At 74.1% G+C, this 110,992-nt stretch carries 108 protein-coding genes (1 of these 108 cut by a window edge); 72 read left to right on the top strand and 36 right to left on the bottom strand.

All coding sequences use genetic code 11. The features are described 5' to 3' along the window. Together AB0C04_RS25855 and AB0C04_RS25850 are read right to left on the bottom strand one after the other, a co-directional pair. On the bottom strand, positions 1 to 1,583 hold the 5' portion of the coding sequence (locus AB0C04_RS25855; protein ID WP_357059025.1) for a PQQ-dependent sugar dehydrogenase. 517 nt of this gene lie to the left of the window's left edge; 1,583 of the gene's 2,100 nt are visible here — the first part of the coding sequence; it begins with the start codon at positions 1,581 to 1,583; its stop codon lies off the left edge, out of view. A gap of 22 nt (positions 1,584 to 1,605) precedes the next feature. After that, positions 1,606 to 2,559 carry a sugar phosphate isomerase/epimerase gene (locus tag AB0C04_RS25850; protein ID WP_357059022.1) on the bottom strand — a complete coding sequence of 318 codons (954 nt, stop codon included), beginning with the start codon at positions 2,557 to 2,559 and terminating at the stop codon, positions 1,606 to 1,608. Positions 2,560 to 3,246: 687 nt separating this feature from the next. On the opposite strand from AB0C04_RS25850, the gene AB0C04_RS25845 reads away from it, so the two are divergent. After that, entirely contained in the window at positions 3,247 to 4,512 is a 1,266-nt protein-coding gene (locus AB0C04_RS25845; protein ID WP_357059019.1) for an Ig-like domain-containing protein, read from the top strand. A 186-nt stretch (positions 4,513 to 4,698) separates the two neighbouring features. Here the strand turns inward: AB0C04_RS25845 and AB0C04_RS25840 are convergent, their stop codons facing one another. Continuing rightward, on the bottom strand, positions 4,699 to 5,721 hold the full coding sequence (locus AB0C04_RS25840; RefSeq protein WP_357059016.1) for an SMP-30/gluconolactonase/LRE family protein: 1,023 nt from the start codon (positions 5,719 to 5,721) through the stop codon (positions 4,699 to 4,701). A gap of 252 nt (positions 5,722 to 5,973) precedes the next feature. Here AB0C04_RS25840 and AB0C04_RS25835 point away from each other — a divergent pair, with 252 nt between their 5' ends. Continuing rightward, positions 5,974 to 6,339 (top strand): STAS domain-containing protein, encoded by a 366-nt coding sequence (locus AB0C04_RS25835; RefSeq protein WP_357059013.1) that lies wholly within the window; start codon positions 5,974 to 5,976, stop codon positions 6,337 to 6,339. A 42-nt stretch (positions 6,340 to 6,381) separates the two neighbouring features. On the opposite strand, the gene AB0C04_RS25830 is transcribed toward AB0C04_RS25835, so the two are convergent. Together AB0C04_RS25830 and AB0C04_RS25825 are read right to left on the bottom strand one after the other, a co-directional pair. Continuing rightward, a complete protein-coding gene (locus AB0C04_RS25830) occupies positions 6,382 to 6,768 on the bottom strand; it encodes an FKBP-type peptidyl-prolyl cis-trans isomerase (RefSeq protein ID WP_350876262.1) in 387 nt (128 codons plus the stop codon). A 166-nt stretch (positions 6,769 to 6,934) separates the two neighbouring features. Further along, a complete protein-coding gene (locus AB0C04_RS25825; RefSeq protein ID WP_357059009.1) occupies positions 6,935 to 7,492 on the bottom strand; it encodes a hypothetical protein in 558 nt (185 codons plus the stop codon). A gap of 215 nt (positions 7,493 to 7,707) precedes the next feature. Here AB0C04_RS25825 and AB0C04_RS25820 point away from each other — a divergent pair, with 215 nt between their 5' ends. Continuing rightward, complete coding sequence (locus AB0C04_RS25820; protein WP_357059006.1) at positions 7,708 to 8,235, top strand: CBS domain-containing protein; 528 nt, start codon at positions 7,708 to 7,710, stop codon at positions 8,233 to 8,235. A gap of 224 nt (positions 8,236 to 8,459) precedes the next feature. Continuing rightward, entirely contained in the window at positions 8,460 to 9,422 is a 963-nt protein-coding gene (locus AB0C04_RS25815; protein WP_357059330.1) for a TerC family protein, read from the top strand. 25 nt (positions 9,423 to 9,447) lie between these two features. On the opposite strand, the gene AB0C04_RS25810 is transcribed toward AB0C04_RS25815, so the two are convergent. Genes AB0C04_RS25810 through AB0C04_RS25790 form a run of 5 tightly spaced genes read right to left on the bottom strand, consistent with a single transcriptional unit; the run spans position 9,448 to position 11,891 of the window. Continuing rightward, a complete protein-coding gene (locus AB0C04_RS25810; RefSeq protein ID WP_357059003.1) occupies positions 9,448 to 10,188 on the bottom strand; it encodes a helical backbone metal receptor in 741 nt (246 codons plus the stop codon). A gap of 46 nt (positions 10,189 to 10,234) precedes the next feature. Beyond that, positions 10,235 to 10,795, bottom strand: a complete 561-nt coding sequence (locus AB0C04_RS25805) for a hypothetical protein (protein WP_357059000.1) — start codon at positions 10,793 to 10,795, stop codon at positions 10,235 to 10,237. Beyond that, complete coding sequence (locus AB0C04_RS25800) at positions 10,792 to 11,310, bottom strand: DUF6286 domain-containing protein (RefSeq protein WP_357058997.1); 519 nt, start codon at positions 11,308 to 11,310, stop codon at positions 10,792 to 10,794. The genes AB0C04_RS25805 and AB0C04_RS25800 overlap by 4 nt, the downstream gene beginning before the upstream one ends. Positions 11,311 to 11,346: 36 nt before the next feature. Next, entirely contained in the window at positions 11,347 to 11,682 is a 336-nt protein-coding gene (locus tag AB0C04_RS25795) for an Asp23/Gls24 family envelope stress response protein (RefSeq protein ID WP_357058994.1), read from the bottom strand. Between the two features lie 20 nt (positions 11,683 to 11,702). Further along, complete coding sequence (locus AB0C04_RS25790; RefSeq protein ID WP_357058991.1) at positions 11,703 to 11,891, bottom strand: hypothetical protein; 189 nt, start codon at positions 11,889 to 11,891, stop codon at positions 11,703 to 11,705. A gap of 208 nt (positions 11,892 to 12,099) precedes the next feature. Here AB0C04_RS25790 and AB0C04_RS25785 point away from each other — a divergent pair, with 208 nt between their 5' ends. Further along, positions 12,100 to 12,993, top strand: coding sequence for a DUF2726 domain-containing protein (locus tag AB0C04_RS25785; protein WP_357058988.1), 894 nt, complete (start codon positions 12,100 to 12,102; stop codon positions 12,991 to 12,993). A 267-nt stretch (positions 12,994 to 13,260) separates the two neighbouring features. Beyond that, positions 13,261 to 14,538, top strand: coding sequence for a hypothetical protein (locus AB0C04_RS25780; RefSeq protein ID WP_357058985.1), 1,278 nt, complete (start codon positions 13,261 to 13,263; stop codon positions 14,536 to 14,538). A 186-nt stretch (positions 14,539 to 14,724) separates the two neighbouring features. Here the strand turns inward: AB0C04_RS25780 and AB0C04_RS25775 are convergent, their stop codons facing one another. Then, positions 14,725 to 15,072 (bottom strand): Lsr2 family protein, encoded by a 348-nt coding sequence (locus AB0C04_RS25775; protein ID WP_357058982.1) that lies wholly within the window; start codon positions 15,070 to 15,072, stop codon positions 14,725 to 14,727. A 149-nt stretch (positions 15,073 to 15,221) separates the two neighbouring features. Then, a complete protein-coding gene (locus tag AB0C04_RS25770; RefSeq protein ID WP_357058979.1) occupies positions 15,222 to 15,860 on the bottom strand; it encodes a response regulator transcription factor in 639 nt (212 codons plus the stop codon). A 67-nt stretch (positions 15,861 to 15,927) separates the two neighbouring features. Here AB0C04_RS25770 and AB0C04_RS25765 point away from each other — a divergent pair, with 67 nt between their 5' ends. The 5 genes from AB0C04_RS25765 (at position 15,928) to lon (ending at position 21,341) form a co-directional block, all read left to right on the top strand. Next, a complete protein-coding gene (locus AB0C04_RS25765) occupies positions 15,928 to 16,659 on the top strand; it encodes a HAMP domain-containing sensor histidine kinase (RefSeq protein ID WP_357058976.1) in 732 nt (243 codons plus the stop codon). An 89-nt stretch (positions 16,660 to 16,748) separates the two neighbouring features. After that, entirely contained in the window at positions 16,749 to 17,483 is a 735-nt protein-coding gene (locus AB0C04_RS25760; RefSeq protein ID WP_357058973.1) for a manganese catalase family protein, read from the top strand. A gap of 43 nt (positions 17,484 to 17,526) precedes the next feature. Next, positions 17,527 to 18,681: a putative manganese transporter gene (locus AB0C04_RS25755; RefSeq protein ID WP_357058970.1), complete on the top strand. Its 1,155-nt coding sequence runs from the start codon at positions 17,527 to 17,529 to the stop codon at positions 18,679 to 18,681. A gap of 21 nt (positions 18,682 to 18,702) precedes the next feature. After that, positions 18,703 to 18,966, top strand: a complete 264-nt coding sequence (locus AB0C04_RS25750) for a hypothetical protein (protein WP_357058967.1) — start codon at positions 18,703 to 18,705, stop codon at positions 18,964 to 18,966. A gap of 38 nt (positions 18,967 to 19,004) precedes the next feature. Next, complete coding sequence (lon, locus tag AB0C04_RS25745) at positions 19,005 to 21,341, top strand: endopeptidase La (protein WP_357058964.1); 2,337 nt, start codon at positions 19,005 to 19,007, stop codon at positions 21,339 to 21,341. A 109-nt stretch (positions 21,342 to 21,450) separates the two neighbouring features. On the opposite strand, the gene AB0C04_RS25740 is transcribed toward lon, so the two are convergent. Both AB0C04_RS25740 and AB0C04_RS25735 read right to left on the bottom strand, forming a co-directional pair. Continuing rightward, entirely contained in the window at positions 21,451 to 23,241 is a 1,791-nt protein-coding gene (locus AB0C04_RS25740) for a DEAD/DEAH box helicase (RefSeq protein ID WP_357058961.1), read from the bottom strand. A 182-nt stretch (positions 23,242 to 23,423) separates the two neighbouring features. After that, complete coding sequence (locus AB0C04_RS25735) at positions 23,424 to 24,284, bottom strand: hypothetical protein (RefSeq protein WP_357058958.1); 861 nt, start codon at positions 24,282 to 24,284, stop codon at positions 23,424 to 23,426. Between the two features lie 132 nt (positions 24,285 to 24,416). Between AB0C04_RS25735 and AB0C04_RS25730 the strand changes: the two genes are divergently transcribed. From AB0C04_RS25730 to AB0C04_RS25720, 3 genes are read left to right on the top strand one after another with little or no spacing between them, the layout of a single operon-like run. Beyond that, positions 24,417 to 25,571: a histidine kinase gene (locus AB0C04_RS25730; RefSeq protein WP_357058955.1), complete on the top strand. Its 1,155-nt coding sequence runs from the start codon at positions 24,417 to 24,419 to the stop codon at positions 25,569 to 25,571. Then, the gene (locus tag AB0C04_RS25725) at positions 25,568 to 26,173 is read left to right on the top strand and encodes a response regulator transcription factor (protein ID WP_357058952.1); all 606 of its coding nucleotides are present in this window, start codon (positions 25,568 to 25,570) and stop codon (positions 26,171 to 26,173) included. The genes AB0C04_RS25730 and AB0C04_RS25725 overlap by 4 nt, the downstream gene beginning before the upstream one ends. Before the next feature lie 35 nt (positions 26,174 to 26,208). Next, positions 26,209 to 26,739: a 2'-5' RNA ligase family protein gene (locus tag AB0C04_RS25720; protein WP_357058949.1), complete on the top strand. Its 531-nt coding sequence runs from the start codon at positions 26,209 to 26,211 to the stop codon at positions 26,737 to 26,739. 23 nt (positions 26,740 to 26,762) lie between these two features. On the opposite strand, the gene AB0C04_RS25715 is transcribed toward AB0C04_RS25720, so the two are convergent. Continuing rightward, the gene (locus AB0C04_RS25715; RefSeq protein WP_357058946.1) at positions 26,763 to 28,985 is read right to left on the bottom strand and encodes a family 43 glycosylhydrolase; all 2,223 of its coding nucleotides are present in this window, start codon (positions 28,983 to 28,985) and stop codon (positions 26,763 to 26,765) included. Positions 28,986 to 29,106: 121 nt separating this feature from the next. Here AB0C04_RS25715 and AB0C04_RS25710 point away from each other — a divergent pair, with 121 nt between their 5' ends. The 9 genes from AB0C04_RS25710 to AB0C04_RS25670 all read left to right on the top strand — a co-directional run bounded on the left by AB0C04_RS25710 (position 29,107) and on the right by AB0C04_RS25670 (position 37,217). Beyond that, positions 29,107 to 29,853, top strand: coding sequence for a winged helix-turn-helix domain-containing protein (locus AB0C04_RS25710; protein ID WP_357058943.1), 747 nt, complete (start codon positions 29,107 to 29,109; stop codon positions 29,851 to 29,853). Positions 29,854 to 30,059: 206 nt separating this feature from the next. Next, entirely contained in the window at positions 30,060 to 31,100 is a 1,041-nt protein-coding gene (locus AB0C04_RS25705) for a cytochrome P450 (RefSeq protein WP_357058940.1), read from the top strand. Then, complete coding sequence (locus AB0C04_RS25700) at positions 31,097 to 31,906, top strand: isocitrate lyase/phosphoenolpyruvate mutase family protein (protein WP_357058937.1); 810 nt, start codon at positions 31,097 to 31,099, stop codon at positions 31,904 to 31,906. Before AB0C04_RS25705 ends, AB0C04_RS25700 begins: the two co-directional genes overlap by 4 nt. Positions 31,907 to 32,078: 172 nt before the next feature. Continuing rightward, positions 32,079 to 33,041 carry a DUF5715 family protein gene (locus AB0C04_RS25695; protein ID WP_357058934.1) on the top strand — a complete coding sequence of 321 codons (963 nt, stop codon included), beginning with the start codon at positions 32,079 to 32,081 and terminating at the stop codon, positions 33,039 to 33,041. 4 nt (positions 33,042 to 33,045) lie between these two features. Further along, on the top strand, positions 33,046 to 34,656 hold the full coding sequence (locus AB0C04_RS25690) for an asparagine synthase-related protein (protein WP_357058931.1): 1,611 nt from the start codon (positions 33,046 to 33,048) through the stop codon (positions 34,654 to 34,656). A gap of 9 nt (positions 34,657 to 34,665) precedes the next feature. Then, positions 34,666 to 34,788 carry a hypothetical protein gene (locus AB0C04_RS25685; protein ID WP_357058928.1) on the top strand — a complete coding sequence of 41 codons (123 nt, stop codon included), beginning with the start codon at positions 34,666 to 34,668 and terminating at the stop codon, positions 34,786 to 34,788. Positions 34,789 to 34,907: 119 nt separating this feature from the next. Then, positions 34,908 to 35,339 carry a YciI family protein gene (locus AB0C04_RS25680; protein WP_357059327.1) on the top strand — a complete coding sequence of 144 codons (432 nt, stop codon included), beginning with the start codon at positions 34,908 to 34,910 and terminating at the stop codon, positions 35,337 to 35,339. 27 nt (positions 35,340 to 35,366) lie between these two features. Beyond that, on the top strand, positions 35,367 to 36,614 hold the full coding sequence (locus AB0C04_RS25675; protein WP_357058925.1) for a sigma-70 family RNA polymerase sigma factor: 1,248 nt from the start codon (positions 35,367 to 35,369) through the stop codon (positions 36,612 to 36,614). A 129-nt stretch (positions 36,615 to 36,743) separates the two neighbouring features. Then, complete coding sequence (locus AB0C04_RS25670; RefSeq protein WP_357058922.1) at positions 36,744 to 37,217, top strand: DUF1203 domain-containing protein; 474 nt, start codon at positions 36,744 to 36,746, stop codon at positions 37,215 to 37,217. Between the two features lie 33 nt (positions 37,218 to 37,250). On the opposite strand, the gene AB0C04_RS25665 is transcribed toward AB0C04_RS25670, so the two are convergent. Beyond that, positions 37,251 to 38,480 carry an SLC13 family permease gene (locus AB0C04_RS25665; RefSeq protein WP_357058919.1) on the bottom strand — a complete coding sequence of 410 codons (1,230 nt, stop codon included), beginning with the start codon at positions 38,478 to 38,480 and terminating at the stop codon, positions 37,251 to 37,253. A gap of 195 nt (positions 38,481 to 38,675) precedes the next feature. On the opposite strand from AB0C04_RS25665, the gene AB0C04_RS25660 reads away from it, so the two are divergent. Beyond that, on the top strand, positions 38,676 to 39,680 hold the full coding sequence (locus AB0C04_RS25660; protein WP_357058916.1) for a linear amide C-N hydrolase: 1,005 nt from the start codon (positions 38,676 to 38,678) through the stop codon (positions 39,678 to 39,680). 78 nt (positions 39,681 to 39,758) lie between these two features. On the opposite strand, the gene AB0C04_RS25655 is transcribed toward AB0C04_RS25660, so the two are convergent. Next, on the bottom strand, positions 39,759 to 41,210 hold the full coding sequence (locus AB0C04_RS25655; RefSeq protein ID WP_357058912.1) for a hypothetical protein: 1,452 nt from the start codon (positions 41,208 to 41,210) through the stop codon (positions 39,759 to 39,761). A 139-nt stretch (positions 41,211 to 41,349) separates the two neighbouring features. Between AB0C04_RS25655 and AB0C04_RS25650 the strand changes: the two genes are divergently transcribed. The 4 genes from AB0C04_RS25650 to AB0C04_RS25635 all read left to right on the top strand — a co-directional run bounded on the left by AB0C04_RS25650 (position 41,350) and on the right by AB0C04_RS25635 (position 46,672). Further along, positions 41,350 to 42,051, top strand: a complete 702-nt coding sequence (locus AB0C04_RS25650) for a DUF305 domain-containing protein (protein WP_357058909.1) — start codon at positions 41,350 to 41,352, stop codon at positions 42,049 to 42,051. Positions 42,052 to 42,103: 52 nt separating this feature from the next. Beyond that, the gene (locus AB0C04_RS25645) at positions 42,104 to 43,348 is read left to right on the top strand and encodes a histidine kinase (RefSeq protein WP_357058906.1); all 1,245 of its coding nucleotides are present in this window, start codon (positions 42,104 to 42,106) and stop codon (positions 43,346 to 43,348) included. Further along, complete coding sequence (locus AB0C04_RS25640; RefSeq protein WP_357058903.1) at positions 43,345 to 44,010, top strand: response regulator transcription factor; 666 nt, start codon at positions 43,345 to 43,347, stop codon at positions 44,008 to 44,010. The genes AB0C04_RS25645 and AB0C04_RS25640 overlap by 4 nt, the downstream gene beginning before the upstream one ends. A gap of 184 nt (positions 44,011 to 44,194) precedes the next feature. Beyond that, positions 44,195 to 46,672: an ABC transporter permease gene (locus tag AB0C04_RS25635; protein ID WP_357059324.1), complete on the top strand. Its 2,478-nt coding sequence runs from the start codon at positions 44,195 to 44,197 to the stop codon at positions 46,670 to 46,672. A gap of 73 nt (positions 46,673 to 46,745) precedes the next feature. Here the strand turns inward: AB0C04_RS25635 and AB0C04_RS25630 are convergent, their stop codons facing one another. Both AB0C04_RS25630 and AB0C04_RS25625 read right to left on the bottom strand, forming a co-directional pair. Further along, positions 46,746 to 48,008 carry a nucleotide sugar dehydrogenase gene (locus tag AB0C04_RS25630; protein ID WP_357058900.1) on the bottom strand — a complete coding sequence of 421 codons (1,263 nt, stop codon included), beginning with the start codon at positions 48,006 to 48,008 and terminating at the stop codon, positions 46,746 to 46,748. 196 nt (positions 48,009 to 48,204) lie between these two features. Further along, complete coding sequence (locus AB0C04_RS25625) at positions 48,205 to 49,569, bottom strand: serine/threonine-protein kinase (RefSeq protein WP_357058897.1); 1,365 nt, start codon at positions 49,567 to 49,569, stop codon at positions 48,205 to 48,207. A 535-nt stretch (positions 49,570 to 50,104) separates the two neighbouring features. On the opposite strand from AB0C04_RS25625, the gene AB0C04_RS25620 reads away from it, so the two are divergent. From AB0C04_RS25620 to AB0C04_RS25575, 10 genes are all read left to right on the top strand, one after another. Next, entirely contained in the window at positions 50,105 to 50,821 is a 717-nt protein-coding gene (locus tag AB0C04_RS25620; RefSeq protein WP_357058894.1) for an RNA polymerase sigma factor, read from the top strand. Positions 50,822 to 50,837: 16 nt separating this feature from the next. Further along, positions 50,838 to 51,734, top strand: a complete 897-nt coding sequence (locus tag AB0C04_RS25615) for a hypothetical protein (protein ID WP_357058892.1) — start codon at positions 50,838 to 50,840, stop codon at positions 51,732 to 51,734. Between the two features lie 182 nt (positions 51,735 to 51,916). Continuing rightward, on the top strand, positions 51,917 to 53,152 hold the full coding sequence (gene egtA, locus AB0C04_RS25610) for an ergothioneine biosynthesis glutamate--cysteine ligase EgtA (RefSeq protein WP_357058889.1): 1,236 nt from the start codon (positions 51,917 to 51,919) through the stop codon (positions 53,150 to 53,152). Further along, entirely contained in the window at positions 53,149 to 54,483 is a 1,335-nt protein-coding gene (gene egtB, locus AB0C04_RS25605) for an ergothioneine biosynthesis protein EgtB (protein WP_357058886.1), read from the top strand. The genes egtA and egtB overlap by 4 nt, the downstream gene beginning before the upstream one ends. A gap of 46 nt (positions 54,484 to 54,529) precedes the next feature. Continuing rightward, the gene (egtC, locus tag AB0C04_RS25600) at positions 54,530 to 55,330 is read left to right on the top strand and encodes an ergothioneine biosynthesis protein EgtC (protein ID WP_357058884.1); all 801 of its coding nucleotides are present in this window, start codon (positions 54,530 to 54,532) and stop codon (positions 55,328 to 55,330) included. Further along, complete coding sequence (gene egtD / locus AB0C04_RS25595) at positions 55,331 to 56,302, top strand: L-histidine N(alpha)-methyltransferase (protein WP_357058882.1); 972 nt, start codon at positions 55,331 to 55,333, stop codon at positions 56,300 to 56,302. It abuts the gene before it with no gap. Positions 56,303 to 56,541: 239 nt separating this feature from the next. Continuing rightward, complete coding sequence (locus AB0C04_RS25590) at positions 56,542 to 57,129, top strand: TMEM165/GDT1 family protein (RefSeq protein ID WP_357058879.1); 588 nt, start codon at positions 56,542 to 56,544, stop codon at positions 57,127 to 57,129. A 39-nt stretch (positions 57,130 to 57,168) separates the two neighbouring features. Then, on the top strand, positions 57,169 to 57,531 hold the full coding sequence (locus AB0C04_RS25585; RefSeq protein ID WP_357058876.1) for a DUF1622 domain-containing protein: 363 nt from the start codon (positions 57,169 to 57,171) through the stop codon (positions 57,529 to 57,531). After that, on the top strand, positions 57,528 to 57,860 hold the full coding sequence (locus tag AB0C04_RS25580) for a hypothetical protein (protein ID WP_357058874.1): 333 nt from the start codon (positions 57,528 to 57,530) through the stop codon (positions 57,858 to 57,860). Before AB0C04_RS25585 ends, AB0C04_RS25580 begins: the two co-directional genes overlap by 4 nt. After that, entirely contained in the window at positions 57,857 to 58,054 is a 198-nt protein-coding gene (locus AB0C04_RS25575) for a hypothetical protein (RefSeq protein ID WP_357058872.1), read from the top strand. Before AB0C04_RS25580 ends, AB0C04_RS25575 begins: the two co-directional genes overlap by 4 nt. Before the next feature lie 36 nt (positions 58,055 to 58,090). On the opposite strand, the gene nhaA is transcribed toward AB0C04_RS25575, so the two are convergent. Then, the gene (nhaA, locus tag AB0C04_RS25570; protein ID WP_357058869.1) at positions 58,091 to 59,407 is read right to left on the bottom strand and encodes a Na+/H+ antiporter NhaA; all 1,317 of its coding nucleotides are present in this window, start codon (positions 59,405 to 59,407) and stop codon (positions 58,091 to 58,093) included. Positions 59,408 to 59,744: 337 nt separating this feature from the next. Here nhaA and AB0C04_RS25565 point away from each other — a divergent pair, with 337 nt between their 5' ends. Next, positions 59,745 to 61,205 carry a polysaccharide biosynthesis tyrosine autokinase gene (locus AB0C04_RS25565; protein ID WP_357058865.1) on the top strand — a complete coding sequence of 487 codons (1,461 nt, stop codon included), beginning with the start codon at positions 59,745 to 59,747 and terminating at the stop codon, positions 61,203 to 61,205. Here AB0C04_RS25565 and AB0C04_RS25560 read toward each other — a convergent pair. After that, positions 61,186 to 61,740 carry a low molecular weight phosphatase family protein gene (locus AB0C04_RS25560; RefSeq protein WP_357058862.1) on the bottom strand — a complete coding sequence of 185 codons (555 nt, stop codon included), beginning with the start codon at positions 61,738 to 61,740 and terminating at the stop codon, positions 61,186 to 61,188. The genes AB0C04_RS25565 and AB0C04_RS25560 overlap by 20 nt on opposite strands. A gap of 162 nt (positions 61,741 to 61,902) precedes the next feature. On the opposite strand from AB0C04_RS25560, the gene AB0C04_RS25555 reads away from it, so the two are divergent. The 3 genes from AB0C04_RS25555 to AB0C04_RS25545 all read left to right on the top strand — a co-directional run bounded on the left by AB0C04_RS25555 (position 61,903) and on the right by AB0C04_RS25545 (position 65,672). Next, positions 61,903 to 63,120 (top strand): glycosyltransferase family 4 protein, encoded by a 1,218-nt coding sequence (locus tag AB0C04_RS25555; protein ID WP_357058859.1) that lies wholly within the window; start codon positions 61,903 to 61,905, stop codon positions 63,118 to 63,120. A 124-nt stretch (positions 63,121 to 63,244) separates the two neighbouring features. Then, positions 63,245 to 65,032 carry a DUF4012 domain-containing protein gene (locus AB0C04_RS25550; RefSeq protein ID WP_357058856.1) on the top strand — a complete coding sequence of 596 codons (1,788 nt, stop codon included), beginning with the start codon at positions 63,245 to 63,247 and terminating at the stop codon, positions 65,030 to 65,032. 13 nt (positions 65,033 to 65,045) lie between these two features. Beyond that, on the top strand, positions 65,046 to 65,672 hold the full coding sequence (locus tag AB0C04_RS25545; protein WP_357058854.1) for a hypothetical protein: 627 nt from the start codon (positions 65,046 to 65,048) through the stop codon (positions 65,670 to 65,672). Between the two features lie 143 nt (positions 65,673 to 65,815). Here AB0C04_RS25545 and AB0C04_RS25540 read toward each other — a convergent pair whose 3' ends face one another. Next, a complete protein-coding gene (locus tag AB0C04_RS25540; RefSeq protein WP_357058851.1) occupies positions 65,816 to 67,183 on the bottom strand; it encodes a DUF6351 family protein in 1,368 nt (455 codons plus the stop codon). Between the two features lie 206 nt (positions 67,184 to 67,389). Between AB0C04_RS25540 and AB0C04_RS25535 the strand changes: the two genes are divergently transcribed. The 4 genes from AB0C04_RS25535 to AB0C04_RS25520 all read left to right on the top strand — a co-directional run bounded on the left by AB0C04_RS25535 (position 67,390) and on the right by AB0C04_RS25520 (position 71,465). Then, positions 67,390 to 67,758, top strand: coding sequence for a MazG-like family protein (locus AB0C04_RS25535; RefSeq protein ID WP_357058848.1), 369 nt, complete (start codon positions 67,390 to 67,392; stop codon positions 67,756 to 67,758). A gap of 869 nt (positions 67,759 to 68,627) precedes the next feature. Next, positions 68,628 to 69,224: a hypothetical protein gene (locus tag AB0C04_RS25530; RefSeq protein ID WP_357058845.1), complete on the top strand. Its 597-nt coding sequence runs from the start codon at positions 68,628 to 68,630 to the stop codon at positions 69,222 to 69,224. Between the two features lie 482 nt (positions 69,225 to 69,706). Then, positions 69,707 to 70,678, top strand: coding sequence for a pirin family protein (locus AB0C04_RS25525; RefSeq protein ID WP_357058842.1), 972 nt, complete (start codon positions 69,707 to 69,709; stop codon positions 70,676 to 70,678). Positions 70,679 to 70,799: 121 nt separating this feature from the next. Beyond that, entirely contained in the window at positions 70,800 to 71,465 is a 666-nt protein-coding gene (locus AB0C04_RS25520) for a hypothetical protein (RefSeq protein ID WP_357058840.1), read from the top strand. A gap of 239 nt (positions 71,466 to 71,704) precedes the next feature. Here AB0C04_RS25520 and AB0C04_RS25515 read toward each other — a convergent pair whose 3' ends face one another. Both AB0C04_RS25515 and AB0C04_RS25510 read right to left on the bottom strand, forming a co-directional pair. After that, positions 71,705 to 72,322 (bottom strand): DUF1345 domain-containing protein, encoded by a 618-nt coding sequence (locus AB0C04_RS25515; protein WP_357058837.1) that lies wholly within the window; start codon positions 72,320 to 72,322, stop codon positions 71,705 to 71,707. Positions 72,323 to 72,419: 97 nt separating this feature from the next. Continuing rightward, entirely contained in the window at positions 72,420 to 72,689 is a 270-nt protein-coding gene (locus tag AB0C04_RS25510) for a DUF2795 domain-containing protein (protein WP_350876711.1), read from the bottom strand. A 153-nt stretch (positions 72,690 to 72,842) separates the two neighbouring features. On the opposite strand from AB0C04_RS25510, the gene AB0C04_RS25505 reads away from it, so the two are divergent. From AB0C04_RS25505 to AB0C04_RS25480, 6 genes are all read left to right on the top strand, one after another. Continuing rightward, positions 72,843 to 73,253: a DUF2267 domain-containing protein gene (locus tag AB0C04_RS25505; protein WP_357058833.1), complete on the top strand. Its 411-nt coding sequence runs from the start codon at positions 72,843 to 72,845 to the stop codon at positions 73,251 to 73,253. Positions 73,254 to 73,479: 226 nt separating this feature from the next. Next, entirely contained in the window at positions 73,480 to 74,499 is a 1,020-nt protein-coding gene (locus AB0C04_RS25500; RefSeq protein ID WP_350876707.1) for a TerC/Alx family metal homeostasis membrane protein, read from the top strand. Between the two features lie 120 nt (positions 74,500 to 74,619). Further along, a complete protein-coding gene (locus AB0C04_RS25495; protein ID WP_357058829.1) occupies positions 74,620 to 75,210 on the top strand; it encodes a sulfite oxidase-like oxidoreductase in 591 nt (196 codons plus the stop codon). Between the two features lie 4 nt (positions 75,211 to 75,214). Then, a complete protein-coding gene (locus AB0C04_RS25490) occupies positions 75,215 to 75,979 on the top strand; it encodes a ferredoxin reductase (protein WP_357059321.1) in 765 nt (254 codons plus the stop codon). 16 nt (positions 75,980 to 75,995) lie between these two features. Beyond that, complete coding sequence (locus AB0C04_RS25485; protein ID WP_357058827.1) at positions 75,996 to 76,289, top strand: DUF6510 family protein; 294 nt, start codon at positions 75,996 to 75,998, stop codon at positions 76,287 to 76,289. 84 nt (positions 76,290 to 76,373) lie between these two features. Continuing rightward, positions 76,374 to 76,904: a GNAT family protein gene (locus AB0C04_RS25480; RefSeq protein WP_357058824.1), complete on the top strand. Its 531-nt coding sequence runs from the start codon at positions 76,374 to 76,376 to the stop codon at positions 76,902 to 76,904. 61 nt (positions 76,905 to 76,965) lie between these two features. Here the strand turns inward: AB0C04_RS25480 and AB0C04_RS25475 are convergent, their stop codons facing one another. Then, positions 76,966 to 78,411 (bottom strand): M20/M25/M40 family metallo-hydrolase, encoded by a 1,446-nt coding sequence (locus AB0C04_RS25475; RefSeq protein ID WP_357058821.1) that lies wholly within the window; start codon positions 78,409 to 78,411, stop codon positions 76,966 to 76,968. Positions 78,412 to 78,526: 115 nt separating this feature from the next. Between AB0C04_RS25475 and AB0C04_RS25470 the strand changes: the two genes are divergently transcribed. Both AB0C04_RS25470 and AB0C04_RS25465 read left to right on the top strand, forming a co-directional pair. Then, positions 78,527 to 80,677: a glycogen debranching N-terminal domain-containing protein gene (locus AB0C04_RS25470; protein WP_357058819.1), complete on the top strand. Its 2,151-nt coding sequence runs from the start codon at positions 78,527 to 78,529 to the stop codon at positions 80,675 to 80,677. Between the two features lie 40 nt (positions 80,678 to 80,717). Next, the gene (locus AB0C04_RS25465; RefSeq protein ID WP_357058816.1) at positions 80,718 to 82,019 is read left to right on the top strand and encodes an NAD(P)/FAD-dependent oxidoreductase; all 1,302 of its coding nucleotides are present in this window, start codon (positions 80,718 to 80,720) and stop codon (positions 82,017 to 82,019) included. 55 nt (positions 82,020 to 82,074) lie between these two features. Here the strand turns inward: AB0C04_RS25465 and AB0C04_RS25460 are convergent, their stop codons facing one another. The 3 genes from AB0C04_RS25460 to AB0C04_RS25450 form a co-directional block, all read right to left on the bottom strand. Further along, positions 82,075 to 83,124: an AI-2E family transporter gene (locus AB0C04_RS25460; RefSeq protein ID WP_357058814.1), complete on the bottom strand. Its 1,050-nt coding sequence runs from the start codon at positions 83,122 to 83,124 to the stop codon at positions 82,075 to 82,077. A 9-nt stretch (positions 83,125 to 83,133) separates the two neighbouring features. Further along, positions 83,134 to 83,937 carry a fused MFS/spermidine synthase gene (locus AB0C04_RS25455; RefSeq protein WP_357058811.1) on the bottom strand — a complete coding sequence of 268 codons (804 nt, stop codon included), beginning with the start codon at positions 83,935 to 83,937 and terminating at the stop codon, positions 83,134 to 83,136. 82 nt (positions 83,938 to 84,019) lie between these two features. Further along, positions 84,020 to 85,000, bottom strand: coding sequence for a DUF2267 domain-containing protein (locus AB0C04_RS25450; RefSeq protein WP_357058808.1), 981 nt, complete (start codon positions 84,998 to 85,000; stop codon positions 84,020 to 84,022). A gap of 201 nt (positions 85,001 to 85,201) precedes the next feature. Between AB0C04_RS25450 and AB0C04_RS25445 the strand changes: the two genes are divergently transcribed. Next, a complete protein-coding gene (locus tag AB0C04_RS25445) occupies positions 85,202 to 85,519 on the top strand; it encodes a hypothetical protein (RefSeq protein ID WP_357058806.1) in 318 nt (105 codons plus the stop codon). A gap of 73 nt (positions 85,520 to 85,592) precedes the next feature. On the opposite strand, the gene AB0C04_RS25440 is transcribed toward AB0C04_RS25445, so the two are convergent. Next, entirely contained in the window at positions 85,593 to 85,937 is a 345-nt protein-coding gene (locus tag AB0C04_RS25440; RefSeq protein WP_357058804.1) for an STAS domain-containing protein, read from the bottom strand. 55 nt (positions 85,938 to 85,992) lie between these two features. Next, positions 85,993 to 86,385, bottom strand: coding sequence for an STAS domain-containing protein (locus AB0C04_RS25435; protein ID WP_357058801.1), 393 nt, complete (start codon positions 86,383 to 86,385; stop codon positions 85,993 to 85,995). Between the two features lie 190 nt (positions 86,386 to 86,575). On the opposite strand from AB0C04_RS25435, the gene AB0C04_RS25430 reads away from it, so the two are divergent. The 5 genes from AB0C04_RS25430 (at position 86,576) to AB0C04_RS25410 (ending at position 91,047) form a co-directional block, all read left to right on the top strand. Next, positions 86,576 to 88,339, top strand: a complete 1,764-nt coding sequence (locus tag AB0C04_RS25430; protein WP_357058799.1) for a SpoIIE family protein phosphatase — start codon at positions 86,576 to 86,578, stop codon at positions 88,337 to 88,339. Beyond that, positions 88,336 to 89,373 (top strand): cobalamin-dependent protein, encoded by a 1,038-nt coding sequence (locus AB0C04_RS25425; RefSeq protein ID WP_357058796.1) that lies wholly within the window; start codon positions 88,336 to 88,338, stop codon positions 89,371 to 89,373. Before AB0C04_RS25430 ends, AB0C04_RS25425 begins: the two co-directional genes overlap by 4 nt. A gap of 82 nt (positions 89,374 to 89,455) precedes the next feature. Continuing rightward, the gene (locus AB0C04_RS25420) at positions 89,456 to 89,803 is read left to right on the top strand and encodes an STAS domain-containing protein (protein WP_357058793.1); all 348 of its coding nucleotides are present in this window, start codon (positions 89,456 to 89,458) and stop codon (positions 89,801 to 89,803) included. Positions 89,804 to 89,871: 68 nt separating this feature from the next. Next, on the top strand, positions 89,872 to 90,318 hold the full coding sequence (locus AB0C04_RS25415; RefSeq protein WP_350876674.1) for a response regulator: 447 nt from the start codon (positions 89,872 to 89,874) through the stop codon (positions 90,316 to 90,318). A gap of 180 nt (positions 90,319 to 90,498) precedes the next feature. Beyond that, positions 90,499 to 91,047 (top strand): ATPase, encoded by a 549-nt coding sequence (locus AB0C04_RS25410; protein ID WP_357058790.1) that lies wholly within the window; start codon positions 90,499 to 90,501, stop codon positions 91,045 to 91,047. A gap of 18 nt (positions 91,048 to 91,065) precedes the next feature. Here AB0C04_RS25410 and AB0C04_RS25405 read toward each other — a convergent pair whose 3' ends face one another. Then, positions 91,066 to 91,920 carry a hypothetical protein gene (locus AB0C04_RS25405; RefSeq protein ID WP_357058788.1) on the bottom strand — a complete coding sequence of 285 codons (855 nt, stop codon included), beginning with the start codon at positions 91,918 to 91,920 and terminating at the stop codon, positions 91,066 to 91,068. 309 nt (positions 91,921 to 92,229) lie between these two features. Here AB0C04_RS25405 and AB0C04_RS25400 point away from each other — a divergent pair, with 309 nt between their 5' ends. Then, a complete protein-coding gene (locus AB0C04_RS25400; RefSeq protein WP_357058786.1) occupies positions 92,230 to 93,093 on the top strand; it encodes an endonuclease/exonuclease/phosphatase family protein in 864 nt (287 codons plus the stop codon). A gap of 32 nt (positions 93,094 to 93,125) precedes the next feature. Here the strand turns inward: AB0C04_RS25400 and AB0C04_RS25395 are convergent, their stop codons facing one another. After that, positions 93,126 to 93,551, bottom strand: coding sequence for an OsmC family protein (locus AB0C04_RS25395; protein ID WP_357058784.1), 426 nt, complete (start codon positions 93,549 to 93,551; stop codon positions 93,126 to 93,128). A 69-nt stretch (positions 93,552 to 93,620) separates the two neighbouring features. After that, on the bottom strand, positions 93,621 to 94,574 hold the full coding sequence (locus AB0C04_RS25390) for a serine/threonine-protein kinase (protein WP_357058782.1): 954 nt from the start codon (positions 94,572 to 94,574) through the stop codon (positions 93,621 to 93,623). A 213-nt stretch (positions 94,575 to 94,787) separates the two neighbouring features. Here AB0C04_RS25390 and AB0C04_RS25385 point away from each other — a divergent pair, with 213 nt between their 5' ends. The 5 genes from AB0C04_RS25385 (at position 94,788) to AB0C04_RS25365 (ending at position 100,805) form a co-directional block, all read left to right on the top strand. Further along, on the top strand, positions 94,788 to 95,018 hold the full coding sequence (locus AB0C04_RS25385) for a hypothetical protein (protein WP_350876662.1): 231 nt from the start codon (positions 94,788 to 94,790) through the stop codon (positions 95,016 to 95,018). Between the two features lie 77 nt (positions 95,019 to 95,095). Next, positions 95,096 to 95,833, top strand: coding sequence for a response regulator transcription factor (locus AB0C04_RS25380; protein ID WP_357058779.1), 738 nt, complete (start codon positions 95,096 to 95,098; stop codon positions 95,831 to 95,833). Beyond that, positions 95,811 to 97,298, top strand: a complete 1,488-nt coding sequence (locus AB0C04_RS25375) for a HAMP domain-containing sensor histidine kinase (protein WP_357058776.1) — start codon at positions 95,811 to 95,813, stop codon at positions 97,296 to 97,298. The genes AB0C04_RS25380 and AB0C04_RS25375 overlap by 23 nt, the downstream gene beginning before the upstream one ends. Positions 97,299 to 97,371: 73 nt before the next feature. Continuing rightward, complete coding sequence (locus tag AB0C04_RS25370) at positions 97,372 to 99,573, top strand: glycosyltransferase family 39 protein (protein WP_357058774.1); 2,202 nt, start codon at positions 97,372 to 97,374, stop codon at positions 99,571 to 99,573. 2 nt (positions 99,574 to 99,575) lie between these two features. After that, a complete protein-coding gene (locus tag AB0C04_RS25365; protein ID WP_357058771.1) occupies positions 99,576 to 100,805 on the top strand; it encodes a dolichyl-phosphate beta-glucosyltransferase in 1,230 nt (409 codons plus the stop codon). An 11-nt stretch (positions 100,806 to 100,816) separates the two neighbouring features. On the opposite strand, the gene AB0C04_RS25360 is transcribed toward AB0C04_RS25365, so the two are convergent. Further along, positions 100,817 to 101,671: an arginase family protein gene (locus AB0C04_RS25360; protein ID WP_357058769.1), complete on the bottom strand. Its 855-nt coding sequence runs from the start codon at positions 101,669 to 101,671 to the stop codon at positions 100,817 to 100,819. 83 nt (positions 101,672 to 101,754) lie between these two features. On the opposite strand from AB0C04_RS25360, the gene AB0C04_RS25355 reads away from it, so the two are divergent. After that, positions 101,755 to 102,441 carry a helix-turn-helix transcriptional regulator gene (locus AB0C04_RS25355; RefSeq protein ID WP_357058767.1) on the top strand — a complete coding sequence of 229 codons (687 nt, stop codon included), beginning with the start codon at positions 101,755 to 101,757 and terminating at the stop codon, positions 102,439 to 102,441. Positions 102,442 to 102,450: 9 nt separating this feature from the next. On the opposite strand, the gene AB0C04_RS25350 is transcribed toward AB0C04_RS25355, so the two are convergent. Further along, positions 102,451 to 102,849 (bottom strand): VOC family protein, encoded by a 399-nt coding sequence (locus AB0C04_RS25350; RefSeq protein WP_357058765.1) that lies wholly within the window; start codon positions 102,847 to 102,849, stop codon positions 102,451 to 102,453. Between the two features lie 190 nt (positions 102,850 to 103,039). On the opposite strand from AB0C04_RS25350, the gene AB0C04_RS25345 reads away from it, so the two are divergent. The 5 genes from AB0C04_RS25345 (at position 103,040) to AB0C04_RS25325 (ending at position 109,823) form a co-directional block, all read left to right on the top strand. Continuing rightward, positions 103,040 to 103,189 (top strand): hypothetical protein, encoded by a 150-nt coding sequence (locus AB0C04_RS25345; protein ID WP_350876644.1) that lies wholly within the window; start codon positions 103,040 to 103,042, stop codon positions 103,187 to 103,189. A gap of 17 nt (positions 103,190 to 103,206) precedes the next feature. Next, positions 103,207 to 104,634 carry a class I SAM-dependent methyltransferase gene (locus AB0C04_RS25340; RefSeq protein ID WP_357058762.1) on the top strand — a complete coding sequence of 476 codons (1,428 nt, stop codon included), beginning with the start codon at positions 103,207 to 103,209 and terminating at the stop codon, positions 104,632 to 104,634. Between the two features lie 94 nt (positions 104,635 to 104,728). Then, positions 104,729 to 106,714, top strand: a complete 1,986-nt coding sequence (locus AB0C04_RS25335) for a sulfatase-like hydrolase/transferase (RefSeq protein WP_357059319.1) — start codon at positions 104,729 to 104,731, stop codon at positions 106,712 to 106,714. A 159-nt stretch (positions 106,715 to 106,873) separates the two neighbouring features. Beyond that, positions 106,874 to 108,157 carry a citrate synthase gene (locus AB0C04_RS25330; protein ID WP_357058759.1) on the top strand — a complete coding sequence of 428 codons (1,284 nt, stop codon included), beginning with the start codon at positions 106,874 to 106,876 and terminating at the stop codon, positions 108,155 to 108,157. A gap of 484 nt (positions 108,158 to 108,641) precedes the next feature. Then, positions 108,642 to 109,823 (top strand): Cmx/CmrA family chloramphenicol efflux MFS transporter, encoded by a 1,182-nt coding sequence (locus AB0C04_RS25325; RefSeq protein ID WP_357058756.1) that lies wholly within the window; start codon positions 108,642 to 108,644, stop codon positions 109,821 to 109,823. Between the two features lie 126 nt (positions 109,824 to 109,949). On the opposite strand, the gene AB0C04_RS25320 is transcribed toward AB0C04_RS25325, so the two are convergent. Then, positions 109,950 to 110,992 (bottom strand): glycosyltransferase family 4 protein (locus AB0C04_RS25320; protein WP_357058753.1); only part of this gene is annotated, 1,043 nt, incomplete at its 5' end.

Below are 110,992 nucleotides of genomic sequence, written 5' to 3'. Positions count from 1 at the left end.
TCCGGGTCGACGGTCCCCGCGCTGGAGAAGTGGACGGTCAGCGGCGCCTGACCGGCGGTCGGGTCGGCGCTGATCTGCGGGATCGGGGTCCGGTTGCCCCGGACGAAGTCGATCCGGGACAGCTGCGCGTCCGGGTTCTCGGCGAAGTAGCCGTCGCCGTACTCGAGCACGTAGAGCGCGCCGTCCGGGCCGAACTCCAGGTCCATCGGGTTGTCCACCACCAGCGACGGTGCCACCGGCCGGATGTCGCGGACCTCGCCGCGGTCGTCGAGGCGGAACTCCTTGATGTAGTCCCGGGTCCACTCGTAGAACAGCGGCACCCCGTCGTAGTAGGCGGGCCACTTGGTCCGGGAGGTGTTGCGGCCGTCGTAGTCGTACGCCGGACCGCCCATCGGGCCGATCCCGCCGGTGCCGAGCTGCGGGAATTCGCCGGAGGCGGCGGACGGGTACCACACCTGCGGCGCCTCGACCGGCGGCAGCTTGCGCAGGCCGGTGTTGTGCGGCGACTCGTTGACCGGCTGGCGGCAGTTGAAGCGCTTGCCCGACGTGCCGGTGGCGAAGTCGTAGTCGATGTACGGCAGGGTCGGCGTCGCGCAGTACGGCCAGCCGTAGTTGGCGGGCTTGTCGACCACCATCCAGCGGCCGTGCCCCGCCGGCCCGCGGGCCGGGTTCGACGCCCCGGCGTCGGGCGAGTAGTCGGCCAGGTAGACGTCGTCGGTGCGGCGGTCGACGGCGAACCGGAACGGGTTGCGCAGCCCCATGGCGTAGATCTCCGGACGGGTCTTCGCGGTGCCCGGCTTGAACAGGTTGCCCGCCGGCACCGTGTAGCCACCGCCCGGCTTCGCCTTGATCCGCAGCAGCTTGCCCCGCAGGTCGTTGGTGTTGGCCGAGGTGCGCTGCGCGTCGAACGCAGGATTGCGGTCGGCCCGCTCGTCGATCGGCGTGTAGCCGTCGGAGAAGAACGGGTTGGTGTCGTCACCGGTGGAGAGGTAGAGGTTGCCCTTGCTGTCGAACTCGATCTGGCCGCCGACGTGGCAGCAGATGCCCCGGTCGACGGGCACATCGATGATCTGCTGCTCGGTGGCGAGGTTGAGCTTCATCCCCTCCAGCTTGAACCGGGACAGCCGCAGCGCGCCGCGGAACCGTTCCCAGTCGGCCGCCGTGCCGACCAGCGGCGCGTCACCCTCGTTGACGTCCGGGGTGGCCGGGTCGTCGACCGGCGTGTCCATCGGCGGGGAGTAGTAGAGGTAGACCCACTTGTTGCGGGCGAAGTCGGGGTCGATCGCGATGCCCTGCAGGCCCTCCTCGTCGTGCTCGTAGACCGGCACGTCGGCGGCGAGGGTGTTCAGGCCGGTCCGCGGGTCGTGGATGCGGACCTCGCCGGTGCGCGCGGTGTGCAGCACCCGCAGGTCGGGCAGGACGGCGAGACTCACCGGCTCGCCGGGAAAATCGTTGAGTGTCACCTTCTGGAAGCTGGAGTCCGGTGGCGCGGCGGCCGGTGCCGCCGCGACCGGCGTGGCCGGCGCGACGAGGCCGGCGCCGACCAGCGCCAGCGCGGACAGGAACGCGGTCCTCTTTCTCAAGGTGTCCCCCGGGGGTTGTGGGTCAGTAGCGGAGCGACGCGAGGTAGTCGAAGCCGACGCGGGCGGTGTCCAGGGCGTCGGCGGGCGTGCGCGGCGGGGTGCCGGCGTCGTCGCGCTCCACGATGTACTCCTCGATGCCGGCCTCCCGCTCGTGCGCGAAGATCCGGCCGAAGTCGATCAGGCCGTCGCCGAGGTCGGCGAAGCTGGCGTTGGTGTCCATGTCCTTGACGTGCACCTGCCGGATCCGGCCCCGGTGGGCGCGGATGATGTCGACCGGGTCGGCGGCGCCGCGCCAGGTCCAGAACAGATCGAGCTCGAAGTGGACCAGCCGCGGGTCGGTCTCACCGGTGAGGATGTCGAAGCCGGTCTGCCCGTCGGTCAGCGGCACGAACTCGAGCTGGTGGTTGTGGTAGCCGAAGTCCATCCCGGCCCGCTCGGCCATCCGGCCCGCCCGGTTCAGGTCGCGGGCGAGCGCCCGGTAGACCTGCGGGTCGCGGATCGGCTGCCCGGTCGAGTCCAGACCGAACCAGGGGTGCACGATCTTGCGGCAGCCCACGGTGTTGGCGTCGGCGAGGGCGCGCTCCCAGGTGTCGGCGTCGAAGGGCTGCGGGATACCGGTGTGGCCGGAGGTCGCCCGCAGGCCCGCGTCGTCGAGTGCGGCCCGGAACTGCGCCGCGGTCCGGCCGACGAAGCCGGCGTGCTCGACCCGGCGGTATCCGATCCGCCGCAGCGCGTCGAGCGTGCCGGGCAGGTCGGCGGCGAGCTGGTCGCGAAGGGTGTAGAGCTGGATGCTGATCCGGTCCACCGGCACCCGCCGTCGGCCGCCGCCGTTGCCGCCGCCCGACGAGGCGGAAGCAGCCTCGGCGCCGAACAGGCCGGCAGCTCCGACGGCCGCCGCGGAGACGGTCGCGGCCCGGAGCAGCCCGCGTCGGCTGACCGACTCGGGCGCCTCGGACTGCCCTGTGCTCTGGTCCATGGTGGTGTTCCCTCCCTGCCGGATGTTGCGGTCCGGCGGTTTCCGGGTCGACCGGCTGCCGCGCCCAGGCACGCCGGACCGGCCGGAGTGGGGCTCCGGCGCAACGGTCATGGTCGGCGTACGGGTGCGGGACGGGCCCAGGCGGGGCGCGCCACTGGCGGTGGGGCGGACAGCGAATCGACCAATGGGCAACTCTCTATCTGGTTCGTCACCGTACCCTTGTGACCGGTCGATGGCAAAGGTTCGCTGTGGGGAGCAGAACTTTCGCTGCCGCAGACAAAAGTCGGTCCAGGGGTGCTCGCCGCACTGGTCGGCGCGGGGACGCTCGTTGCCTCGTTGCCTCGTTGCCTCGTCCGACGGCCGGCGAGGCGCGCGCCGCGCCCGCTCCGGCGCCGGCGTTCGGTGCGCGGTACCGGCGGTCCGGCACACCGGGCGGTACGGCCGAAACCCGCCCGGCGAGGTGCGGGTGGGTGCGGACCGGATGGCGGTGTCGCGCCGGGTCGGGGGCTGGCGCTACCGGTCGCCGAGCCCCAATGTCGGCCGGCCCTCACTTTTGCCGACCATTCGGCGCAGCTCGGCGAAATGGCACCGCTAATTGCTTCGCCCTTTATTCGTGAATTGCGTGGGGATGCGTGCAGGGCTGGAGAGAATGTGGCGGAGGGGAAGCAGAAAACGGGGGGACGCATCATGAAGTTGAGACGGCGTTTGACGCTGTTGGGGGTAACCGTCGCGGCCGCTCCACTGATCCTGGCCGGCTGCACCGCCGGCCGCGAAGCGGATGACAAGCCGGGCGGCGGTCGGGCCGCACCGCCGGAACTCACGGTGACTCCCGGCGACCAGGCGAAGGACGTGCCGATCAGCGCCGAGGTCGGCACCCGGGTCGCCGGCGGTCGGGTCACCGCCGTCCGGATCATCGACGACAAGGGCAAGGAGGTCAAGGCGGAGCCCCGCGAGGACGGATCCGGCTGGGTGCCGAGCGCGCCGTTGCAGCCGAAGCGGACCTACACCGCCGAGGTCACCGCGACCGGCGACTCCGGTAAGAGCACCACCCGGAAGACCACCTTCACCACCATGCCGAAATCCACCAAGCCGGCGATCACCAGTACGCTCTATTTCGCCGGCAACCGGACGTACGGCACCGCCATGCCGGTAACGGTGGCGTTCGACCCGCCCATTCCGAAAGAGGCCAGGGCGGATGTGCAGCGTCGGTTGTTCGTGAAGACGAACCCGCCGCAGCCGGGCGTCTGGTCGTGGGTCGCGGACGGCAGTCAGGTCTATTACCGGGCACCCGATTTCTGGCGACCGGGGACGACCATCAGTGTCCGCGCCGGTCTGGCCGGGCTGCCGATCGGCAAGGACCGGGTCGGCGACGAGGAGCGGACCGCCACCTCCAAGATCGGCCGTCAGGTGTCCCTGGAGATCGACAACGCCACCAAGCAGATGTCGGTGCTGCGCGACGGCAAGCTCGTCAAGAAGATCCCGGTCAGCATGGGTAAGCCGAGCACGCCGACCTCCAGCGGCAAGATGGTGATCATGGAGAAGCACCAGATGACGACCTTCGACACCCGGGGCTCGGCCGACCCCTACGTGGTCGACGTCGAGGACGCCCAGCGGCTCACCTGGGGCGGCGAGTTCATCCACGCGGCGCCGTGGTCGGTGGGGGACCAGGGCAGCACCAACGTCTCGCACGGCTGCACCAACGTCTCCAACGAGGCGGCGGACTGGCTGATGAACACCACGCAGGTCGGTGACCTCGTCACCATCAAGGGCACCGAGGTGCCGCTCAACGAGGGCAACGGCTGGACCGCGTGGAACGTCAGCTGGGGGGAGTACGTGAAGGGCAGCGCCCTGCCGGTGCCGGCCGGGTTGGGCCCGGCGCCGGCCAGCCCGGCGCACCCGGGCGCGGTCGCCGGCGGCTCGCCGGCCCCGCACCCGTCGGTCAGCGGCGGCTGACCATCGCGTTGTCAACCGGGCCGGCCCGCACCCCGCGGGCCGGCCCGGCGCTCTTTACCCCGCCGAGGCGTGGGCCGCCGACCGGAGCGGGGCCGCCAGGCGGGGGGTGGGCCGCCAGGCGGGACGTGGGCCGCCGACCGGAGCGTGGGCCGCCGACCGGGACGGGGCCGGCCGACCGGGGGCGGGTCAGGTCAGCGAGACGCGGGCCACTCCCGGCCCGATCAGGCTGCCCAGCCAGAGCTGGTCACCGTGCTGGCGTACGCCGGTGATCATCCAGTAGTCGCCGGCCGGGCCGTGCAGCGTGCGGTGGACCGTGCCGGCGCCGTCGACCAGCGCGACCAGCCCGTAGCGGCGCGGCTGCGGCTGCATCGCGTCCGGCAGCAGCGCGGCGAGCTGCCGCAGCCGGGGGTGCGGCAGCAGCCGCTCGGCGACCGGCACCCGCGGGCTGGGCAGCGCGATCCAGTAGGTGCCGTCGCCCACCGCGGAGAGATTGTCCGGGTAGGCCGGCAGGTCGGCCAGGACCCGTACGGCGCCGCCGGGCAGCTCGACCCGGAGCAGCCGGTGGGTGGTCGTCTCGACCAGGATCAGCGCGGACTCGTCCGGGGTCAGTGCGACGCCGTTGGGGAAGTAGAGCCCCTCCGCGACCACCTCGGTCCGTCCACGACCGCCGGGCCGGTAGGCGAGCACCCGCCCGTTCGGGCGGTGCTCCAGCAGGTCCCGCTTCCAGTGCGAGACCGGGAACCGGTCGGAGCTGTCGGTGAAGAAGATGGTGCCGTCCCGGGCCACCGCCGCGTTGTTGGCCAGGTGCACCGGCGGCGCCGTCCCGGTCAGCTCGTGCACCGTTCCGTCCGGGGCGACCCGCAGCAGCCCCCGGTACGCGTCACAGACCACCAGCCCACCGCCGGCCGGGTCGACCTCGATGCCGAGTGGGCGCCCGCCGGTCTCGGCCAGCAGGCGCGGCCGGGCGCCCGGGGGCGCGTCGGCGGGCCACCACCAGAGCCGCCCGTCCTCGTCCCCGCTCACCACCCGCCCGGCCGGGTCGACGACCACGTCCTCGGGGCCCACCGCCCCGTCGGGCAGCGGGAGCAGCTCGACGGCGTCGAGCCGCTGGTCGGTCGGGGCCCACGGGCCGGTCAGCGGGGGCGGCACGGTGGCCGGCTCACGTACCGGCCGGATCAGCCGGGGCGGCCGGGGGCGGGGGATGACCATGCGGCCATTCTCCACCGCCGATGCCCGCCCGGTCGCCCGACCGGCCGGGGCTGGCGGCACGGTGTCGTCGCGGGCCACCCGGCACCACCCCCGGCAGCGGCCTGGCCGCTCACCGGGCGTCCGGCCCGGAGCCGGCCCCGGATCTCCGTCCCCCGGGCGGCGTCGGGGTCCCTCGGGGTCCGACCCTGGGTGTACCCGGATTCACTCTCGGGAGGGACGGAAATGTCAGAGGTCGGGGCTAGATTCAACGGCATGGGAGAGCGCAGCGACCGGTTCCACGTGCAGGTCAGCGTGGCTGAGCACGGCGTGGACGTGCGGGCGATCGGTGAGGTCGACATCGCCACCGTCGGCGTGCTCCGCTCGGCGCTCTGGTCCGCGCCCGCCCGGCCGGTGCTGCGGCTCGATCTCTCCGGTGTGCGGCTGCTCTCCGCCGCCGGGGTGCGCGCGATCTTCGCCGCGCACCTGCGGATCCGGGCCCAGGGCGGGGAGCTGGTGCTGGTCGACCCGGATCCGGTGGTCACCCGGGTGCTGCGGGTCACCGGTCTGCACCGGGTCATCCCGATGGTCGAGTCGGCCGGGCGGCCGACGCCGTCGCAGCCGCTGGTGCTGGCGGCCTGAGCGCGGGGCCCCCGACATCGGTCGGCAGCCCCGCACCTCAAGTCAGCGCACGTCGAGCAGGTCCACCACGAAGATCAGCGTCTCGTTCGGCTGGATGACGCCCGCCGCGCCGCGCTCGCCGTAGCCGAGGTGCGGCGGGATGACCAGCCGACGCCGGCCGCCGACCCGCATCCCGACGACGCCCCGGTCCCAGCCGGCGATGACCTGCCCACCACCGAGCGGGAACTCGAACGGCTCGCCCCGGTTCCAGGACGCGTCGAACTCGCGCCCGCTGGAGTGCCCGACGCCCACGTAGTGCACGGTCGCGAGCTGCCCCGGCTGGGCCTCCGGGCCCTCGCCGACGGTGAGGTCCTCGATCGCGAGGTCCGCGGGCGGCGCACCCTCGATCGGGGCGACCTCGGGCTTGCCCGAGCCTGCTGCCTGGTTCATCCGGAGTCTCCTGCCGTACTGGGTGATGTGTCCGGTCAGGGACGATCCTGCCGGATAGCGACCGGCCGATGCGCGGCAACCCGGGGTCACGCCCGTCGGTGTCGGACGTACGCCACCGGCGGGCGTCACCTCAGGTGAAGCCCGCCGGCGGGGTCGCGGGGGTCGGTCAGCGCAGCCAGCGGTACCACCGCACCACCGGGAGCTTCGCCCAGGCCCGGCCGCGGCCCAGGGTGTCGCCGGCGCCGACCAGGGCGAGGACGGCCAGCACCGCGGCGTAGATCAGGTGGTCGTCCATGAACGGGTTGTTCTCCGGAGGCAGTACGGCGGTCCACATCATCACCAGCAGCAGCCCACCGGCCACCGCGGCGATCCGGAGGCCGATGCCGAGCAGCAGGGCGGTGCCGACGGCCGCCAGACCGATCATGAACAGCCAGTCGGCCCAGGCCGCGCCGGCGATGCCCTGGTAGAAGCCCTCGAACGGGCCGGCCACCCCGAAGGTGAGGAAACCCTTGGTGGGGCTGCCCCCGTTGATCCAGTCGGCCTTCTCCTCGGTCGCCAGACCCAGCCCGAACAGCTTGTCCAGGAAGGCCCAGAGGAACACCCAGCCGAGCGCCAGGCGCAGCCCGGCGAGGAGGTATCGGACGGCCCGCTCCCGGGTCGGCTCGGCCGCCGCAGCGGTGGTCCTGGCGGCGGTCCGCTCAGTCGTCGCGGTCATGGTCTCCACGTCCCTTCTGGTCCCTCGCACCGCGCTTCCCGGTGGCATCTCCAGTGGACGCCCCGCACGGGGTGCGTCGGCAGGGCCGACCGGGCCCTGCCGGACCGGGACCTTGGACCCTTTCCCGGCCGGGTCCGACGGACCGGTCAGGCCGGCCGCGTGGCCCTGACCGGCGCCCCGAGCGCGCCATAGCGTCGTAGGTGGACAGGGACGAGGAGGTTGTGATGAGGACCTGGCAGGTGGGCGACGTGATGACGCGGGACGTCGTGACGGCGCGGGAGGGCACCCCGTACCGGGAGATCGTCGACGTGCTGATTCGGCGCGGCATCAGCGGGCTGCCGGTGACCGACGGGTTCCGGCGGGTGCTCGGCGTGGTGTCCGAGGCGGATCTGCTGCACAAGATCGAGCACAGCGGCGAGCCGGCGCAGCGGCGGATCTTCGAGGGCCGGCGGCGGCGCGGCGCGCGCGGCGACCTGCTCCGGGTGCACCTGCGCACGGACGCCGAGATCCGCGAGGACGTGGTGCGGGAGGTGCTGCACCGCATCCTCGCCGTCCGGGACGGCCTGGTCACCGTCCAGGTCCTCGCCGGCGAGGTCACCCTGGCCGGTCGGCTGGACCGGCGGTCGGTCGCCGGACTCGCCGGCCGGTTGGCCGCCCGGGTGAGCGGCGTGGTGCGGGTGTCGAACACCATCGCCTTCGACGTGGACGACACCGCCCTGGTCGAGGAGGGCCGGATCACCCCGGTGGCCTGACCCCGACTTCCCCTGCGTCGGCCGGGCGGACCCCCGCCGCCCGGCCGACACCCCGCCCGCCGGCCGTGCCGGTGGCCGTCGACTTCGCCGGAGCGGGCTCGCCGCTCCTGCCGCTCGCCTAGGCTCGGAACCGACCCTGCCTCGGATCCGTCGTCACGCGGCGAGCGTCGGGCGCAGAGCCCCGGTGAAGCGGTCGATGCGGAGGGCGCCGGGTGAGTGACGCGATGTTCTCGGCGCCGCTGTGGGCCTGGGCGGCGGTCACCGTCGTCATCGCCGTCATGCTCGCGGTGGACGTGCTCCTGCACCGCGACAACCACGTCATCGAGCTGCGCGAGGCGCTGGTCTGGAGCGGCGTGTGGATCGGCGCCGGGATCCTCTTCGGCCTGGTCATCTGGCTGTGGCGCGGCGGCGAGCCGGCGGCCGCGTACTTCTCCGGCTACCTGCTGGAGAAGGCGCTGTCGGTGGACAACGTCTTCGTCTTCGCGCTGCTCTTCGGCTACTTCCGGGTACCCGCCGGGCTCCAGCACAAGGTGCTGTTCTGGGGGGTGATCGGGGCGCTGGCGTTCCGGTTGGTCTTCATCTTCGCCGGGGCCCAGTTGCTGGAGCGGCTGTCCTGGGCCGGCGTGGTGCTCGGCGGCTTCCTGATCTGGACCGGCTGGCGGCTGGCCGTACGCGGTGAGCCGGACGTGGATCCGGAACGCAACGTCGTGGTGCGACTCTTCCGCCGGTTGGTGCCGACCGACCCCCGGTACCACGGCGACCGGTTCACCGTCCGCCCGGACGGGCGCCGCGCGGCCACCCTGCTGCTGGTCGCGCTGGTGGCGATCGAGGCCACCGACGTGGTCTTCGCGATCGACTCGGTGGCCGCGATCCTGGCCATCACCACCAACACCTTCCTGGTCTGGACCGCGACCGCCTTCGCCGTGCTGGGGCTGCGGAGTCTCTACTTCTGCCTGGCCGGGCTGCTACGGCACTTCGGTTACCTCCGGTACGGGTTGGCCGCGCTGCTGGCGTTCGCCGGAGTGAAGTTGATCCTGGCCGAGACTCCGGTGGGGAAGCTGCCGCTCTGGCTCACCCTGGCGGTGGTGCTGGTGACCCTGACGGTGTCGATCGGCTGGAGCATCCTGGCCGCCCGGCGGGCGCGCGCCGGGTCGGCGCGCCAACGGCCGGGCGACGGGAGAGGCTGACCGCCCCGGTTTCCGTCGACGGTGCTCACCGAGCGGGCCGGCCGGGCCCGGTCACCGGCCGGGCCAGTTGCCCGGCGAGCACCGCCGGCGCCGCTGCGAGCGACGGGCCGTACCAGGTCAGGTGCCGACCGGAGAGCAGGGCGCAGGGCGTGCCGGCAAAGGCCTCCGGGCCGTCGGCGGCGGTGAACCGGTACGGCTCGTCGGGCAGCACCACCAGGTCCGCGTCCTGCCCGCGCAGCTCGGCCAGGTCCGGCCGGGGATAGCGCTCGGGGTGTTCGGCGTAGACGTTCGCCACCCCCAGTCGACGCAGCACGTCCCCGGCGAAGGTGTCGGAGCCGAGCACCACCCACGGGCGGCGCCAGACCGGCACCACCGCCCGGCGTACCGGGTCCAGGCGGGGCGGGTCGGCCCAGGCCCGGCGAGCGGCGTGCAACCAGGCCGGCTCCTGCGCCGCGCCGAGCGTGCCGAGCAGGTCGGCCAGCTCGGTGAGCGCCTCCGGAACCGTACGCGGATAGGTCACCCGGACCGGCACCCCGGCGGCGGCCAGCGCGTCGGCGTCCGCGCGGCGGTTCTCCTCGACGTTGAGCAGCACCAGGTCCGGTCGGAGCGCGAGCACCCGCTCCAGGTCGGGGTACTTGCTGCCGCCGACGCGCGCCACGTCCAGGTCGGCGGGGTGGGTGCACCAGTCGGTGGCGCCGACCAGCACGCCCGGCAGCGTCACCGCCACCGCCTCGGTCAGCGACGGCACCAGCGACACCACCCGCATGTCCCACCTCCACGTGTCCCGGGTCCCGGCATCCGGGCCGCCTCGATCATGCCCGGCCGTTGTCGATCCGGGCGGTGACGTCGAGATGGGCGGGGCGGCAGCCGGCGGTGTCGACGTAGCGGCGGATGGCGGTGCCCACGTGGTCACGCAGACCGGCGGTTCGGGTACCGGCCTCGATGTCCACCCGGATCCACAGGTCGGGCCGGGGTGGGTCGCCGGTCAGCACCACCCGGGCCCGGCGGATCCGCGGATCGCCGGTCAGGTCCCGCTCCAGCGCCCGGGCCAGCGCCGGCGCGGCCACCCGGGTCCGCCCGTGTCGGCCGGCGGGATGGACCAGCGTGCGCCGCGCCGGGGCGCGGGCGGCGCGCAGCTCCCGGTGCAGCAGCCGCTGCCCGGCCAGCGCGACGAGCAGGCCGGCGACCGCCGCCGCCAGGGTGCCCCAGGGCACCGCGAGCCGCCAGGCCCGGCGCACCCCCGGGCCGAGGAGCATCCCGCCCGGATCGACGCCGGGCCACCGGCCGAGGTTCACCGCCAGCACCGCGCCACCGGCCGCGACCAGCAGCAGCGCCACGACAGTCCAGAGCACCCGGTGCCCGGCGTTGGTCATACCGCCCGCCGGTGGCCGAGCAGCCGAACGTCGATCCGGCCGGGCCGGGGCGCGGCCAGCCGGTGCAGCTCCTGGTGCACGGCGAACTCGACCTCGTCGCGTGCCGCCGGATCGCCGGTGGCCGTCACCCGCGGTCGCCACTCGGCGCCCCGCCGGTGGATCCGCACCCGGGCGCGCCGGACGCCGGGCACCGATCTGACGGCGACGGTAAGCCGGCGCTCCACCGAGCGGCGGTGCAGGTGCCAGCCGTCCCCGGCGTCCAGCCGGCTGGGCGACCAGCGCCGCAGTTCGGCGGCGAGGATGGTCAGGCCGAGCAGGATGACCGCCACGGCGAGGCCGCGTACCGCCGGGTCGTCCCACCGGGTGGTGCGCAGCGTCGCGGACCAGCCGGCCGGCTCGACCAGCAGCGCGGGGCGCCCCGCCGCGGCCAGCAGCGCCTCCACCGCGGCCAGCGCGCCGCCGACCAGCAGGGCGGCGGCCAGCAGCAGGGTGGCCAGCCGGTTGGCGGTACGCACCTCAGCCCCCGGCCGGCCCGCCGGCGTACCGGGGGATCACGTCCGCACCGTGGTGTCCGCGCCCGGCACGACCACGTCGTCCACGGTGACGGTCACCTCCCGTACGGCCAGCCCGGTCGCCGCCTCCACCCCGTCGATCACCGCCGCCCGCACCGCGTCGGCGACCGCGAGCACGCTGCGGCCGTACCAGGCGACCAGTTCGACGTCGACGCTCGTCGAGTGGTCGTCCAGGCGGACCGCCACCCCGTGCGGCCGGGCCGGCACCGGGACCAGCGCGTACACCCCGGGCACCCGCCGGGCGGCGTGGGCGGTGATCCGGGCGACCGCCTCCGGGGTGACCCGGGTACGGCCGCGCCCGGTGTGGTCGGTCATCGCTGCCGCCGTCCGGGTGGTCACCGTCGGCGGGGCGCGCGGGTCCGGTCGCCGAGCCCGGTCACCGCGAGATCCCCGTCCAGCACCCGGACCACGAGCCAGCCGACGAGGCCGGCCAGCACGGCGACGGCGGCCACCCAGACCCCGGCCGTGGCCCAGACCGCCACCACCAGGAAGCCGGCGAGAAAGCCGAACTGCTGTCGTGACATGGCACCTCCCGGCCGGTCCGCTACCGGCGCGGATGTGGATACACGCTGCCGACCGTGCCGGAACGTGGCTGGGCTGTGATCCCCGTCACACCGCTGCGCCGCTGGCGCTGAACCGGAGCGCCGGGCGGCGGACGGCCCGGCGCGGCCAGGGCCATGATCCACCCCCTAGACTCGCCCCCGGCGACCGATCGGCGGATGGATCAGGCGGATGACGAGCACCGGCAGTGGCGACGGGTCCTTGCTGCGGGCGCTGCCCCCGGCGGGCGGGCGGGCGGCGGTGCTCACCCGCGCCGGGCACCGGGTCCACGCCGGGCACCGGATCAGCGAACTGGTGCAGGGGCGACCGCCGGGCATCACCGGACACCAGTGGAGCGCGGCCGGCCGGGAGGGATTCGACTTCGTGGTCTGCGCCGCGGACTCCGGACTTCCCGTGGTCGCGGTGGAGATCGGCCCCGCCGCACCGGCGGGCTCGGCCGCGCAGCGCGCCGAGCGGATGAAGAACGCGGTCACCGCGGCCGCCGGCCTGCCGGTGCTGCGGATCGAGTCACCGACGCTGCGCGGCGCCGACCACGGCCGTCGCCTCGTGGAGTACGTGCTCGACGCTCGCGGCTACGCCGAGGCGACCGGCGGGCCCGTCGCGACCGGAGACCCGGACGAGCTCGCCCCGGTGGGGTTCCGCGAGATCCTCGGCCGGCTCCCCGACGGGCGCACCGGGCACGTCAACGACCTCGGGGCGCTCGCCCGCGCGGCCGCGGTGGAGGCGTACGTGGCCCGCCGGCTGTTCGACCCGATCGTCCGCGGCCTGCACGTGCGCTGGGCCGACGGGCCCGCGGAGGGCTGGAGCTGGGTGGAGGCCCGGCCCGGCGTATGCCTGGTCGAGCGGGTGTCGGTGTGGGAGCACCGGTTCTCCTGCGGGATCGACCCCGCACGGCTCGCCGAGGATCTGGCCGCCGTCGCCGTGGGAGAGCGGCTGCGCGACCTGGCCACCGACGAGGCGGCGCTCACCCCCCGAGAGGCACTGGATGCCGATATTCGCGGGCTGAGCGCGCGGCGCGACGAACTGGTGGACGGCTTCGCGTTCGACCACCTCTGCGCCGACTGACCCGCCCTTTCCGGCCGTCCGCGAACCGGGCGGCAATTTTCTCCGACCTCGGTTGAACCGTCGGCGCGGCCGTTCCGTACTCCAGCGGGAATGGACAGGACCTCCCCGTCCGCGGCACCGGACGCGGGAGGCGGTGTGGATAGAGGCATCGTCGGTCATCGACGTGCCACGGTGCGTGACGGTCACTGCGGCCGGGCGCGCCCGTTCAATTCCGCCGGTCCGCCGAAGGCACGGATCCACTACCGGATCGCGAAGGAGAACAATTCGATGCGCAGGTCCACTCGGGCGCGCCGGTCATCCGGTAACGCGCGGAGCAAGCGTCTGCTGGCCGTGGTCGGCACGCTCGTGGTCTTCGGCGGAATCGTCGCCGTGACCCAGATCTCGTCGGCCGAGGACCGGCGGTCCGGCAACACCCGGCCGGCGGCGGGGGCCTGCGTGCAGCCGAGTCCCGGGGCCACCGCGCCGGGCGGGCGCGGCTCCACCAGCCGCACCTGGCAGGACGGCCGCTGGGTACGCAACCACTGGGGCGACGGGCAGCAGTCGGTCGCCGAGTGCGAGCAGGGCACCGGTGGTGGCAGCGGTGCGCCGAGCTCGGCGATCGCCTGCCCGGACGTGGCGGGCGAGCTGCCGGAGGTGCCGAACCGGGCCCGGGCCGAGGTCGACCGCAACCTCGCTCAGTTGCAGGCCCAGATCGCCGAGGCCGACCGCCGGCTCGCCGCCGACGGCAGCCGGGGCGAGGCATTCGTCCGCAGCGCGATCCTGCAGCCGCTGGCCAGCAAGCGCCGGGCCACCCTGGCCCGGATCACCACCGCGATCGACCGTTTCGGCCCCCGCCCCCAGGGGCTGACGCAGCTCGCCGAGTGCCAGGTCCAGCCGGTGGAGAACGGTGGCGGCGGCACCCCCGGTGGCGGTAGCAGCCCCAGCACCAGCAGCAGCCCCGGTGGCGGCAACAACGGTGGCGGCAACAACGGTGGCGGCAACAACGGTGAACCGGGCGCGGGTCTCGGCGTGCTGGCGAACGACTGCGACGACAGCCAGCTGCAGCCGCACGACGGGTTCCAGAACGGCAACCGGTGCGTCAGCACCGAGTTCGGCGAGGTCGGCGCGGCGGCGAACAACCCGTCGTTGCTGATCACCGACTTCCCGAACGAGGTCGGCCGCAACCAGGCCTTCACGCTGCGGGTGAGCACCCGCAACCTGGTCCGGGACCGCTTCCTCGCCGCCGGTCAGGGTGGCTACTACGTGGAGAGCTCCCTGCTCAACGAGCAGGGCCTGGTGCGCGGCCACTTCCACACCGCCTGCCGGATGCTGGACAGCCTGGACGCTCCGCCGCAGCCGCAGGAGGTGCCCGCCTTCTTCGTGGCCACCGAGGACGGCCGGGGTGGCGCGGAGCCGGACGAGGTGACCATCCAGATCCCCGGCCTGCCGGAGTCCGGTGTCGCGCAGTGCGCGGTCTGGGCCGGTGACGGGTCGCACCGCCTGCCGATGATGGAGCGGGCCAACCAGACGCCGGCCTTCGACGCGGTGCGCATCGAGGTCAACTGAGGGTCGTACCGCAACGGCCGGGCCGCGCCGGGGGTCTCTCTCCGGCGCGGCCCGGCCGTCGTTCTGTCCGGCCGGCGACGCGGGCGGACCCGCGAGCATGAGTACGGCCGGCCCCGGTGGGACCGGCCGATGTCTGCCGGTGGCGGCGGAGTTGCCGGGCCCGGAGTCGGGCCCGGGTCGCCCGGATCAGCGGTTCTTGTAGGCCTCGACGACCTCGACCGGAATCCGGCCCCGCTCGGAAATCTTGTAGCCGTTCGTCACGGCCCATTCCCGGATCGCACGGTTCTGCTCCCGATCCATTCCCGCACCACCGGTCCGGGTCGTCCGCCGCGCGCTCCGGGGGCTCTCCACCGGCCCGCGCCCGATCCGCCGCCCGGCGCTGATGTAAGGGTCGAGCGCCTTACGCAGCACGCCGGCGTTCTCGTCGGAGACGTCGATGGTGTAGCCGACGCCGTCGAGGCTGAACTCGACCGTCCGGTCGGCCTTTCCGCCATCGAGGTCGTCGGTCAGCACCGTGATTACTTTTCTCGCCATCGCCGATTACTCCCTGTCTACGGCCGGGGTGTCGTCAAAGTTTGACCCACCATGCCGGTAAACCGCAAGAATATGGCAGTTTTCATTTCGGCGAGTCGCGCTTTTCGGGCCAGGCTAAAACGTGCCGATCCAGGAATCGGCCGATGTGTTCATTCACCGAGCAGGCCGGCGTGACCTGCGAGGGCGGCGGCCTCGGCCCGGCTCGAGACCCGCAGTTTTCGCAGTAGCGCGGCGGTCATCCGTTTCACCGTTCGCTCGGAGACGTGCAGTTGCTCGGCAATCTCGAACGTGTTCCGGCCGGCCGCGATCAGGCGGAGCAAGTGCCGTTCCTCGCCGTCCAGATCGACCCGGGCCCCCCGGGCCGGCCCGAGCAGCCCGCGCAGCAACTGCGCCGGGAGCACCGCCCAGCCCGCCAGGATCGCCAGCAGTGGCGGCAGCAGCTCCTCCGGCTCACTGCTCTTCGGCAGGAACCCTTCGGCGCCGGCCCGCAGCGCCTCCAGCGCCGGCGCCGGGTCGTCCCCGCCGGACATCGCCACCACCCGTACCCGGGGCGTGGTCCGCCGGATGGCGGCCACCGCGCGGATGCCGCCCGGCGGTGGCATGTGCAGGTCCACCAGGGCCAGGTCCGGCATGCAGCGGCTGACCAGGGCAGCGGCCGCGGCGGCGTCCCCGGTCGAGCCCACCACCTCGGCCCGCCCGTCGGTGCTCGGCGGGAGCAGCAGCTCGATTCCCCGGGCGAAGAGGGGGTGATCGTCCACGACGACGAGCCGGATGGTCGGGGGTCGCATGTCTGCTCCCTTCCCGAGTGGGTACCGATCATGCGGGTATGCACCGGTACGAGGGGAGTCGGGGCGGATGCGTGAACGGCACGGGTTGCAGGGGTTGCTGCGCGGTTTCCGGCGGGTCGGCCCGGACCGGGGCGATGGTGGCCTCCGAGCGGCCGGCGACCCGGAACTGCTGCTCCGGGTGCTCTGTCACGAGTTCCGCACTCCGGTCAGCACGCTCACCTCGCTGACCCGGGCGCTCGCCGACGACGGGCGGGTGCTCACCGGCGCCGACCGGCTGGCGATCACCCGGCTCGCCCGGGACCAGGCCGTGCACCTGCAGGCGCTGCTGCGGGACGCCACCGCGAGCACGGGCGCGCTGGCCCTGACGGCGCAGCCGGAGCCGGCGGTGCCGCTGGCCGGCATCCTGCGGGAGGTCGCCACCCTGGTGCCGGCCCACCGGCGGCGGGCCCGGGCGACGCGACGGGCCGCCGACTGCCCGGTGCCCGCCCGCCGGACCCGGCAGGTGCTGGTCAACCTGATGGAGAACGCGCTGCGGCACGGGCCGGTCGACGGCCAGGTCGGGCTCTACGCGGCTGTGCGCCGACCGGGCCTGCGCCTGCTCGTGACCGACGAGGGGCGGGTGGACGACGCGCTGCTCGACGCGCTGCGCCAGCCGGTGCCCGCCGCCGGGATGTCCGGCCTGGGGCTCTGGATCGTCCGCCAGCTCGTCACCGCGGACGGTGGTGCGGTGCACGTGCACCGGCTGCGCCCGCGCGGCGTGGCGCTGGAGGTGCTGCTGCCGTACGCCGGCCACGGCTGACCCGGGCGGGTCGCCGGTTGGCCCGCCCGGGCCACCGGGGCGGGAACTCCCCGGTGCCAGCGGTCGGCGGCGCCGAGGAGGCCGGGTAGATGTTCAGCCACCTGAAGGACCTGCAGTTCGAGGCGAAGCCGGACGGCCCGGACGCCGCGTTCGCCCGCCGTCTGCAGGAGATCCTGGGTGGCAAGTGGGGCGAGATGACCGTCGCGAACCAGTACCTCCACCAGGGGTGGAGCTGCCGGCTGCCGGGCCGGTACCGGGACCTGCTGCTGGGCGTCGGCACCGAGGAGCTGGGCCACGTCGAGATGATCGTTACGATGATCAACCGGCTGCTGGAGAACGCTCCGCTGAAGCTGGAGCAGGCCGCCGAGGACAACCCGATGGCGACGGCCGGCTACGCGGGCGCCAACCCGGCGCACCTCGTCCACGGCGGCGGTGCCGCGCTCCCGGTGGACAGCGCCGGCGTGCCGTGGACCGGCGCGCACGTCACCGCCGGCGGCAACCTGCTGGCCGATTTCCAGCTCAACGTCACGGCCGAGGCGCAGGGCCGGCTCCAGGTCGCCCGGCTGTTCCAGATGACCGACGACCCCGGGGTCAAGCAGCTGCTCCGCTTCCTGCTGGCCCGCGACACCATGCACCAGAACATGTGGCTCGCGGCCATCGAGCAGCTCCGGGAGGACGGCCTGGCGCAGATGCCGGTGCCGGAGGCCTTCCCGGACGGCAGCCCCCGTGCGCACGCGCCGGAGCCGCTCCTGCCGCCCGGCGACCCCCGCCTGTACGGCACCCCGGCGCTGGACGTCGATCCGGTGGAGAGCCCGCTCAGTTGATCCCGTCGCGCCGCGTGGCGCCCGCAATTCCAGGAGGTGTGGCGTGACCGAACTCGTGCTCCGTCCGCTCGCCGACGCGTTCATGCAGGTGGGTGTCTACGTCGCCGTCATGGTGGCGCTCTTCGGCTGGCTGCGCTGGCGCTACGGCGACCGGGTCACCGACGGGCTGACCAGCCGTCCCCGCCTCGGCCCGCTGGTCGGGGCGCTGCTCGGGGTCAGCCCCGGCTGCGGCGGGGCGATCATCCTGATGCCGCTGTACGCGCGGGGCAAGGTCTCCTTCGGCACCGTCGTCGCCGCGTTGGCCGCGACCATGGGCGACTCATCCTGGGTGGTGCTGGCCTGGAACCCGGCCTTCGCGCTCAAGATCCACCTGTTGCTCTTCGCGGTCGGGCTGGTCACCGGGTACGTCGTGGACGCGCTCGGCATCGACCCGGCGAAGACCCCGCGCCGGAATCGGGCCGCCCGCGCCGCCCGCGAGGCCCACCCGGAGCCGGCCCTGGTCGGGGCGTCCGGCGCCGGCCCGGCCGGCCTGGCGGCCTTGGGCGGGCCCGACCTCGCGTCGTCCCGCCGGCTGCTCGGCGGGTTGCTGCCCCGAGTGCCGGCCTCGACCGCGTTCTGGGGGCTCACCACGCCGGCCTTCGCGGTCTCGGTGCCGGTCGTCTTCCAACTGGTCGACCCGACGGTGCTCACCCGCGCGTTCGGCGGGATCGACCCGTACCTGGCGCTCGGGGTGCTCGGCACGGCCATCGCGGCGCTGATCTTCGCGACCGGGCGGGGGCGACTCGCCGACGACACCCTGGAGACCGCGCAGCCCCGGTCGCTGCGGGCCACCCTGCGGCACAGCGCGCACGAGGCGTCGTTCGTCACGGTCTGGGTGGGAGTGGCCTATCTCGGCTGGCAGGTGCTGACCACGACCACCGGCTTCGACGGCTCGCAGCTGGCGGTGACCGGGCTGATCGGGGTGCTGGTCGGCGCCGCGATCGGGCTGATCCCCGGTTGCGCGGTGCAGATCGTCTTCACCGGGCTCTACGTCAGCGGTGGCCTCCCGCTGCCCACCCTGGTGGCCAACGCGATCAGTCAGGACGGCGACGCGCTGATCCCGCTCGCCGCGATGCGCCGGCACTCCGCGGCGCTGGCCACCGTGATCACCACCATTCCGGCCGCGGCCGTCGGCGCCGCGCTGCTGGTCCTGCTCTGAGCAACCGTGAGGGAGGCGCTCATGTCGTCGCATCCGTTGGTCCCGATCGCCCGTACCCGGGTCAAGCTGGTCGTCTTCGCCGCGCTGGCCACCGTCGCGCTGGCCGCCGGGCTGCCCGGCTGGACGGTGGCCGCCCTGGCCCTGACCAGCCTGGCCATCCCGCTCGCGGTCGTGCTGGCCGGTGGTCGCCCGCTGCTGCGTGACCTGCTGTTGCCGCCCCGCCGGGCGGCCCGCGTCAGTGGTCTGGCTCACACCTCGGAAGAAAGGGAACGCTTTGTTACTTGAGCCTGACACGCTCAACTCAACGCGATAGCAGGTGTTCGATGGCAACTCTTCCGGTACTTCCTCTGACCGACGCCGTGCTGCTGCCCGGCATGGTCATCCCGGTGACCCTCGACCCGACCACCCAGGCCGCGGTCGACGCGGCCCGCGCGACCGGCGACCAGACGCTGCTGGCCGTGCCCCGCATCGACGGCGAGTACGGCCCGGTCGGCGCGGTGGCCACCATCGAGAAGGTGGGCCGGCTGCCCAGCGGGGAGCCCGCCGCCGTGATCCGCGGCCTGTCCCGCGCCCGCATCGGCTCCGGCGTGCCCGGACCGGGCGCCGCCCTCTGGGTCGAGGCGACCGAACTGCACGAACCCGCCCCCGCCGGCCGGGCCCGGGAACTCGCCCGCGAGTACCGCGCCCTGGTGACCGCCGTCCTCCAGCAGCGTGGCGCCTGGCAGGTCATCGACGCCGTGGAGCGGATGACCGATCTCTCCGAACTCGCCGACTCGGCCGGCTACGCGCCGTGGCTGAGCCTGGACCAGAAGACCGAGCTGCTCGCCGCGCCGGACGTCACCGCCCGGCTGGAGCTGCTGGTCGGCTGGGTGAAGGACCACCTGGCCGAGCAGGAGGTCACCGAGCAGATCAACAGCGACGTGCGCGAGGGGCTGGAGAAGTCCCAGCGGGAGTTCCTGCTGCGCCAGCAGCTCGCCGCGATCCGCAAGGAGCTCGGTGAGGACGAGCCGGACGGCTCGGCCGACTACCGCAGCCGGGTGGAGAGCGCCGAGCTGCCGGAGAAGGTCCGCGAAGCGGCGCTGCGCGAGGTCGGCAAGCTCGAGCGGGCCAGCGACGCCTCGCCCGAGGCGGGCTGGATCCGCACCTGGCTGGACACGGTGCTGGAGATGCCGTGGGGTACGCGTACCCAGGACAACACCGACCTGAAAGCGGCCCGCGAGGTGCTCGACGCCGACCACGCCGGCCTGGCCGACGTGAAGGACCGCATCCTGGAGTACCTGGCGGTGCGCAACCGCCGCGCCGAGCGCAACCTGGGCGTGGTCGGCGGCCGCGGCTCCGGCGCCGTGCTCGCCCTGGCCGGCCCGCCCGGAGTCGGCAAGACCAGCCTCGGCGAGTCCGTCGCCCGGGCGCTCGGCCGCAACTTCGTCCGCGTCTCCCTCGGTGGGGTCCGGGACGAGGCGGAGATCCGCGGTCACCGGCGCACCTACGTCGGGGCGCTGCCCGGTCGGATCGTCCGCGCGCTGCGCGAGGCCGGTTCGATGAACCCGGTCGTGCTCCTCGACGAGGTGGACAAGCTGGCCGCCGGCTACGCCGGCGACCCGGCCGCCGCCCTGCTGGAGGTGCTCGACCCGGCGCAGAACCACACCTTCCGGGACCACTACCTGGAAGTCGACCTCGACCTGTCCGACGTGCTCTTCCTGGCCACGGCGAACGTGGTGGAGTCCATCCCCGGCCCGCTGCTGGACCGGATGGAGCTGGTCACCCTGGACGGCTACACCGAGGACGAGAAGGTGGCCATCGCCCGGGACCACCTGCTGCCCCGTCAGCGGGAGCGGGCCGGGCTGACCGCCGACGAGGTGACGGTGGCCGACGAGGCCCTGGCCCGGATCGCGGGCGAGTACACCCGGGAGGCCGGTGTCCGGCAGCTCGAGCGTGGCCTCGCCAAGATCCTGCGCAAGGTGGCGGTGGCCCTGGCCGACGACCCGACCCCGGTCCAGGTCGACACCGGAAACCTGGCCCGCTACCTGGGGCGGCCGAAGTTCACGCCGGAGTCGGCGGAGCGGACGGCCGTGCCCGGCGTGGCGACCGGCCTGGCGGTCACCGGCGCCGGCGGCGACGTGCTCTTCATCGAGGCCACCAGCATGGAGGGCGAGCCGGGGCTGACCCTGACCGGCCAGCTCGGCGACGTGATGAAGGAGTCCGCGCACATCGCGCTGTCGTACCTGAGGTCCAACGGGCGACGCCTCGGCATCGACCCGAACGCCCTGGCGGCACGCCGGATCCACGTGCACTTCCCGGCGGGCGCGGTGCCCAAGGACGGCCCCAGCGCCGGCATCACCATGGTGACCGCGCTGGCCTCGCTGGTGACCGGCCGGCCGGTCCGGCCCGAGTTCGGAATGACCGGCGAGGTGACCCTCTCCGGGCGGGTGCTGCCCATCGGCGGGGTGAAGCAGAAGCTGCTCGCCGCGCACCGGGCCGGCCTGACCGAGGTGATCATTCCGGCCCGCAACGAGCCGGACCTGGACGACCTGCCCACCGAGGTGCGCGAGGCGCTGACCATCCACACCCTCGCCGACGTGTCCGACGTGCTCGCCCTGGCGTTGCGCCCGGCCGGGATCGACACCGGGTCGCGGGACGGTTCGGCGCTCGCCGCCGCCTGACGGCCACCGGATCGGGGAGCCCCCGGTCACCGCACCCGCGGTGGCCGGGGGCTCCGTCGTCCGCACCCCGGCGGTCCGGCGGGCCCGCCGGACCCGCCCCCCGGTCGGCTCAGCCGCGCTCGCGCCGGTCCCGCCGGTCCGGGCCGCCGGCGAAGCGCCGGTCGTCGTCGTACGCGCGGCCACGCCGCTCGCCGCCGTCGGTGTCGCGGTCGCGGCGCACCGTCGCCTTGCGCCCCTTGATGGTGCTGCCACGCAGCCCGGCGATCACCTCGTCGGCCACCGCGATGGGGACCTCGATCAGCGAGAACCGGTCGGCGATCTCGATCGAGCCGACGTCCCGGCCACTGACCCGGGTCTCCCCGGTGATCGCCCCGACCAGGTCCTGCGGGCGTACCCCGGCCCGCCGGCCCAGCCCGACGAAGACCTGGGTGGTGCCCCCGGTGCGGGGCCGGCCCGCGCCGCGCCGCTCCGGCCGGCCGCCCTCCGGGCGCCCCTCACGCGGGCCGCGCACCGGGATCTGCGGGATCTCCTCCTCGTCCTCGTCGGCACCGGGGGAGGCCGCCTCGTGCGCCAGCTTCACCGCGGCGAGCGCGACCTCCATCAGGTCGAACTCGTCGGTCAGCGACTCCACGATCACCCGGAACGAGTCCAGGTCGTCCTCGAGCAGGCTCTCCCGCAGCGCCGCCTGGGTCAGCTCCAGCCGCCGGGTACGCAGGTCCGCGACGGTGGGGATCTTGTCGATCGCGATCCGCTGCCCGGTCACCCGCTCGATGGTCTTGAGCATCCGGTGCTCGCGCGGCTCGGCGAGGGTGATCGCCACCCCCTCCCGCCCGGCCCGGCCGACCCGACCGATCCGGTGCACGTACGACTCGGGCGCCGACGGCACGTCGTAGTTGACCACGTGGGTGAGCTGCTCGACGTCGAGGCCACGGGCCGCCACGTCGGTGGCGACCAGCAGGTCGGCGGTGCCCGCGCGCAGCCGCCCCATCACCCGGTCGCGCTGCTCCTGGCTCATCCCGCCGTGCAGCGCCTCGGCCCGGTAGCCCCGGCCGTTCATCGTCTCGGTGAGCCGGTCCACCTCCTCGCGGCTGCGGCAGAACACGATCGCCGCGGTGGGCGACTCCACGTCCAGCACCCGGCCCAGCGCGGCCGGCTTGTGCGCCCGGTTGACGATGTACGCGCTCTGCCGTACCCGGGGCGCCTCCCCGGCGACCGGCTGCTCCCGCTCGATCTGGATCCGCACCGGGTCGGTGAGGTGCTGCCGGGCCATCCCGTCGATCCTCGACGGCATGGTGGCCGAGAAGAGCACCGTCTGCCGCTCCTGCGGTGCGTGTTCCAGGATCGCCTCGATGTCCTCGGCGAAGCCCATGTCGAGCATCTCGTCGGCCTCGTCCAGCACCACCGTGGCGAGCCCGCCCAGCCGCAGCGTGCCCCGGGCGATGTGGTCCAGCGCCCGGCCCGGGGTGGCCACCACCACGTCGACCCCGGCGTCGAGGGCGCGCAGCTGCCGGCCGATCGGCTGACCGCCGTAGATCGGCAGCACCCGGGCGCCGAGGTCCTTGCCGTACCGGTGGAACGCCTCGGACACCTGCACGGCGAGTTCCCGGGTCGGCACCAGCACCAGCGCCGCCGGGTCGCCCGCCGACCGGTCCGCCGGCATCCGCTGCAACAGGGGCAGCGCGAAGGCGGCGGTCTTGCCGGTGCCGGTGGCCGCCTGGCCGAGCAGGTCCTGCCCGCCCAGCAGCGGAGGAATGGCCTCCCGCTGGATCGGGGTGGGCTCCTCGTAGCCGAGGGCGGAGAGCGCGCCCAGCAGCTCGGCGCGGAGGCCGAGGTCCGCGAAGCCGGTCGCCTCATCGGTGCCGGGGTCGGTCGGGTGGGTGTCTTCGGGTGCCGAACTCATGTGGCAAGCCTTTCATCACCGCCTCCGGCCCGTTGCGCCGACCGGCAACCCACCCGCTGCGGAGGCCGCCGGCCGCCCTGGCCGACCCGCGCCGGGGCCATCCGTCGACCTGCCCCAGGGCCTCCGCCGACCCGCGCCGGGGCACCCGCCACCCGTGCCGGCGGGTGTACCCGGCTCGCCGCTCAGGAGGCCAGGATGGCCAGCACGACCGTGACGCCGAGGATCGCGTCGAGTACCGCGCACCACTCGGCGTAGCCGCGCGGCACGACCTCGCCGCGACGGTGGTGCCAGAGGTCCCAGGCGGCGTGAGCGAGCCAACCGAACGCCACCAGCCAGGCGGCGGCCCGGCCGCCCACCCCGACCGCGACCAGCGCCAGCGCCGACCAGCCGACCAGCCCGGCGAGCTGGCGGGCCAGCACCCCCGGCCCGTTCAGCCGGCGCCGGTACGCGCCGATGACCAGGTAGCCGGCGGGCAGCACCAGCAACGTCCACGGGCTGAGCACGCTCGGCGCGGCGAGGCTGTCCACGGTCATCAGCAGGGCGAGCCCGCTCGGCCAGCGACGGGCCAGCGCGGCGACCACCGGGTGCCGGCGGGGCGCCGGCGCGGCGGACGCGTGCCGGTGCCGCAGCGCCACCAGCACCATCGCCGGCACCATCAGCAGGTGCCCGCCGAGCATCAGCACGTCACCGGCGAGCAGACCCGCCCAGTGCGGCACGAGCAGCAGCAGGAACGGGACGTACATCGCGGCCGCCATCTCGGCGCAGGCGGCCCGGGAGTGTCGTCGGTGCCGCATCCACACGGTCATGCCGACGGTCATGTTGGTCGCCATCACCAGCGCGGCCACGTCGGGCCGAGCGAGGACGGCGGTGAGCCCGAGCGGGGTGCCGGCGAGCCGCCACAGCGGATCGAGCAGCAGCATCCCGGCGACCATCGCGACCGCCATCTCGGCGAGGTGCCGCAGCAGGTGACGTACGCCGCCGGCCGGGTGCGGGGCCGACGGGGGAGCAGGTTGTATCCGGTGGAGCGTCCGCGTGTCTGTCATGCCCTCGACCCTCGGCCAACCGGCCGCCCGCCGATAAGGCGTGCGTGTCACTGGTTTTCCGGGCGGATCGCACGGTCCACTCGTGACATTCGTCCGGGTCGACCGTGCGCCGGCGGCCCTAGGATCGGGGCCGTGGCGCAGCAGGCGGCGGGAACCAGGGCGGACGGGCGGCTGCGCCGCGCCCGGATGGCCACCCTGCTCTCGCTGGCGACCGGGATCTGGGCGAGCCTGCTGCTGCCGCTGGTCGGCATCACCCGGGAGTCCGACCCCACCCGCGCCACCCTCGGCGCGGTGGGCGTCGCCGTCTTCGCCGCCAGCCAGGCCGCCGTGCTGTACGCGGCGGTGACGCCCTGGCTGGCCGACCGGTGGCGCCGGCTGTCCCAGGTGAGCCTCGCCGTGGTGGCGGTGCTGAGCATTCCGCTGGTCGGCCCGGTGGCCGCGGGCGGCTGGCCGACCTGGGCGTGGCTCGGCGCCTCGCTGATCGGCATGGCGCCGCTGGTGGTCCGGCTCCCGGGCGCGCTGGTGGTGGCGACGGTGACCCTCGTGGCCGCGGTCGGGGTGGCCGCCTGGACCGGCGGGTCGGTCTGGCGCTTCCTGGTGGTGGCCGGCGGTGTCGGCACCGGTGTCGCCGCGGTGAACTGGCTCCAGGTCTGGTTCTGGGACCTGCTTGTCGAGGCGCGGGCCGGCCAGGCCGCCCAGGCCCGGCTGGCCGCCGCGGAGGAGCGGTTGCGCTTCGCCCGCGACGTGCACGACGTGCTGGGACACAGCCTCACCGTGATCGCGTTGAAGGCGGAACTGGCCGCACGCCTGGCCCCGGTCGACGCCGAGCGGGCCGGCCGGGAGGCCGCCGAGGTGCAGCGGCTGGCCGCCGCGGCGCTGGGCGAGGTGCGGGAGACCGTGCACGGCTACCGGGCTGTCGACCTGGGCGACCAGTTGGCCGCCGTCGCGGGGGTGCTGCGCTCCTGCGGCGTACGGTGCACCGTGCTGCCGCCGCCGGCCGAACTGCCGGCGGCCGCGGCGAGTGACCTGGCCGCCGTGCTGCGCGAGGCCGGCACGAACGTGCTGCGGCACAGCCGGGCCGGCTGGTGCCGGATCGAGATCGTCCGGGAGGGAGACCTGGCCAGGATGACCGTGACCAACGACGGCGCCGGCGACCACGGGCCCGACGGGCACAGCAACGGCCTGCGTGGCCTGACCGATCGGCTCGGCGCGGCCGGCGGCCGGCTGCGGGTCCGGCGCGCCGAGGACGTGTTCACCCTCGAAGCCACCGTGCCGGTCGCCCCGTGATCCGCCTCCTGCTCGCCGACGACGAGGAACTGGTCCGGGTGGCGGTGGCCGCCCTGCTGGGGCTGGAGCCGGACCTGGAGGTGGTGGCCCAGGCGGCCGACGGGCCGTCGGCGGTCACCGCCGCGCTCGCCCACCGGCCGGACGTGGCCGTGGTGGACCTGGAGATGCCCGGCCTGAGCGGCATCGGGGTCGCCGCCGAGCTGACCCGGTCGCTGCCCGGTTGCGCGGTGGTGCTGCTCACCGGGCACGGGCGCCCGGGACACCTGCGCCAGGCGTTGACGGCGGGCGCCCGGGGGTTCCTGCCCAAGGGAGCACCGGGCGGGGCGCTGGCCGACGTGATCCGCCGGGTGCACGCCGGCGGCCGCTACGTCGACCCGTCGCTGGCCGCCGACGCGCTCACCCTGCCGGCGTGCCCGCTGACTCCCCGGGAGCTGGAGACGTTGCGCCTGGCCGAGTTCGGCGCCCCGGTCGCCGTGATCGCCCGCCGGGTGCACCTCTCCGCCGGCACCGTACGCAACCACCTCGCCGCCGCGGTGCAGAAGCTCGGCGCGGCCGACCGGGCCGAGGCGCTGCGCACCGCCCGGGAGAGTGGCTGGCTCTGACCGGCGCCGGCGCGCCGTGGCGCTAGCGTGAGCCGGTGCGAACGGTCGAACTGCTCTGCTCGGCGGAGCTGGACGCCTCGGTCCGGGCCGCCTGGCACCGGCTGACCGCGGCGGGCCTGCCCAGCCTGGCCCGGAACAGCCACCCCACCAACCGTCCGCACCTGACCCTCGCCGCGGTCGACGAGTTCCCGCCGGGGGCGGTCGCCCGACTGGCCGCGCTGCTCGACGACGTGCTGCCGCTGCCGCTGCGGCTCGGCGAGGTCGCCGTCCTGGACGGCAGCGCCCCGCTGGTGTGGTTGGTCCGCCCCGACCCGGAGCTGGTGGCGCTGCACCGGGCGGTGTGGGCCGCGCTCGCCGACGCCGACGGGCGTTCCCCGTGGCACGCGCCGGGTCGGTGGCAGCCGCACCTGAGCCTGGCGCTGCGGTTTCGTGACGCGGACGCGGGTCTGGCGCACGCGGTGCTGCGCGCCGAGCCGCTGGCCGGGGCGTTCGTGGCCGCCCGTAGCTACGACGGCGCCACCCGCACGGTCACGCCGCTCGGCAGGGCCGGGCCCCCGATGTGCTGAGCCGGGGGCCCGGCCGCCCGGGCTCAGCGGTGGAAGCGCAGGTAGTCGAACTCGGCGGTGACTGCCGGCTCGGCGCCGCCGTGCGCGACCAGGCCGATCCGGGGGGTGGTGTCGGCCGGGAAGGTCCACACCCCGCCCCAGGTCCAGTGCACGCCGTCCCGGCTGGACCCGGCCCGGAACTCGTGCTCGCCGGTCGACCGGTCCACGTGGTGCGCCAGCCGCAGCCAGGTGGTGGTGGCGGGCGTACCGACGATGGTGCCGCCGTACACCGTCTGGCCGGCGAAGGGCAGCTCGTAGCCGTACTCCACCTGCCGGGTGTTCCAGATGGCCACCTGCGCCAGCCGGGCGAACCGGTCGTCGTCGACGTAGGCGACCAGGCCGGCCTGCTGGTAGTTGCGCACCGACTCCTCGCCGAGGTCGAGGGTCACCTTCGTCTCGGCCACGTAGTCGCCGGCCGGCGCGTCGCGCAGTAGCACGCCCGCCGTGTTGCCGGTGCCGGTCAGGTCGGCGGCCTGCACCGGCCAGCGCAGCGCGCCGCCGGTGACGCTCGCCGCCGGGTCCGGGCGGACCCACCGCCAGGCCGGGTCGAGGCCGTCGCCGAACTCGTCGGAGTACGCCCGGATCAGCGGACCCACCCGGGGCTGCGGCACGGTGGCCGGCGCCGGCCGGTGGAGCCGGACCGCGCTGACGTTGTCGAACTCGGCGGGGCCGCCGGTCGCGTGCAGGGTGACCCGGCCGGCCGCCGGGCGGTCGAGCCGCAGCGAGACGACGGCCAGCTGGTCGCCGAGCCGGGCCGGGCTCAGCTCGGCGACGAGCTGCCGGCCGCGTACCTCGACGGCGAGGTTGTGCCGGTCGGCGGGGTTGAACCCGGTGGGCAGCGCGGCGACAGCCGTGCGGTCGCCGTCGCGGGCGACGAGTCGCCCGCCGGCCGCGTCGAGGCGTACCTCGACCCGGTCGGCGAGGCTGATCCCGGCGCTGCGGGCTCCGGTCAGTCGCAGGTCGGTCTCCGCCCGCACGTCCCCGCCGACGGTGGTACGGCTGGTCAGTGCGCCGTTGCCGCTGAGCCGGCCGTCGGAGACCCGCCACTCGCCGGTGCTCGGCCGCCAGCCGGCCAGGCCGGCGGTGAAGCGCTCGTCGAGGGCCCCGGTGGTGACCGGCGCCGGCCGGTTGTCGCCGGACGGGCCGGCGCCGGCGTTGACCGTCGGCCAGCCGTCGATCCAGTCGAGCCGGTCCAGCAGCATGGGCCGCTCGTTGATGCCGAACGGCTCGTCCAGGTACGGATCGGCCCGGTCGATGGCGTGGTAGACGATCCAGTCCTGCCCGGACAGGTCGGTGAGGAAGCCGTTGTGCCCGGTGCCGATCCACCGGTTGCCGTTCTGGGTGAGCACCGGCGTGCCGCCGGCGCGGGACGCGGTCAGCGGAGTGCCGTCGCGGTCCAGGAACGGCCCGCGCGGGTCGCGCGAGCGTCCGACCTGGACGGAGTAGCCGGTGGCCGGGCCGGCGCAGCAGTTCGCGGTGGACGCGAAGAGGTAGTACCAGCCGTCGTGACGCAGCACGTAGCTGCCCTCGAACTTGTTGTCCACGGCGACCAGGGTCGGCGTGCCGACGGCGCGCAGCCCGTCGGGGGAGAGTTCGGTGACCGAGATGCCGCCGTAGTAGCTGCCGTAGTAGAGGTAGCTGGTCCCGTCGACGTCGGTGAACTGGCTCGGGTCGATGGTCCACAGGAAACCGCCGCCCCCGCCGGGGCGCGGCGCGACGACCGGCTGCGCGGCGAAGGTCCACGGGCCGGTCGGGGTCGGCGCGGTGGCCGCGCCGATGGCGTAGTCGCTGCCCTCCGGTGAGACGGTGGTGTCGGTGACCGTCACGTACATGACGTACCGGTCGCCGATCCGGCGCACGTCCGGGGCCCAGAACGCCGCGCCGGGGGCCGCGTAGGGCGGGCGCTGGTCGGGGCCGAAGGCGTCCCCGACGTACGTCCAGTCGACCAGGTCGGCCGAGCGGGCGGTGGGCACCCGGTGGAACTGCCGTTCGCCCTCGCGCAGCGGGTCGGTGGTGCCGTAGGCGTACCAGTAGCCGTCGTCGCCGCGCACGATGACCGGGTCGGCGAAGGTGTCGCCCACCCCGACGGAGATCGGGTTGCGGTAGTGGGTGGATCCGGGTCCGGCGGCGGCCGGGGCTGCGGCGGAGGCCGTCAGCAGCAGACCGAGTACGGCGGCGAGCGCGCCGCTTCGGCGTAGGTGTCCCATCAGACCTGCCTCTGGGTGGCGGTGGAGTGGTGTGGCCCTGGCGTCCGTTTCTACATCGATGCATACAACGTTGTAAAGAGCGTCGGCCGGGACCGAACCATCGCCGTGTCAGCATGGGCGGATGCACCCGACGACCACCGACGCGCCGGCGCTGGCCCAGCTCGCCGCCCTGCTGGCCGACACCACCCGGGCCCGGTTCTGCCTCGCGCTGCTCGACGGGCGGGCGTGGACGGCGGGGGAGCTGGCCCGGACCGCGGGGGTGGCCGCGTCCACCGCGAGCGAGCACCTCGACCAGCTGGTCCGGGGCGGGCTGCTGGTGCAGGAGCGGCAGGGGCGCCACCGCTATCTCCGGCTGGCCGACCCGTCCGTGGCGCAGCTGGTCGAGGACCTGGCCGGCCGGGTCGCCGGCACCCCGGGACCGACCCGGTCGTTGCGCGCCGCCCGCGCCAACGCCGCGCTCGCGTACGCCCGGACCTGCTACGACCACCTCGCCGGCCGGCTCGGTGTGCTGGTCCACGACGCGCTGCTGGACCGCGGGCTGGTGGACCGGACCGGCGGGCTCGCCCTCACCCGGGCCGGCCTCGACTGGTGCGTCGACCTCGGGCTGCCGGTACCGGCGCCGCAGACCACCCGCCGGCCGTTGCTGCGCGACTGTCTCGACTGGACCGAGCGCCGCCCGCACCTCTCCGGCGCGTTCGGCGCGGCGCTCTGCGGGCGTCTGCTCGACCTCGGTTGGCTGGCCCGCGGCGACGGCCGGGTCGTCCGGCTGACCCCGGACGGCGCCCCGGCGCTGGCCGCCGCCCTCGGCCTTTCCCCGGCGTCCCTCGCGCCGCCCGCCGCGCCGGCCACCGGCGGCGGTCGGGCCTGACGCGGCCGGCACGAGCTCGCGGCCCGGCGGTGTCCGCGACGACCGGCGACAACGGGTCGCCCGCCGCCCGCCGCCCGCCGCCCCGGCTGCCCGCCGGCCGCGCGGCTCCGGCGGTGGGGTGCTGCTCGGTGCCACCCTGCTCGGCGGGGCCGAGGTCGGGGCACGCTTCGGCGGGGAGCGAAGCGTCCCGCGCCTAGCGTCGGTGTGTGACCCCGACCGTGAGCTGGCCCGCCATCGCCCCCGTCCCCGACACCCCGACGTGCGCACCACCTGCCAGCCACCCGGATGGCGGCTGGACGCTGACCCGGTACGCCGACGTGCGCGCCGCCCTCACCGAGGCGTCCTGCCGGGTGCCGGTCGCCGACTCCGGCGCGCCGGGCACGCTGAGCTGGCTGCGCGGCACGGTGAGCCGGTTCAGCCCGCCGGAGCGCCATCCGGCGCGGCGGGCGGCCGGGACCGCCGCGCTGGCCGCCGTCGACCCGGACGAGCTGCGGGCCGAGGCTGCCCGGTTGACCGTCGCGGCCCTCGACGTGGCCGCCGGTCGGCTGGACGTGGCCGGCGCGCTCGCTCGACGGGTACCCGTGCGGGCGCTGGCGTCCCGGCTCGGCCTCGCCGACCCGGACGCCGCCGTGCCGGCGGTGACCGTGGTCGCCGCCGCCTACCAGCCCGGCGCCGACGCGGCGGCGGTCCGACGGGCCGACCGGGCGGTGGCGGAGCTGGTGTCCCTGGCCCCGCCCGGCCCGCCGGAGGTGCTGGCCAACCGGATCGGCCTGCTGGTCCAGGCGTGCGACGCGACCGCCGGGTTGATCGGCGCCGGCGCCCGCCACCTGCTGCCCCCGCCCGGCTCGGACCGTGCCGCGGTGCCCGGCGACACGCCCCGGCTGCTGGCCGAGGTGCTCCGGCTCGACCCGCCGGTGCGGGGCACCCGCCGGATCACCGCCGCCACCGTGCGGCTCGGCGGCGTCGAGCTGCCGGCGGGCGCCGGGCTGCTGCTGCGCTTCGACGCGGCCAACCGGGATCCGGCGGTCTTCGCCGAGCCGGACGCGGTCCGCCCCGACCGGACCGTGCCGGCGCTGACCTTCGGCGCGGGTCACCGCGGCTGCCCCGGCCAGCGGCACGCCCTGGCGCTGGCCACCGGCGTGCTGGACGTGCTGCGCGACCGGTGCCGCCGCGCACCGACCCCGGTCCGGTACGAACCGCACCCGCTGCTGCGGGTGCCGGCCCGGCTCGAGGTGGTGGCGAGATGACCGACCGGTTCGCCGCGTTCCGCGCCCTGCACCACGGCGACCGGCCGCTGCTGCTGCCCAACGCCTGGGATCACGCCTCGGCCGCCGCGCTCGCCGCCCGTGGTCATCCGGCGATCGGCACCACCAGCCTCGGCGTGGCCGCCGCGGCCGGCCTGCCCGACGGTGAAGCGGCCACCCGGGCCGAGACGCTGCACCTGGCCCGGCGGCTGCGTGGGCTGCCCGCGCTGCTGACCGTGGACGTTGAGGCGGGGTTCAGTGACGAACCGGCGGAGGTCGCCGCCCTCGCCGCGGAGCTGGCCGGTCTCGGCGTGGTCGGAATCAACATCGAGGACGGCCGGCCGGACGGCTCGCTCGCCCCGCCGGCGCTGACCGCCGCCGCGGTCGCCGCGGTTAAGGACACGACGCCGGAGATCTTCGTCAACGCCCGCACCGACGCGTGGTGGCTGGGCGTCGCGGACCCGTTGGGTCAGGCGCTGGAGCGTGCCCGGCTCTACCGGGCGGCCGGCGCGGACGGCATCTTCGCGCCCGGCGTCTCGGACTCCGACACCATCGGCGTCCTCGTCGCCGGCCTCGACGCCCCGCTGAACGTGCTCCACCGACCCGGTGGTCCCACCGTCGCCGAGTTGGGCCGGCTCGGCGTGGCCCGGATCAGCACCGGCTCGCTGCTGTTCCGCGCCGCGCTCGGGGCCGCGCTCGCCACCGCCGACGCCCTGCGCGCCGCCGACCCGGCTCCCGGCGCGGCGTATCCGGAGCCGCCCTCCTACGTCGAGGTGCAGCGGTTGAGCGCGCCGCCCGGGGCCGGCTGACCGGTTCGTTCCCCCTCGGTCGCCCTGCCGCCTCCCCGCCCGGGCCGGCGGGCCCCTGCCGGGCCGTCGCCATTCGGGGCTGTTAGGAGGATTGTTCGGGCTCATCCCCATCCGGCCGATTACCGTGAGTACAGGGCGAGCAACCCTGTGTCGTGACCGGAGAGGACCGATCATGCGAGTGCCCAGCCGAAGCCCCGGATCGCAGCCCGGCCCCCGCGTCCCGCCGGCCACGCCCGCTCGCCGACTCCCCACGTCGCCCGGCCGGCCGCGCGCCGACTCGCCGGACCTCGCCGCCTACCGGGCCGCGGTCGCCGACCTGCTGGTCGAGGTCGGTGCGCTGGCCGACGCGCCCAGCACCGCGGCCCGGCAGGTGCTGATCGACGAGCGGTTGCGCGAGCCCGCCCTCGCCGCGGTACTCGACGCGACCCCGCAGGGCTTCCTCGGCGCCCGCGAGACGCTGCTGCTCGAAATGGCCCGCTACCAGCCCAACGAGCGCAGCTCGGCCCGCGACCTCAGCGCGCTGGTCCGGATCTACCTGCTCTCCCGTATCGACGTGATGTGGTGGCGGGACGCCCCGTCGTTCGTCACCGACACCCAGGTCGAGGCGAGCGCCGACCTGGTCGACCTGGAGTGGCTGCGCCGCCGCGACCTGCTGAGCTTCCGCTATCGGCAGCAGCCGGCCAGCGTGCTGGGCCGCGGGGTCCAGGCGGTCCGGCGGCGGCTGCGGCCCGACGCCAGCCCGCGTACTGCCGGGCTGCTCGCGCGGCGCGCTCGCCGGGAGGTGGTGGCGCTGCTCAACGACCTCGGCCGGGAGTTCGCCCGGGCCACCCCGCCCGCCACGCCGCCACTCTGGGTGACCAGTCTGACCCGCAGCGCCGAGCACCAGTACCGGCTGCGCCGCCTCGGCTACTCCGCCATGCTGCCCAGCGGGCACTGCAGCGGCTACGCCGTTGACGTGGAGATGGACTGGTTCGACCGCTTCGGCGTCCGGGAGGCCCTGGCCGAGATGCTGCTCGCCCGCCAGGAGGCCGGTGAGATCAACGTCATCGACGAGGGGCAGGCCTGGCATCTCTGCCTCGCGCCGGCCGCCCGCCGCCGGCTGCGGCGGGCGTACGAAGCCGAGATGGGGGTGTGAGGCGATGTGCGGCATCGCGCTGAGCATCGGCCCGGAGGCGGACCCGGTGCTCTTCCGCCGGATGCTCGCCATCCTCGCGCCACGCGGCGAGGTCACCGAGGCCCGGTACGAGGCCGGCCTGCTCGCCGGCACCCGCCGGCTGCGGGTGGTCGACCGGGAGCGGGCGGTGCAGCCGTGGACCTCGACCGACGAACGGTGGCTGCTCTGCTTCAACGGTGAGATCTTCAACCACCGTGAGTTGCGCGCGAAGCTGACCGGACTCGGCCACCGCTTCCGCACCGGCAGCGACACCGAGGTGCTGCTCGCCGCGTTCGAGCGCTGGGGCGAGGACGCGGTCACCCGGCTGCGCGGCGAGTACGCGTTCACCGTGGTCGAGCGGGCCACCGGCCGCGCCTACCTGGCCCGCGACCCGCTCGGGGTGAAGCCGCTGTACTGGGCCCGCAAGCCCGGCTGCCTGCACCTCGCCTCCGAGGTCAAGGCGCTGGTCGGGCACGGCGCGCCGATCGGCGAGGTGCCGCCCGGCCACCACGGGTGGGCGGACGCCAACGGCCACGTCCGGTTGCGCCCCTATCTGGACCTGCTCACCCTCGGTCAGGGGCTGCCCGAGATCGACGACCCGGACGAGGCCGCCCTGCTTGTCCGTGCCGCGTTGCGGGACAGCATCCGGATGCGGGTGGACACCGACCTCACCGTCGGGGTGGTGCTCTCCGGCGGGTTGGACAGCTCGCTGGCCCTGCTGCACGTGCGGGAGCTGCACCCGGACTGCGTGGCGGTGACGGTCGGTGTGCCGGACAGTCCGGACGTCGCGTACGCCCGGCGGCTCGCGGCCGACCTCGGTGTGCCGCACGAGGTGGTCGAGCTGCGCCCGCGCGACATCCGGCTGACCGACATCCGTGAGGCGATCCGGATCTCCGAGCTGACCGAGTACGGCGACATCATCAACGCGGTGGTCTCCGTACCGCTGTTCCGGCGGCTGCGGCAGCTGGGCGTGAAGGTGGCGCTCACCGGCGACGGCTCGGACGAGCTGTTCGGCGGGTACCCCATGTACCACGAGGTGGGCCCGGCCGCGTCCCGCCGGCTCTTCCTGCACAAGATCCGCAACCTGGGCCGGACCGAGCTGCAGCGGGTGGACCGGACCAGCATGGACCTCGGGGTCGAGGCGCGGGTGCCGTTTCTCGACCTGAGCGTGGTCGAGCTGGCGATGCGGCTGCCGCTGGCGCTGAAGATGCGCGACGGGCAGGAGAAGTGGATCGTCCGGCGGGCGTTCGCCGACGTCCTGCCCGACTACATCAGCCAGCGGCCGAAGAACCCGATGTCCTACTCCTCCGGCCTGCACGAGCGGGTCCGGCTCTACAAGCCGCTGTTCGCCCGGTTGCACCGCTCGTTCGGCTACCACCTGCTGGAGCCGGTCCGGCGCGACTTCGACAACGTGCTGACCCGGTGCGGCAACGACCTGGATCGGGCGATCGCGCACGGGATCGCCCGGCCGGACTACACGGTGCTCGAACACGCCCGGGACCTGGTCGGTGCGGCGAAGTGGAACGCCGCGCCCATGGTCCGCCGGCTGGTCGGCCCCCGCCGTACCCGCGGCGACGAAGCCCCGCTGCCGGGCTGAGCTGCGGAGATGTGGATCGAGGAGAACGGGTACCGCACAGACGGCCTCGCCCGTGAGGTCCACCTCGACTACTGTCCCGATGAGCCGGAGAAGGGCGTCACCGAGCTTCAGCGCGCGGTGCACCGGGGCTGACCGGCCGCCCTCCGAATTTCTTCGGCTGCCATGTCGAAACCGGCCAGCGCCCGTTCGACCTCCTGGTGACGGCGCGGCCGGACGGCCGGCCCCAGAGCGAGGAGGACATCGTGAAGGTGATGGTGCTGGTGAAGGCCGCCGCGGCGGACGAGGACCGGCTCGCCCCGAGTCAGGAGCTGCTCGAGGCGATGGGCGAGTACAACGAGCGGCTGGTCAAGGCCGGGATCATGCTGGACGGTGGCGGGCTCCGGCCGACCGCCGAGGCCGTGGAGGTCGTATTCGAGGGCGGCACCACCTCGGTGGTGGACGGGCCGTTCACCGAGGCCAAGGAGATCATCGGCGGGTACTGGGTCTGGCAGGTCGGCTCGGTCGAGGAGGCCGTGGAGTGGGCCCGGCAGTGCCCCGACGACCCGAACAGCGGGATCCGGTCGAGCTTGGAGATCCGCCCGTTCTACGAGGCGGAGGACTTCGGCGAGGAGTACACCCCGGAGCGGCGCGAGCGGGACGCGCGACTGGCCGCCGAGGTCACGGCGCAGCACGGGCAGAGCTGAGGCCGGGCGACGGGCGGGAAGGCGACGATGGACGCGCGACGGACGGTCGAGGCGGTCTGGCGGATGCACTCCGCGCGTCTGGTCGCCTCCCTCACCCGGCTCGTGCACGACGTCGGGCTCGCCGAGGACGTCGCCCAGGAGGCGTTCCTGTCCGCGCTGGCCCAATGGCCGCGCGACGGCGTACCGGACGAGCCGGCCGCGTGGTTGGCGACCGTCGCCCGGCGCCGGGCGATCGACCTGATCCGGCGGGAGCGGCTGCGCGACGACCGGTACGCGCTGCTCGCCGCGGCTCCGCGCGACGAGCCGCACGACGCGGGCCTGGGCACGGCGACGGATGACGACCTGCTCGCGCTGGTCTTCGTCGCCTGCCATCCGATCCTGTCCCAGCAGTCCCGGGCCGCGCTGACGCTGCGCATGGTCGGCGGGCTCACCACCGACGAGATCGCCCGGGCGTTCCTGGTCCCCGACGCCACCATCGGCCAACGGATCTCCCGGGCCAAACGCACCCTCGCCGAGGCCGAGGTGCCGTTCGCAGTGCCCGACGCGGACGCCCTGCCGGCCCGGCTCTCCGCCGTCCTGGAGGTCGTCTACCTGATCTTCAACGAGGGGTACGCGGCGACCTCCGGCGACCGGTGGATCCGCCGCGACCTCGCCGATCAGGCCGTCCGGCTGGGCCGGATCCTCGCCGGACTGATGCCCCGCGAGCCCGAGGTGCACGGCCTGGTCGCCCTGATGGAGCTCCAGGCCTCCCGCTTCGCGGCCCGGACCGGGCCGGACGGCCGACCGGTCCTGCTGCCGGAGCAGGATCGCGCCCGCTGGGACCGGACCCTCATCGCGCACGGGCTGCGCGCCCTGGCCCGCGCCCGAACGCTGGGCAAACCACTGGGCCCCTACACCGTGCAGGCGGCCATCGCCGCCTGTCACGCCCGCGCCGCCCGGTACGAGGAGACCGACTGGGAGGCGATCCTCGCGCTCTACGAGGCGCTGACCCAGCTCGTCCCGTCACCGGTGACCCACCTCAACCGCGCGGTCGCCGTGCTCCACGTCGACGGACCACGGGTGGCCCTGGACGCCGTGGACGCCCTGCGCGACGATCCCCGGATGGCCCGCTACCACCTGCTCGGCGCGGTGCGTGCCGACTTCCTGCTGCGCCTCGGCCGGCACGCCGAGGCGGCCGAGGAGCTGGAACGGGCCGCCGGGCTGGCGCCGACCCGGCACGAGCGCATGATGCTGATGACCCGCGCCGCCGCCGCCAACCCGTCCGCCCCGCGGTGACCACCCGCGCCCGCCCGCCCGCCCGGCGGGCGCCGCACGCGAACGGCATCAACGGGAACGGCGTAGCCCGGCAACGCGACGTCCGATCGCCGCCAGCAACCCCACCGCCGCCCGGCCAGGCTTGGGGACATGAGAACCGGGACCACCTTCCGCGTCACCGCGCTGCCGACCGCGCTGATCGACACCATCTGCTCCAGCGGGCGGGATGCCGCCGGCCGGCCCGTCGAGACCGTCGTGGCCGGGGGCGGCGAGCCGCTGCGGTGCTGCCTGCGCGACGCCGAGGCGGGGGAGGCGCTGCTGCTCTTCGGATACGCCCCGCCGGTCGCCGCCGGCCCGTACCGGGAGATCGGGCCGATCTTCGCGCACGTGACCGGCTGCCCGGGGCCGGACCAGGCCGGTGGCTACCCGGCCGCCTGGCGCGACCGGCCCCAGGTGCTGCGGGCGTACGACCGGCGGGGCCGGATCCACGGCGGCCGGCGGCACGACGGCACCGACCCGGAGTCGGTGATCGCCGAGCTGTTCGCCGACCCGGCGGTGCGGCAGCTGCACAGCCGCAACGTGGTGTACGGCTGCTTCATGTTCGCGGTCGACCGCGCGGAGTGACCCGGCCGGCCGTCGGGCGGCGGGCCGGAGCGCTCAGCCGGTGATCAGCAGCGCGCCGGCCGCGGCGGCGGTGGCGGTCACCGCGAGCAGGGCGCCGGTGAGCAGGAACCGGGTCAGCGGCACGGACACCCCGGCCGTGCGGCAGCGCTCGAACCAGAGCAGGGTGGCCAGCGATGCCCACGGCACGGCGAGCGGACCGATGTTGGTGCCGATCAGCAGGGCGAGCAGCCGGGACCCGGCCTCCGGCGGCAGCACCGACTCGCCCGCCAGGTAGGCGGGCAGGTTGTTCACCGCGTTGGCCAGCAGGGCGCCTGTGCCGCCGGCCCGCAGCAGCCCGGCCGCGCCGCCGTCCTCGCCGAGCAGGTCGGCGACCAGATGGTCCAGCCCCCACCGACCCAGGGTCTGGATCACCAGGAAGAGACCGGTGACGAAGAGCAGCAGCCGCAACGGCACGAGGCGGGCGCGCAGCGTCCCCGGCGAGCGGACGGCGAAGCCGACCAGCACCAGCGCGGCGGCGACGGTCGACACGATGCCGAGCTCCACCTCGGCGAGCACCCCGACGACGAAGAGCAGGCAGCCGGCGAGGGCAGTGCGGTACAGCACCGGGTCGGCCGGGGTGGGTCGGGCCGGCGGGGTGAAGCGCCCGTCCGGCGGGCGGTACCGCCGCCACCAGCAGCACCAGAGCAGCAGCCCGGTCACCGCCAGGGCGGCCAGCTGCGGCAGCCACATCCGAGCGGCGAAGCCGACCGGGTCCAGTCCGATCCGGTCGGCGGCCAGCAGGTTCGTCAGGTTGGACACCGGCAGCAGCAGGCTGGCCGTGTTGGCCAGCCAGACGGTGGTCACGGCGAGCGGGGCCGGCGCGACCCGCAGGTTGCGCGCCAGGGCCAGCATGACCGGGGTGAGCAGCACCGCGGTGGTGTCCAGGTTGAGTACGACGGTGGTCGCCGTCGCGAAGCCCACGCAGAGCAGGAAGAGCCGCGCCCAGCTGCCCCGGGCGGCGATCGCCAGCCGGGTGCCGAGCACGTCGAAGACCCCGGCGACCGCGGTGAGCTCGGCCAGCACCACCACCGTGCCGAGGAAGAGCAGCAGCGGCCCGATCCGGTGCAGGGTGGCGGTGGTCTCCGCCCGGGGGAGCAGCCCGGTCACCGCGCAACCCACCCCGAGCAGGGCGAGCACGACCGCGACCACGTCCAGCGGATGCGGCCGAGGCCGCCGCCGGACCGGGCCGGCCGGGGCCGGTGGTGCGGGGGCGGCGACGGTCACGGCCGAGGATCCTCGCACAGCCACCGGCCGGTCACTCCGCGCCCCGCAACCGTCGTGACCCGGACTACCGCCCGGTCGCCCCACCCGGGCGGCACCGGGCTGACCCGGGCGACCGCCCCGCCCCGGTTGCCGGCCGGAGTCGAGCGGTCGCTCGCGGTGGACAACCGGACGGCCGGCGCATAGCGTCCAATGGATATGCGTAGGACTCTGCCGGCCGTCTCCCTGGCCCTGCTGCTCACCCTCACCTCCTGCTCGGCGACCGGGTCGGACATACCCGCTCCGCCGGGTGCCACCCCCGCCGGCACGCCCAGCGCGTCCCGGCAGGACGCGGCCCAGGTCGACCAGACCCTGGGCAGCCTGCGCCGGGTCGACGACCTGCCGCTCTACGAGATGACCTACGTGGGGCGCTACGACCCGACGGACGGCACGGACGCCAAGCCGGCGACCCCGTTCGGCTGCTCGCTCTTCGTCGCCGCCGGCGACCGGAGCCGGCCGCTCTTCGCCCGCAACTTCGACTGGGACGCCAACCCGGCGATGGTGCTGCGCACCGACCCGCCGGACGGCTACGCCGCCATCTCGCTGGTGGACATGTCCTACCTCGGCGTCGACGCCGACCCGGCCGGCGACCGGCGGCTGCTCAATGCGCCGCTGCTGCCCTTCGACGGGATGAACGAGCGTGGCCTCGCGGTGGGCCTGGCCGCCGACGACGGCGCACGCGCCGCTCGTGACCCGGGCAAGCCCACCGTCGGGTCGGTGCGCATCCTGCGCCTGGTGCTCGACCGGGCCGCGACCGTGGACGAGGCGGTCGGCGTCTTCACCGCGCACAACCTGGACTTCGACGGCGGGCCGCCGCTGCACTACCTGCTGGCCGACGCGTCCGGCGCGTCCGCGGTGGTCGAGTTCGTCGACGGCGAGATGCGGGTCGAGCGGGGCCGGGGCGACTGGCAGGCGCTCACGAACGTGCCGGTCGCCGGGATCCCGGAGCAGCAGCGCCGCGAGGACCGCCGCTACGGGCTGATCGCCCAGGCGATGACCGAGTCCGGTGGGGTGGCCGACGCCGCCGCGGCGCACCGGGTGCTCGGCCTCGTCCGGCAGGCGCACACCCGCTGGTCGGTGACGTACGGCCTGCGCACCGGCGAGGTGCGGCTGACCACCGCCACCGGCGGGGCCGAGCGGCGTTACCAGCTGCCGATGAGCTGAACCCCGGACGTGGCCGGGCCCGGCCCCCCGTACAGGGGGCCGGGCCCGGTTGCTGCTGTTACCGCGGTGCCTCGGTGCTCACCAGCTCAGGTAGCTGGGCTGGGTCTGCACGTTCAGCTCCTTGTACCGGACCAGGTTGGCCGTCCAGGTCCGCCAGTCGTTGAGCTCGAGCACGTCGAGACCCTTGACCATGTCGTTGGAGTAGATGTGTCCGTTGTAGTAGTACGCGGACCAGGTGCCACCACCGACGAACTGGTCGTTCGAGAGCGGACCGCGCTCCCAGAACGCGATCTCCTTCGGGTTGGCCGAGTCGGTGAAGTCCCAGACCGAGATGCCGCCCTGGTACCACGCCTGGACCATGATGTCCCGCCCGAGCACCGGGATCAGCGAGCCGTTGTGCGCCACGCAGTTCTCGGTGTCCGCGTTGTTGCGCGGGATCTTGTAGTAGCTCTTGAAGACCATCTTCCGAGCGTCACCACGGCCGGTGATGTCGTAGATGGCGTCCGCGCCCCGGTCCGGCCCGACCTCCTCGTTGCAGGTGGCCGCGCCGCCGCCGCCCAGCTCGTCGGTGAAGATCACCTTCGTGCCACGGTTGTTGAAGGTGGCCGAGTGCCAGAAGGCGAAGTTGACCGTGTCCCGCACCCGGTTGATCACCCGGGGGGCTTCCCGGTTGCGGATGTCCAGCAGGATGCCGTCACCCATGCAGGCGCCGGCGGCCAGGTCCTTCTCCGGGTAGGCGGTGATGTCGTGGCAACCGGTCGTCGCCGAGCCGGTCTCGCTGCCCTCGAAACCACCGTCGGGGAAGAGGTTCGGCGTGGAGACCACCGACGCGTCGGTGGGCTTCTTCAGCGGAACCTTGATGATGGAGATCGAGTCGTGCGGCGGCTGGCAGTCCGGGAACTCGGCCCGCGGGCTGTACGACGAGACGTACAGGTAGATGTTCTTGCGGTCCTTGCCCGGCACCAGGGTGTGGGTGTGCGAGCCGCAGGCGGTCTCCACCGACTTGATGTAGCGCGGGTTGGCCTTGTTCTTGATGTCGAAGACCTTGATGCCCTCCCACGACTCCTTCACGTTGGCGCCCTGCGTGGTGCTGTTGCAGGAGTCGTCGCTGCGAGACGAGTCGGTGGAGAGGAAGAGCAGGTCACCGTGGATGGAGATGTCGTTCTGCGACCCCGGGCAGAGCACCCGGGACACGACCCGCGGAGCGCTGGGTCGGGAGATGTCGTAGATGACGAAGCCGTTGTAGTTGCCGGCGAATGCGTACTTGCCCTGGAAGGCGATGTCGCTGTTGGTGGCGTCCAGCGGCGCCACCTTCGGCACGTTGGCGATCTGCCGCAGGTTGGGGCTGCTGACGATCTCGTCAACGCCTGGAATGGTGTTGGCGACGTCCACTGTGGCTGACAGCGCCGACTGCGGCGCGACCTGGGCGTTGCTGGGTGAGGCCACCAGGACGCTGGCGACGAGGAGGCCGGCCGCGGCGAGGCTCACGATCCGGAGCTGTCGTGGCCGGGGTAGGGAGAATTTGATCATCGGCGAGGCCCTTCGCAAGGGGAGGTCGATTGTCGACACCTTACCGGGCACGCAAGGCCATCGATGTGATCTGGGTCACATCCACCTTGGTTCTTCAATGGATAGCATCGCGGTGACCTCGACCTCAGGGAGTGGCCCCATGACCAGCAGGCGCGCGCGGACCCTGGCGATCGTCACACTGGCGGTCGTCGTTCCACTGGGGATCGTCGCCGTGGTCCGCGCCGGTGGCGAATCCGACGCGGGCGCCGCGCGTCCGGTCGCCGCGCCCGCCGCCACCCCGACCGAGGCCAGCCCGGTCCCGACCGACCTCACGGTCATCGTGCCCGGCCGGCCCGGCGAGTCGGGGGCCGCCCGCCCCGCCGAGGAGGTCCGTGGCCCCGCCGCGACGACGCAGAACTCGATGGACGTCTGGTTCGTGCGGATGATGATCCCGCACCACGCGCAGGCGTTGGAGATGGCGAAGCTCGCCCCGGAGCGCGCCGCCGACCCGGACGTGCGCGCCATCGCCGACCGGATCCGGGCCAGCCAGGGCCCGGAGATGGGCATGATGCGCGGCTGGCTGCAGAACCGGGGCCTCGCCGCCGAGGTCGCGGGGCACGATCACGGCACCATGCGGGGCATGCAGTCACCCGAGGCGATGCGGCAACTCGCGGCGGCCCGCGGCGCGGACTTCGACCAGCTCTTCGTGCGCATGATGACCGAGCACCACCGGGGCGCCATCGAGATGGCGACCAACCTGCTCAAGGTCGGCGCCGATCAGACGCTCAACGAGTTCGCCAACTCGGTCGCCACCGAGCAGACCGTGGAGATCGACCGGATGCGTGAGCTGCTCGCCTCCTGACCGACCGACGGGAACGGGCACCGCCGCCCGCGAAGCCCGGCAAGTACGCTGGGTGACCGTGAACCGTACGTTCCTCGGCCGTCCGCTGCGCAGCGTCGCCTTCGACGCCTTCGTCTCCGGCATCGTCGCGCTCGCCGGGGTGGTCGGCGCGGTCGCCCAGCCGGGCGGGTGGCTGGCCACCCTCGTCGGGATGGCGATGGCGGTCGCCCTGCTGTTCCGCCGGACCCACCCCACGGCCACGGCCGTGGCGGTCGGGGCGCTCGGGCTGTCCCAGGTGATCGCCGGCTGGGGACCGCTCGCCTTCGACGTCGGCGTGCTCATCGCGATCTACAGCGTGGTCAAGTACGCCGACCGGCTCCGCGACGGCGTGCTCGCGGGCATCGCCGCCGCCATCGGGGTGGTGCTCGCCTCGCTCCAGGTCCGCGGGCCCGGCCCGTGGTGGGGCAGCGCGATCTACTTCGGGCTGGTCACCGGCGCGATCTGGCTGGTCGGGCTGAACGTGCGGACCCGGCGGCTCTACGTGGTCAGCCTCGAGGAGCGGGCCGCGACGCTGGAGCGGGAACGTGAGGCCGAGTCGCGCGCCGCGGTCGCCGGCGAACGCACCCGGATCGCCCGCGAGCTGCACGACGTGGTGGCGCACAGCATGGCCGTCATGATCGTCCAGGCCGACGGCGCCCGGTTCATGCTGGACCGGGACCCGGAGACCGCCCGCCAGGCGGTGAAGGTGGTGGCGGACACCGGCCGGCAGGCGCTGGAGGAGATGCGCCGGCTGGTCGGCGTACTGCGGGAGCCGAGCCCGTCGCAGCCGCCGGCCGCGCCCGACGCGTCGGCCCGGCCGGACGGCGCCGGGGTGAGCGCCGACCCGGAGCACCGGCGGCTGGCCCTGGCCGAGCTGCCCACCCTGCTCGACCGGTTCCGCGCCGCCGGCCTGCGGATCCGGCACACGGTCAGCGGCACACCGCCGACGCTGCCGCCCGGCCTGGAGCTGACCGTCTACCGGGTCGCCCAGGAGGCGTTGACCAACGCGCTCAAGCACGGCGGGGTCGGCGCGAGCGTCGAGTTGACGCTCGAACACGCCGCCGACGCCGTGGTGGTCCGGGTGGCCGACGACGGGCGCGGCCGGCCGGTGGTCAACCCGGCGCCGTCCGGCGGGCACGGCCTGGTCGGGATGCGCGAGCGGGTCGGGGTGTACGAGGGCAGCCTCACCGCCGGCGCCCGGCCCGGCGGGGGCTGGCAGGTCGAGGCGCGGCTGCCGCTACCGTCGACCTCCGCTACGACGGAGGTGATCGCGGCATGACGGTTCGGGTGGTGATCGTCGACGACCAGGCGCTGGTCCGCGCCGGGTTCCGGATGGTGCTGGACTCCCAGCCGGACCTCGAGGTCGTCGGCGAGGCGATCGACGGCGCGGACGCGCTGCGGGTGCTCGCCAAGGTCGAGGCGGACGTGGTGGTGATGGACATCCAGATGCCGACCATGGACGGGGTGGAGGCGACCCGGCGGCTCTGCGCCGACCGGCCCGCCGGCCCGCCCCGGGTGCTGGTGCTCACCACCTTCGACACCGAGGCGGACGCGTTCGCCGCGCTCCAGGCCGGGGCGAGCGGCTTCCTGCTCAAGAACGTGCCCCCGGAGGAGCTGCTCGCCGCGATCCGGGTGGTGGCCCAGGGTGACTCGGTGGTGGCCCCGTCCATCACCCGGCGGCTGCTCGACCGCTTCGCCGGGCAGCTCGGCTCGGGGCCCACCGAGGACCCGCGACTCGACCAGCTGACAGACCGGGAGCGGGAGATCCTGCTGCTGGTGGCGCAGGGCCTCTCCAACGCGGAGATCGCCGCCCGGGTGCACGTCGCCGAGGCGACGGTGAAGACCCACGTCGGTCGGATCCTGGCCAAGCTCCAGCTCCGCGACCGGGTCCAGGCGGTGGTGCTGGCCTACGAGAGCGGCCTGGTCGTCCCCGGCGGCTGACCGCCGGTACGACCTGGGTCGTACGGGTCCGTCCGGTCGGGGGCGACCCGGGGCGTACCGAGGCCGAGCGCGCAGGTGGAGATCGACGGACCGGTACCGCGCATAGCGTCGGAGAGGTCAGATCGTCCGTCCTCACCGGGAGCATCGCGTGCCCGTCCCACCTTCCGCGCCCGCCGCCGGCGGCATGCTGCGGCTCACCCTGCGCTCGCTGCGCGCCGAGGCGCTACGGCTGCTGCTCTCCGCGCTGGCCGTCGTGCTCGGCGTCGCGTTCATCGCCGGCACACTGATCTTCGTCGACGGCATGCGCTCCGGCGCCTACGAGCGGGCCGGCACCTTCGACCGGCACACCGACCTCGGCGTGTACGCCGAGCGGCAGCCGATCCCCGCGGCGCTGGTCGACCGGGTACGCGCGGTCGACGGCGTGGCCGCCGCCGACGGGGAGCTGACCGGCACCGGCGGGGTGCTCGGCGCGGACGGCCGGCCGGTGCTCGGCTACGGCTTCCTCGCCGCCGTTCCCACCGACCCGGCGCTGCGCTCGTACCAGGTGGTCGCCGGCCGGCTGCCGGACCGCGCCGGGGAGGTGGTCCTCGACGCGCCCACGGTGGCGCAGGAGGGCTTCACCCTCGGCGCGCCGGTACGGGTCGGCGGCACCGGTGCGGCCGCCCGCCCGTACACCCTGGTCGGCACGGTCGACGTGGCCGGCACCGTCCGGGACATCGGCGGCCCGTTCATCGGGCTGACCGGGCCGGACGCCCTCGCCGTCACCGGAATGGCGGGCTACGGCCGGATCATGGTGGCCGCCCGGCCCGGCGTCGACGAGGCGGCGCTGGCGACCCGGCTCGCCGCGGTGACGGACGCCGGGACGGTGGTGAAGGACCGCCAGCAGATCCTCGACGAGGCGGTCGAGGACGCGGTCCGGGACCTGCGCCAGTTCACCATGGTGCTGCTCACCTTCGCCGGCGTGGCCGTCGTGGTGGCCGGGTTCGTCATCGCGAACACCTTCGCGATCGTGCTGGCCCAGCGCACCCGCCAGACCGCGCTGCTACGGCTGGTCGGCGCCACCCGGGGGCAGGTGTTCCGGGCCGCCCTGCTGGAGTCGGCGCTGATCGGGTTGGTCGCCTCGGCGCTGGGCGTGCTGCTCGGCGCGGCCCTGGCCGCCGGGATGGGCGCTCTGCTGCCCCGCCTCGACGTCCCGGTCAGCGGCGGGCTCACCGTCACCGCGTCGAGCGTGCTGCTGAGTCTGACCCTGGGCACGGTGCTCACCGTCGCCGCGGCCCTGCTGCCGGCGTGGCGGGGCAGCCGGGTCGCGCCGGTCGCCGCGCTGACCGACGCCGCCGTGCAGCCGAGCCGTCCGGCCGGTCGGCTCCGGCTGGCCGCCGGCGGGCTGGTTCTCGCCGCGGGGATCGCCGCGCTGCTCGGTGCGGCCGTCGCGGCCCAGATCGCGCTGGTGGCGCTCGGCGGGGTGCTCGCCTTCCTCGGCATCGTGCTCTTCGGCCCGGTGCTCGTCCCGGCGATGATCCGCGTCCTCGGCTGGCCGGTCCGGCGCCTCGTCGGGGCGACCGCCGGTCTCGCCGTGGCCAACGCGGTGCGTAATCCGCGCCGCGCGGCCGCCACCACCACCGCTCTGGTGATCGGCATCAGTCTGGTGTCCGCGTTCGTGGTCGGCGGGCGCAGCACCAAGGACGGCATCGAGCGCAGCGTGGACGCCCAGATCGGGGTCGACTTCGTGGTCACCGGCATCGGCGGGGACCTGCCCGCGCCGCTCGCCGGCGAGCTGCGGGCCCGACCGGAACTGGGCGTGGTGCACGAGGAGCGCACCGCGGTGACCGACCGCATCGAGGTGCGCGCGGCCCACCCGGCGCTGATCGGCCGGACGCTGACCGGGGTGGCGGCCGGTGACCTCGCCCGGTTCGGCCCGGGCACGGTCCTGGTGCACGAGGAGCTGGCCGCGGCGCGGGGTTGGCGGGTCGGGTCCACCGTGACGCTGCGCGGCCGACCGTTCCGGGTCGCCGCGGTGGTCGCCGACGACACTCCGGTGGCGGGCGGCGCGGTCGCCGAGGGGCACGTGCTCGACGTGGTGGACGACGACTTCAGCGCGCTCTTCCCGCGGGAACGGGGCTACCTGGCCGAGATCGACCCCGCGGCGGGGGTCGGCGCCGCGGAGGCCCGCGCGGCCATCGAGGCGGTCCTCGGCCGGTACCCGACGGTGAACCTGCTGGACCAGGCCGCGTACAAGCAGATGCTGACCGGCACGGTGGACATGCTGCTCGGGCTCGTCACCGCGCTGCTCGGCCTCGCCGTGGTGATCGCGCTGGTCGGGGTCGCGAACACGCTCAGCCTGTCGGTGGTGGAGCGCACCCGGGAGAACGCCGTGCTGCGCGCGGTCGGGCTCAGCCGACGCCGGATGCGGGCCATGCTCGCCATCGAAGCGGTGCTCATGGCGCTGGTCGGCGCGCTGCTCGGGATCGGCCTCGGCGCCGGGGTGAGCGCCTCGGCCATGGCGATGCTGGCCCGCATCGGCGGGGACTTCCACGTGGTGCTGCCGATCGGCCAGCTCGCCCTGATCCTCGCGGTGGCGGTGGTGGCCGCCCTGCTCGCCTCGGTGCTGCCGGCCCGTCGGGCATTGGCCCGCCCGGTGGTGGCGGCGCTCGCCGACCAGTGACGGCCGGCCGGTGAACGGCCGCCGGCCCGGTTCCGTCGGCCAGGCGCGACGGGACCGGGCCGGCGGTGCCGGGTCAGAGCCGCTCGACCACCGGGCCGGAGCAGCGGTTGCGGGCGTCGAAGATGTAGCGGGCGTTTTGGGTCACCAGCTCGTAGTCGAAGACGTCGTGGTCGGTCACCACGACCACCGCGTCCGCGGCCCGGATCTCCCGTTCGGTCAGGTTCACCACGGTCACGCCGGCGGGCACGTGGTGCGGCTCGGCGTACGGCTCCACCGCGCGTACCTCCGCGCCGAGCCGCTGCAACCGCTGGGCCACGTCGACGGCGGGGGAGTCGCGCATGTCGCCGGTGTTCTTCTTGTACGCGAGCCCGAGCACCAGCAGCCGGGCGCCGGTGACCGGCCGGCCGGTCCGGTTCAGCCCGGCCATCACCCGCTGCGTGACGTGCTCGGGCATCTCGTGGTTGATGTCGTTGGCCAGCTCGATGAACCGGAACTGCCGGCCCAGCCGCCGCTTGACCTGCCAGGACAGGTAGCACGGGTCGATCGGCAGGCAGTGCCCGCCGACGCCTGGGCCGGGCCGGAACGGCATGAACCCGAACGGCTTGGACTCGGCCGCGTCGATCGCCTGCCAGACGTCGATGTCCAGGTGGTGGGAGAGCATCGTCAGCTCGTTGATCAACGCGATGTTGACCTGGCGGAAGGTGTTCTCGATCAGCTTGGTCAGCTCAGCCACCCGGGTCGAGTCCACCGGCACCGTCCGGTGGACGAGGCGCTGGTAGAACTCGTCGACCCGGGCCAACGAGGCGGCGTCCACCCCGGAGACCACCTTCGGGGTGTTCTCCAGCCGCCAGGTCGGGTTGCCCGGGTCGATCCGTTCCGGGCTGTAGCCCAGGTGGAAGTCACCGGGGCTGTGCAGCCCGCTCGCCGACTCCAGCAGCGGCAGCAGCAGCTCCTCGGTGGTGCCCGGGTAGGTGGTGGACTCCAGGATGACCGCGCAGCCGGGCCGGACGTACGGGCCGATCCCGATGCCGGCCTGCTCGACGAAGCTGAGGTCCGGGGTGCCGTCACGCAGCGGGGTGGGCACGGTGATCACGCAGATGTCGAAGCCCTCGGCGTCGGTGTACTCCGTGCTCGGCAGGTACCGGCCGCTGCTCAGCGCCCGGCCCAGCCGCTCGGTCGGGATGTCCTCCACGAACGACTCGCCCGAGGCGAGCCGCTTGACCCGGTCGGCGTCGACGTCCAGGCCGACCACGTCCAGGCCGGCCTCCACGGCCCGCATGGCCAGTGGCAGTCCGACGTACCCCTGGCCGATGACGACCAACTTCTCAGTGCTCACCCGAGCTCCCGCGGCAGATGGAAACGACCAGGTTGGAGCCTAGGGGGGTCTCTGCGGCCGTACGTCCGTTTTGGGGATATCGGGACGGGTGTGCTCTGTCGGGCATCCGGCAACCGTCCGGCCGTCACCTTCTGCCGGTGCGCCGACGGCCGCCCCGCCCCCGACCAGGCTCTGGTGGACGTCCGGTGGCGGCGGCTCAGCCCGCCGGTGGGCCGTTCGGGTCGGTCTGGCTGCTCTCCGTCGCGGTCGGCTCCGGGTTGTCGGTCGTCGGCGGCGCGGAGGTCGTCGGCGTCTCGGTCGGCGGCGGGGCCGTGGTCGTAGGGGCCGGCGACTCCGGGCTGGCCGACTCGCTCGGCTGCACGCTCGCGCTCGGGCTGGCCGACACCGACTCGCTCGCGCCCGGCGCGGCCGGCCGGTCCGGCCGGGCCGGGTCGGAGGTGTTCTCCTCGTTCGCCGCCGGCAGGTCGGCGCGGCCGGTCGGGGCCACCGCCGGCGCGGTGGTGGGAAGCTCGACCGCCGGGGCGTTGGCGTACTTGGCCGCGCCGAGCGCCGCTGCCAGGCCGGTCAGTGCCACCAGCACCGCCGCGGCGGCACCGACGAGAGCGCGACGCCCGCGCCGGCGACCCGGCTGCCCGGCGGCGGCGAGCACCGCCTCGGAGGAGAGCTCCGCCTGGGTGTCCGGACCGGCTCCGCGCAGCGGGGTCGCCGTCACCATGGCGGTCGGCGGCGCGCCGTCGGTGACCGCGGTACGCGCCGCCTCGGCCATCGCCGCGCCGCTGCTGAACCGGTCGGCCGGATCCTTGGCCAGGGCCCGTGACACCAGGGCGCGAACCGCCTCGGGGATGTCGTGTGACAACTCCGGCGGTTCGTCGTCGAGGTGCCGGACGGCGACCTGCAGCGGGTTGTCCCCGGTGAACGGCGGCCCACCGGTCAGGCAGCAGAAGGCGACCGCGCCGAGGGCGTAGATGTCGGTGGCACCGCTGACCGGCCGCCCCGCGGCCTGCTCGGGCGCCATGTAGAGCGCGGTGCCGGGCACCGCGTTGGTGCTGGTGATGCTGGTCACGTTGGTCGACCGGGCCACCCCGAAGTCGACCAGGACGACCGTGCCGTCCTCCTGGACCAGGAGGTTGCTCGGCTTCACGTCGCGGTGCACGATGCCGCCGCGGTGCGCCGCGTTCAGCGCCTGTGCGGCCTGGGCGACGATCGACATGGTCTCGGCGACGTCGAGCCGGCCGGCGGCCTCGATCCGCTTGGACAGCGGTTCGCCCTGGACGAACTCCATGACCAGGTAGTCGGCCCGGCCGCCGTCGGGCAGGTCGTCCTCGCCGCAGTCGAAGACCTGCACGATGCCCGGGTGTCGCAGCGCGGCCATGATCCGCGCCTCGGCCCGGAACCGGGCGATGAAGTCCGGGTCGGAGACCAGCGCCGGCAGCAGGACCTTGACCGCGACCTGCCGGCCGAGGACCAGGTCCGTGCCCCGCCAGACGTCGCCCATGCCGCCGGTGGCGACGCGTTCGTCCAGGCGGTACCGACCGCTGAGTACGACCTCCGATGACAACACGGGATTACCGTACCCAGAGCGGTCGCGGACCACGCGGCGCGCTGGGCCGCGTCGGTCGACGCCGCCACCACCGAGGCGACCGACCCGCTCCGGTTTCGCCGGCCACGACTGTGACGCTGCGGCAGCGATCCGTGACAGGATGCGACATGCCGCCGCGCTGGACGGCCCTGCGGCCGGACGGAGCAATCGCCGAGGTCACGTAGCGTCTGCGGGGGCCGTCGCGTTACGGCGACACACCGCAGTGCGAGCTTGATAATTGTCACTCTTCCGTGACGTCCTGCTGACTTGTCGGTGCCATGGTCCGCTCCTACCGTTAGCGCGACTCGGGGCCGCTTCACGGCGCCGGTACGGCGCCCCGCCGACCGTCATCCGCCGTGGCGAGCGTCCAGACGCGCCGCCCGGGCCACGGCGGTCGCGGGGCGATCAGGCCAGCGGGGGGCTGAGAGAGTGCGGGAAGAGGTCCGGTCGACGGACCGGGCGGGCATCGCGTGCGCCAGCACCGGCGTTCGCCGCTCCGGCGTGACCCGGGGACGGCATGACTGGTGAGCTGAACGAGGCGGTCGCGGCGGCCCAGGCCGGCGACGAGGACGCCTTCCGCTTCCTCTACCGAACCCTCCAGCCGGGCCTGCTGCGATATTTGGCCGCCCTGGTCGGCGCGGACGCCGAGGACGTGGCGTCGGAGACCTGGTTGCAGATATCCCGGGACCTGCCCAGCTTCACCGGCGGCGAGTTCCGCGCCTGGACGGTCACCATCGCCCGCAACCGCGCCATGGACCACCTGCGGCGGCAGCGGCGTCGCCCGTCCCTGCCGGTGCCGGTGCAGGCGCTCAGCGAGCTGGCCGGCGACGCCGACACCGCAGAGCGGGCCGGGGAGACCATCGGCACCGAGGCCGCGCTCGCGCTGATCGCCACCCTGCCGCCGCGCGAGGCGGAGGCGGTCCTGCTCCGGGCGGTCATCGGCCTGGACGCCGAGACCGCCGGCCGGGTGCTCGGTCGCCGGGCGGGCGCGGTGCGCACCGCCGCCCACCGAGGGCTGCGCCGGCTCGCCGCGCTGATGGAGCGCCGCGACCTCCGGTCGCCGGCCGCGCCCGAGGCGGCGCTGCCCGAGGCCGCGGCACCGCCCGACAGCGCGGCAACGGCCGACAGCGCATCGCCGCCTGACGGCGCATTGCCGCCCGGCGGCGCGGCGGCGCCCCGGCCCCGGGGCGGCCGGCGCCCGCAGGCGCCGCACGCCGAACCGGCGGATGGTTGACGTGAGGGGATTCAGGATGAGTAGGCGTCGGCCGGACCGGCCCGTCGACCGCGGCGAGGCGGATCGGCTCCTCGACGCGTCCCGCGCCGGCGAGCCCGCCGCCTCGACCGATCCACTGGCCGGACTGCTGGCCGCCGCGGCCGCTCCGGCGCGCCCGGACGAACTGGCCGGGGAGGAGGCCGCGCTGGCGGGGTTCCGGGCGGCCCGGGCCGCCCCGGCGCCGGTGCGGCCCCCGCGCCGCCGCCGTTTCACCGCGAGCGCCGTGGCCTGGGCCGCCGGAGTGCTCGCCACCGCCACCGCCGGCGCGGCGTTCGCCGCGGTCAGTCTGGACGGGCCACCGGATCCGACCCCGCCGCCCGGCCCGGCCACCCCGGGCCCGAGCACCGGCCGCCCGGACGGCTCACCCACCGGTGGCGCGACGCCCACCGGCGACCCGGGCGCCTCCGCGACACCGGCACCGAGCCCCAGCAGCAGCGGTCCGTCCGCCGCCCCGAAGCGTGACGGGGCGTTGGCCGGGCACTGCCGGGCGTACCTGGCCAAGAAGCCGGCCCAGCGGCAGAAGGCGCTGGAGACCCCCGGGTTCGCGCCGCTGGTCACTGCCGCCGGTGGCGCCGGGCAGGTCGAGGCGTACTGCCAGCGGCTGGTCACGCAGGACGGGACCGGACCGACGACCGGTCCGACCAACGGTTCCGGCGACGGCTCCGCCAAGGACAACGGGTCCGGCGACGGCAACGGCGACGGCAACGGCGACGGCAACGGCGACGGCAACGGCAACGGATCCGGCAACGACAAGGACAAGGACAAGGAGAACGCGGCCGGGACCGCCCACGCCGGCAAGCGGGTGGGCGCGGGCGACGAGTCGGCTGACCCGGTCAGTCCCGCTACCGATCGGCCCACCCCGGCGGCCGGCTGAAGATCGCCCTGGCCGGTGCCGGGTCCGGCGTCGGACCGGGACCGGGCCAGCCATTCCCGCCGAGCGTACGAAATTCGTCTGCTAGACAGAGGATGGTGAGGCCCCGGACGCCGGCCGAGAGTGTCGCCGGGTGGCGTTACGGTGGCACGGTGTCCAAGGGCGGGCACGGGAGGGGGCCATCGATGGTGACGTCACCCGAGCTGGATCGCGGCGCGATCCTGCAAGAATCCGCTGCCGCCGCCCGCCACCTCGCGCGGATCTGTTTCAAGACCGGCCCCCCGACCCACACCGGCGTCGAACTGGAATGGACCGTGCACGACGCCGCCGATCCCGCCCGCCCGGTCGATCGCGGCCGGCTGCAGGCGGCGCTGGGGCGGCACAGCCCCGCCACCCTCGACCACACGAGTCCCGCCGAACCGCTGCGCAACGGCAGCGCAGTGACCCTGGAGCCGGGCGGGCAGCTCGAGATCTCCACCCCGCCGCGAGCCTCGATCGCCGCGCTCGTGCGCGCCACCGAGGCCGACATCGCCGAGGTCGCCGGCCTGCTGCGGGCGGCGGGGCTGCTCCTCGGCCGCGCCGGCATCGACCCGCACCGGCGACCCCGGCCGGTGCTGCACACTCCCCGCTACCGCGCCATGCGCCGCGTCTTCGACCAGCGCGGCTCCGCCGGGCGCACGATGATGTACTCCACCGCCGGGCTGCAGGTCTGCCTCGACGCGGGGCAGCCCGAGCTTCTCCCGCTGCGCTGGGCGGTCGCGCACGCGGTCGGGCCCCCGCTGCTCGCGGCGTTCGCCACGGCCGACCGGCACGCCGGGCGGCCCACCGGCTGGGCCTCCGCGCGGATGGCGGCCTGGCTGGCGATCGACCCGGCCCGCACCGGCCCGGTCTGGTCGCCGCGGCGGCCCGACGAGGATCCGACGGCCGCCTGGATCCGTTACGTGCTCGCCGCACCGCTGCTCTGCCTGCGCAATCCGGGGCCGGACTGGACGCCCCCGCCCGGCGTCACGTTCGGCGACTGGTTGGCCGGCGCGCTGCCGAGGCCGCCGACCACCGACGACCTCGACTACCACGTGAGCACGCTCTTTCCGCCGGTACGCCCGCGCGGCTACCTGGAACTGCGCTACCTCGACGCGCAGCCGGGCCGGGGCTGGGTGACCCCGCTGGCGATGCTGGCCGCACTCTTCGCCGACCCGGCCACCCTGCACGCCGCCCACGTCGTCAGCGCGCCGGTGGCCGACCGCTGGCACGCCGCGGCCCGGCACGGGCTCGCCGACCCGGCGCTCGGTGCCGCCGCGGCGCAGCTGTTCGACCTGGCACTCGCGGCCCTGCCGCGGCTCGACCTGCCACCCGACCTGCACGAGCAGACCCACCGAGGCTTGCGGCGGCGGCGCACCGCCGCGGAGAGGGGAGACCGGTGACCGACACGACCGACAGGCTCGGCACGGAGCAGCTACGCGACCGGATAGCGACCGAGCTGGAACGCACCCGCGCCCGGACCGCGCTGCTGACCGACGTCGTCGACGACGTCGACCTGATGCGGCAGCACTCCCCGCTGATGTCCCCGCTGGTCTGGGATCTCGCCCACGTCGGCAACCAGGAGGAGCTCTGGCTGGTCCGGGACGTCGGCGGGCGTCCGGCCGTCCGGCACGACATCGACGAGCTCTACGACGCGTTCAAGCAGCCCCGCAAGGACCGTCCGACGCTGCCGCTGCTGCCGCCCGGCGAGGCCCGCGCCTACGTGCGCACCGTCCGCGACAAGGTCCATGACCTGCTCGACGGGATCCGGTTCACCGACCAGCCGCTGGTCGCGGACGGGTTCGCCTTCGGGATGATCGTCCAGCACGAGCAGCAGCACGACGAGACGATGCTCGCCACCCACCAGCTGCGCTCCGGGCCGGCGGTGCTGCACGCCCCACCACCGCCGCCACCGCGGGCCCGGGTCGGCGGGGAGGTGCTGGTCCCGGCCGGTGAGTTCACCATGGGCACCGACACCGATCCGTGGGCACTGGACAACGAGCGCCCGGCGCACCGGGTCGACCTGCCCGCGTACGCGATCGACGCGGCGCCGGTGACCAACGGGGAATACCGGCGGTTCATCGCGGCGGGCGGCTACGACGACCCGCGGTGGTGGAGCACGGCCGGCTGGGCGCACCGGGTGGCGGCGGAACTCGCCGCGCCGATGCACTGGCGACGCGACGGCGACGGCTGGGCCTACCGGCGGTTCGGCCGCTGGGCGCCGGTCCGCGACGACGAGCCGGTCGTGCACGTCTGCTGGTACGAGGCGCAGGCCTACGCGACCTGGGCCGGCAAGCGGCTGCCGACCGAGGCGGAGTGGGAGAAGGCCGCCCGGTGGGATCCGGCCACCGGGCGGTCCCGTCGCTACCCGTGGGGCGACGACGACCCGACCGCCGCGCACGCCAACCTCGGTCAGCGTCACCTGTCACCGGCCCCGGTCGGCGCCTATCCGCAGGGGGCGTCCCCGCTCGGTGTGCACCAGCTGATCGGCGACGTCTGGGAGTGGACCGCCAGCACCTTCCGGGGCCACCCCGGCTTCACCGCGTACCCCTACCGGGAATACTCCGAGGTCTTCTTCGGCGACGACCACCGGGTGCTGCGCGGTGGGTCGTTCGGCACCGACCGGGCCGCCTGCCGGGGCACGTTCCGCAACTGGGACTACCCGATCCGCAGGCAGATCTTCAGCGGTTTCCGCTGCGCCCGCGACGCCCGGCCCGAGGAGTCGCAGCCGTGACGCTCGCCCGCCGCGACCGGCCGGTGGCCCGCGGCGGTGCCGGCTGATGTGTCGTCACCTGGCCTACCTCGGGCCTCCGGTCACCCTGGCGGAGCTGCTGTTCGACCCGCCCTACTCGCTGGTCCGGCAGTCCTGGGCACCGCGGGACATGCGCGGCGGCGGCACCATCAACGCCGACGGCTTCGGGGTCGGCTGGTACCCGGGCGACGGTGAGCCGGTGCGCTACCGGCGCGCCCAGCCGATCTGGAGCGACCCGACGATCGCCCAGTTGGCCGGGGTCACCTCGGCCGGCGCGGTGCTCGCCGCCGTCCGGTCCGCGACCGTGGGCATGGCGGTGCTCGACAACGCGGCCGCTCCGTTCGCCGAGGGGCGCTGGCTGTTCAGCCACAACGGCCTGATCCGCGGCTGGCCCGACGCGGTGCTGCCGCTCGCCGCCGACCTGCCGGTGCGGGACCTGCTGACCCTGGACGCGGCCACCGACTCGGCGTTGCTCTGGGCGCTGACCCGCCACCAGCTGCGGGCCGGCGTCGACCCGGCCGACGCGGTGGCCTCGACGGTGGCCGCGGTGGCCGCGGCGGCACCTGGGTCCCGGCTCAACGTGCTGCTGACCGACGGCTGCACCGCGGTCGCCAGCGTGTTCGGGCACGCGCTGTCGCTCCGGGAGACCCCGGACTCGGTGCTGCTCGCCTCCGAACCGCACGACGACGACCCCGGATGGCGGGCGGTGCCGGACGGGCAACTGGTGACCGCCGTCGCCGGCCGGGTGCGGCTGCGTCCGCTGGGGCGGCGGTCAGCACGGCGGGGCGATGCCGAACAAGGTCCATCTCACGTGAAGGGAAGTGCCTGAATGAGCGCCGAGCCACTGGAGATCCACATCGAGGAGCAGGACCTGGCCCGCGGGCTGCGCGACGACGTCCGCGTCGGGCTGACGGCGCAGCCGAAGTGGTTGCCTCCCAAGTGGTTCTACGACTCCCGGGGCAGTGAACTCTTCGAGGAGATCACTCGGTTGCCCGAGTACTACCCGACCCGGGCGGAGCGGGCCGTTCTGGCCGCCCGGGCGCCGGCCGTGGCCGAGCTGACCGGGGCGAAGACCCTGATCGAGCTGGGCTCGGGCTCCTCCGACAAGACCCGGCTGCTGCTGGACGCCTTCACCCGGCGCGGCGGGTTGGGCACCTTCGTCCCGCTGGACGTCTCGGCCAGCGCCCTGCGCGGCTCCACCGCGCAGATCGCCGCCGACTACCCGGGGCTACGGGTGCGGGGCATCGTGGGCGACTTCACCCGCCACCTCGACCGGCTGCCCACCGGCGGGCGGCGGCTGGTGCTCTTCCTCGGCGGCACGATCGGCAACCTGCTCCCCGCCGAGCGGGCCGAGTTCCTGGCCGGCACGCGGGCCGCCCTGGAGTCCGGCGACTGGCTGCTGATCGGCACCGACCTGGTCAAGGACCCGTCGGTGATCGTGCCCGCCTACGACGACGCGGCCGGGGTGACTGCCGAGTTCAACCGCAACGTGCTCCGGGTGGTCAACCGTGAGCTGGGGGCGGACTTCGACCCGGCGGCGTTCACTCACGTGGCGCGCTGGGACGCGGAGCATGAGTGGATCGAGATGCGGCTGCGCGCCGACCGGCCGATGCCCGTGCGGGTGGCCGATCTCGACCTGGACGTGACGTTCGCCGCGGGGGAGGAATTGCGCACCGAGATCTCCGCGAAGTTCCGCCCGGCGGGCGTCGCGGTCGAGCTGGCCGCCGCCGGCTTCGCCGTCGAGGCGTTCTGGACCGACGCCGACGGCCTCTTCGGCGTCACGCTGGCCCGCGCCACGTGACGCCCACGCCGGTCACCGGGTGAATCTGCGCACCCGGGCCGGCCGCGCCCGACCGTGATCGGATAGGCTTGGCCACGCGAAGGGGAGTAGCCCCCAATGTCGTGGTCGACATACTGGCGTGTTCCGCGCCCGGCCACGCGGCCCCGGTCACCGGGGCGGGCGAGACCTTCGACTCAGGCTGTTGCAGCCGGGTCGAGGGCGCCCCCGTACCTCCTCCCGGCCTGATCGGGAAGGGTGTCATGGAAGGATTCCTCGCCGCGCTGGTGATCAGCTTCGGCGTCATCTTCGTCGCCGAGCTGGGTGACAAGAGTCAGCTGATGGCACTGACCTTCGCCACGCGGTTCAAGCCGATGCCGGTCCTGATCGGCATCACCGTCGCCACCGCCGTGGTGCACCTGGCGTCGGTGGCCATCGGTACCGGCCTCGGCGCGGTGCTGCCGACCGAATGGATCTCACTGGTCGCCGGGCTGGCCTTCCTCGGCTTCGGCGCCTGGACGCTGCGCGGAGACACCCTCACCGAGGAGGAGCGGCGTAAGGCGGAGAAGACCAGCAAGTCGGCGATCGTCGCCGTCTCGGTGGCGTTCTTCCTCGCCGAGCTGGGTGACAAGACGATGCTCGCCACCATCACGCTGGCCACCCAGTACGGCTGGTTCGGCACCTGGCTCGGCTCGACCGTCGGCATGGTGGCCGCCGACGCGCTGGCGATCCTGGTCGGCCGGATGCTCGGGCGCCGGCTGCCGGAGAAGGTCATCAAGTACGGCGCTGCGGTGCTCTTCGCCATCTCCGGCCTCTGGCTGATCCTGGAGGCCGTCGCCCAGTTGACCTGAGGATCGACTACCGCCGCGCCCACGGGGTAACGGCCCCGGATGGGCGTCGAGGAGATCCTGCGCCAGGGTGACCAGGTGCTGGTCGTCGTGGTGGAGGTGGCCGGCGCGCTGATCATCTTTCTCGGCGCGGTCTGGGCGGCGGTGCGGTTCGTGGTCGAGGGACTGCGACACCGCACCGCCGCCGTCTTCACCCCGATCCGGCTCACCCTCGGCCGGTTCCTCACCCTGGGCCTGGAGTTCCAGCTCGCGGCGGACATCCTGCGCACCGCGGTGTCCCCGACGTTCGACCAGATCGGCCAACTGGCCGCGATCGCCACCATCCGGACCGCACTGAACTACTTCCTGGGTCGGGAGATCCGGCAGGAGCAACGGCAGGTCAGTGAGCCGGAGCGGCCGGGATGATCGGGGTTCTGATCACCACGGTCACCGCGCTGGCCCTGGTCAGCGGGGTGGCCGTGCTGCTCGCCACCCGCCGTGCGCGCACCGCCGTACGGGTGCTGCTGGACCTGCTGACCGCCGCCGGTCTGCTCCGGCTCGCGGCCGCCCGGGGCTGGCCGGATCTTGGGGCGGCGGCGGCGATCGTGGTGCTGCGCCAACTGCTCTGGGCGTCGCTGGCCGCCTGGCGTCCGTGGCCGCGGCGACAATCTCGGCCGCGCTGCGGGGAAGACGATCACCACCTACCGTTGGCGGTAGGTGGTGAAGCGGGAGAAACCGGGAGGATGACCACATGAGCAGGCATGACGAGCCCAACGAGTACGGCTTCGCCGGCGCCGGCACCGCGCCGGAGCCACCGCCGGGCGGTCGGGTCGACGAGCAGGACCGGGCCGAGGAGGTGGCAGTGCCGGGCGACGATCTCATGGAGCCGGCCAGCGAGGCGGTCGTCGAGGAGACCGGCGAGGAGCCCCCGGAGGAGCGCCGGGACTGACCGTCGACGGCTGATCCTTCCCCGGGGGCGGGCCGTTCACGTCGGCCGCTGGTAGACGTCCGGCACGCCGTCGCCGTCGGCGTCGGCGCGTTCCTTCTCGGCGAGCCGGCGGTAGACCGCGTTGCGGCGGGTCAGCACGACGGTGGCCAGCGCGGCGGAGATCAGCGAGCCGGCGAGCACGGCCACCTTCACCCGTTCGCCGGCGGCGGTGCCCGCGCCGAACGCCAGCTCGCCGATCAGCAGTGAGACGGTGAACCCGATACCGGCCAGCAGGGCCAGCCCGAGCAGGTCGGACCAGGTGATGTCCTCGTCCAGCTCGGCCCGGGTGAACCGGGCCAGCAGGAACGTCGAGGAGAAGATCCCGACGCTCTTGCCGAGCACCAGCCCGGCGACCACGCCGATCACCACCGGGTCGGTCAGCACCGCGCCGAGGTCCGCCCCGCGCAGCGCCACGCCGGCGGCGAAGAACGCGAAGATCGGCACCGCTACGCCGGCCGAGACGGGTCGCCACCGGTGTTCGAGCCGCTCGGCCAACCCGGCGCCGCCGCGCCGACCGCGCAGCACCGGCACGGCGAAACCGAGCAGCACCCCGGCCACGGTGGCGTGCACGCCGGAGGCGTGCACCAGCACCCAGGTGGCGGCGGCGAGCGGCAGCAGCGCCCACCACCAGGTGCGGCGCCGCTGCACCAGCAGCGCGAAGAGCCCGAGCGGCACGATCGCCGCGAGCAGCGGCAGCAGGCTGAGGTGCGCGGTGTAGAAGACGGCGATGATGGTGATCGCGAACAGGTCGTCGACCACCGCGAGGGTGAGCAGGAAGGCCCGCAGCCCGTGCGGCAGGTGGGAGCTGATCAGCGCGAGCACGGCCAGGGCGAACGCGATGTCGGTCGCGGTGGGGATCGCCCACCCCCGCAGTCCCGCGCCGCCGGTGCTCGCGGTGACGACGACGAAGATGAGCGCCGGTGCCAGCATGCCGCCGAGCGCCGCCACCACGGGTAGCGCGGCCCGGCGCCGATCCCGCAGTTCACCGGCGACGAATTCCCGCTTGAGCTCCAGGCCGACCACGAAGAAGAAGATGGCCAGCAACCCGTCGCCGGCCCAGCTCGCCAGATCCAGGTCGAGATGCCAGCGGGCACCTCCCGGCCACGGCACGAATTCGCGCAGCCCGGCGTAGGACTGGGTCCACGGTGAGTTCGCCCAGATCAGCGCGACCACGGCGCCGAGCAGGAGCAGCGCGCCACCGGCCGTCTCGGTGCGCAGCATGTCGGCCACGAACCGGGCCTCCGGCCAGGACGTACGCGAGAAGAAGCGGCCGCCGGAGCGGGACTGGTCGGTGCGGGGAGTGCGGTCGGTCATGCGCGGGGTCCACCTCGGGAGTTTCGGGACGGCACGGATCGATCGCCGACCAGACTTCCCGGCACACCGTCACCGACCCTATCCGCCCGGGGTTGGTCGGGCGACCGCGCGGCCGAGCGGTCGAGGGAGTGGACTGGTCGTACTTTTCCCGCCGGTACGCCGATGCCGAATGGCTGTTTGCCGGGTTGGTATTTCGGGCACGCCTCTCGTCCCCAAAAACGCATAACTCCGGACATAAGTCGCATGAGCCGCTTTAATAGTTTCACGAGTTAAAGACGACCTTGGGGGTTTTCGTGAAGTTCTTTGGCGTTACCGGCCTGGCACGGAGGCGCGCCTGATGGACCTGCTTCGCCAACTTCGCCACGTACGCCGGCACTGGTGGGTCGTGCTGGTCACCGTCATGGTGGCCCTGGGTGTCAGCGCGTTCCTCACCGTCCGGGCTCAACCCCGGTACGTCGCCTCGGTGACCTTCTTCGTCACCACACCGAACCAGGGTGTCTCGGACGCCTACCAGGGCGGCCTCTTCCTTCAGCAGCGCGTCAAGTCGTACGCCGACCTGCTCACCAGCGACCGGCTGGCGCAGAGTGTGGTGGCCGAGAACCCGGTCGGCCTGACCGCCGACGAGGTACAGCGCCGGGTCAGCACCTCGACCGAGGCGGGCACCGTCCTGCTGCGCGCGTCGGTGACCGACACGGACCAGACCCGGGCGCTGAAGGTCACCGAGACCCTCTCGACCAAGTTCGTCGAACTCGTACAGCGGGTCGAGACACCGCCGGAGGGCAAGGCGCCGATCAAGATCGAGGTGGTCAGCGGGCCCCGGGTCAGTTCCAGTCCGGTCTCGCCCCAGCCGGTGCGCAACCTGACGCTCGGCGGACTGATCGGTCTGCTCCTCGGCGTCGCGCTGGCGATCCTGCGCGGCGTGGCCGACGTGCGGCTGCGCGACGCGGCGGGCCTGCAGCGGGCCACCGGTAGCCCACTGCTCGGCGAGATCCCGTTCGAGGGCAGTGCCCGCTCGGCGCCGCTGATCGTCGGCGACGCGGCCACCTCCTCGCGCGCCGAGGCGGTCCGCAAGCTGCGCACCAACCTGCGCTTCGTCGACGTGCACGAGCCGGCCCGGGTCATCGCGGTCACCAGTGCCCTGCAGGGGGAGGGGAAGACCACGCTCTCCTGCAACCTGGCCATCGCGCTCGCCGAGGCGGGCTGGCGGGTGCTGCTGGTCGACGCCGACCTGCGCCGTCCCAAGGTCGACGACTATCTGGGCATCGACGCCGGCGTCGGTCTCACCGACGTGCTGGTGGGCGACGTCCAGGTCGGCGACGTGGTGCAGCGCTGGGGGGACAAGTCCCTGCTCGTGCTGCCCAGTGGCTCGGCCCCGCCGAACCCGAGCGAGTTGCTCGGTTCGAAGGCGATGGCGGACCTGCTGCTGGCCCTGCGCGAGTCCGCGGACATCGTGATCATCGACACCGCGCCGCTGCTCGCGGTGACCGACGGCGTGGTGGTGGCGGTCCAGGCCGACGGCGCGTTGCTGGTCAGCCAGCAGGGGCGGACCTCGCGGACCCAGGTGGCCGCCGCCGCCCGCGCGCTGCACTCGGTCTCGGTGCGGCTGCTCGGCTGCGTGCTCAACATGGCCAAGATGCCCAAGGCCGAGGCGTACCAGTACGAGGCCTACCGGGTGGTCGCGGCGGCGGAGACGCCCTCGGTGCCGACCGACCGGGCCGCCACCCCCCGGCACGCCGAGGGCACCGGGGTGAACGGCGTCAGCGACCGTACGCAGGAACTCACCCGGCTGCCCCGATGAGCGCCGCGAGGGGTCGCATCGACCGTTCGATCTCCTCGGCGCAGCTTCGGAAGTCGGCGGCCGTGCCGCCGATCGGGTCCCGCAGGTCGTCCATGCCGGGGGCGGCGGGTTGCAGCCGCCCCCGGGCCCGGGCGGCGGCCTCGACCGCGGCCCGCAGCGGGTCGCCGGCGATCTCCTCCGGCGGCTCCGCCGCGGCCGCCAGCCGGCCGAACTGGCGCAGGGTGAAGGTCCGGTGCAGCGCGGCCGGCGCCAGCGAGGTGCACACCGATCGCTGGCGCCGGGTCGCGGTCAGCACCAGCGTGGCGCCGGCCAGCAGATCGGCCGCGAGCCGGCGGGTGCGGAAGTCCGTCGGGTCCGCACCGGTCTCCGCCGCGACATCCGCGGCGTACGGGTGCATCGGCAACCCTTCGAGCGCGTCGGTGCCCGCGCTGGCCACCGTCACCGGCCTTCCCGCCAGCAGTCGCCGGGCCAGGAACTCGGCCATCGGCGAGCGGCACAGGTTGGCGTGGCAGACGAACAGCACCCGGTCGGTCATCGGGACCCCTCTCGTCGGTGCCGTCGCGGGCAGGCTCGCCGCGACGGCGGAGCGCCGGCGGTCGCGGCCGGACGCGGAGGGGTTGCCCGCATCGTACGCGGGCCCGGTCTCCGAACGCCGCGCTGCCGCGCCGGTGCCGGCGATCCGCCCGGCGGTGACCCGATGAGGATCGGAATCCTGTCGTACCACTTTCCGCCGGAGCCGGCCTTCATCCCGGGCAGCCTCGCCGAGGAGCTGGCCGCGCGCGGGCACGAGGTCCGGGTGCTCACCGGCTTCCCGGACTACCCGGGTGGGCAGGTCTACCCGGGTTGGCGGCAGCGGTGGCGGCACGAGACGCACAGCGAGCGGCTGGCCGTCCGGCGGGTACCCCGGTACTCCGGCGGCGACGGGTCCACCGGCGCGCGGATGGCCAGCTACCTCTCCTTCGCCGGCAGCGCCGCGCTGGTCGCCCGGCGGTTCCTCGCCGGCATCGACGCCCTCTATGTCTTCCAGCTGCCGGCCACCAGCTTCGCCGCCGCAGGCGTACTGCGGCTGCTCGGGCGGGTGCCCGCCGTCCTGCACGTGCAGGACGTCTGGCCGGAGGAGGCCACCGGCGGCGACGCGCGGTGGGCCGCCCGGATCGGTGCCGCGACGGCGCGGACCTACCGGGCCGCGGACCGGATAGCCGTCGTCGCGCCGTCGATGCGGAAGCTGGTGGTGACCGGGGGCGCCGACCCGGCCCGGGTCTCGGTGGTGCTCAACTGGACCGACGAGCGGATCTTCCAACCGGCGCGACCGAGCCCGGCGGCGCGCCAGCTGGTCCGCCGGGACGGCCGCTGCGTGGTGATGCACGCCGGGACGATCGGTGCCCGGCAGGGGCTGGAGACCGCGGTACGGGCGGCGGCTGCCCTCGACCGCACCCTGGACCTGGTCCTGGTGGGTTCGGGCGCGGACGAGCGGCGGGTGCGGGGGCTCGCCGCCGAACTGCGCGCCGACAACGTCCGGTTCGTCGAGCGGCGCTCGCCGGTGGACATGCCGGACCTCTACGCCGCCGCCGACTACCAGCTGGTGATGCAGCGCGACCTGCCCGAGTTGAACGGGACCGTACCCGGCAAGTTGCAGGCGGCGCTCTCCTGCGCGGCACCGGTGGTCGCCTCCGCCGGTGGCGACACCGCCGAGCTGGTGGAGCGGGCCCGGGCCGGGCTCTCCTGCCCACCCGAGGACTGGGCCAGCCTCGCCGACCGCTTCTGGCTCGCCGCCACGATTCCGCCGCCGGCCCGGACCGACATGGGCCGTCGCGGGCGGGAGGCGTACCTGCGTGAGATGTCGCTGCCGGCGGGCGTGGACCGCATCGAGCGGATGCTCCGCGACGCCGTGGCGGCCCGCGTTTCCCGCCACTGAGCGGCACGAACAAACCTCGCGTAACGGGCGAGAACCGCCATAACGTCACGTTATCGGGCGTCAGCTGTTAGGAACATCGAAGGTATGGGCCTTCTTGTCCGGTTCCAGGAACGGGGAGTGTGGAGTGACGGAGAGCGTACGATCCCATCGTCGGCGGAGCCGGTCCCGCCGTCGCAGGCGCGCCCGCCTGCGACGCGTCCTGCTCGCGGGCCTGGTGGTCGGCTCCCTGCTGCTGGTGACCGGCGGTTGGGTGGGGTTCCGTGGCTGGCAGGCCCGGGCCCACCTGTTGAACGCCGCCGGCCTGGCCCGGGAACTCAGCGCGCAGGTGGTGGGTGGGGACACCGAACGGGCCCAGCGCACCCTCGCGGCGTTGCAGGACCAGGCTGGTGCGGCACGCGGTGCCACCGATGATCCGGGGTGGTGGATCGGCCGGCGTGCGCCGCTGGCCGGGGACGACCTCGGCGCGGTGCGGCAGATCGCGGTGGCCGTCGACGACCTGGCGCGCCAGGCCTTTCCGACGCTGCTCCGAGCCGACCTGACCAGCCTGGTACCGACCGAGGGGCGGCTCGACGTGGGCCGGCTCCGCAGTGTCTCCGCCGAGTTGTCCACCGCGAACGAGGCGGTCCAGCAGACGCGGCGCGACCTGGCTGCGGTCTCCGGCGACGGCCTGGTCAGCCAGGTCCGCCAGGCCCTCACCGACCTGCGCGGGGAGATCGATCGGCTGGCCGGCCTGACCTCGGCGGCCGACCAGGGCGCGCGACTGCTGCCGGCGCTGCTCGGCGCCAACGGGGCCCGCCGATACCTGCTGGTGTCGCAGAACCTGGCGGAGCTGCGCGCCACCGGCGGCATGTTCGGCGCGTACGCGGTGATCGAGGCCGAGGGCGGCCGGGTGCGGATGGGGCGCCAGGACAGCAGCGCCTCGCTCGGCCAGTTCACCCCGCCGCTGCCGCTGACCAAGGAGGTGCGCCGGCTCTGGACCGACCTGCCGGGCATCTACCCGGCCGATGTCAACCTCACCCCGCACTTCCCGACGGCGGCCGCCCTCTACCGGGAGATGTTCCGCCGCAAGACCGGGACGAATGTCGACGGCGTGCTGGCCGTCGACCCGGTGGTGCTCTCCTATCTGCTCAAGGCCACCGGTCCGGTGCTGGTGCCCGGCGCGGTGCCGCTGGCCAGCGACACCGCGGTGCGGACCCTGCTCAACGAGACCTACCAACGGCTCGGCAACAAGCAGCAGGACGAGTACTTCGCCGCCTCGGCGGCTGCGGTCTTCGACGCGCTCTTTAAGAAGAATGTCAACCCAAGGGTGTTGTTGTCCGGATTCGACCGTGCTATCACGGAACGCCGGATATTGTTCTGGAGTGCCCACCCGGAGGAACAGCGGACAGTCGGCGACAGCCGGATGGCCGGGACGCTTCCGGAACAGGACACCGTGCCAACGGTCGGCGTGTTCCTCAACGACGGCAGCGGCGCGAAGCTCGGCTACTACCTGCGTCCGGCGGCGACGCTGGCGGTCGGCGAATGCCGGTCCGACGGTCGCCGTGAACTCCGGCTGCGGGTCACCCTGCGCTCGACGGCGCCGAAGTCCGGTCTCAGCAAATCGGTCCTCGGCCTCGGCCTGGCGGGTGACCCGTACACCGTCCGCACGCTGGTGTCGGTCTTCAGTCCGGCGGGTGGGGCGGTGGTCGACGCCCGACTCGACGGGGCCGAGGCGGCAGTGGGCAGCGGCACCGAACGGGGCCGCCAGGTCGCCACGGCGAACGTGGAGGTCGGCCCCGGCGCCAGCCGGGACCTGGAGGTAACCGTCCTGACCGGAAAGAAGACCGGCACAGGAAAGGCCGAGCTGTGGCTAACCCCCACGGCCACCCCATGGACCACCCAAGTAGATACCGCACCAAGCTGTGACCAGTAGGAGGGAACCAATCATGCGGCTATCCCGCATCATCATGGCGCTCACGGTCGGTCTGGCCGTGGTGGCCGTGCCGACCGCAGCGGGGGCGGCCCAGCCGCAGCCGGCGCCAACAGTCACGGACACGCCACAACCACCGCCGTACGCCCCGCAGCCCGCGTCGCTCACCGTGAACCGGCCGACCATCAACCTCGGCGAGACCGTGGTCCTCACCGGCCGCAACTTCGGCCCGAACGAGACGGTCGACATCGTGGTCTCGGTGACCCCGCTGGCGGCTCCGGCGGCGAACCAGCCGCGCCGCAGTGACGGCAGCACCGTCGCGATGGCGCCGGTGGCCTACCAGGCTAGCGCGCCGCTGAGCTTCACGGCGTACACCAACTCGCGGGGCCGGTTCACCAAGAGCTACAAGCCGCACGTGACAGGTCTGTTGACCTTCACCGCGACCGGCCGGGAGTCCGACCGGACGGCCAGCACCGAACTGCGTGTGCTGGACCGGCCGCAGCCTCCGCTGCCCGTCACGGGCGCCAGCCTGGGCACGCCGATGAAGATCGGCGGCGGGATGGTCGGCGCGGGCGCGGTGCTGCTGCTCCTGACGCTGGCCTGGCGCAGCCGTGGCCGGTTCGGAATGGGTTCCGCGCGCTGACGCGGCACCGTTCCGGGTAGGGCCCGGAGAACCATGGCTGGCGCCCGTCGGAGTTCACTCCGACGGGCGCCAGCCTCTTGGCGTCACCCGCCGCCGGCGAACGTCCATCGCGCTCGCCCGGCGGCACGGTCCACGCTCGAGCGTCAGCAGGCGGGATAGAGCCGGCGGGTGCCGACGCCCGCCGTGTACGCGGCCCGGTCGCTGAACCGGCAGCCGTAGTCCGTGGCGGCGACCGCCGCCCGATCGGTCACCGTGTCGCCGGCCGGCCGCTTGCCGGTGCGGACCCAGGAGACCAGGTCGTCCCAGGCGGCGCCGGCTTCGTCCGGGGTGAACTCGCAGTGCTGCGTCGACCGGATCGCCCGCTGCACGAGCAGCCAGCTCCGGCCGTGCCGCGCCACGTCCGCGGCGTACGTCTGCTCCATCGAGAACGGTACGAACAGGTCGCCGAGGCCGTGCAGGCTGAGCACCGGCGCGGTCGGCTGGCCCGCGATCCGCGGCACCTCGGTGAGCGTCGGCAGCAGCCGCTGGCGCAGGTTCTCGGGCGCGACCCGCTGCACGCTGGCGTTCACGTCGACCGGACTGTTCGGCGCGTAGCGGGTGAACAGGTTGGTGGAGAGCTGGCTCGGACGTTCGGCGGGGGAGTCGCCACCGCTGGTGACGCTGATCGAGAAGAGGAAGTCCTTCCAGACCGCGAAGGCCGCCGTCGCGCCGGGACGCGGACCGCCGGAGCGGTTGACCGTGATGTCCCGCAGCTGCTTTCCCCGCCCGTTGGTGGTGTCCGGGCCGGTCGGGGTGAGCCCGGCCAGACCCAGGGCCGCCTGGATCCGCGGCACCGCGTTGGTCAGGTAGTCCGCCGGCGTCGGATAGGCGGGCACCCCGGCGAGCGCCTGAGCGACCAGGTTGTAGTCGAGAAAGAAGTCCAGCAACGTCTGGTCACCCAGCACCCCGCACATCGGCAACGCCCCGTCGTAGTAGCCGGGGTACTGCTCCAGCGAGCGGGCGGTGACGTATCCGCCCATCGACACCCCGGTCAGGTACGTCCGGTGTGGGCGCTTCACCGCCCGGGCGAAGTGGTCGGCCAGATCCTTCGTGCTCAGCACACCGGAGCGGATGTTGAACCCGTTGCGGTCGTACGACGACGACGCCCACGCGTACCCCTGCTCCAGCAGGCGTTGCCGCAGGCCGAAACCGGGCGTCTCGGTGGTGAGCACGTTCTCCTGGCCCCGGTAGCCGTGCGCCCACATCACTAGGTCGCCGTTCCACCGGGCCGGGACCTCGATGATGTAGCCGGCGTGGCGGTGCACGCCCTGACGTACCACGGTGGGCTTGCCGCCCACCACCAGCGGCGCCAGGGGCGGATTCTCGATGGTGTAGCCGGGCAGCGGCTGCGTGTCGCCGGAGCCGCGGTCGGCGGCGGTTGCCGGCGCGGCGCCGGCCAGCCCGACCACGAGGGCCAGGGTCGCGGCGGCGGCGATCAGACGGCGGAGGCTGCGGGCGGACGAGGACAGCATCGTGCTCCCCCTCGGACGGGTGTCGCCCACCGGGGCGACCAGGCGGGACGGATGCCTACCGGCCGGTAGCGCCCTGAACCTAGGACCGGCGTCGAGCACTGTCAATGGCTGTCTGACCTTCCGATCAGCCCATCGGCCAACCTTCCGCCCATCGGCCGAGCCGTCCCCGTGTGTGGGCCACCGGCTCGTCCGGTTCACTGGGCGGCGTGAACGACTCCTCCTCGCTGTCACCGGGCGATCCGGCTTCCGGCCTCGATCCGATCTGGGTCGCGGCGCGTGCCTCCCGCGCGTGGCTGGACGCGGCCAACGGAACCGGGCAGCAGGAACTCACCTGCCGCATCCTCAAGCTCACCGAGGAGGCGGGGGAGGCCGCGGGTGCCTGGATCGGACTGCTGGGGCAGAACCCGCGCAAGGGCGTGACGCATACCCGGGAGGACGTGGCCGCCGAACTGGCCGACGTCGCCTTCACCGCCATCGTCGCCATCGAGAGCCTCGGCCTGGACGCGCGGACCGTCCTCGACCGATGTGCCACCAAGGTCCTCGGCCGGATCGCGGACACTCCCGAGCCGACCTGACCCGAGCGACCCGGTCCGGACGGCTCCCGCCCCTGGCCACGGAACCCCCGGTTGCGCCAATGATCTCCGCGCTTGATCCACTCCGTTTGGCCGACATGGCGGTGTCCTGCCAGCGCGGGTACCGCCATGTCGGCGATCTGGAGTGGCGGCTGGCCGGTTTGATGGAGCCCGGGTCTGTCATGTCGGGGTGTCCGGTTCACCGGTGACTCCGACATCAGTGATCCCGAGTCGATCAGCTGACCCTCTGCACGCTTCCGCCAGTCGCGCGGCCTTGGGAGTCCCCGGAGGCTGCTCGCCGTCAGCCACTGGCGCCGCCGGCTGTCGGGCCGCGGCGATCGGCCGTTGCGGTCCTTGCCCCGGGTAGGTGGTCTGGTCGGGGGCGTGTCCGTCGCGTGGTCTGGGTCGGTTGTCCCGTTCGCTCCAGGTGTGGGTGCCCCGCGAGCGGTCGTATGGGCGTTTTGGGGTGTGGCCGGGGGCATCCGGGGGCCGGAATGATGGGTGGCCCGGCGTCGTTGAATATCCGCGACGGCCGAGGTGGCAGCCCCGCCCGCCGGCCGGTTCACCCGGTCGCCGACGGTGGTCCGGCCCCCGGAATGACGGCGGACCGCCGGTCGTTACATCTGGTCCCGGCCGACGAGCCGGCCCCCCGGAATGATGGCGGGCCGCCGGTCGTTACATCTGGACCCGGCACCGCGAGGCCCCCGGCCCCGGACGTCGGATCCCCCTGGTCGATGAGCCCCGGAATGTGTGGCCCGGCCTGAAGACTTTCCCCTCTGTTTGTTGAGCGCCTTGTCGAGGTGCTGCACACCCGCGCACGTTGCCGACCCCTATCGGTGGTGTGGGTGTCTACCCCCGAATTGGAGCTTCCCATGAACACGATCATGCGTAAGAGCGTTCTGAGTGTTGCTGGTCTGGCTTTCGCCGGTGGGATCTTCGCCGGCCCCGTCGCCGCGCACGCCGCGGCGCCGGCCGTGGACGCCAAGCCCACCGCCGTGGCGGTGCAGGCCGACAAGCCGGGCGTGGACACCGCCAAGCTGATCCCGCACGGCACCCAGGGCACCCAGTCCCGTATCGACCTGAACGACGAGCAGACCAAGAACGTGAAGGCGATCATCGCGGCGACGAAGAAGTCGGGTCTGGACGAGCGGGCCGCGGTCATCTCGATCGCCACGAGCCTGCAGGAGTCGAAGCTGGAGAACCTCGGCCACCTCGGCGACATGAATGATCATGACTCGCTGGGTCTGTTCCAGCAGCGCCCCTCCAGTGGTTGGGGCACCCCGGAGCAGATCACCGACCCCGAGTACTCGACGATGGCGTTCCAGAAGGGTCTCAAGCAGGTCGACGGGTGGCAGGACATGCCGCTGACCGAGGCCGCGCAGACGGTGCAGGTGTCGGCCTACCCGGACGCCTACGCCCAGTGGGAGCAGCAGGCCGCCGACCTCGTCGCCCAGCACTGGAACAACTGACAACCACATCGCATGACCTGACCGCTGGCCGGCACCCTGACACGGGTGCCGGCCAGCGGCGTATCCGAGAGCGACGGGCGGCGTCCCATCAGGTACCGCCGGACGCACGTCTGCATGGTGCTGGCTGGCGTCCCCGCCACCCCGGTGCCAGCCTGCGTTGCGGCCGACCAAAGGCTGGCACCCGGTCGACCGGTCACCGCCGGCAGACCGACGCGCGGCCCCGCGAGCAGGTTGCGCCACCGAATCTTGGACAGTTTCCGTTAACTGCCGACGGGAACTGTCCAAGATCCGCAGGGGTGCGGCGTTCGCGCTGTGGTCAAAGGGTTCCGGGCTCGGCGACTGGGAGCGCCGTGCCGCGCATAGTCCGCGGCGGGCTGGGGAGAGGCGTCATCCGCCCCGCCGCACCGAGGACCGCTACTGACCAGGGGACGGAGGCGGGGAAGGGCCGCCGCCGCCGATCGGGCCCGCAGTACAGTCGGGCGGTGGAACGTACCGAATCAATGCCGGCGCAGACCCGACCGCCTGGCGTGGCCGCCGTCGATCCCGGCAGCGTGCTGCTGCCCGGCCACGACGTGCCGCTGGGGCGGTACACGACGGTGCGGCGGCTGCTGCCACAGCGGCAGCGTCGGATGGTCGGCGCCTGGTGCTTCGTCGACCACTTCGGGCCGGACGATGTGGCGCAGCGCCCCGGGATGGAGGTGCCGCCGCACCCGCACACCGGTCTGCAGACGGTGACCTGGCTGCTGGACGGGGAGATCCTGCACCGCGACAGCCTGGGCAACGTCCAGCCGATCCGGCCGGGCCAGTTGAACGTGATGACCTCGGGGCAGGGCATCGCCCACTCGGAACGGTCGCCCGACGCGCACCCGCCGGTGATGCACGGGGTTCAGCTCTGGGTGGCCCTGCCAGACCCGGCGCGGGCCGGTAGCGCCGACTTCGCCCATCACGCGGACCTGCCCCGCTGGCAGGACGGCGGCCTGGACGTCACGCTCCTGGTCGGCGAGATCGCCGGCGAGCGGTCCCCGGCAGTGGTGCACACCCCGCTGGTCGGCGCGCAGCTCGAGCTGGCCGGGCCGGCGCCGGTCGACCTGCCGCTGCGCCCCGACTTCGAGTACGGGCTGCTGGCCATGTCCGGCTCGGCGGAGGTCGACGGGGTGCCGTTCGCGCCGGGCGCGCTGCTCTACCTCGGCATCGGGCGGAACCGGTTCACCCTGCGTGGCGAGCCGGGCAGCCGGCTGATGCTGCTCGGCGGTGCGCCCTTCGAGGAGCCGCTGGTGATGTGGTGGAACTTCGTGGGTCGCTCGCACGAGGAGGTGGCCGCCGCGCGCGAGGACTGGATGGCCGGGCGGCGTTTCGGCGTGGTCGCCGACGATCCCGCGCCGCCGCTGCCCGCCCCGGCACTGCCCACCACCCGGCTCAAGGCCCGCGACCGCAGCGGCGACATCCGAAGCTGACCGCCCGGCGGCGGGCCGGAAGGCTGATCACCCGGCGGCGGGCCGGAAGGCCGAGCGCCCGGCGGCTGGCCAAGGCTGACCGCCCGGCGTGTGACCGGCGGTGGCGCGGGTAGTCGCCGGCATGCCGACCAGTGCGATCTCCAGCATCGAGGACAAGAAGCGTCTGGTACGCCGGCTCGCCGGAAGCAGCCGTGGCTTCGCCGAGCAGTACGGCTTCCAGGTCACCAACAACCCGGCGAGCCTCTTTCAAGTGCTCTACCTGTCGGTCCTGCTGGCCCGGCGGGGCGACTTCCGGCGTGCGGTGGAGAGCGCGCGGGCGCTGCGCGACGAGGGGTGGGACAGCGCCGCGCGGTTGGCCCGTTCGCTGCACGAGTCCCGGGTACGGGTGCTGCGCGCCGCCGGGCAACGCGGTGACGTCGACGCGGTCGCCGACGTGCTCGGCGACCTCGCCCGCGTCGTGGTCGACCGCTACCGGGGCGACCTGCGGCGGTTGCGGGCGAAGGCGCACTACGACCCGCGCCTGGAGCGGGAGCTGCTCAGCGAGCTGCCCGGAGTGGACGGGCAGGTGGTCGAGCTGTTCCTGCGCGAGGCGCAGGCGCTCTGGCGTGAGGTGGCGCCGGTCGCCGACCGGCGGGCGCTGGTCGCGGCGCGCCGGCTCGGGCTGGGACGATCCGCCAGCGACCTGGCCGGACTGGCCGGCAGTGGCGAGTCCGAACGGCTCGCCTGGCTGGTGGGCGCGCTCGCCCGGGTCGACCTGGAGCAGCGGTACGCCGAGGTGATGAGCTGACCCGGCGATAGTGCCCTGGCCCACAGTCTGCCAAAAATCAGCCGTTCGGATGATGTTGCACGGTATGATGATCGAGGCAGTCATGCCCGCCCGGTTCGGGCGTTTCTACCGCCTGGTGGTCGCGGCCCGGTTCGGGCCGCGGCTACCACCAGGGACAGGTATCTTGCGTGGCGCCCCCGGTCGCGGTTCGCGGCCTGGGGCGCCCGCCTGTCTCCGCGGTCCACGTTCGGCTGCCCTCGTCACGTGGCCAGGCCGGCCAGCAGGTTCACCGTCACCGCGATGACGAACGCCCCGAACAGGTACGACAGCATCGAGTGCATCAGGACGGTCCGGCGCATCTCCGGGCTGGTCAGGTTGGTGTCCGACACCTGGAAGGTGGCTCCGACGGTGAACGCCAGGTACGCGAAGTCCACGTAGCATGGTGGCAGCGACTGGTGGAAGTTCACCCCGCCGTCCGGCCCGGTGTAGTAGACCCGGGCGTACCTGGCGGCGAACACGGTGTGCACCACCAGCCAGGAGAGCAGCACACTCAGCACCCCGGCGCCGCCGTAGAGGTCGCGCAGCGGGCCCGGCGGGGTGGTGTCGGCGGTACCCACCACCAGTAGCACCGCGAGCAGGCTGGCCGTACCGGCGCCGAGCAGCACCACGTCGCGGATCGCCCGGTTGGGGTCCTCGTGCGCGGCCAGCCGGGCGGTCTGCACGCCGTCCAGCGGCCAGATCTTGCGCCACACGATGACGAGCCAGGTCACCGCGGCCGCGTCCCAGCCGACCAGCGGTGCGAGCGGCGGAGACACCAGGGCGCCGAAGACGCCACCCACGGCGAGCCCGACCACCGCCACCACCGCGATCTGGACCACCGCCGGGGTGTGCCCGTCGGGTGGTCCCGGCCGGGATTCGGCTGCCGTTACCCGCTGCCCGTCGTCGTCCCCCGGCGCAGGTCCGGGCACGGCCGGGTCAGATGCCGCGCAGGTGCTGGGAGACCCGTGGGTGCCGGTCGCGGGCCTGCGCGGCGCGTTGCGACGGGCTCAGCTCGGGGGCGGCCTCGATGCCGGCCGAGCGGGCCACCTCGTTGCCGTTGGCGTAGTCCACCGGCGGCAGCGCCCGCAGCGCGCGCAGCACGTCGGGCGGCGCGCCCTCACGTTCGGCCTCGCGGATCACGTCGTCCTTCTCGGCCGGGTAGTCCAGGCTCGACAGGTACTGCAGGACGTCGGCGTAGCTCGCCATTAGGTCGGCTCCTCGCGGCATCGATCCGGTCACGACCGGCGGCGGTTACCCGCCCGCCGGCCGGTCACGCCCGGCCGGCGGGGAAATCCGGCCTCGTTTCCGCCGGTGCGCCGCGGGTACCCGCAGGCTCCGACGCAGCCCGAGGAGTACGCGATGAACTACGACACCTTTGTCGACCAGGTGGCCCAGCGGACCCGAACCTCGTCGGAGCAGGCCGTAACCCTGACCCGGGCCACGCTGGTGACACTGGCGGAGCGGCTGACCGGCGGCGAGGTGCTGGACCTGGCCGCGCAGCTGCCGAAGCCGCTGCAGGTGGTGCTGAAGCCGGGGCCCGGCACCGAGGCGGCGGACCGGTTCGGGGCCGCGGAGTTCGTCGCCCGGGTCGGCGAGCGGGCCGGCGTGGACGAGCCGGCCGCACGGGACGCCATTCGCGCGGTCCTCACCACGCTGCGGGAGGCGATCACCGGCGGCGAGTTCGACGACGTGGTGGTCCAGCTCCCGCGCGACTACCGGGACATGGTCGAGCCGGCGATGGCTCCCGGTGCGACGCTGCGCCGCGGCTGACCACGGCGGGAGCGGGAGCAGCCGTTGACCTGGGCAACCATCGACACGCGTAGGGTGGCCCCGCTTGGCGCACCGTCTGAGCCTGACCTAACCTTGTGCCCACGAGGGGAGTACTTCCCACGAACCATTCCGGTCAGTACGGCGTGCCCGGCACGCCTCGGGTGGTTGCCCACGCAAAGGTGGGTGAAGGAGACCTCGAACATGACACGGTGTTCGAGGAGGCTCCATGACTGAGCTGTCGTACCTTTCCGCCGCCGAGCTGTCGACGGTCGGCACCCCCATGCTGTGGGGGGTGACCATCGCCGGTGTGATCGTGCTGCTGGTGCTGGATTTCCTGGTCACCCGCCGCCCGCACGAGGTCTCCCTCCGCGAGGCGCTCGGCTGGTCGGCGTTCTACATCGCCCTGCCGCTGGCCTTCGGCGCCTGGGTCTGGAACCGCTACGGCTCCGAGCTGGGCGTGCAGTACCTGACCGGCTACCTGGTCGAGAAGTCGCTCTCGGTCGACAACCTCTTCGTCTTCATGCTCCTGCTGGCCGCCTTCGCGGTCCCGGCGGTGCTCGCCCAGCGGGTCCTGCTCTACGGCATCGCCGGCGCGCTCGTGCTCCGCGCCGTCTTCATCGCCCTCGGCGCCGCCGCGCTGGAGACCCTGGACTTCGCCTTCCTGCTCTTCGCGATCATCCTCATCGCCACCGCGGTGAAGCTGCTGCGCGACGCCCTCTCCGGGCACCAGCAGGAGGTGGACATCAACAAGATGCGGTCGGTGCGGCTGCTGCGCCGGTTCATGCCGGTCACCGACGACTACCACGGCACCCGGATGACCATCCGGGACGCCGGCCGCCGGACGCTGACGCCGTTCGCCCTGGTGGTGGTGGCCGTGCTCGCCACCGACGTGGTCTTCGCGGTCGACTCGGTGCCCGCCGTCTACGGCATCACCGAGGATCCCTACCTGGTCTTCGCCACCAACGCGTTCGCCCTGCTCGGCCTGCGCGCGCTCTACTTCGTGCTGCACGCCGCGCTCAGCCGGCTGGTGCACCTCAGCTACGGCCTGGCGATCATCCTGGCGTTCATCGGCCTGAAGCTGGGCCTGCACTGGGCGCACGGCATCTGGAAGGGCGTCCCGGAGATCCCCACGCTGGCGTCGCTCGGCGTCATCATCGGCGTGCTGGTGGTCGTCACGCTCACCAGCCTGCGCGCCACCCGCGACCGGCAGCCGGCCGAGCCGGAGGTGGTCGCCGAGCGGCGGTGACGCCGCATCGCGCGGCCGCCGCCCGACCCGGCGGCCGCGCGCCACGCCCAGACACCAGGCGGTACGGGGGGAACGGACCCGTCCGGCCCCCGCGGGTGGTACGACTGACGAGTGGGAATTGTGTCTCCAGGCTTCCAGGGCCGCCCCCGCTCGTCGGAGCCGGCGCTGCCGCCGGGGCAGTACCTGACCCAGGACTTCCCGGTGCTCTCCGCCGGCCCGACGCCGAAGGTGCCGCTGGACACCTGGGAGTTCGTCATCAGCACGGAGACCGGCGCCGAGTACAGCTGGTCCTGGTCGGAGCTGATGTCGCTGCCCCAGGAGACGCCGCACGTCGACATCCACTGCGTCACCCGCTGGTCCAAGCTGGGCACCAACTGGCAGGGCGTCTCGCTGGACACGCTGCTGGAAGGGATCGAGACCGACGCGCACTACGCGCTCGCCCACTCCTACGGCGGTTACAGCACCAACCTGCCGCTGGACGACCTGCGCGGCGGACGGGCCTGGGTGGCGCACACCTTCGACGGCGCCGACCTCCCGGCCGAGCACGGCGGCCCGGCCCGGCTGCTGGTGCCGCACCTCTACTTCTGGAAATCCGCCAAGTGGGTGCGCGGCATCCGGCTGATGACCTCGGACCGGCCCGGCTTCTGGGAGACCGCCGGCTACCACGACTACGGCGACCCGTGGCGCGAACAGCGGTACCAGGGTGACTGAGCGGGTGGCGGTGAGCGTCCCGGCGCGGGCTCCGCTGACCTGGCGGGTCGCCCGGCTGGTGGAGCGTCGGGTCGAGACCCCCACGGCGCAGACCCTGGTGCTGGAGTTGTCCGACTGGCCGGGGCACCTGCCCGGCCAGCACCTCGACATCCGGCTCACCGCACCGGACGGCTACCAGACCGCCCGGTCGTACTCGCTGGCCGGGCCGGTGGTCGACGGTCCGGGTGGGCCGCGGATCGAGGTGACCGTCCAGCGGGTGCCCGACGGCGAGGTGTCGCCGTACCTGATCGACACCTACGCCGAGGGCGACCCGGTGGAGGTACGCGGGCCGGTCGGCGGCTGGTTCGTCTGGCGGGCCGAGGAGAGCGCGCCCGTCCTGCTGGTCGGCGGCGGCTCGGGCATCGTGCCGCTGATGGCGATGCTCCGGGCCCGACGGGCGGCCGGCAGCCGCACCCCGTTCCGGCTGCTCTACTCGGTACGCACCCCGGACGACGTGATCTACGCCGACGAGCTGCGCCGGCGGGGCCGCGACGACCTCGGCCTGGACGTGGCGTACCTCTACACCCGCCAGGCGCCGGAGGGCTGGCGGGGAGAACCGCACCGGATCGGGTTGGCCGACGTCAACAGCCACGGCTGGCCGGCCGACCTGGAGCCGGTCAACTACGTCTGTGGCCCGACCGGCTTCGTGGAGACGGTGGCCGACCTGCTCGTCGGGCTGGGACACCAGCCCCGCCGGGTGAAGACCGAACGGTTCGGCCCCACCGGCTGACCGCCGAGGAGACCCCATGACGGAGATGTCCTACCTGGACGGCAACATGCTCGACGGCCCGCTGCGGGAGCTGTTCGCCGTCGACCTCAGCACGGCCACCGGCCAGTGCGAGCACTGCGGGGCCGTGGGCCCGATGGCCGCGTTGCGCGTCTACTCGCACGCCCCCGGCTATGTGGCGCGCTGCCCGAACTGCGCGGAGGTCATGCTGCGGCTGGTCCGCTCGCCCGAGTGGGCCCGGCTGGATCTGCGCGGCACCACCTTCCTCCAGGTGCCCATGCCGCTCGACCAGCCGCACCCCGGCCCGCTCTAGGCCGTCCCGCCGCAGCTGCCCGGTGTCGGCCCCGGCGGGGAACCGGTTGGACAAGTCCCGGTCGGGCGGCGAAAGTTGTCCGCCGTGAGATACCTGCGCAGCGGCGGGCCCGCCGCCATCCGCCGACCCCGACCGGCCGACGAGGCGGAGTTCCTCGCCGCCGCGCACCGCAGCCGCGAGCTGCACCATCCGTGGCTCGCCGCCCCGGGCAGCCCGGAGGAGTACGCGGCCTACCTGAGGAAGATCCGTCGGCGGGACGGCGCCGGCTACCTGATCTGCGATCGGGCCAGCGGCGCCATCGCCGGCTACGTGAACATCAGCGGGATCGTGCTGGGCGCGCTGCGCGGCGGCTACCTGGGCTACGCGGCGTTCCTGCCGTTCAACGGGACGGGGCACGCCTCGGCCGGCATCCGGCTGGCGATCGAGCACGCGTTCACCGCGCTCGGGCTGCACCGGCTGGAGGCGAACATCCAGCCGGGCAACGAGCCGTCCCGGCGGGTGGCCCAGAAGCTCGGCTTCCGGCTGGAGGGATTCTCGCCGGACTACCTGTTCATCGACGGGGCGTGGCGCGACCACGAGCGGTGGGCGATCACCGCGCCGCCCGCCGCGGGCTGAGCCTGGGAGGGCCGGCCGAGTCCGGCCGGCTCTCCCAGGACGCCGGTGCCCGCGCCGCCGGTCAGCTGCCCGGCCGGGGGAACGCCACCGGGCTGCGCAGGCCGTCGCGGCCCACCGCGCGGACACCGAAGAAGACGTTGTCCTTGGACAGGTCGACGGTCACCTGGGTGACGTCGCCGACCGGGATCACCTTCTGCCACTCCGCGGCGGTGGTCTCCCGCCAGACCACCTCGTAGCCGGCCAGGTCCGGCTCGTCGCCGCGCTGCCAGCGCAGCGTGGTGTTGTTGGTGAGGTCGGTGGTGACGATGACCGCGCCCTTCGGGGTGCCGGGCGCCTGGGCCAGCGACCAGAGCGCGGCGCCGTTCACCCGGGCGACCCGGGTGATGTATCCGAAGTCGCAGAACTCCGGCAGGTCGCCGTACTGCTGCCCGTCCACCACCCGGACGTCCTGGTGCTGGTGGGCGAAGTCCTCGTGCGGCTCGGTGAACCGGCCGGCCGGCCAACCCTGCTCGAGGAACGAGATGTGGTCGCTGCCGCGCAGGTAGCGGTCCCGGCGGTAGATCACCCGGACCTGCATACCGGTCGCCGAGTTCTCGGCCACATCCGTGACGAACCGGGCGAGCTGCCGCGACGGGGAGTCGTTCTCCCCGCCGACCGACCGGCGGGTGTTCGCCTCGGCCGGGGTCTCCGCGGTCGGCACGCCCTCGGCGAAGAGCCGTACGGCGTGTGGGTCGCGGGTGCCGTCGTCGGCGGTGCTGCTGCCCACGATGTCGTCGCTGAACATCCCCTGCACGTCCGCGCCGGCCGCCTTGAGCTGCTGGGCCAGGTGGGCCGAGCCGTACAGCCCCTGTTCCTCAGCGGCCACCGCGGCGAAGACGACGGTGGCCGCGGTGCGCCGGGTGGCCATCAACCGGGCCAGCTCCATCACCACCGCCACCCCGGAGGCGTCGTCGTCCGCCCCCGGCGCGTCGCTGACCGCGTCCATCACGTCGGTGGCCCGGGAATCGTAGTGGCCGGTCACCACGTACGTCCGGTTCGGCGACGTCTCCCCGCGCAGGGTCGCCACCACGTTGGTGATCCGGGTCGGCACCGGGATCCGTGACGCCGGCTGCTGGATGTAGGACTGCAGCTCGACGGTCATCCGGCCGTCGGACGCGGCGGCGTACTCCCGCATCCGGTCGTAGATCCAGTCCCGGGCGGCGCCGATGCCCCGCTCCGGGTCGTCCTGGTCGGAGAGGGTGTGCCGGGTGCCGAAGGCGGCCAGCCGTCGCACGATCGCCTCGATCCGGCGCTGGTCGACCGCTCGGAGCAGGTCGCGCAGCTCTCGGTCCGGTGACTGGGGGCGGGCCGGCCGGCCGGGACCGGGCGGGGCGCTGCTGCCGGTGGCGCCGGCCGGGTCGGCGAGCGCGGGTACGGCCACCGTGGCGGCGGTGGCGGCGGTGGCTGCGGACAGGAAGGTGCGGCGGGTGGACCTCGTAGGTCGGGCGCCGCTGTCGTCAGTTCCCATGACGGCAACCTCACCATCGACGGCCGTCGGTGTCCATATCGTTCGGCGTGGATCGGCGCAGGTTTCACCCGGTGCGGGTGATGACGACCCCGCCGGTGCTTCCTAGCGTGGAGGAATGGCTGCCGGACGTCCGACGCCCGCGAACCCCATGCCCGGCGTGGTCACCGCCGGCGAGAGCGGTGACCAGCGGGCCATGCCGCCCGAGCTGGGCCCGAACTCGATGGCCGTGCTGAGGGGCCCCACCTTCATGTACTCCGACCCGCTCGGCGACGTGCCGCCGGGCAGCATCGGCGGGTTGGTGCACCTGGACACCCGGCTGATCAGCGGCTGGGTGCTGTCGGTCAACGGGGGTCGACTGCTGGAGCTGGCTTCGGACACTCTCGACCACTACTCGGCGCAGTACGTGCTGACCAACCCCGACCTGCCCGGTCTGCCGGTGAACAGCCTGGGGGTCCGACGGTTGCGTTACGTCGGTGACGGCTTCCATGAGCGGATCACGATGATCTCGTTCTCGCCCGAGGCGGTCCGGGTCGAACTGCGGCTCGCTGTCGAGGCCGACTTCGCCGACCTGTTCGAGGTCAAGTCGGGGGTCCGCGACCGGTCCGCGCATATTGTCCGCCGGCACGCCGCCGATGGCTCCGAGCTCTGCTTCTGCTACGAGCGTGAGGGGTTCACCGCGCAGACCCGGGTGTGCGCCCAGACGCGGGCGGACCGGGTCGAGGGTGACGAGTTGGTGTGGACGTTCGCCCTCCAACCACAGCAGGAGTGGGAACTCGACCTCCACGTGCCGTTGCCGCCCGGGATGGGGGTGGTGGAGCCGGTCCGGGGCGACATCGCCGACGTGATCCACCGCCGGGCTGAGGACCCGCTGCGCCGGTGGGCGGAGGAGCGGGCGGTGCTGCGCAGCGACAACGACGCGCTGGAACGGACGGTGCGCCAGTCCCGCGACGACCTGGCGGCGCTCCGGCTCGACCTGGAGGTCAAGGGCCAGCGGATCATGCTGCCCGGGGCCGGGCTGCCCTGGTTTCTCACCGTCTTCGGTCGGGACACGCTGATCACCGCCTACCAGACCCTGATCGCCGGTCCGACGCTGGCCCGCGGGGCCCTGCTGGCGCTGGCCCGGTTGCAGGGCGAGACCTGCGACGACTTCACCGACGAGGAACCCGGCAAGATCATGCACGAGGTCCGCGGCGGCGAGCTCACCCGCACCGGGCAGAAGCCGTACGGGCCGAACTACGGCACCGCGGACGCCACCCAGCTGTGGCTCATCCTGCTCTCGGAGTACTGGCGGTGGACCCGGGACGACGAGACCGTCCAACTCCTGCGCGAGCAGGCGCTCGCGGCGCTGCACTGGATCGACCACTACGGCGACCGGGACGGCGACGGCTACGTGGAGTACGCCACCCGCTCGCCGGAGGGGCTGGGCAACCAGTGCTGGCGGGACTCGCCCGACGGCGTCTGCTTCGCCGACGGGACGATTCCCGAGCTGCCCATCGCCACCTCTGACCTGCAGGGCTATGTCTACGACGCGAAGCTGCGGCTGGCCGAGCTGGCCGACGGGCCGCTCGCCGACCCGGAGCTGGCCCAGCGGCTGCGTAGCGACGCGGCCCAGCTGTACGAACGGTTCAACCGGGACTTCTGGCTCGAGGAGCGCGGGGGCTTCTACGCCGTCGGGCTGGACGCCGACAAGAACCCGATCGACTCGAAGACCTCGAACATGGGGCACCTTCTCTGGAGCGGCATCGTGCCGCGCGAGCGGGCCGACGCCGTGGTCCGGCAGCTGATGTCGGACGGCATGTTCTCCGGCTGGGGGATCCGTACGCTCTCCCGCGAGGCGCGGCTCTACAACGCGCTCGGCTACCACCTCGGCACCGTCTGGCCGCACGACAACTCGCTCGCCGTGCTCGGCCTGGCCCGCTACGGCTACCGGGCGGAGGCGAACCAGATCAGCCTGGCGCTGCTGGCGGCGGCCGAGCAGCTCGGCCACCGGCTGCCCGAGGCGCTGGCCGGATTCCCACGGTCACGGGTCATCCGTCCGGTCGCCTACCCGACCGCGTGCAGCCCGCAAGCCTGGGCCACAGGCACCCCGCTGGCCCTGGTCCGGGCGATGCTCGGCCTGGAGCCGGTCGACGGCAAGCTGCAGATCGACCCGGACATCCCGGCCGAGCTGGGCCGGATCAGCGCCGAACGGGTCCGGGCCTTCGGCCACTGCTGGGAGCTGGAGGCGGTCGGCAACACCGGCTACATCCGGCTCTCGCCCGGCTGAGGCCACGTTTGTCCCGGCTTTCGGCGGGAACGGGTCCGCAATGACGAAACCTCGTGTGGTGATCGTGGGGGCCGGGTTCGCCGGTTACCACGCGGCGAAGACGTTGAGCCGGCTGGCCGGCAACCGCGCCGAGATCGTGGTGCTGAACTCGACCGACTACTTCCTCTACCTGCCACTGCTGCCCGAGGTGGCGGCCGGCGTGGTCGAGCCGACCCGGATCTCGGTGCCGCTCACCGGCACGCTGAGCGGGGTCCGGGTGGTGATCGGTGAGGCCGACGAGGTGGACCTGCAGAACCGGTGGGTCGGCTTCACCCAGCCGGAGGGGGACCGCAACCGGCTCGCGTACGACCGGCTGATTCTCGCCGTCGGCAGCGTGAACAAGCTGCTGCCGATCCCCGGCGTGACCGAGTACGCCCACGGCTTCCGGGGCCTGCCCGAGGCGCTCTACCTGCACGACCACGTGGTCCGCCAGATCGAGCTGGCCGAGCAGGCCGAGGACCCGGCGGAGCAGCAGGCCCGGTCCACCTTCGTGGTGGTGGGCGCCGGCTACACCGGGACCGAGGTGGCCGCGCACGGGCAGCTCTTCACCGACGCGCTGCACGCCCAGCGGCCCCGGCTCACCGTGCGCCCCCGGTGGATGCTGCTCGACGTGGCGCCCCGGGTGCTGCCCGAGCTGGACAAACGGATGTCGGACACCGCGCACCGGGTGCTCGAACGCCGCGGCGTGGACGTGCGGATGGGCACCTCGGTCGCCGAGGCGACCGCGGACGGCGTCAAGCTCACCGACGGCGACTACGTCCCGACCTGCTCGCTGGTCTGGTGCGTCGGGGTCCGCCCCGACCCCTTCGTGGCCGAGCTGGGCCTGCGCACCGAGCGGGGTCGGCTGGTGGTCGACGAATACCTCAACGTGCCCGGCTTCCCCGAGGTGTACGCCTGCGGCGACGCGGCGGCGGTGCCCGACGCGACCCGCCCCGGGCAGGTCTGTGCGATGACCGCGCAGCACGCCCAGCGGCAGGGCAAGCTGGCCGCGCACAACATCGCCGCCTCCTATGGCAAGGGCCGCCGCCGGCCGTACAAGCACCACGACCTGGGCTGGGTCGTCGACCTCGGTGGCAAGGACGCGGCGGCGAACCCGCTGCAGCTCAACCTGGCCGGACTGCCGGCGAAGGCGGTCACCCGCGGCTACCACCTGCTGGCCATGCCGGGCAACCGGGCCCGGGTCAGCGCCGACTGGGTGCTCGACGCGACCCTGCCCCGCCCGGCGGTGCAGCTCGGCCTGGTCCCGGCGAACGCGGTGCCGCTGGAGAGCACCACCCCCGAGGTTGTCGTCCGGGGTCGCTGAGCGAGAGAAACGCGCAACGGTACGGGTGGCCGAGCGGCCACCCGTTTCCGTGCCTTCAGGCGGGCGGCGGGGGACGGCGGATCGGGGCGTACTCGCGCAGCAGGATCTGTACGATGCCCGCGGCCGGGATGGCCAGCAGCGCCCCGACCAGGCCGGCCAGATTGGCCGCGAGCAGCACGCTGACCAGCACGGTCAGCGGGTTCAACCGGACCGCGCGGGCCAGGATGATCGGCTGCAGCACGTGGTTCTCGAACTGCTGGTAGACCACGAAGAAGACCAGCACCACGATGCCGGCGGTCGGCGAGTGCAGGAAACCGGCCCCGGCCGCGATGACCGCGCCGAGGGTCGCGCCGACCAGGGGGATGAGGTCGGCGATCGCGACCAGCAGGGCGATCACCGCGGCGAACGGCACCCCGGTCACCAGCAGCACCAGGAAGGTCAGCAGGCCGCAGATGACGCTGATCAGCAGGTTGCCGGTGAGGTAGCCGGTGACCGTGCGGGAAATCTCGCGGCCGATCCGCCGCCACCGCTCCGCCCGGGCCTCCCCGCCGGCGGCCAGCACCGTGCCGGTGATCCGCGGCGCCTCCAGCACCATCAGGTACGCCAGTACGATCACCGTCACCAGGCCGGCGACGCCTTCCACCACGCCGCGCAGCACCCCGACCGCCGGGGTGCGCAGCCGCTCGCCGTACTGGCGGAGCTGGTCGGAGTGGTTGGCCAGGTAGTCCCGCAGCCCGACCCGGTCGAGCAGCCGCCCCACCGGGCCGCGCCCGGCTCGGGCGTCGCGCAGCAGCTCCGGGGCGCGCTCGGCGAACCGGCTCAGCTCGTCGACGAGCGGCGCGATGATCACCGCGGCGAGCGCTGCGACCACGATGAAGGTGGCCACGAAGACCAGCAGCGTGGCCAGGGCGCGGCGCCGGACCCGCCACCGTTGCAGCCGGTCGACGAGGGGCTTGAGCGCGACGGCGAAGAACGCCGCGACGAGGATCCAGACCAGGACCCGGCGAGTGGCGTACACCAGGGCCAGCGCGAGCACGGTCGCCAGCGCCAGCCCGATGACGATCAGCGTCCGGCGGGCCGTCGTCCGGTCGTCGGCGTTGCTCATCCGGCGCGGCTACCCGCGCGATGCCCCCGGAAACCCGTCGGCGTCGGTGGCCGGCCGGGCGCCGGCCACGAAGTCGTCCAACGCCGCGCCGTGCAGCACCCCGCCGGGCACCCGGTCGCGGGCGGCGGCCGTCGCCAGCCGGGCGACCGGCAACCGGTCCGGGCGGCGCGCGGCGGCGAGCACCACGTTGCCGTACCGCCGGCCGCGCAGCATCCGCCGGTCGGCGACCAGGCAGACGTCGGCGAAGACCGCCCGCAGGGTGGCCACCTGTACCCGGGTGGTCACCAGCGGCGGCAGGTCGGTGAGGTTCACCAGATGGATACCGTCCGGCCGCAGCGTACGGGCCACCTCGGCGGCGAACTCGACGGTGCGGACGTGACCGGGCATCCGCGCCGCCTGGTAGATGTCGGCGAGCACCAGGTCGTACTGCCCGGCGGGGGCGGTGGTGACCGCGGCGCGGGCGTCGGCGAACTCGACGCGTACCTCGGGCGGAAGTGCCGGCAACTCCCGGCTGACCAGCTCGACCACCGCCTCGTCCCGCTCGACGACAAGTTGTGCCGAGCCGGGCCGGGTGGCGGCCAGGTAGCGGGGCAGGGTCAGCGCGCCGCCGCCCAGGTGCAGCACGGAGAGCGGGACGCCCCCGGTCGCCGCCAGGTCGGCCACCGCGGCCATCCGCCGCACGTACTCGAAATGCAGATACCGGGGGTCGGCGGTGTCCACGTAGGACTGTTCGACGCCACCGGCGAGCAGCAGCCGTCCGGTCCGCCGTGCCGGGTCGGTGACCAGCTCAAGCCGGTCGGCGGCGGATTCCATGGCGGGCACGGTAGCCGGTCACCGGTGGGGCGCCGGTGGTGGGACCGGCGGGCCGGGGTCGCGGCCCACCGGTCCCGCGCCGTCAGCCGCCGGCCATCCCGGCGCCGGCCTCGTCGATCGCGGCGTCGATCCGCCGGGCGAGGTCGAGGTCCAGCGCGGTGACCGCGTCGGCCTGCCGGGACCGTACGGTCAGCACGGCCGCGGTCGGGCCGGGCCGGCCGATCGTCGGCACCCGGCCGGTCTCCTGCCGGAGCTGCTCGATGCGATCGAGCACCCGGTCGAGGTTGTCCGGGGGCAGCGCGATGACCCGGTACAGCTGGGTGTTGTCGCCGGACCAGTAGGGCATGTCGTCGAGCGCCGCCGCCAGTTCCGCCTCGGTGAGCGGAGGCGTCGAGGTGCTCGCGCCGACCACACCGCCACCGACGGCCGGCGGTTGCAGCAACTCGCGCAGATCGTCCGGGACGTTCAGCGACTCGATCAGGTCGCCGTCGGCCTCGGCGAGCGCCGCGAGCGTCGCCTCGACCTGGTAGCGGGCCTGCTCCGGGGTGTTGCCGCTGATCCGGCCGACCTCGGCCAGGAAGCCGGGCAGATCATGCCGACGCTCGATGCCGTCGATCGGCACCACGTCGTGCAGCGACTGGGGCACCGCCGAGAGCAGCCGGCGGCGGGCGCCCTCGTCCAGCGCGAACGCCAGGACCAGCACTGTCGCCTCGGCCCCCACCTTGGCCGTCCGGAAGTCGGCGCCGGAGCGGCGCCGGACGTCCTCGACGAGGTCCTGATAACCCATCGACGCGATTCCGCCCGCGTTCACCCCGGGTGCCAGTTGCGGCCGGGGATTCGCCGGGGTGCCGGTCTGCGGCGGGGACGGTCCCCCCCGGGCCGGGTCCGGCTTGTGTCGGCTGCCGGCCGGCGGCGGCCCGGCGCGCTTGCCCCGGTCGAGGTGGGTGAGCTGCTTGGAGGCGCTCAGGCTGACGCCCGTCTCGCTGGGTTGGCGGCCCTGTTCGCGGGCCTGCCGCGCGAGCGCTCGGCGGCGTTGGTTGTCGCCCTCCATCTGCTTGCGCATGGTGACACCCTTCCGCTGGGGATCCGTGGTTCCGCCGGTCGCCTTCCCGGCGCCGCCGGGAAGGTAACGGCCGCCGCCGCGCGGGCCCGGTGCGGCGGGCCGACGGCTTCATCCGGCGCGGGTGAGGGGCGCTCACCCGTCCGGCCCGCACGATCAGGTCAGGACCGGAGTTCTTCCGAGGTACGCGGAAGGAAGGTCGACATGAAGCGGATCGTCGAGATCGTCCCGGCCCGGCCGGGTTGGTACGCCCGCTGGCGCCTCACGCCCGAGGCCACCCGCTGCTACCCGGTGAGCCTCTGGGCACTGCTGGAGGAGGCCGACGGCACCGGCCGGGAGGTGATCGGCGTCGACTGCATCGGCCAGTGGCCCGGAGCGGACGACAACGAGGCTGGTGGGGAGTTCGTCCGTTATCTGTTCCAGACGCCGGATTCCGGGCCACCCGAGGACGCCGAGCCGCCGTTGTCGGCCACCGAGCGGCGCGCCGACGGGCCGCGGCTGCAGCCGGTCACCGCGCGGTAGACCCTGTTCCGGCCCCCGACCCCTGGTCCCAGGGTCGGGGGCCACCCCGCCTCCCCGGGCTCGGCCCGGTCGGTCAGCCGGTGGCCCGCAGGTCGCCGTCGGACGCCCGCACCACGGCCAGCAGCTCGGCGAGGCCGGTGCGGTCCAGCAGCTGCTGGAGCTGTGGGCTGACCCCGGTCAGCCGGATCGGGCTGGTGCCGGCGCGGTGCGCCACGAGGAACGCGCTGAGCCCGGAGGAGTCGCAGAGGCCGACCGCGCTCAGGTCGATCACCAACTGCTGGCAGCCCTCCCGGCGCAGCTCGGCGGCGGCCGAGATGAGCTGCGGCGCGGTGTCGAAGTCGAGGTCACCGGTGAGCGTCAGCCGGGCGGTTGCGGCGTCGAGCCGGCTCACCTCGATGGTCAACAACTGCGCGGGCATGACCCCATGTTCGCAGCCCTGCGCCGGACCGCAAAGCGGGGGCGGGCCGTGGCGGTCAGGCGGTGGCGGCCGGTCGGTGCGGCTCGGCCCGGGTCTGCGTGCCGGGCCGGGCGAGTAGGCCCGTGACGCCGGTCAGGTCGAGGATCGCGGCCAGGAAGCGGGGGACGGCGCGCAGCTCGATCCGGGTGCCCCCGTCCTGGCCCGCGCGCCAGGCGTGCACGATCACGGCGAGGCCGGTGCTGTCGATGAAGAGCAGCTCGGCGAAGTCCAGGACGATCACCGACGGGGCGTCGGCGAGAACGCGCCCGATCTCCTCGCGCAGCGGGGCGGTGGTGGCGTAGGCCAGGTCGCCGCCGACCCGGATCAGCGGCGCCTGCGGATCCGACCGGTCGACGGAGAAGCTCAGCGGTGCCGGCTCGGGTGTCCGCCCGTGCAATGTCACACTCACGCCTCTCCGCAGGCTGCCTGTCGCCCGGATCGTAACAATCCCGCACGGTCCCCGCCCGGTGGCGAAACGGTCGGCCCGCACGGCGGTGGGGTGGCGGTTCGGGCACACCCGCGTAGGGTGGACCGTGGGATTTGACCGTGAACGCCGGTTCCCGGCGGGCTGCGCGACGACGAGGAGTGGGGCTTAGCTGGTGACTGCTGCCGACGTCAGGGGCTTCGACCCCGGCGACGGACGGATCTCCACGCCGAGTGGCGCACGGGCATCGGCGCGGACGCCAGTGTCCGGCCGTCCCCCACATGTGCTGCCGCCGCTGGCCGCCGACCGGCCACTCGCCGCCGAGTGGTCCGAGGTCGTCGAGCACTTTCGGGAGGGTCTGATCGTCTGCGACGCCGACGGCGTCGTGCGGCAGGTCAGCCCGGTGGCCGAGCGCCTGCTGCCGGAGGTCGTGCCCGGTGTCCCGCTCGCCGCGGCCGGCCTGCCCGGCCTGGCCGGTGAACCCGATCCCGCCGGCTTCGCGCACCGGTCCCGTCGACTGAAGGCCCGCCAGGTGCCGCTCTCCGGCGGCCGCTGCTGCTGGTACGTCGAGGACGTCACCGAGAGCGTGAGCCGCGCCGACGCCCTGCTCGCCGAGCGCGCCCGCTCGGCCTTCCTGGCCGTGGTGGGGGAGAAGCTCGGCAACCCGCTGCACCCGGACCGCGCCTCGGCGGCGGTGGTCCGCCTCGCCGTGCCCACCCTGGCCGACGTCGCGGTGCTGGTGCTCGCCCCACGCGCCGGCCGGGCCCGCTGGTGGCGGGCCTCCCGCGCCGACGACGAGACGCCGGTGGTGGACAGCGGCATGCTGGCCGAGCCCGACCTGCCCGCCGCGATCGCGGAAGGGCTGACCGGGGTCGAACCGCACGCGGTCGACTGGCTGGTCGAGCAGGCGGCCGAGGCCGGCTGGCTGCCCGGCCTCGAGACACCCGAGGCCGACGCCCGGGTGGTGCCGCTGCCCGGTACGGACGTCCCGGCCGGGGTACTGCTGGTCGCCCGCCGGGCCTCCCGCTGGTACGACGAGGCCGACGTCGACCTGCTCCGGGCGTTCGCGTCCCGGGGCGGCGCCGCGCTGACCACCGCGCTGCTCTACCGCGACCAGGCGGAGGTCGCCGACACGCTGCAGGCCAGCCTGCTCCCGGTGGAGCCGGCCGAGGCCGCCGGTGTGCAGTGGGGCACCGCCTACCGGCCCGCCCAGGCGGGGCTGCGCATCGGCGGCGACTTCTACGGCTCGCACCGGCTGCCCGACGGCGGCTCGGTCTTCTTCCTCGGTGACGTCTCCGGCAAGGGGGTGGAGGCGGCCGTCTTCACCGGCCAGCTGCGGCAGTGCCTGCAGGCGCTGCACCGGGTCGAGTCGCAGCCGAGCCGGTTGCTCGGTCTGCTCAACGACGCCTTGCTGGAGACGACCCAGGCGCACGGGCAGGGCCGCTTCGCCACCCTGGTGCTCGGGGTGGTCCGCCCGCACCGCGACGGCGGACTGACCCTCACCATGGCTGGCGGCGGGCACCTGCCGCCGCTGGTGCTGCGCGGCACCGGCGAGGTCGAGACGGTGCCGCTGCGCGGGATGCTGATCGGGGTGGTCCCGGATCCGCGGGTCGGCGAGGTGACCGTGCGGCTGGCGCCCGGCGAGACGTGCCTGCTCTACAGCGACGGCGTGACCGAGGCACGCGGCGGTCGCCACGGTGACGAGCAGTTCGGGCCGGAGCGGCTGGTCAACACGCTGGCCGGCTGTCACCGCATGCCGGCGCCCGCCCTGGCCGAGCGGATCGAGCAGGTCACCTGCGACTGGTTGGGGCACGGTGACCACGACGACATAGCGGCGCTGGCGTTGCGCGCGGTCGGCCCGGCCGGCCGCGCGTCCCGCCACCTGCACTCGGTGCCCGCCGCCGGCGGGCCGGACGCGGCGGGGGAGAGTCGAGCGTGAGCGCACCGGCGACCGAGGCGGGCCCGGCCCACGCCTACCCCGGCTACCTCGACAGCCTCGCCGAGGCCGACGAGTACGCCGCGATCGAGCTGGCGCTGGGCCTGCTGGAGCGCGGCGTGCCCGCCGAGCGCGTACTGCTAAATCTGGTGGCGCCCGCGCAGTCCGAGGTGGGGGAGCGCTGGGCGCGTAACGAGTGGAGCGTCGCCCAGGAGCACGCCGCGACCCACATCAGCGAGCGGGTGGTGGCCGCCGTCGCCGGGCACGCCAACCCGCGGCCGACGCGTGGCCGGATCGTGGTGGCGTGCATGGACGGTGAGTGGCACGCCCTCCCGCCCCGGCTGGTCGCCGAGGTGCTCCGGCTGCGTGGCTGGCAGGTCACCTTCCTCGGGGCCAGCGTCCCGGCCGCGCACCTGGTGTCGTATCTGCACCGGTACGACGCGGACGCGGTCGCGCTGGCCTGTGCGCTGCCGATGCGACTGCCGCACGCGCATCGGATGATCGAGGCGTGCCGTCGCTCCGACGTGCCGGTGGTGGTCGGCGGGCGGGGTTTCGGCGTCGACGGCCGCTGGGCCGGCCGGCTCGGGGTGGCGTGGGCACCGGACGCTCCGGCGGCCGCCGACCTGATCGCCGACGAGCGGGCGCTGCGGCGCGTCCCACCGGCCCAGCTGTCCCACCTGGCCGACGACGAGTACCCGAGTCTGGTCCGGCGGCGTGCCGAGCTGATCGACGGCGCGCTGGCCGACCTGCGGGACCGGGTGCCGGCCACCCGGTCCTACACTCCGGCGCAGCTCGACTCGACGGTCAGCGACCTCGGTTACATCGTGGACTTCCTGGGCGCGGCGCTCTATGTGGACGACGCCTCGCTCTTCACCGAGTTCGTCGAGTGGCTGGTCGCCATCCTGACCCACCGGGGGGTGCCGGCCGCCGCGATCGGGCTGACCCTGGAGCACTACGGCCGGGTGCTGCGTGACTATCCGCGTGCGGCCGATTACCTGGGACGGAGCCGGGCTCTGGTGGGCGCGGCGGACGGCTGACGCGGCGATGAGCCCGCCGCCCGCCCTGCTTATACTTGCTCCACTGCAAACGTCCTGACTGCGGGGAGCGAGGAGGAGCACGGTGACGTTCACCGTCACGTACGCCGGCCGGCACGGCGGCGGCACCTACCTGCGCCTCGCCGGGGAGCTGGACATGAGCACCGCGCCGGAGCTCAACGCCGCGATCGACCGGCTCACCGCGGCCGGCGAGCGCCGCCTGCTGGTGGACCTCACCGAGCTGAGCTTCTGCGACTCCACCGGTATCGCCGCCTTCGTCCGGGGTGACAACCAGGCCGCCGCCGACGGCGGGTGGCTGCGGGTGACCGGGGCCAGCGGCCGGGTGGAGCGGGTGCTCCGCCTCACCGGTCTCGCCGAGGTGCTGAGTTACGAACCGGACAACACCGACCCGGCCTCGCAGATCGTCCCGTGATGGGCTAGATTTCCCCGCCAGCACGTGACCGCGCAGTCCCGTTCCCGCCGACCCGAGGCAGGTAGCTCATGGGCGCAGACAGCCCGAACCCGGTCCGCATTCTCGTGGTGGACGACGACCCGGGCGACGTGCTCATGATTGAGGAGGCGCTCGGGGAATCCGACGTCGACAAGGTCATCGACGTGGTGAGCGACGGCGAGGAGGCGATGGAGTTCCTCCGCCGTGAGGGGCGCCACGCCGACGCGGTCCGGCCCGACGTGATCCTGCTCGACCTGAACATGCCGCGCAAGGACGGGCGGCAGGTGCTCGGCGAGGTCAAGCAGGACGAGGACCTGCGCACCATCCCGATCGTCGTGCTGACCACCTCGAACGCGGACACCGACATCGTGGGCAGCTACACGCTGCAGGCCAACGCGTACGTCACCAAGCCGATCGACCTGGACGACTTCAACGACGTGGTGCACCGGATCGACGAGTTCTTCGGCCGGGTGGTCGTGCTTCCCAAGCGCTCCTGAGCCGCCGCCAGCGGCGCGGGCGGCATTGTCCACGTCACCCGTGCCGGTGGCGGGCGATCGGCGCGCACGGACGCGCTGGCCGCCCGGATGCTGAACATTTTTCCCGAACCTCCGCGAGCCCGCACCGAGCGGTCGAGGATTCAGGTGGGGAAGAATCACCAGCTGCCTGGGGGCGAGAGTATGAGGTTCTCCGTCGTTGAGATCGGCTACGACCAGCGGCAGGTCGATTCCTGCCTGGACGAGCTGGGAGTCCGGTTGACCCGGCTCGCGGCGTTGGCGGAGGGCGTCGCGGGCGCTGCGGGCGCCGGTCGGGAGTGGGATCGAATCCGACAGGAGGCGGGCGGGCTCTGCGGCCTGCTGCGCCGGCTCGACCTGGACGACGCGGCGGTGGTGGGGCGCAACGCGGGTGGGATCGAGCGGGAGGCGACCGAGATCCTGGCCCGGGCCCGGATCGAGCTGGACGCGGCCCGCGAGGAGGCCCGGCAACTCCGCGAGCAGGCGTACGCCGAGGCGGTGCAGGCGCGCCGGGACTTCGAGGCGGCGCTGTACGCCCGCCGGCGGCGGGAGGAGCGGGCGGACGAGATCCTCACCGGGGTGAGCGTCGAGCCGGTGCCCGCCGACACGCCGACGGCGGCGGCCGGTACGAGCGGGGTGCCCGCGACCCGGGCGGCCGGCGGCGGGCCGGCGGGCCAGCCGCCCGGCGGGCGTGACGGGGCGCGGGTGCGCTGATCCCCGCGACACGTCGGCTCAGGTGAGCGCCTCGACCACGGTGGTGGCCCGATCCTCGTGCTGGGCGTACGCGTCGGGGAACGCGGAGACCTGCACGGACTGGGCCGCCATGGTCAGACTCATGTCCTGCCAGCCGGGGATCTTCAGCAGCGCGAGGTAGAAGGCCTCCGCCGCGAACGCGGGGCGCATCAACTCGGCGACGGTGCCCCAGCCGCTGCTGGGCCGCTGCTGGAAGAGCCCGACGGAGTCGTGGTCCCAGCCGATGGCCTGGTGCGGGTAGTCCTGCGACTCGGGCAGCACGCCGCTGGCGTAGTTCAGCAGGGTGCTCTCCTGCATCGCCGTGGCCACCGCGATGATCATGCCCTGCCTGGGCACGTCGAGCTTGCGGCCGACGTCGACGATCACCTTCGCGTTGTCCATCTGCACCTGGGTGAGCCCTGCGACGGGGCGGGGCCGGCTCGGCTTCTTCGGCTTCTTCGGCGCTTTCCGGGTGACCGTGGGGCTGGGCTTCGCGGTGGGGCTGGGACTGGCGCTGGGGCTGACCGGGGTGGGGGACGCGGTGCGCTCCAGCGACCGGGAGGCACGCTCGTCGGCCAGCGCGGCCCGGTCGGCCACCGCCTCGGCCAGCGGTGCGCCCTGGTCGCCGGTCTCGGCCCGGGTCGCGGCGTATCCGGCGAAGCCGAGGCAGCAGGTGACGCCGGTGGCGAGGGCGACCCGCACGGGGGTCGACGTCAGTAGCGCCCGGGGGCCGCGCCGCTGCGGCTCCGCGACGCGATGCCGACCGATCGTCCGTTCGGTGGATGCGGGGTCGGCGGGACGGTTCGCCTGGTCGGCAGCGGGCAGATTCTGGTCGGAGGGGTCGTCGGGATGCACCCGCCGAGGCTAGAAAGTCGATGGCGTCTTGCCATCCGCCTGGTTGGTGGCATGCGTCACAATTTGCCGCGATCGGCGGTGTAATTGCCCCCAGCCTTCAACGAAGGTGACTAACCGCTCAGAACGGGTATTACGGTTATTACCGAAACGTCAGCCTGAGCGGGACAGATGGGTGATCTTGGTCGAGTGGTACGTCGCTTCACCGCTCCTCCCCTGAAAGGTCGAGGGCGTGTTCGTCCGTACGGTGGATCAGGGGTTGGGTCGGGCGGGCCACGCGGCCGCCGGGGACGCCTGCTGGCCGCGACGGCCGTGCTGCTCGCCGCGGTGCTGGCCGGGCACCGTGCGGTGCCCAACGTCCACGGTCTGGGCAGCCTGCTGGACAGCGTGACCCCGCTGCTCGGAATCGGCGTGCCGCTGCTCGCCCTGGCCGCGCTGCTGCGCCGCTCGCGCCTCGCGCTGATCGCGGTGCTGCTGCCCGCCACCGTCTGGGCGGCGCTCTACGCCGGCGCCTGGCTGCGGCCGAGCTCGGCGGGCGGCAGCACCGGCCTGCGGGTCGCCAGCCAGAACCTGCGCGCCGGCAACCCGGACCCGGCGGCCACCGTACGCGCCCTCGCCGCGGCCCGCGCCGAGCTGATCGCTCTGCAGGAGGTCGCCGACGACGAGCGGGTGACCGGCGCGCTGCGCGAGAGCCACCCGCACCGGGCGGCCGTGTCCACGGTCGCGCTCTACAGCCGCTACCCCATCCGGGAGCGGGCCGGGGTGGACACCGGCCTCGGCTGGACCCGGGCGTTGCGCGCCGTGGTCGCCACCCCGACCGGCGACCTCACGGTCTACGTGGTCCATCTCGGCTCGGCGCGGGCCGGCGACACCGCCGTGCGGGACCAGACGGTCGCCGAGCTGGCCGCCCGGGTGCGCGCGGACCCGTCCCCGCGCCTGGTCGTCCTCGGCGACCTGAACACGGCGAGCACCGACCGGGTCTTCGCGCCGCTGGCCCGGCTGCTCGCCGACGCGCAGGCCGAGGCCGGCCGGGGCCTCGGGTTCACCTGGCCCGCCCGGGTCCCGGTGACCCGCCCGGACCACGTGCTCTACCGGGGGCTCACGGCGACCTCGGCGGGGGTGCTGCGTACCCCGGCCAGCGACCACCGGGCGGTGACCGCGAGCTTCCGCTGGTGACGGGGACGGCCGTCGGCGCGCGGCGGTACGGCTCAGTGCCGGCCGTTCTCCGCCGGCGTGACGGTCAGCCGGTGCCGGCTGTTGTCACCACTGGAGAAGGGCCAGAGCCGGTCGGCGTACTCGCACAGCTCGGCCAGCTGCTGCCGGGTCAGCCCCGCCGAGGCGATCGACGCGTGCACATCCGCCCGGTACCGGCCGTCGTCGTCGCGCCCGAGCTTCGCCTCGGCCCGCACCTGGACCGTGTGCGACTCGTCGGTGATCTCGCCGGCCGCCTCGACGGCCGCGTGGTGCAGGCAGGACGCGAACGCCGCGGCGAGCAGCTGTTCGGGTCGTAGCCCGGTGCAGTGCGCCGCCAGCGGGGACGCCAGCGCGGTGGAGAGCCCTCCGTCGTCGGTGCGTACGTGTCCGCCCTCGGCGGTCGCGGCGGCCTCGTGCAGCCAGGAACTCGGATCCGGCATCGCGTTCCTCCCGTCCTCACCGGCCCGGCTACCCGGCCCCCGCCCGGTGAAACCGGCCCCGGCGGTGGGTCAGCGCTCGGTGGCCGCCACCGACCAGTCGGCCATCGGTGCCGCCTCGGTGGCCTCGGTCGCGGCCCGCTCGGTCCACGCGGGCACCGGCGCCCGGCGCGGTCGGGGAGTCGCCGGCAGGTGCATCGGCACGTAGACCCGGGCGTCCACCGCCTCGGCCAGCAGCAGCGCGGCGATCAGGCTGGTCGGGCGCTCGGCCGGCTCGTCGGCCAGGCAGCGGGCGGACAGCTCGACCACCTCCGGCGGTAGCCCGTCGATCTCGGGCAGCGGCTCCGGCGGCTGCCGTCGGCGCGCGACGAGCAGTTCGCTGGCGGACTCCGCCGGATAGGGCAGCCGCCCGGTCAGGCAGTAGTAGAGCAGCACGCCGAGGGCGTACATGTCGGCCGCCGGCGAGGCCGGCGCCCGGTCGAGCTGCTCCGGGGCGAGGTACGCCGGGGTGCCCACCACGATCCCGTCCGGCGCGCAGTCCGCGGACCCGGTGGCGGTGGCGATGCCGAAGTCGAGCACCTTGACCCCGGCCGGGGTGAGGATGACGTTCGCCGGCTTGACGTCGCGGTGCACGATCCCGTGGGCGTGCGCGGCGGCCAGCGCCGCGCAGACCTCCGCGCAGACCCGCACCGCGATCCGCCAGTCCAGCGGCCCGCCGCGCAGGTGCGCGGCGAGTGTCTCCCCCTCGGCCAGTTCCATCACGATGTACGGCATCCGGCGATCGGGCAGGGTCGCGCAGGTGCCGAAGTCGTGCACGCTGGCCACGTTTGGGTGCACGAGCCGGGCCGCCGAGCGGGCCTCGGTGCGGATCCGCTCGACCGAGGTGTCCTGGCCGTCCTGACCGGGGGAGAGCAGCTTCACCGCGACCGGCCGGTCCAGCACCACGTCGTGGGCGCGCCACACCTCGGACATCCCACCCACGCCGATGCGCTGTTCGAGCTGGTACCGCCCGTCCAGCGTGCGCATCTGCCGGCTCCTCGTCCTCGTCGTGCCCACCCATTCCCCGTGGGACGTCTGTGGTCGTCGGTACCCGGCCTCCGATCAGGGCAAACCGCCTTGATCATCGGCCGACGGTCGGGGACGCGGTGCCGGCGCTGCGGCCGTACGGCGGGTGCGGTAACTTGCCAGCCAGGGTCGATGTCACCGAGGGTGTCGGCCCGAACACCGAGGGGAGCGGCGATGAGCGTGACCGTACGGTTCGTCGGCGGGCCGGCCCACGACCTGGTCCGGGAGCTGCCCGCCGGGCCGGACGGCGCACCGCCGCCGCGCTGGATCATGCGGCACCCACGGGGCGGCGGCGGGCCGGTCGAGGGCGGCCCGGACCACCTCTACGAACGCGAGACCTCGGACGGCAGCGGCACCTGGACGATGCGCTTCGTGCGCACCGACCCGCTCGGCGTCTCCGAGTAGGCCCACCGTTGTCGCCGCACAGCGGGCACACAGGTTCCGCAGGGGCGCGGCACAGGAAACCCGCCCACGATGGGGGCATGGTCATGGACGCGCAGGGCCGCATCGAGCTGCGCCGCCCCGACGGCGAGCCGGTCCGGGTGCTGGTGGTCGACGACGAGCCGACGCTCACCGACCTGCTGTCGATGGCGCTGCGCTACGAGGGCTGGCAGGTGCGCAGCGCCGGCAACGGAATGGCGGCGCTGAGCGCGGCGCGGCAGTTCCAGCCCGACGCGGTGGTGCTCGACGTGATGCTGCCCGACCTGGACGGCTTCCAGGTGCTGCGCCGGCTGCGCGAGCAGGCGCCCACCGTCCCGGTGCTCTTCCTGACCGCGCGTGACGCGGTGGAGGAGCGGATCGCCGGGCTGACCGTGGGCGGCGACGACTACGTGACCAAGCCGTTCAGCCTCGAGGAGGTGATCGCCCGGCTGCGGGCGCTGTTGCGCCGCTCCGGGTTCGCGGTCGCCGCACGGGAGGAGGCGGTGCTCACCGTCGGCGACCTCACCCTCGACGAGGACAGCCACGAGGTACGCCGCGGCGGGCAGTTGGTCACCCTCACCGCCACCGAGTTCGAGCTGCTGCGTTACCTGATGCGCAACCCGCGCCGGGTGCTCAGCAAGGCGCAGATCCTCGACCGGGTCTGGAACTACGACTTCGGCGGCCAGGCCAACGTGGTCGAGCTCTACATCTCGTACCTGCGCAAGAAGATCGACGCCGGCCGGGAGCCGATGATCCACACGCTGCGCGGCGCGGGGTATGTCCTCAAACCGGCCGAGTGACGCCCGGCCGCGCGCCGGTGCGCTGCGCCGCCGGCTGGCCGGTTGGTCGTTGCGTACCCGGCTGGTGCTCGCCCTGGTCGCCCTGCTGGCGCTGGTCAGCGTGGCGATCGGTGGGCTCACCACGGTGGCGCTGCGGCACTTCCTGATCGACCGGGTCGACGCTCAGCTGGCCCCCACGGCGATGGGGCGCGGCGACCGTCCGTGGCGCGCGCCACCGGACGAGCGCGTGGAGATCCCACCCGGCCTGCCACCCGGGTCGGTGGTCGCCGTCATCGCCGGCGGTCAGGTGACCGCCGCCCGGACCCAGACCGGCAACCTGCCCGGTGGTGAGGCGATCGCGGTCGGCGAGGTCTCGGCGCTGACCCGACTGCCGGTCGGGGGTGCGCCGCGCACGGTGGACCTGGGCCAGCGCGGCGACTACCGCGCGGTGGCCCGGCAGTGGCCCAGCGGCCGGGTCCAGGTCGTCGCGCTGCCGCTGGCCGAGGTGCAGGAGACGGTCTGGTGGATGGTCGCCGCGCAGGCCGCGGTGGCTGCCGCCGGGCTGCTCGTCGCCGGTGGTCTCGGCGCGTTGATCGTCCGGGCCACCCTGCGTCCGCTGCGTCGGGTCGCCGCCACCGCCGGTCGGGTCAGCGAGCTGACGCTCGACCGGGGCGAGGTGGCCCTCTCCGAGCGGGTGCCCGAGCCGGACACCGACCCGCGTACCGAGGTGGGCCAGGTCGGCGCCGCGTTGAACCGGATGCTCGGGCACGTCGCCGCCGCCCTCGCCGCCCGGCAGGCCAGCGAGACCCGGGTCCGCCAGTTCGTCGCCGACGCCAGCCACGAGCTGCGTACGCCGCTCGCGGCGATCCGGGGGTACGCCGAGGTGGCCCGCCGCGGCCGCGACCGGGTGCCGCCGGACGTCGCGCACGCGCTGCGCCGGGTGGAGTCGGCGAGCACCCGGATGACCAGCCTCGTCGACGACCTGCTGCTGCTGGCCCGGCTCGACTCCGGCCGGCCCCTCGCCGTCGAGCCGGTCGACCTCTCCGCGCTGGTGGTGGATGCGGTCAGCGACGCGCACGCGGCCGGCCCCGATCATCGCTGGCAGCTGGACCTGCCGGACGTGGTGATCCTGGTGCCCGGCGACGCCGCCCGGTTGCACCAGGTGGTGGCGAACCTGTTGGCCAACGCCCGGGTGCACACCCCGCCGGGCACCACCGTCACCGTCACCCTGCGCGCCGAGCCGGACGCCGCCGTGCTCAGCGTCGCCGACGACGGGCCGGGCGTGCCGCCGGAGCTGCAACCGGAGGTCTTCGAACGGTTCGCCCGGGGAGACAGCTCCCGGTCGCGGGAGCACGGCAGCACCGGTCTGGGCCTGGCCATCGTGGCGGCCGTGGTGGAGGCGCACCACGGCGCGGTGGCGGTCGACAGCCGGCCCGGCCGGACGGTGTTCACCGTGCGGCTGCCGAATCCCACAGCCGGCGCGTAGCCGCCGCATTCCCACAGCCGGCGCATAGCGGGCGCACGGGGGCCGGCCAGGCCGGCCGCCGAGGCTTGCCGCCATGGACCGAACAGAGACCCTGCTGACCGTGCCCGCCGTGGCGCCACCGCAGACCACCAGCCCGGACGGCGGACCGCCGCCCGGAGCGGCGTGGCGGAGCCGGACCTGGAGCCGGCCGGCCCTGGCGGTGCTGCTGCTCGCCACCGGACTGCTCTACCTGTGGGGCCTGAGCGCCTCCGGCTGGGCCAACTCCTTCTACGCCGCGGCGGTGCAGGCCGGCTCGGTGAGCTGGAAGGCGTTCTTCTACGGCTCGTCGGACGCGGCGAACTCGATCACCGTCGACAAGACTCCGGCCTCGCTCTGGCTGATGGCCCTCTCGGTACGTGTCTTCGGGTTGAACAGCTGGGCGATGCTCGTCCCGCAGGCGCTCTGCGGGGTCGCCTCGGTCGGCGTGCTGTACGCCGCGGTGAAGCGCTGGTACGGCCCGGCCGCCGGCCTGCTCGCCGGCGCGGTGCTCGCGGTCACCCCGGTGGCCACCCTGATGTTCCGCTTCAACAACCCGGACGCGCTGCTGGTGCTGCTCCTGGTGGCCGGCGCGTACGCCACCGTCCGGGCGGTGGAGGCGGCCAGCACCCGCTGGATCATGCTCGCCGGCGCGCTGGTCGGCCTGGGCTTCCTCACCAAGATGCTGCAGGCGTTCCTGCTGGTGCCGGTCTTCGCCGGCGGCTACCTGCTGGCCGCGCCGACCGGCCTGGGGCGGCGGATCCGCGACCTGCTGCTGGCCGGGCTCGCCCTGGTGGTGGCCGCCGGCTGGTGGGTGGCCGTCGTCGAGCTGGTGCCGGCGAGTGCCCGGCCGTACATCGGCGGCTCGCAGACCAACAGCATCCTGGAGCTGACCCTCGGCTACAACGGTCTCGGCCGGATCACCGGCGACGAGGTCGGCAGCGTCGGCGGGGGCGGCGGCCGGGCGGGCGGCGGCGGACCGTTCGAGGGGCAGACCGGCTGGCTGCGGATGTTCGGCGGCGAGGTCGGCGGTCAGATCTCCTGGCTGCTGCCGGCCGCGCTGATCCTGCTCGTCGCCGGCCTGGTGCTGGCCGGCCGGGCCCCGCGTACCGACCGGCCCCGGGCGGGGCTGGTGCTCTGGGGCGGCTGGCTGGTGGTGACCGGCCTGATCTTCAGCTTCATGTCCGGCATCTTCCACGCGTACTACACCGTGGCGCTCGCCCCGGCGGTCGGCGCGCTGGTCGGCATCGGCGTCACCCTGCTCTGGCGGCGGCGCTCGGCGCTCGGCGGTGCGCGGTGGTGGGCCCCGGCGGCCACCGCGACGCTGGCCGGCACGCTGGCGGTGACCGCCTGGTGGTCCTGGTTGCTGCTCGGTCGCAGCCCGCAGTGGCATCCGTGGCTGCGGACCGCCGTGCTGGTGGCCGGCCTGGCCGTGGCGGCGCTGCTGCTCCTGGTCGACCGGCTGCCGCGCCGGGCCACGCCGGTGCTGCTCGCGTTCGGCGCCGCCGTGGCGCTCGCCGGGCCGGTGGCCTACTCGGTGCAGACCGCGGCCACGCCGCACACCGGCTCGATCCCGTCCGCCGGGCCGTTCGTCGCGGGCGGTCGCGGCGGCGGCTTCCCCGGCGGCCGGCCGCCGGGCGGCCTGGAGGGGCCGGGCGGCGCGGCCTTCCCCGCCGGGCAGAACGGCGCCGGCGTGCCCGGCGGCCAGAACGGCGCCGGAGTGCCTGGCGGCCAGAACGCCGGCGGCCAGGACGGCGGGCCCGGCTTCCCGGGCGGGCCGGGCCAGCCCACCGGCGACGGCACCGGCGCACCGGACGGTCAGCGTCCGGGCGGCGGGCAGAACGGCGGCCAGTTCCCCGGCGGGGGACCGGCGACCCGGGGCGGGGGCATGGGCGGGCTGCTGGACGCCCGGGAGCCCAGCGCCGCGCTGCGCGCGCTGCTGGAGCGCGACAGCGACCGGTACACCTGGGTCGCCGCCACGGTCGGGTCGAACAACGCCTCCGGCTACCAGCTTGCCACCGGCGATCCGGTGCTGCCGATCGGCGGGTTCAACGGCAGCGACCCGTCCCCGACGCTGGCCCAGTTCCAGCGGTACGTGGCCGACGGCGAGATCCACTACTTCATCGGCGGCGGCGGGTTCCGGGCCAACGGCGGCAGCTCCGCGTCGGGCGAGATCGCCTCCTGGGTCGCCGCGAGCTTCCCGGCGCAGACCGTCGACGGGGTCACCGTCTACGACCTGAGCGGCCCGGCGGAGGGATGAGCATGACCAACTCCACCGGCGCGCGGACGAGCCCGCAGACCCGGCAGAGCACACCGGCCGCCGTGCTGGACGTGGTGATCCCGGTCCACAACGAGCAGAACGACCTCGACCCGTGCGTACGGCGGCTGCACGCCCACCTGAGCGCGCACGTCCCGTACCCGTTCCAGATCACTATCGCCGACAACGCCAGCACCGACGCCACCCTCGCGGTGGCCGAGGCGCTCGCCGCCGAACTGCCCTCGGTCCGGGTGCTGCACCTGGCCGCCAAGGGGCGCGGGCGGGCGCTGCGGGCCGCCTGGTCGGCGTCGACCGCGCCGGTGCTCGCGTACATGGACGTGGACCTCTCCACCGACCTGGCGGCACTGCTGCCGCTGGTCGCCCCGCTCATCTCCGGCCACTCCGACCTGGCGATCGGCACCCGGCTGGCGCGGACCTCCCGGGTGGTCCGGGGCGCCAAGCGGGAAGTCATCTCCCGGGCGTACAACCTGCTGTTGCGCGGCACCCTGGCGGTCCGGTTCTCCGACGCGCAGTGCGGCTTCAAGGCGATCCGCGCCGACGTGGCGCAGGGCCTGCTGCCGCTGGTGCAGGACACCGGTTGGTTCTTCGACACCGAGCTGCTGGTGCTCGCCCAGCGGGCCGGCCTGCGGATCCACGAGGTGCCGGTGGACTGGGTGGACGACCCGGACAGCCGGGTGGACATCGTCGCCACCGCCTACGCCGATTTGCGGGGCATCGGGCGACTGGGTCGGGCGCTGCTGACCGGCGCGTTGCCCCTGGTCGAGCTGCGTGCGCAGCTGGGCCGGGCGCCGCTGGCCGCACCGCCGGCGCGGGTGCCGGTCGGGCTGCCCCGGCAGCTGGTCCGGTTCGCCGCCGTCGGGGTGGCCAGCACACTGGCGTACCTGCTGCTCTTCGTGGCCACCCGGGGCGCCCTCGGCGCCCAGCCGGCGAACCTGCTGGCGCTGCTGCTCACCGCGGTCGCCAACACCGCGGCCAACCGGCGGCTGACCTTCGGCATCAGCGGCCGCCGCGACGCCGGCCGGCACCACCTTCAGGGGCTGCTCGCCTTCGCCCTCGGGCTGGCCCTGACCAGCGGCGCGCTGGCCGGGCTGCACGCGGTCACCGTCGCGCCGGGCCGTCCGCTGGAGCTGGCCGTGCTGGTGGTGGCGAACCTGGCGGCGACGGTGCTGCGGTTCGTCCTGCTCCGCCTCGGCATGCACCACCGGCGCAACTGAGTCCCTGGCGGTCAGGGGGCCAGCACCTCGGCAAGGACCTCGACGACGCGCCGCGCGTGGCGCCCGTCGGGGTCCTCGTCGGCGTTCAGGTCGGCCACGCTCATGCCGAGCAGCCGGCCGGCGCGGGCCAGCGGCGTGACCAGCGCGACCAGGTCGGGCCAGCGCAGCCCGTCCGGCTCCGGGTAGGTGACCGCCGGCAGGTCGCGCGGGTCGACCGCGTCCAGGTCGAGGTGCAGCCAGGCGGGGCCGTCGCCGCCGTCGGCCAGCTCGACGCCGACCGCGCCCGGACCGCGCCGGAGCAGCTCGGCGGCGGGCAACTGGTGGATCCGCGGGTCGATCCGGGCCGCCTCGACCCGGCTGGTCTCCTCGGTGGACGGGCGGTGCCCGAGCAGGTGGACCCGGGCGGGGTCGACCAGCGCGCCGTCGACGCCCACCGCGGCGGCCGGGCCGTGCCCGGTTACCACGCTGAGGTCCATGTCGGCGCCCTCGCCGGTCTCGGAGGTCGCCCCGTCGAGGAAGTCCGGGTGACCGTCGACGAACCACAGCTCGCTGTCCGGCGGCAGGGCGAGGCAGATGCCGGGGAGGATCGCGCAGTCGCCACCCAGCACCAGCGGCCGCCGGCCCGCGGCGAGCAGCTCGCCGACCCGGGCGGCGATCGCCGCGCCGGCCTGGCGTACCGCGGCGGCGCCGATCAGGCCGCTGGCCGGATCGCGGGTGGGGTCGCCGACCAGGGCGTCGATCTGGCCACCGTCGTCGGCCGGCAGGGCGGCGAGCAGCCCGGCTTGGCGCAGCGCCGCCGGTGCCCGCTGCTCGCCCCGGCCCGCGCCGGACGAGTCCAGCGGCGCGTCCACCACGACCCAGCGCACACCGGCAGGCTACCGGTGCCCCGCGCGCCGGCGCGGGGGTTCGGTGTCGTCCGGGGCGCCGCCGGCGTGGCAGGCTGGTCGGCATGTACCGGGAGCGCCCGGCCGGCGTCGCCGGCGCCGTGCTGTGGACCAGCGCCAACCCGGGCGGCGAGCGGATCAGCCGGGTGCTGCCGGACGGCTGCGTCGACCTGCTCTGGTCCAGCCGGGCCGGGCTGCTGGTGGCCGGCCCGGACCGGACCGCGTTCGTGAGCGTCAGCGCGCCGGGGGAGCGGTGGGTGGGGCTCCGGCTGCCGCCGGGCGTCGGCCCTGCCGTGTTCGGTGTGCCGGCCGACGAGCTGCGGGACGCCCGGGTGCCGCTCGCCGCGCTCTGGGGCGACCGGGCGGTGGCCGACCTGCCCGAGCGGGCCGCCGCCGACCCGGCGGCCGTGCTGCCGGCGCTCGCCGCCGCCCGGCTGCGGGCGGCCGGCGGACCGGACCGGCTCGGGGCCCGGGTCGCCGCCGCCGCGGCCGCCGGCGTGCCGGTCGCCGCCATCGCCGCCGAGGTCGACCTGGACCCGCGCACCCTGCACCGCCGCAGCCGGCGCCTCTTCGGGTACGGCCCGAAGACGCTCACCCGGATCCTGCGGATGCGCCGGGCGCTGGACCTGGCCCGGTCCGGCGTGACGCTGGCCGAGGTGGCCGCCGCGTGCGGCTACGCCGATCAGGCGCACCTCAGCCGCGAGGTGCGGGACCTGGCCGGTGTCCCGCCGACCGCGCTGCTGGCGGGCTGAGCGGGGCGCTCACCCCTGGGCGAGCGCGGCGTAGAGGTCGACGCCGTTGCCCTCGGGGTCGTGCAGCACCGCGTAGCGCTGCCCCCAGAAGGCGTCCCAGGGCTTCAGCTCGCCGTGGAAGCCGGCCTCGGTCATCCTCGCGTACCGGCGGTCGACCTCGGCCGCGTCGGCGCAGCGGAAGGCGAGGTTGATCCGGGGGCTGCCGGTCGGCGGCGTCCAGTCCGGGTTGAAGGAGCGGATCATCGTCACGTCGTCCCAGGCGATCCGGACGCCGTCGGTGAGGGTGGCCTCCACGTGCGGTTCGGACTCGGCCCCGGGTGGGATGTCCAGCCCGAGCCGGCGGTAGAAGTCGAGGGTGCGGGCCATGTCCGTGGTGGCCAGGCCGATGAAGTCGAATCGGAGCGTCATGCCGTCCCACGCTAGGGATCGCACCGCCGGATGTCTTGAACGAAACGGACGGGGGACGAGTGTCCGGTGTGCCCTCACGGCGACGATGATCGGCGTACGGTGGCAGACAAGTCCGGCTTTCCGGGTCAAAAGCCTCAGGCTCTACCGCTCGGGACGCCGGTGACATGACGGCGAGGGGAAGGAGCGGTCGGTGATCCATCTGGCCTACCTGGACGCGGGGTCCGGCAGCCTGATCGTGCAGGCGGTGGTCGGCGGGGTCGCCGGCGTCGCGGTGGCCGCCAAGCTCTACTGGCGGCGACTGGTCGACCGGTTCCGCCGGCAGCCCACCGACCACCGCTGACCCGGCCGGCACCGGCGATGGCGATCTCCCCCGCGGGCCTGCGGCCCGAACCCGGCTCCTTCCGCGACCCGGCCAACCGCGTCTTCCACGCCGGCGACGACGTGCTTCGCGGCCTCGACGCGCGGGCGGCCGAGGACTGGCGCGCGCTGGCCGGCACCGACTTCTTCACCGCGCTGCTCGCCGCCGGCAAGGTCTGCGGCACCGAGGCGATGGAGCCGGCCCGGGTGCCCACCGACACCCCGTGGGCCGCCGTGCTGCGTCACGAGCGGATCCCCTTCATCTCCCACCCGTACGAGTGGTCGTTCAGCATGCTGCGCGACGCCGCGCTGCTGCACCTGGAGATCCTCCGGGCGGCGCTGCCCGCCGGGTTCACCACCAAGGACGGCTCGGCCTACAACCTCCAGTGGCGCGGCAGCGAACCGGTCTTCATCGACGTCGGCTCCTTCGAGCCGGTACGCGACGGCGAACCCTGGGCCGGCTACCGCCAGTTCTGCCAGACCCTGCTCTACCCGCTGCTGCTCACCGCGCACCTCGGGGTGGACTTCCAGCCGTGGCTGCGGGCCCGGGTGGACGGCATCGAGGCCGACCAGCTCCGGCCGCTGTTCCGCGGCGCCCGGCGGCTGCTGCCCGGCGTACCGACCCACCTGCACCTGCACGGGGCGATGCAGAGCCGCAACGCCGCCGCGAGCACCACCGACGTGCGCGCCCAGTTGCGCGCCGCCGGCTACTCCCGCGAGCTGGCGCTGGCCACCGTACGCGGCATCGAGAAGCTGGTCCGCCGGCTCGACCGGCGCCCGGCGACCAGCCACTGGGCCGACTACCAGCGCACCTGCGGATACTCGTCCCAGGACCGGGTGGCCAAGGAACGCTTCGTCACCGCGGCGCTGGCCGACGGCCCCCGGCCCCGGCTGGTGCTCGACCTCGGTGCCAACGACGGCCGCTACGCCCGCCTCGCCGCCCAGCACGCCGATCAGGTGGTCGCCGTCGAGCAGGACCCGGCCGTCGCCGACGCGCTCTACCGGGCGCTGCGCGAGGAGCGGCAGCAGCGGATCCTGCCGCTGGTGATGGACCTCGCCGACCCGTCGCCCGGCGGTGGCTGGCGCGGCGTCGAGCGGGCCTCCTTCGCCGACCGGGCCGCCGCCGCCGACGTGGTGCTCGCCCTGGCCGTGGTGCACCACCTGGCGATCGGCCGCAACGTACCGCTGCCCGAGGTGGTGGACTGGCTCGCCGGCCCCGGCACGCCCGGCGCGCGGATCGTGGTGGAGTTCGTCCACCCGGACGACCCGATGGCCCGGCGGTTGCTGGCGAACAAGCCCGACGGCCTCTTCCCGGACTACCGCCGCGAAGAGTTCGAACGGCTGCTGGCGGCGCGCTGCCGGATCGCCCGGCGTGCGGAGCTGCCGTCGGGCACCCGGACCCTGTACACGGCGGTCGTGGGTGGCTGAGCCGGCACCCACCGGCGGTCCACCGCCGGGCCCGGCCGACGATGTCGCGCCGCCGAGCGGCACCGCATCGGCGGGCGAGCGACGCCGGCGCTGGCTGCTCGGCGCGCGGGCCGAGCTGGGCCGGCTGCTGGAGATCGTGGCGCTGGTCGGGCTGGTGGTCACCCAGCCGCTGCTGGACGTGCTCGGTCGCAGCCCCGATTTCTTCCTCTTCCACCGCGCCCACCGGGCGGACATCCTGCTTCTGGTGGCCCTGGTCGCGGTGGTGCCCACCGTGCCACCGGCGCTGCTCGGCGCGCTGAGCCGGCTGGCCGGCCGGGCCGCCCGGTCGGTGACGCACACCGTGCTGGTGGGGGCCCTGCTCGCCGCGCTGGCCGTGCAGGTCGGCCGGCACGGCACGCCGCTGCGGGGCGTACCGCTGCTGCTGGCCGCGGTGGCGCTCGGCGCGCTCGGGGCGGCCGCCCACCGGCGGTGGCGGGCGCCCGGCCGGGTGCTGCGGCTGGCCGCCGTCGGCCCGCTGGTCTTCGTCGGGCTCTTCCTGGCCGCCTCGCCCAGCTCCGTGCTGGTCCTGCCGCGCGCCGCGGACGGCGCCGCCGGTACCGCCGCGACCGCCGTGCACCCGCCGGTGGTCATGCTCGTCCTCGACGAACTGCCGTTGGTCTCGCTGCTCGGCCCGGACGGCCGCGTCGACGCCGCGCGGTTCCCGCACTTCGCCGAGTTGGCCGGCGGTTCGACCTGGTACCGCAACGCCACCGGGGTGAGCGGCTGGACGCCCTACGCGCTGCCGGCGATGCTCACCGGCAGATATCCGGCGCGTGGCGTCGCGCCGCACTACTCGCAGTACCCGGACAACCTCTTCACCGCCTTCGGCGGCCTGTACGACATCCGCGCCGAGGAGAGCATCACCCGGCTCTGCCCGCCCAGCCGCTGCGAACAGCCGGTCGCCCCGGAGCAGGGGCTCGGCGTGCTGGTCCGGGAGACCGGGCGGCTGCTGGGTCAGGTCACCGCGCCGCAGGAGAGCCGGGTCGACCCGGAGGACTCCTACCGGGAGCAGACCCGCACGGAGGCCGGCCTGGACGCCGCCGAGTCGGTGCCGGCCGACCCGAAGTTCCGCTGGGACAGCCTGGACGACAACCAACCCGCCCGGTTCACCAGTTTCCTGGCCGGGTTGAAGCCCGCCCCCCGCCCCACGCTGCACTTCCTGCACCTGCTGATGCCGCACTCGCCGTGGGCCTTCCTGCCCTCCGGGGTTCGCTACGACGCCCCGGACGACCTGCCGAACGACGGCGCCGGCTGGGTGGAGCTGGCCCGGCAGCGGCACCTGGCCCAGCTCGGCTACACCGACCGGCTGATCGGTGAGACGCTGCGCACGCTGCGCGCCAGCGGCCTCTACGACCAGGCGATGGTGGTGGTCACGGCCGACCACGGGGTGAGCTTCAGCAAGGGTTTCCAGGGTCGTGGCATGGACGCCATCAAGGCCGCCCCCGGTGAGGTGGCCTGGGTGCCGATGTTCGTCAAGGAGCCCGGCCAGCGCGCCGGCCGGGTCGACGACCGCAACTGGGAGCACGTCGACCTGCTGCCGACCGTGGCCGACGAGGCCGGCATCCGGTTGCCGTGGCGGGTGGACGGGCGCTCGGCCCGCTCGGCGCCCCGGCCGCCCGGCCAGAAGCACTTCTACGACCGGCCGGGGGAGCCGGTGACCATCCCGGACGGGGTGCCGACGCCCCCGCCGCTGCCGGCCGCGCACCCCCTGGTCGGCACGACCGTGCGGCAGGGCCCGGCGGCCGGCGGGTCGGCCCGGGTCGCCGACCTGGCCGCGTTCCGCGCCACCGACCCCGACACCGGCGCGCTGCCGGCGCTGGTCTGGGGTGACGTCCCGGATTCGCTACCCGACGGCACGCTGCTGGCGGTGGCGGTCAACGGCCGGATCGGCGCGGTGGTGCCGGTGGTGCCCCCCGATCAGGGTGGCCGACGCTTCGCCGCCCTGCTCGCCGACGACCGGCTCTTCCACGCCGGGCCGAACAAGCTCGACGTCTACCAGATCGCCGGTGACGGCGGGCTGCGCCATCTCGCGCTCTCCTGAACCGGTGGGTACCGTTCGTCGGGTTTCCCAGCCCTCCGGTCGGGAATCGGGTGACGCATACCTCACCGCCGAACCACGGTGGGCGGTGTCCCGGGAACCGCAATTACGGTAGAAGCGAAGGCAATTCAACGTAGATCTGCCGGCGAAGCGAGGAACCACATGACGGAAGTCAAGCTCGATCACCCCGGTGGGCAGCTGTCGATGCCGGTGCACTCCGCGGTCGAAGGCCCCGGTGGTATCGGGGTGAGCAAGCTGCTGAAGGAGACCGGGCTGACGACGTACGACCCCGGTTTCGTCAACACCGCGTCGTGCTCGTCCGCGATCACCTACATCGACGGCGACGCAGGGATCCTGCGTTACCGGGGGTACCCGATCGAGCAGCTGGCTGAGAAGTCCTCCTTCCTGGAGGTCTCCTACCTGCTCATCTACGGTGAGCTGCCGACTGAGCAGCAGCTGAACGAGTTCACCGAGTGGATTCGCCGGCACTCGCTGCTGCACGAGGAGATGCGCCGCTTCTTCGACGGCTTCCCCCGGGACGCCCACCCGATGGCCGTGCTCTCGTCCGCGGTCAGCGCGCTCTCCACCTTCTACCAGGACAGCCTGGACCCGTTCGACTCCGAGCACGTGGAGATCTCCACGGTCCGGCTGATGGCGAAGGTCCCGACCATCGCCTCGTACGCCTACAAGAAGTCGATCGGGCAGCCGCTGCTCTACCCGGACAACTCGCTGGGGTACGTGGACAACCTGCTGCGGATGACCTTCGGCGTGCCGGCGGAGCCGTACGAGGTCGACCCGGTGATGGCCCGGGTGCTGGACATGCTCTTCATCCTGCACGCCGACCACGAGCAGAACTGCTCCACCTCGACCGTCCGGCTGGTGGGCTCCAGCAACGCCAACCTGTTCGCCTCGGTCTCGGCCGGCGTGAACGCGCTCTTCGGCCCGCTGCACGGCGGCGCCAACCAGGCCGTGCTGGAGATGCTCCAGAAGATCAAGGCCGACGGCGGCGACGTCCGCTCCTTCGTGCAGAAGGTGAAGGACAAGCAGGACGGCGTCAAGCTGATGGGCTTCGGCCACCGGGTCTACAAGAACTACGACCCGCGCGCCGCCATCGTGAAGAAGGCCGCTCAGGACGTGCTCGGCCGGATGGCCAAGCCGGACCCGCTGCTGGACATCGCGATGGAGCTGGAGGAGATCGCGCTCGCCGACGACTTCTTCGTCTCCCGCCGGCTCTACCCGAACGTGGACTTCTACACCGGCCTGATCTACAAGGCCATGGGCTTCCCGACCAAGATGTTCACGGTGCTCTTCGCCCTGGGCCGGCTCCCCGGCTGGATCGCCCAGTGGCGCGAGATGATCAACGACCCGGAGACCAAGATCGGCCGTCCGCGGCAGGTCTACGCCGGCTCGCCCGAGCGGGACTACGTGCCCTTCGGCAACCGCTGACCTTCGGCTCCACCACCGGCAGGCCGCCGACCCACTCGGGTCGGCGGTCTGCCGCGTCTGCGGGAGGTGAGCAATCCGAGGACGGTCGCGTCGCTTTGCGGGGCTGAGCGTGACGCCCGGTTGCGGGTCTGTCCGCGGTGCCGCCGCTCGTGCTGGTCGCTGTCGAACTGCTCCATATCTGGACCGGGCGGGCCGGGCCCGGAGGTCGAGCCCGCGGCGGTTGGCCGCGTCATCGGGACGAGGCCGACGACCCGCGCGAGGAACCGGGTAGCGGGATGACCGGTGGTGCTGCGTAGTGTTGGCGCCATGTCGAGCCCTGAGGCATCCAAGGTGGGGGCTTTCGGTCACGCCGTCAGCCCCCGGAACCGCTGAGTTCCTAGTCCGCTGCCAAGCGGTTCTCGCTGCGTAGGACATTCACGCGCACCCTTGGGGCTGGCCGCGGTGACGAGACGTCTCCTCGTTCTCTCTCACCTCGGAGCTCTCGATGCCTCTGCCGCTCTACCTGCTTGCCGTGGCGGTCTTCGCCATGGGTACCTCGGAGTTCATGCTCGCCGGCCTGGTGCCGGACATCGCCACGAGCCTCGACGTGTCAGTCGGGGCCGCCGGGCTTCTGACCTCGGCGTTCGCTGTCGGGATGATCTCCGGCGCGCCGCTGATGGCGGCGCTTGCACGCCGGTGGCCGGCCCGGCCCAGTCTGCTGGGCTTCGTGCTGGTTTTCGCCGCGGCCCACGTCGTGGGCGCCCTCACGACGAGTTTCGCGGTCCTGCTCGTCACCCGGGTGATCGCCGCCCTGGCCAACGCGGGCTTCCTGGCTGTGGCACTGAGCACGGCGGCCACGCTCGTCGCAAGTGATCAGAAAGGGCGTGCGCTGGCGGTGCTGCTCTCCGGTACGACGGTGGCCACCATCGCCGGAGTTCCCGGCGGTGCGTTACTCGGCACGTTGCTCGGCTGGCGGGCAACCTTCTGGGCGATCGCACTACTCTGCGTGCCCGCTGCCTACGGCGTCGTGAGGAGCATTCCGGCCCGTGCCGGAACGACCCCTCAGGGCACTCCGGCTGGCTCGTCCCTGCGGGGTGAGCTCGCCCAGCTCGCCATGCCCAGGCTGGTCCTGGTCATGCTGCTCGGTGCCTTGGTCAACGCTGCCACCTTCGCGACGTTCACCTTCCTGGCGCCGATCGTGACCGGCACCACCGACCTGGGCGAGCTGTGGGTCCCGGTCGTGCTGGTGCTCTTCGGTGTCGGGTCGTTTGCCGGCGTCACCCTCGCGGGACGGTTCTCCGATAAGCGTCCCGGCATCGTGATCGCAGTCGGTGGCCCGTTGCTGTTGCTCGGCTGGGTGGCGCTGGCAACCCTGGCTGCCCGGCCGGTGGCGCTTCTGCTCCTCGTGTTCGTGCAGGGCATGCTTTCCTTCGCGTTGGGCAGCACCCTGATCGCCAGAGTGCTCTACGCGGCGGCGGGCGCCCCCACCATGGGAGGGTCGTATGCGACCGCGGCGCTCAACATCGGTGCTGCTGGCGGCCCCGTCGTGGCAGCAGCGACCCTCGGTGCCAATGCTGGTGACCTCGGGCCGGTGTGGGTCAGCGGCCTCCTGGTTGCGATCGCCCTGCTCATCGCCCTACCGCTCCTGCGAGTCATCGCACCCCGCGTCGACCAGACGACACGATGACCCACGCGAACCGGGGGAGCGCGGTCTGATCAGCGGTTCATATCTGGAGCAGTTCGACAGCGTCGGCGGGGCCGGGCTGCCCCGCCGACGCCTAGGTCAGGCGGGGCTGCCCCGTCGACGCGAACCTCAGCGCAGGCCGGCGGCGGCGAGGAGGTTGCCGGCGGCGACCGGCGGGAGAGCGCGACCGGCCGACATGCGCTGGGCGGCGCGCTCGGTCGTGAACGCCGGGGCGGTGGCGATGGCGGCCCCGTAGCTCGCCGCGGTCCGGTGCGCGATCGCCGCCCAGCCGTACTGCTCGTGCACCATCGCGCGGGCCCGGCGGGCCAGCGCCCGCGCCCGGTCCCGGTCGGAGAGCAGCGCGTGCACCGCCTCGGTCAGCCCGTCCGGGTCCTGCGGCCGGAAGGTCATTCCGGTCACCCCCGGCTCGACGATCTCGGCCAGCCCGCCGGTCGCGGCGACCGCGAGCGGGGCGCCGGCCGCCGCCCCCTCCAGGGCGACCATGCCGAACGGCTCGTAGATGCTCGGCACCGCGAAACAGTCCGACGCCGCCATCACCGCGGGCAGCTCGGCTCCGCCCAGGAAGCCGGGCATGCTGACCGCGCCGGCCAGGCCGAGCCGGTGCACGTCGGCCTCCAACTCGGCCCGGTAGGGGCCGTCACCGGCGATCACCACGCGCAGGCCGGGGTGCCGCTCCCGCAGCCGGGGCACCCCGGCGAGCAGGTGCTGCACACCCTTCTCGTAGACCAGCCGGCCGGCGAAGGTGACCAGCGGACCGTCCCCGGCGAACCGGGCCCGGGCGGCGGCCACCGCGCTGCGCGACGCCCGCCAGCGGTGCGGCTCGACCCCGTTGGCCACCACGTCCACCCGCCCGGCCGGCACCCCGAAGAGCCCGGTCACCTCGTCACGCATGTAGCCCGAGCAGACGATCACCCGGCCGGACTCGGTGCTGAGCCACTGCTCGACGCCGTGGATGGTGCGGTTCATCTCCTCGGGCAGCCAACCCTGGTGCCGGCCCGCCTCGGTGGCGTGGATCGTGGTGACCAGCGGGATGTCCAGGTGCTCGCGCAACGTCATCGCGGTGTGCGCGACCAGCCAGTCGTGGGCGTGGATGACGTCGTAGTCGCCGGCCTCGGTGGCGCGCAGGGCGGCCCGGGTGAGGGTGTGGTTGA

The organism is Micromonospora sp. NPDC048909 (assembly GCF_040649635.1).
Classification (GTDB): domain Bacteria; phylum Actinomycetota; class Actinomycetes; order Mycobacteriales; family Micromonosporaceae; genus Micromonospora.
Note: the sequence above shows the minus strand (reverse complement) of the source record. Positions and strands in the feature narration are given on the sequence as shown.

Bases quoted from the DNA above. Each gene is read 5' to 3' on its own strand.
- AB0C04_RS25580 (WP_357058874.1), top strand. From the start codon at position 57,528: ATGATCGGGGTTCTGATCACCACGGTCACCGCGCTGGCCCTGGTCAGC.
- AB0C04_RS25395 (WP_357058784.1), bottom strand. From the start codon at position 93,551: ATGCCGGATCCGAGTTCCTGGCTGCACGAGGCCGCCGCGACCGCCGAG.
- AB0C04_RS25355 (WP_357058767.1), top strand. From the start codon at position 101,755: ATGTACCGGGAGCGCCCGGCCGGCGTCGCCGGCGCCGTGCTGTGGACC.
- AB0C04_RS25670 (WP_357058922.1), top strand. From the start codon at position 36,744: ATGAGAACCGGGACCACCTTCCGCGTCACCGCGCTGCCGACCGCGCTG.
- AB0C04_RS25520 (WP_357058840.1), top strand. From the start codon at position 70,800: ATGCCGACCAGTGCGATCTCCAGCATCGAGGACAAGAAGCGTCTGGTA.
- AB0C04_RS25635 (WP_357059324.1), top strand. From the start codon at position 44,195: ATGCTGCGGCTCACCCTGCGCTCGCTGCGCGCCGAGGCGCTACGGCTG.
- AB0C04_RS25540 (WP_357058851.1), bottom strand. From the start codon at position 67,183: ATGCTGTCCTCGTCCGCCCGCAGCCTCCGCCGTCTGATCGCCGCCGCC.
- AB0C04_RS25775 (WP_357058982.1), bottom strand. From the start codon at position 15,072: ATGGCGAGAAAAGTAATCACGGTGCTGACCGACGACCTCGATGGCGGA.
- AB0C04_RS25735 (WP_357058958.1), bottom strand. From the start codon at position 24,284: ATGACAGACACGCGGACGCTCCACCGGATACAACCTGCTCCCCCGTCG.
- AB0C04_RS25465 (WP_357058816.1), top strand. From the start codon at position 80,718: ATGACGAAACCTCGTGTGGTGATCGTGGGGGCCGGGTTCGCCGGTTAC.
- AB0C04_RS25385 (WP_350876662.1), top strand. From the start codon at position 94,788: ATGAGCGTGACCGTACGGTTCGTCGGCGGGCCGGCCCACGACCTGGTC.
- egtD (WP_357058882.1), top strand. From the start codon at position 55,331: ATGAGCGCCGAGCCACTGGAGATCCACATCGAGGAGCAGGACCTGGCC.
- AB0C04_RS25640 (WP_357058903.1), top strand. From the start codon at position 43,345: ATGACGGTTCGGGTGGTGATCGTCGACGACCAGGCGCTGGTCCGCGCC.
- AB0C04_RS25470 (WP_357058819.1), top strand. From the start codon at position 78,527: ATGGCTGCCGGACGTCCGACGCCCGCGAACCCCATGCCCGGCGTGGTC.
- AB0C04_RS25365 (WP_357058771.1), top strand. From the start codon at position 99,576: ATGACCAACTCCACCGGCGCGCGGACGAGCCCGCAGACCCGGCAGAGC.
- AB0C04_RS25840 (WP_357059016.1), bottom strand. From the start codon at position 5,721: ATGGTCATCCCCCGCCCCCGGCCGCCCCGGCTGATCCGGCCGGTACGT.
- AB0C04_RS25810 (WP_357059003.1), bottom strand. From the start codon at position 10,188: ATGCGGGTGGTGTCGCTGGTGCCGTCGCTGACCGAGGCGGTGGCGGTG.
- AB0C04_RS25710 (WP_357058943.1), top strand. From the start codon at position 29,107: ATGCACCCGACGACCACCGACGCGCCGGCGCTGGCCCAGCTCGCCGCC.
- AB0C04_RS25760 (WP_357058973.1), top strand. From the start codon at position 16,749: ATGTTCAGCCACCTGAAGGACCTGCAGTTCGAGGCGAAGCCGGACGGC.
- AB0C04_RS25700 (WP_357058937.1), top strand. From the start codon at position 31,097: ATGACCGACCGGTTCGCCGCGTTCCGCGCCCTGCACCACGGCGACCGG.
- AB0C04_RS25485 (WP_357058827.1), top strand. From the start codon at position 75,996: ATGACGGAGATGTCCTACCTGGACGGCAACATGCTCGACGGCCCGCTG.
- AB0C04_RS25370 (WP_357058774.1), top strand. From the start codon at position 97,372: ATGGACCGAACAGAGACCCTGCTGACCGTGCCCGCCGTGGCGCCACCG.
- AB0C04_RS25410 (WP_357058790.1), top strand. From the start codon at position 90,499: ATGAGGTTCTCCGTCGTTGAGATCGGCTACGACCAGCGGCAGGTCGAT.
- AB0C04_RS25590 (WP_357058879.1), top strand. From the start codon at position 56,542: ATGGAAGGATTCCTCGCCGCGCTGGTGATCAGCTTCGGCGTCATCTTC.
- AB0C04_RS25380 (WP_357058779.1), top strand. From the start codon at position 95,096: ATGGTCATGGACGCGCAGGGCCGCATCGAGCTGCGCCGCCCCGACGGC.
- AB0C04_RS25585 (WP_357058876.1), top strand. From the start codon at position 57,169: ATGGGCGTCGAGGAGATCCTGCGCCAGGGTGACCAGGTGCTGGTCGTC.
- egtC (WP_357058884.1), top strand. From the start codon at position 54,530: ATGTGTCGTCACCTGGCCTACCTCGGGCCTCCGGTCACCCTGGCGGAG.
- AB0C04_RS25770 (WP_357058979.1), bottom strand. From the start codon at position 15,860: ATGCGACCCCCGACCATCCGGCTCGTCGTCGTGGACGATCACCCCCTC.
- AB0C04_RS25350 (WP_357058765.1), bottom strand. From the start codon at position 102,849: ATGACGCTCCGATTCGACTTCATCGGCCTGGCCACCACGGACATGGCC.
- AB0C04_RS25650 (WP_357058909.1), top strand. From the start codon at position 41,350: ATGACCAGCAGGCGCGCGCGGACCCTGGCGATCGTCACACTGGCGGTC.
- AB0C04_RS25850 (WP_357059022.1), bottom strand. From the start codon at position 2,559: ATGGACCAGAGCACAGGGCAGTCCGAGGCGCCCGAGTCGGTCAGCCGA.
- AB0C04_RS25460 (WP_357058814.1), bottom strand. From the start codon at position 83,124: ATGAGCAACGCCGACGACCGGACGACGGCCCGCCGGACGCTGATCGTC.
- AB0C04_RS25575 (WP_357058872.1), top strand. From the start codon at position 57,857: ATGAGCAGGCATGACGAGCCCAACGAGTACGGCTTCGCCGGCGCCGGC.
- AB0C04_RS25795 (WP_357058994.1), bottom strand. From the start codon at position 11,682: ATGACCGACCACACCGGGCGCGGCCGTACCCGGGTCACCCCGGAGGCG.
- AB0C04_RS25510 (WP_350876711.1), bottom strand. From the start codon at position 72,689: ATGGCGAGCTACGCCGACGTCCTGCAGTACCTGTCGAGCCTGGACTAC.
- AB0C04_RS25785 (WP_357058988.1), top strand. From the start codon at position 12,100: ATGACGAGCACCGGCAGTGGCGACGGGTCCTTGCTGCGGGCGCTGCCC.
- AB0C04_RS25530 (WP_357058845.1), top strand. From the start codon at position 68,628: ATGAACACGATCATGCGTAAGAGCGTTCTGAGTGTTGCTGGTCTGGCT.
- AB0C04_RS25545 (WP_357058854.1), top strand. From the start codon at position 65,046: ATGCGGCTATCCCGCATCATCATGGCGCTCACGGTCGGTCTGGCCGTG.
- AB0C04_RS25750 (WP_357058967.1), top strand. From the start codon at position 18,703: ATGTCGTCGCATCCGTTGGTCCCGATCGCCCGTACCCGGGTCAAGCTG.
- AB0C04_RS25325 (WP_357058756.1), top strand. From the start codon at position 108,642: ATGCCTCTGCCGCTCTACCTGCTTGCCGTGGCGGTCTTCGCCATGGGT.
- AB0C04_RS25505 (WP_357058833.1), top strand. From the start codon at position 72,843: ATGAACTACGACACCTTTGTCGACCAGGTGGCCCAGCGGACCCGAACC.
- AB0C04_RS25620 (WP_357058894.1), top strand. From the start codon at position 50,105: ATGACTGGTGAGCTGAACGAGGCGGTCGCGGCGGCCCAGGCCGGCGAC.
- AB0C04_RS25680 (WP_357059327.1), top strand. From the start codon at position 34,908: ATGGTGCTGGTGAAGGCCGCCGCGGCGGACGAGGACCGGCTCGCCCCG.
- AB0C04_RS25695 (WP_357058934.1), top strand. From the start codon at position 32,079: ATGCGAGTGCCCAGCCGAAGCCCCGGATCGCAGCCCGGCCCCCGCGTC.
- AB0C04_RS25780 (WP_357058985.1), top strand. From the start codon at position 13,261: ATGCGCAGGTCCACTCGGGCGCGCCGGTCATCCGGTAACGCGCGGAGC.
- AB0C04_RS25560 (WP_357058862.1), bottom strand. From the start codon at position 61,740: ATGACCGACCGGGTGCTGTTCGTCTGCCACGCCAACCTGTGCCGCTCG.
- AB0C04_RS25450 (WP_357058808.1), bottom strand. From the start codon at position 85,000: ATGCGCAAGCAGATGGAGGGCGACAACCAACGCCGCCGAGCGCTCGCG.
- AB0C04_RS25690 (WP_357058931.1), top strand. From the start codon at position 33,046: ATGTGCGGCATCGCGCTGAGCATCGGCCCGGAGGCGGACCCGGTGCTC.
- nhaA (WP_357058869.1), bottom strand. From the start codon at position 59,407: ATGACCGACCGCACTCCCCGCACCGACCAGTCCCGCTCCGGCGGCCGC.
- AB0C04_RS25740 (WP_357058961.1), bottom strand. From the start codon at position 23,241: ATGAGTTCGGCACCCGAAGACACCCACCCGACCGACCCCGGCACCGAT.
- AB0C04_RS25455 (WP_357058811.1), bottom strand. From the start codon at position 83,937: ATGGAATCCGCCGCCGACCGGCTTGAGCTGGTCACCGACCCGGCACGG.
- AB0C04_RS25815 (WP_357059330.1), top strand. From the start codon at position 8,460: ATGTTCTCGGCGCCGCTGTGGGCCTGGGCGGCGGTCACCGTCGTCATC.
- AB0C04_RS25565 (WP_357058865.1), top strand. From the start codon at position 59,745: ATGGACCTGCTTCGCCAACTTCGCCACGTACGCCGGCACTGGTGGGTC.
- AB0C04_RS25390 (WP_357058782.1), bottom strand. From the start codon at position 94,574: ATGCGCACGCTGGACGGGCGGTACCAGCTCGAACAGCGCATCGGCGTG.
- AB0C04_RS25415 (WP_350876674.1), top strand. From the start codon at position 89,872: ATGGGCGCAGACAGCCCGAACCCGGTCCGCATTCTCGTGGTGGACGAC.
- egtA (WP_357058889.1), top strand. From the start codon at position 51,917: ATGGTGACGTCACCCGAGCTGGATCGCGGCGCGATCCTGCAAGAATCC.
- AB0C04_RS25500 (WP_350876707.1), top strand. From the start codon at position 73,480: ATGACTGAGCTGTCGTACCTTTCCGCCGCCGAGCTGTCGACGGTCGGC.
- lon (WP_357058964.1), top strand. From the start codon at position 19,005: ATGGCAACTCTTCCGGTACTTCCTCTGACCGACGCCGTGCTGCTGCCC.
- AB0C04_RS25445 (WP_357058806.1), top strand. From the start codon at position 85,202: ATGAAGCGGATCGTCGAGATCGTCCCGGCCCGGCCGGGTTGGTACGCC.
- AB0C04_RS25660 (WP_357058916.1), top strand. From the start codon at position 38,676: ATGCGTAGGACTCTGCCGGCCGTCTCCCTGGCCCTGCTGCTCACCCTC.
- AB0C04_RS25615 (WP_357058892.1), top strand. From the start codon at position 50,838: ATGAGTAGGCGTCGGCCGGACCGGCCCGTCGACCGCGGCGAGGCGGAT.
- AB0C04_RS25765 (WP_357058976.1), top strand. From the start codon at position 15,928: ATGCGTGAACGGCACGGGTTGCAGGGGTTGCTGCGCGGTTTCCGGCGG.
- AB0C04_RS25655 (WP_357058912.1), bottom strand. From the start codon at position 41,210: ATGATCAAATTCTCCCTACCCCGGCCACGACAGCTCCGGATCGTGAGC.
- AB0C04_RS25675 (WP_357058925.1), top strand. From the start codon at position 35,367: ATGGACGCGCGACGGACGGTCGAGGCGGTCTGGCGGATGCACTCCGCG.
- AB0C04_RS25820 (WP_357059006.1), top strand. From the start codon at position 7,708: ATGAGGACCTGGCAGGTGGGCGACGTGATGACGCGGGACGTCGTGACG.
- AB0C04_RS25845 (WP_357059019.1), top strand. From the start codon at position 3,247: ATGAAGTTGAGACGGCGTTTGACGCTGTTGGGGGTAACCGTCGCGGCC.
- AB0C04_RS25330 (WP_357058759.1), top strand. From the start codon at position 106,874: ATGACGGAAGTCAAGCTCGATCACCCCGGTGGGCAGCTGTCGATGCCG.
- AB0C04_RS25835 (WP_357059013.1), top strand. From the start codon at position 5,974: ATGGGAGAGCGCAGCGACCGGTTCCACGTGCAGGTCAGCGTGGCTGAG.
- AB0C04_RS25375 (WP_357058776.1), top strand. From the start codon at position 95,811: ATGTCCTCAAACCGGCCGAGTGACGCCCGGCCGCGCGCCGGTGCGCTG.
- AB0C04_RS25830 (WP_350876262.1), bottom strand. From the start codon at position 6,768: ATGAACCAGGCAGCAGGCTCGGGCAAGCCCGAGGTCGCCCCGATCGAG.
- AB0C04_RS25790 (WP_357058991.1), bottom strand. From the start codon at position 11,891: ATGTCACGACAGCAGTTCGGCTTTCTCGCCGGCTTCCTGGTGGTGGCG.
- AB0C04_RS25685 (WP_357058928.1), top strand. From the start codon at position 34,666: ATGTGGATCGAGGAGAACGGGTACCGCACAGACGGCCTCGCCCGTGAG.
- AB0C04_RS25475 (WP_357058821.1), bottom strand. From the start codon at position 78,411: ATGGGAACTGACGACAGCGGCGCCCGACCTACGAGGTCCACCCGCCGC.
- AB0C04_RS25805 (WP_357059000.1), bottom strand. From the start codon at position 10,795: ATGACCAACGCCGGGCACCGGGTGCTCTGGACTGTCGTGGCGCTGCTG.
- AB0C04_RS25715 (WP_357058946.1), bottom strand. From the start codon at position 28,985: ATGGGACACCTACGCCGAAGCGGCGCGCTCGCCGCCGTACTCGGTCTG.
- AB0C04_RS25555 (WP_357058859.1), top strand. From the start codon at position 61,903: ATGAGGATCGGAATCCTGTCGTACCACTTTCCGCCGGAGCCGGCCTTC.
- AB0C04_RS25340 (WP_357058762.1), top strand. From the start codon at position 103,207: ATGGCGATCTCCCCCGCGGGCCTGCGGCCCGAACCCGGCTCCTTCCGC.
- AB0C04_RS25440 (WP_357058804.1), bottom strand. From the start codon at position 85,937: ATGCCCGCGCAGTTGTTGACCATCGAGGTGAGCCGGCTCGACGCCGCA.